Below are 115,343 nucleotides of genomic sequence, written 5' to 3' on the forward strand. Positions count from 1 at the left end.
AAACGGCGGCGGCCCGCGAGGCCGTACGGCAGGCCGCGGCACGGCGGCCGGGGCGGGCGGCCGAGCACGTGGTGCAGGTGCAGATCGGGCGGCTGGAGGTCACGGCGGCGTCCGCCGCGAACGGCACCCGACCGCGACCCGGGGCGACGCCCCGGCAGGCCGCGACCGTGAGCCTCGCCGACTACCTGGCGCGGGGGCGCGAGTGAGCGGGAGGGGGCGCAGCTGTTGTAACCGTCGTAGCTGTTGTAGCGAAGAGACCAGCGGGAACCGAGGAGTCGAGGAACCGACGTCATGAGCAACGCACTTGCCCTCGCCCATGTCACCCAGGCTCTCGCCCTGCTGATCGAGGCCAATCTGCAGCCCGAGATCGACATGGCCGTCAAGGTCGAGCCGCGCAAGCCGCCGGCCGATCCGCCAACGGACCCCACCATCACCGTGTTCCTGTACCAGGTCACGCCCAACACCTCCCAGCGCAACAACGACCTGCCGACCCGCGCGTCCGACGGCACGCTGCTCAAGCGGCCCGCCGCGGCACTGGACCTGCACTTCGTGATCAGCGCGTACGGCGAGGAGACGGAGCTGGTAGGCCAGCGGCTGATCGGCTCCGTGGTGCGCACGCTGCACGAGATCCCGGTGCTGCCCAAGGACGTCATCGAACAGGCCGGTGAGCGGCCCTACTTGGCGGGCAGCGATCTCGCCGAGGCAGCGCAGCGGGTGCGGTTCGCGCCGACAGTGATGGACATCGACGAGACGTCGAAGCTGTGGGGGATGCTGCACCAGACCCCGTACTCGCTGTCGGTGGTGTACCAGGCGGCTCTCGTCTTCATCGAGGGCCGCGAGACGCCGACCCCGCCGAAGCCGGTGGAGCGGCACACGGCACGGGTGCTGCCGTTCGGGGCGCCGGGGGCGCCGGTGCCGCCGGGAGGGGCGGAGGCGCCGCGGGAGGGTGAGAGCGGTGCGTCGGCGCCCGCGCCTGTTCCCGTTCCTGCGGAGGGCGGGGCTTCCGGGGAAGGGGCGGCTGCGAAGGCCGTCGGCAAGGCGCCCGCCAAGTCCGTGGCGAAGGAGCCTGGGAAGGCGCCGGCCAAGACAGTCGCGAAGGCACCTGCGAAGGCGCCCGCGAAAGCCGCCGCCAAGGCGCCTGCTCGCGCCCGTAAGGAAGCGCAGCCCGGGAAGACGGCGCAGGCGGGCAAGTCCGCGCGTGGCGCGGCCAAGAGCACGGGGGCCGTGACGTCCGGGGACTCGTCGTCGGAATCCTCTTCGGGTTCGGGCTCCTCTCCGGCAGGCGGCCCCGAAGGCGCGGAGAGCTGAGGCGGCGTGGGGACAACCGGGGCAGGTGAGGACATGGGGACGTACGAGACGGGCACAGCGGACGCACCGGGTGGCAGCCCGACGCTGACCGCGGAGATCCGGCGTGTCCTGGCCCGTGTCGACGCCCACGCGGCGCGCGCGGCCGGGCGGGGCACGGCCCCGCAGACCGATTCCGATGACGGCTCCCGCGATGGCGGCGGCGCCGTCACCCCCGCACCGGACCCGGCCGCTCCCGCGACCGCGCCGCTCGACGCACTCGTCACCTGCTTCGGCCTCACTCCCTTCGAACGGGACCTCGTACTCCTTACCGCGGCCCACGAGTTGAACCCCACGACCGCCGCCCGGTGCGCCGCCGCGAGCGGTGATCCGGAGCGCGCGTACCCCACCTTCTCGCTCGCCCTGGCCGCGCTCGCCGAACCGCACTGGAGTGCCCTCACCCCGGTCGCGCCGCTGCGGCGCTGGCGCATCGTGGAACTGGAGGACGATTCGCGCCTCACGCTGTCCCGGCTGCGGCTCGACGAACGCATCCTGCACTTCCTGCTCGGCTCGCCCTACCTGGACGCCCGGCTGCACGGCCAGCTGCGCCGCACTCCGGTGCCGGACGAGATGCCGCCGTCGTACGACCTGGCCGCGAGCCGGGTCGCCGGCGGCTGGACGACCGCCGCCCGCCCGGACGCGCCGATGCTCGTCGAGGTGGTCGGCGGCGATCTGCGCAGCCGGGCCGAGATCGCGGCGGCCGCGGCCGCGCGGTCCGGCCTCGGGCTGTACGCGATGAGTGCCGAGGACATTCCCACCGACGCGGCGGAGCGCGACCGGCTCGCCCGGCTGTGGCAGCGCGAGGCGATCCTGCTGCCCGCCGCGCTGCTCGTGGAGGTCGGCGAACTCGACCGCGACCAGCATGCCGCCACCGACGCGTTCCTGGCCGGGGCCGCCGTTCCCGTCGTCGTGTCGAGCGACGATCCGCGGCAGACGGACCGGTCGCGCGGCGAGCGGGTGACCGTGCCGCGCCTGGACGACGAGGAGCAACTCCGTCTGTGGGCAGGCGCGTTCGAGAACGTCGTCGACATCGAGGAGGGGCAACTGCGGTCCCTGGTCGCGCAGTTCCAGCTGCCGCCGCACGTCGTACGTTCCGCCGCCGCCGCCGTACGCCGTGATCTGCCCGGCGAGGACGAGCTGGACGCCGCCGGGCTCGCCTGGCGGGCCGGGCTGAACGAGGCCCGGATCGGGATGGACGACCTGGGCCGCCGCATCGAGCCCGAGGCGGGCTGGGACGACCTCGTCCTGCACGAGCGGCAGACGAGCGTGCTGCGCGAGATCGTCGCGCATGTGCGGCAGCGGGCCACCGTGCACCAGGAGTGGGGGTTCGCGGCGACCCTGCGCCGTGGGCTCGGCGTCACCGCCCTCTTCGCGGGCGGCTCCGGCACGGGCAAGACGCTCGCGGCGGAGGTCATGGCCAAGGAGCTGGGGCTGGACCTGTTCATCATCGACCTCTCCCAGGTGGTCAGTAAGTACATCGGTGAAACCGAGAAGAACCTCCGCAAGGTCTTCGACGCCGCCGAACGCGGCGGCGCCCTCCTCCTGTTCGACGAGGCCGACGCCCTCTTCGGCAAGCGCAGCGAGGTCAAGGACAGCCACGACCGGTATGCGAACTTGGAGGTCAGCTACCTGCTGATGCGGATGGAGGCCTACCGGGGCCTCGCGATCCTCACCACCAACATGAAGAAGGCCCTGGACACGGCCTTCATGCGCCGTATCCGCTTCGTCGTCGACTTCCCCTTCCCGGCCGAGCACGAACGCGCCGAGATCTGGCGCCGTGTGCTGCCACCGCAGACCCCCACCAAGGGCATCGACCCCGAACTCCTCGCCCAACTCACCGCCGCGGGCGGCTCGATCCGCAACATCGCCCTGTCCGGCGCCTTCCTCGCCGCCGAGGAGGGCGACCGGCTGCAGATGCGGCACCTGCTTGCCGCGGCCCGCACCGAATACCTCAAGCTGGAACGCTCCTTGACGCCGACGGAGGTCCGCGGATGGGTGTGAACAGGCCAGATCGACAGAGCGCGGCCGGTCGTCCGGAGCCGCGCGAGATCCGTGTCGACATCGGCGAGCTGGTCCTGGACGGCTTCGGCTCGTCCGTGGATCCGCAGCGCGTATCGGCGTCGTTCGAACGGGAGTTGACCCGTCTCGTACGGGAACACGGGGTGCCGCTGGCCGCGGACGGTGCCGTGTCGGTGGACGGGGTGTCGGGACTGCCCCCGATGCCCGCCGGGTTGTCCGCGCGCCGTCTCGGCCAGGAGCTGGCCCGCGCGGTGCACGCGGGGCTCTCGGGCCGTGGGGAGGTGACGCGATGACGACCTCCGCCTCTCAGGACTCCCAGGCGGCCGAGCAGGCCGCCGCCGAGCGCCGCCGCAAACGCAAGGAGCGCGCGGCGAAGAACCGCGCGCCGGAGCCGAAGAGCATCGTCAGCGGGGCCGGGCAGCCGCTCGACGCCGGTGTGCGCCGGGAGCTGGAGGAGCAGCTCGGCCACGACCTGGGCTCCGTACGCCTGCACACTGACCGCGACGCGGGTGCTCTCACCGGCATGCTGGGCGCGGACGCGGTGGCGGTGGGCCAGGACATCTTCTTCGGCGAGGGCCAGTACCAGCCGGGCACGGAACAGGGCCGTGCCCTTCTCGCGCACGAGCTGCTGCACACGATCCAACACCCGTTCGCGAGCGGCACGTTGGCGGCGGGCCGTGACCTGGGCCAGGTCAGCGCGCCGCACGAGGCGGCCGAGCGCGCCGCCGAGGACGCCGCCCAGGCCGTGGCGCGCGGCGAGCAGGCACCCGAGGTCGCCCCGGAGGCCAGCACTCCGGCGTGGATGCGCTACACCACCGTCCACGCCGACCGCAATCGGCTCGAGCACCTCGACCCCGCCACGCTGGTCGACCGCCTCGCCAACACGGTTATCCGGTCGCTCCGTTCCGACCCGACGGACAGCGCTCAGCGCGTCCGCGCCTCGCTGGCCCCGCTCTCGGAGGAGCTTCAGGAGCGCGTACTGGACCGGCTGGAGCACCGGCTGCTCACCTCCGAGCACGACTTCGTGGTGGACCTGGTCACGGAGATCGAGGTGGACGGCCAGGCGGAGAGCGAGGCCACCGCCCGGCAGCGGGGCCTCCTCGCCCCGGAGGTCGAGGAGGACACCGCCGAGGACGTGAAGGCGGAGCGGGAGAGGGAGCAGGAGGCCGCCCAGGAGGAGCAGCAGCGCACCGAGCGGACGGGTCCCGCTCCCGGCCCGGAGAAGCAGTCGGTGGACGGGGCCGGGTCCGGGGACACCGCTCCCGCCGCGGGCAGTACGCCGGAGAACGCGGGCGGCACCGTCCCGCAGGGCGGCACTCCGGGCGCGGACGCCGGGAAGGCGGAGGACGACAAGGAGTCCGACCCGCGGACGGGCGGGGACGCCTCCAGCCCGAAGGGGGATGGCCAGCAGCCCACTTCGCCCGCCGCGCAGTCCGAACAGAAGCCGGGGCAGCAGGAGACCGCGGCCGGCGGGAAGGCCGGAGCGCCGGCCGCCGGGAAGCAGGGCGAGAAGTCCGGCGCGGAGAAGAGCGGACAGCAGGGGCAACAGCAGGACAAGGGGAAGCAGGGCGGCGGGAAGGACGGCGACCGGGCCGGAGCGAAGCAGGCCGAGGAGAAGGCCAAGAAGGAAGCCGGCCAGGAGGATGCGGCGGGCCCGCGCGCGGACGCCGAGGACGAGGCCGCCAAGGCCCGCGAGAGCGCCGCCGCGACCGAGGCCGCCAAGCAGGACGCGCCCGGCCGCGACGAGGGCAGCCCCACGGCCATGGCGAAGGACGACGGGTTCCCCGGCCGTGCCGGCACGCTGGACGGGGCCCGCGCCCAGGACCAGGAGGGCGAGGAGGAGCGGGAGGAGTCCCCCGGCCAGGGCGGCGACTCCGAGGTGGAGGTCGGTGGCGGGGAGCAGAGCGCCTGGGACATCAAACTCAGGCCGGAGGACTTCCTTCCCGAGCAGGACCTCGACGTGTCGAACGTGCCGACCTCCGACCAGATCGACGAGTCCGCCGGGAACTCCGCCCCGACCACTCCCTCCTTCTCCGCCCCGCCGCCGACCAGGGCCGAAAAGGTGCAGGCACAGCGTCAGCAGGAGGACGAGGAGGACGCCGAGCGCGAGGCGGCGGCGGAGAAGGACGACCCGGGCACCGACGACTCCCCGCCTGTGCCGGGCGCCGAGGAGGAGGCTGCGGAGCAGAGCCGCCGTACGGAGAGCGAGCTCGACCCCGAGGAGAAGTCCGAGCCGAAGCCCGCACCGGGCGTGGCCTCCAAGGACCCCAAACAGGGCGACGACCCCAAGGCGGGTCCGGTCGCCGCCGAGGCCAACACGCAGGAGGCCAAGGACCGTTCGAAGGAGACCGGCGGGGGTACGGCCGAGCAGGCCGCCAAGGACGAGAAGGGCACGCCGACCGCGGGCGGGCCGGGCGACAAGGCGTCGGGCGGCGACAAGGACTCCGCCCAGTCCCGCTCCGACACCTCGGCCAAGGAGCCCCCGTCGGGCACCGCCAAGACGGGCGCCGAGGGGGAGAAGGGCGCCTCCGACGAGGGCGCAACGGGAGCGGCGAAGGCCGAGGAGTCCCCAGGCCCGCAGGAGTCGAAGGGGCCCAAGGACCAGGGCGGGAGCGGCACTTCGGACGGGTCCGCGTCCGGCGGCGGGACGACCGACTCCGACAGCTCGGCCGATACGGGTACGACACCGTCGTCCGGCTCGACCTCCAGCCAGCCTTCAGGCAGCGACAACTCCGGCTCGGACACGGCGAGTTCAGCCTCACGTACGGAGTCGCCCTCTTCCTCCCGTACGGAGAAGCCGGGCCCGAGGGCCCAGGAAGCGCGGACGGAGAAGCCGAAGGAGCAGGCTCCGCAGCCGGAGAGCAAGGCGGAGAGCGGGGCCGACTCCGGGGGCGGGGCCGACTCCGGCTCCCGGGCCACTCCCGCGCCGGCACGCGGCGGTGGCGGCGGCGCCTCGAAGGGCGGCTCCACGGGTGGGGGCAAGGCCTCCGCGGCCAAGGTGAAGAAGGCGTCCAAGGCGGCGCCGGACCTCTCCGGTGGCTCTCCCGAGGAGGGCCTTGCCACCGCGTCGAACCTCAAGCCGCACCAAGCCGTCGAGGCGATGGACAGTGTCGGCGGTGCTGTGGACAAGGACGTCGGCAAGGAGCACAAGCAACTGGCGTCCAAGCCGCCCGCCATGGACCGCCCCACCGGCGCCCCGAGGACCCTGCACGGCAAGCCGGACGCCGAGGAAGCGGCGCAGTACAACGAGGACAAGGCCGAGCGCGCCGAGGACGCCAAGGACGAGAAGGCCGAGGTCAAGGGCGAGAAGAAGCCCGAGGGCAAGATCGAGGCCGAGGAGATGGAGGAGCCCGACTTCTTCGACCAGGTCGGGATGATGGCGGGTTATGCCCTCGGCTGGGCGGGCGACCTGATCGGCCTCGATGTGACGGCGGAGGATCTCGCCGCGCAGTTCGCCGGGATGCCGACCAAGGACGAGGCCATGAAGCAGGCGCAGAACGGTACTGCGCCGGGCGTGGAGATGCAGGGCCAGGCCGACGACAAGGCCGAGGAGCAGGGCGGCAACACCGACGACAAGAGCCAGGAGGCCGCCGAGACCGGGGCCGACGACGCCGGTCGGAAGATGGGCGAGGACCAGGTCTATCCGGACGCGCCGAAGGAACGGCTCGAAGGGAAGGTGCCGGCCGAGCAGGGCGGCAAGTCGCGCGTCGGTGGAGGCGGTGCGAGCACTGGTGCCGTACCACCCGAAGCGGCCTCGGAAGTGGCCGAGCACGAGCGCAAGCCGCAGTTCAAGAAGGCGCTCAGTGACGGCCGCCAGGACATGGGCAAGGGCCGGGAGAAGAAGACCCAGGACACCCGTACGTCCCAGGAGAAGCACAAGCGGCAGGTCGACAAGGAAGTCCAGTCCAACACCAAGGAGCAGACGGGCAAGCGCGAGGGCGTCCTGACGGACGTGGACAAGCAGCGCTCCGACTGGACCAAGGAGCAGGACGACGAGCTGAAGAAGCTCGGCACGAAGAAGTCGGACCGGGAGAAGAAGGTCCGGGAAGACGTCAAGAAGGAAGAGGAAGACACCGACAAGGACGTCGAGAAGGAGAAGGAGACCAGCGACAAGGACGTCAAGGACAAGGGTGAGAAGGCCGAGGAGGACGCGGAGAAGAAGAAGGAAGAGAAGACCGACGACTCCAAGAACTGGCTGTCCAAGGCGCTCGACTGGATCAAGGAACAGTTCATCGCGCTGCGGGACAAGATCGTCAAGATCATCAAGGACGCCCGTGAAGCGATCATCGGGGCCCTGAAGAAGTTCAAGGAGACGGTCGAGGGCTGGATCAACGCGGCCCGCGAGGGCATCGTCGAGATGATCAAGAAGTTCATCGAGGACCTGATCGAGTTCGTCACGTCCTTGGTGGAAGCGGTCATCGAAATCGCCCGCCGTATCCGCAAGTTCATCACGGACCTGATCAACGCGGCGCTCGCGTTCGTCACCCAGCTCGCCGCGGCGCTGAAGCAGATCATGAAGGATCTGCTGGAGTCCATCGCGAAGCTTCTCAGCGACATCCTGAACGTCCTGAAGAAGATGCTTCTCGACGTCCTGAAGGCCTGCAAGGACGCCCTCAAGGCGGTCCTCGACTTCGCGACGAAATTCATCGCCGCCTTCGGCGAGTTCATGATGATCCTGGTCGACATCCTCTCGGACCCCGGCGGCTGGCTCAGCGGCGCGAAGAACTCCGCGTACGACGGTGCGAAGAACCACCTCTTCAACGAGGTCAAGAGCGCCGTGAAGCAGTGGTTCAACGACAAGGTCAAGGAGATCACCGGCCTGACCGAAGCCGTCTGGAACAAGCTCATGAAGGGCGGCTGGACCCTAGAGAAGATCGCCAAGGAGGTATGGGACGCGATCGTCCCTCAACTCCCCTTCATCATCGGCGAGATCGTCATCACAAAGGTCCTGGCGAAGCTGATCCCCGGCGCCGGCTGGGGCGCGGCCATCCTGGAGGCCATCCAGGCCGCGATCGGCTCGCTCGGCGAGATCCTCAAGGCCATCGGCGCGGTCATCACCTGGCTCAAGTCCGTACGCCAGGGCGGCGCGGGCGTCCTCTTCGCCAAGGCGATCGCGGCGGGCATCGTGGTCCTCCTTGAAATGGCCTACGAGTTGATCCTCAGCGGGATCGGCAAGTACGTGTCGAAGGTCGGCACGCGGCTCAAGGGCGTCGCCGCCAATATGGGCAAGGACAAGGGCGGCGGCACGGACAAGGGGAAGGACGGGCAGGGCGGGGACGACAAGGGGCCCAACAAGGACGGCGACAAGGGCGCGCCGCCCTCGTCCACTCCGGCCAAGACGCAGACCTCCACGACTCCGCCGGGGAAGAAGCCCCAGGACACGCCGAGCAAGCCGAAGGGTCAGGACACGCCGGGCAAGCCCAAGGGTCAGGACGGGCCGGGCAAGCCGAAGGGTCAGGACGGGCCGGGCAAGCCGAAGGACCAGGCTGGGCCTGCGAAGCCGAAGGGCCAGACGCCTCCCGGCAAGCCCAAGGACAAGGACGGCCCGACCAAGCCGAAGGACCAGGACGCGCCGGCCAAGCCCAAGGACACCCAGGCCCCGTCCCCCAGGCCCACGAGGCCCAAGGGCCCCACGAACAAGAACGACAAGACCGAGGACAAGAACAACACCCCGAGCAACAACTCGACCAAGCCGACGCCTCCCACGTCCAAGGACAAGAACGGCAATCCGAAGGACAAGGACCAGCAGCCGGACAAGGACAAGCAGGACACCAAGCCGACTCCACCGGTGAAGCCGAAGCAGGACCCGAAGCCCAAGGACAAGGACGCGCCGGGCAAGCCCAAGGAAAATGGCCCTCCGGGCAAACCGAAGGACCAGGAATCCAACAAGCCAAAGGACACGGACAAGGGCAAGGACGGCAAGCCGAAGAACGAAGAGGACAAGCAAAAAGGAGACGACGGAGATAAGTCGAAGACTGACCCGAAGCAAGAAAAGAGGGACAAGCGGAAGGAAGAGGAGGATAAGGACAAGGAAGATCGCCTGAGGAAGATTCTCGCGAAGATCCGGCCACGCGATCAAGAACTCCTGGACAAGGGGTTGGCGGAGTCGAATCACATATCGACCCTCGCGGAGTTCAAGGACTATTACCGCTTGACCGGGCTTTACAAGACAGGGGGCGAAAGTTTCGGAGTGCGAGGGACGCTCAACCCCGCGGCGATGAGCGGCATTCACGGGGTGAACACGCCGGCGAATCAGGACCGCACTCACCCCGAACAATTTCCCTCGCCGGATATATCTCCCGGTCGAGTCGACGACAAGCTCACTCGCGTGGACTACGACAAGGTGCAGAACACCGGGTCGAATATTTCCAGTAAGTCCATGGAAGGAAAATTCCTCGACAGTACGATGAAGAAGAAGGGCCAGGTTCCGGACAAAAACAGGAAGCAGCCGCTGGGGTGGGAGTACATTGCCAACAATGGCCTCGGGAAGGGTGCGGAGTGGGTCAAGATGCACCTCCTGCCGGGTGGGAGTTCGAAGGGTCTTGGCGGGCACAACGGGGCGAATAACCTTGTGCCGGCGCGAGGCCACCGCACCAATGACTTGTTCCACCGAGAAATCGAGAAGTGGGCACACGATTCCATCATCGATAAGTCGGATGAGGAGAGAGGAAGTGGGAAGAACGCCAAGCACAGGATGATCTGGTACAAAGCCGAGGCGGACTTCAACCACTCCGACTTCCCCGGATTCCCCGATCGAATCAGCGCCTCTTACGGCGGATACACAAAGAAACGGCCAGAGCTTACGGGAAAGTTGCCCGAGCACTGGGAACCCAAAACATCCCACACCTACGAGGCCCCTGGAATTCCTCAGCCGGACCCGGACGAGAAACACAGCATTCACATCAACTCTGCGGGAGAGAAGATTCTCGGAGATCGGCTCAAAATATCGAATCGGAGTGCGCGACACATAGCCGGGACGTTCGAGCAGTCGGAGACGAAGGTCGAAAAGCCTACCTACACGAACCTCGGCTCGGTCAGAAAATACCTTCGGGAGCAGCAGCGGGAGAACAAGAAGCCCTCGGACAGAATAATCGAAGAAATAATGCGGCAACTGGCGAAAAAGAAACAAGAAATCGACTGGCGAGTATGACATGAAGGATCGCGAAAGGGCTGCCATGCAAGACGCCGACGACCTGGAAAGGCGATTCCTTCGAGCGGTGCGGGAACTGAGGGAGGAGGTGAACGTCCGGATCGAGTACGAGTACGTCTCCCCTTCGGCCGCAACGTCTGAGGAGGTGGACCTTGCCCTTCGCGAACTCGACGAAAACGGGCGGCTGCACCTGGAATCCGCACTTCACCACCAATTTTTCGTTCCTCGGGAAGTTCACGTCCTGTGGGAGAGCGAAGGCCATCAGGCACTTGGCGGGGAGTTTCAGCTTCACAGCACAGTGGATTCAGCAAGCCACCCGGAATACGTGCCGACGGATGTCAACCTGAAGCCTCGCCGTCAAAAGATCCTCTCCGAACTTCGCGCCATCGATTCTTTGTCGCAAAGCGGGATGGGCGCGGTGGCAGGCGTGCGGCTGTCTGCTGAACCACCCTTCGAGATGTGGTACTACAGCAAGACTGAGCGCATGTTTCAGAAACTGAATCTGAGCCCGAGCGGCTATCTGGAAACCGTGTTGGCAACTAAAGGCACTACAGGTTGGCAGTACCTGTTCGCTGACGTCGACTTCAGGGATTCCTGGCTGGAGGAAGTCGGCAGCAACCTCCAAACGATGCTGGAGACGTTTCCCACGCTCTTCCCCGAATATGACTACGAGCCGCTCCGTGCACGCTTGGAGGCCCGCCTGTGACCCGCTACGCCGACATCCCCAAGCCCATCCGCTCCGGAATAGTCCTCGTCGACCCCGAACTAGGCACCCCCCAACGCGTCATCGTGCTCCAGTTCAACCCCGACACCCTGGAACGCAGCCTCTCGCCTCAGTCCGCAGGAGGCAGCGGTGATTCCGGTGGAGGAGGCAGTGGCAACGGGGACAGAAACGAGGCTCTCCGGCTCAAAGGCCCCGCCCAGGAGACCTGGAAGTTCACCGCCGAGATCGATGCCACCGACCAGTTCGAGATCGCCGCACCCGACGGCATCCACCCCCAACTGGCCGTGCTCGAAATGCTCGTGCAGCCGACCTCCTCCCAACTCCGCGAAGCCAGCCGGCAGTCGCAGAAGGGGACCATCGAGATCTCTCCGATCGAGATGCCGCTCACTCTCTTCACCTGGGGGAGCAAGAGGGTCATGCCCGTGCGGCTCACCGAGCTGTCCATCAACGAGTCCGCGTTCGATGTCAACCTCAACCCGATCCGGGCCTCGCTCAGCATCGGGCTCAAGGTGCTCACTGTGAGCGATCTGCCGTTGGGGCACCCGGGTGCCGAGTTGTACTACGCGCATCTCGCGCAGAAGGAGCGCCTCGCCGCCGCCGCGCGCACCGCGGGGATCGGGTCGCTGGGGCTCGGCTCCGCCGGCATCGGAGTGGGAAGGGGCTGAGGGGCGAAAACCATGGCTGAGATCGAGCCGTACGAGAACGCGCTTGACGCGATACCGGGGGCCCACCCGTACCCCCGGACGAGCCGGTACCACGATGCCGAGATCGGCGTGCACCGGCTGCCGGACGGGACCGAGGTCCGGTACGCCAAGCGGCGGTTGCTGCCTCCGATCGAGGAGGCGGGCGACGACACGCAGACGCACATCGTCCGCACCGGCGAGCGCCCCGACCTGCTCGGGCAGCGCTACTTCGGCGACCCCGGCCAGTGGTGGCAGATCGCCGACGCCAACCCGGTGCTGGACCCGCAGGAACTCACCGACGAGCCAGGTCGCGAGGTCGACGTGCCGCTCGCCGGGTACTTCCCGCAGGGGCCGCAGGGAGTCCGGCGTGGCTGAACTGCCCGTGGGTCGCGGCCCCGTTCACATCACCCTGCACATGGGACCGAAGCTGGCCAAGCCCGTGCCCGCGGAGGTCGCCGAGGCGTTGCTCTCCGCCCAGATCACCGCCACCGCCGGCGAACGAAGCGGTTTCCAGCTCGCCTTCGACCTCACCAAGAACGGGCTCATCAGCCGCACCCTCCTGCCCGAGGGTTTCTTCGACCCGAAGACGCGGCTCATCGTGACCGTCACCGTCCGCGGCACCCCCGAGGTGCTCTTCGACGGGCTCGTCGTGCGCCAGGAAGTCGGGGCCAGCAACCAGCCGGGGCACTCCACGCTCACCGTCACCGGCGAGGACCTGAGTCTCCTGATGGACCTGGAGGAGCGCACCGACCGCTACCCCAACCTCCCTCCGTCCCAGCGCGTCCTCGCCATCCTGCGCCGCTACTCCGACTACGGCATCCGGCCCGACGTCTACACCGAGAAGGTGAGCCAGCCGCCGCACCAGGACCTCCGCGTCCACTACCAGACGAGCACCGATCTGCAGTACATCAACGAGCTCGCCCGCGCGAACGGCTACACGTTCTATCTGGAGCCGGGCCCCAACCCCGGCCAGTCCTCGGCCCGTTGGGGACCCGAGGTACGCCTCGGCATCCGCCAGCACGCCCTCAACGTCAACATGGACGCCAACTCCACCGTCGACCAGCTCACGTTCGCCTACGACGGGACGGCCCGCGAGGAGCCGCAGGCCCGCTGGCAGGACCCCGGCACCCGGCAGTCCACCCTCCTGCCCCAGCCGCCGATCAGTCCGCTGCGCCCGCCGCTCGGCAAACGCCCCACCCCGGCCCTCAGGCGCAAGACCCTCTCCGGCACCGCCAAGCACCAGCGCGAACAGGCCGAGGCCGAACTCCTCGCGCGCGCGGCCGTGTCCGCCGACGTCGTCTCCGGTTCGGGCTCGCTCGACGTGAACCGGCACGGCTACATCCTGCAGCCGCGCCAGTTGGTGGGTGTGCGCGGGTCGGGCCGTACGTACGACGGCGACTACTTCGTCAAGTCCGTCACGCACATCCTGCGGCAGGGGTCCTTCCAGCAGAACTTCACGCTGTCGCGAGAGGGACTCGAAGCGCGCAGCGCCTACGTCAGGCCCTGATCCCCCGAACCGACCATCACGACCAGTCAGACCAGGAGCAGTTCACATGGCGGCACCCAGCAATCGCTACCTCGGCAAGTTCCGCGGCCGAGTCGTGGACAACAACGATCCGCTGCACATCGGCCGGATCACTGTCGAGGTACCTGACGTCCTGGGTGACGAGCCGTCGACCTGGGCGCTGCCCTGTCTGCCGTTCACCGGGCCGCAGGCGGGCCAGTTCGTGGTGCCGGCGCCGGGGGCCGGTGTGTGGGTCGAGTTCGAGCAGGGCGATCCCAGCTTTCCGGTGTGGACGGGATGCTGGTACGGGGAACAGGGCGAGCTGCCGCCCGATGCCCGCCGTCTGGTGCAGCCGGCGTCGCAGGCCAAGCCCGTCGTGGTGCAGACACCCGAGGCGCACAAGATCGTGATGAGCGACCCACCGGGCCCCGATCAGGGGATTCTGCTGCAGGCCCAGGGCGGGGCGTACATCCGCATCACCAAGGAAACCATCGTGATCTCCAACGGCCTCGGCGCGGAGGTCATTCTGCGCGGAAACCAAGTGGACGTGAACGAGGGCCAGTTGACCATCGCGTCCAAGCGATAAGAACCGGGGGAAGGAAGAACGTGTCCGGGACATCCGGGAGTCTGCTCGACGCCAACGCCGTGATCGGCTGCCCGCACGGCGGCCGCGTCACCGCCGCCAGCTCACCGTCCGGCGGCGTACGCATCGCGGGTGCCGCCGTCGCCACGGCCGCCCACAGTTACGTCGTCACCGGCTGCCCGCACACCGTGAACGGCGTGCCCACGCCCTGCGTGACGGTCCGCTGGACGGCCGGCGGCACCGGCATCACCGTCGACGGCGCGCCCGTGCTGCTCGACACCTCCGCGGCCCAGTGCCTCACGGCGGCCTTCGTCCCGCAGGGCCCGCCCGTCGTCCAGACCGCGCAGCGCAAGGTCACCGTCCGATGAGCCGCCGGCTGAGCAGACGGATGAGCCACCGGACGTGCCCGCGGATGAGCCTCCGGCCGAGTCGCTGTACGACCAGCCGACCGAGCCGCCGCACGGCCAGCCGACTGAGTCGCTGCACGACCACCCGGCCGAGTCGCCGCACGAGCAGCCGTCCCACGAACCGCGAGATGAGCCGACGATGAGCCCACGCACCCGCCCCCGCACCGACATCGCGTTCCCCTTCCGGGCCGACCGCCGCGGCCGTACCGCGCACGCCCGCCACGGCGAGCACGTCCATGACCTGATCGAGCAGCTGCTGTTCACCAGCCCAGGCGAGCGCGTGATGCGCCCCGACTTCGGCTGCGGCCTGCTGGACCTGGTCTTCGCGCCGAACAGCCCGGAGCTGATGAGCACACTCGAACTCTCCGTCCAGGCCTCCCTCCAGCGGTGGCTCGGCGACCTCATCGACGTCGAATCCCTCGACGTGGTCAGCGAGGACCACGTCGTCCGCGTGTACCTGTCGTACGCCCTCCGCTCCGACGGGACCCGCCGCGACGACGTCTTCGAAGGGAGGGCCACCGCATGACGCACACGACAACTCCCCGCCGCGCCAAGGTCAGAGCCGCCCAGCTCAACGGAGTCGACGCCGTCGAGGTGAGCGACGACGGGCTGCTGCTCACCGTCACCTTCCTCGGTAAGGCCCCGCACGGCCTCGGCCCGGAGAACGTCCGGATCGACGGCGGCCGTCGGATCACCGGCATCACCGCCGTCGACGTCAGCGTCGAACGCGAGGAGGACCCGGAGCTCGACGACCGGCTCTACGTCACCCTCGACCGGGCCGGCGACACCTCCCGCTACCGGTTCGCCCTCGTGGAGACGGACCCGTACGGACGCCCGGGCACGGAGCCCTACCGCGGCTTCGACCAGCGCTACCACAGCGCGACCTTCGCCTTCCGGCCCGACTGCCCGACTCCCTTCGACTGTAAGGAAGACGGCGACGAGGCCCCGGACTTCCCGGCGGCCCCCGTCGTCGACTACACGGCCCGCGACTACGACACCATCCGCAAGCTCCTCCTCGACCGGCTCGCCCTCACCACCCCCGACTGGGTCGAGCGCAACCCCGCCGACCTGGGGGTGACCCTCGTCGAGCTGCTCGCGTACACCGGCGACCAGATCAGCTACCAGCAGGACGCGGTCGCCACCGAGGCCTATCTCGACACCGCGCGCCGCCGGGTCTCCGTACGCCGCCATGTCCGCCTCATCGACTACGCGATGCACGACGGCTGCACGGCCCGCGCCTACGTCGCCGTGGAGACCGCGGGCGACCACACGCTCGCCCCCGGCACCTACCGCTTCGCCTCCGTCGACGTCCGCACCCTCGACCCGCACGACCGCCCCGAACCCGGCACGGTCATCGGCGAGGTGGACCTCGGCGACCTCGACGAGCGCGGCTCGGTGGAGGTCTTCGAACCGGTCGTCACCGTCGACCCGCTGGAGCTGCGGGTCGCGCACAACGCGATCCGCCTGTGGACCTGGGGCGGCGAGGTGTGCACCCTGCCGAAGGGCGCCACGTCGGCCACGCTGAGGGACGAGTGGCAGGACCCGGAGACCTGCCGGGACCGCCAACTCGACCTGAAACCAGGCGACTTGCTGATTCTGGAGGAAGTGAAGGGCCCGCGCACCGGCACCCCCGGCGACCAGGACCCCGCCCACCGTCAGGCCGTACGCCTCACCTCCGTCACCCCGGCCGTCGACCGCATCGAGGACCAGCCGGTCCTGGAGGTCACCTGGGCCGCCGAGGACGCCCTGCGCTTCCCGCTCTGCCTCACCACACGCGGCGGACGCGACTGCCTGCCCGTCGAGGACGTGAGCCTCGCCCGCGGCAATGTCGTCCTCGTCGATCACGGCCGCACCCTGACCGGACTCCCCGAGACGGTCACCGTGCCGCAGGAGCCCGCCGTGGTCGCCCCCTGCGACCCCCCGGCCTTCGGCTGCCACGACCGCGAGGAAGGCAACGCGCCCGCGCGGCTCATCAACTCCCTCACGGACAAGACGGAAGAGGGTCAGGCGCTCACGCCCGACGATGTCCGTGAGCTGTTCGAGGTGGTCGGCGAGGCCGCGACCGTACGCGCCGGACTCGGTCTGGAGCGGGCGGGGCAGCGGCATGAGCGCGTCGTGCCCGGTACCGCGTACGCCCAGGCCACCGCCCTGCGCACGCTGCTCGCCCAGTCCGTCTACCCGGGGATCCGGCCCCGCTTCCGGCCGGTCCTCGGCCGTACGCCCGTCACCCAGGCCGTCCCCTTCCCCGATCCGCGGACCGTGTCCGCAGGCCAGGCCGAGCGGATCGCCGCCATCCCCGGGCGGATGCGGCAGCGGCTCGTCGAACTGTGGCGCAGCGCCCGGGACCAGGACGGACTCGGCGACGAGGAGATCGCCGAACTCGCCGTCGTCTACGGCCTGAAGATCCTGGAGCGTCTGGAACTCCGCCTGCATCCGGTGCGTGCCCTGCGGGAACTGCTGTACCGCAGCGACCAGTTGCTCGACGCCAAGCTCCAGCGCGTCGAGGTGCTCGCGGCACGGGCCCGTGCGGGCACGGTCCTCGGCGGCCACATCGCCTGGGAGATCGCGCACAGTTGGGGTCCGTCGTACGCGGCCGGGCTCCACCCCGACGAGCCGGTGCTCCGCGGCTCCGCGACCGCCGGGCTCGCGCAGGATCCGCGCCGCGCGCTGCCCGCCGTACGCGCCCTCGAAGGCGACGACACGGTGTGGGAGCCGCGCCGCGATCTGCTCGACAGCGGCTCCCGCGACCGGCACTTCGTCGGCGAACTGGAGGACGACGGCCGTATCGCGCTGCGCTTCGGCGACGGACGGCACGGGGCCAAGCCGACCCCTGGCTCGCGCCTCGCCCTGCACTACCGGCTCGGCGGCGGCACTGCGGGCAACGTCGGCGCGGAGGCCATCAACCACCTCGTCGTCCAGGACGACTGCGAGCCGCCACCGGCGGCCGTGGTCCGCAACCCGCTGCCCGCCACCGGCGGCACGGAACCCGAACCCGTCGAGCAGGCACGCCAGTTGGCCCCGCTCGACCTGCGCCGCACCCGGCTGCGCGCGGTCACCGCCGAGGATTACGCGGCCCTGGCCTCCGCCCTGCCCGGCGTGCAGCGGGCCGCCGCGGAGATCCGCTGGACCGGCAGCCTCCAGGAGGCCCACATCGCGATCGACGCATACGGCATCGGCGCCCCGTCGGCGACGCTGCTCGCCTCGGTCGAGCAGGCCCTGGAGCCGTACCGGCGCATCGGCCACGACCTCGTGGTCGGCCCGGCCCGGCTGGTCCCGCTCGACATCGCGCTGACCGTGTGTGCCAAGCCCGGTCACCAGCACGGGCAGATCCTGGCCGAGCTGTACCGGGTGCTGGGCAGCGGCCGCAGCGGCTTCTTCCACCCCGACGCGCTCAGCTTCGGCGAACCCGTCCGGCTCAGCCGTCTGGTCGCCGTGGCCGCCGCGGTCGCCGGTGTGGAGAGCGTCCGGGTGACCCGGCTGCGGCGGCTGTTCGAACAGGACCGAGGAGAGAGGGAGGACGGCGTGCTGCGGCTCGGCCCGCTGGAGATCGCCACCTGCGACAACGACCCGGACCGGCCGGAGAACGGCCTGCTGGCGATATCCCTGGGAGGTGCCCGATGAGCGACGCGTGCTCCTGCGGCGGCGCATGCGGCGGCCACGACGAGCGCCTCGCCCCCGCCCCGCTCCACAACCCGCCCGGCCGCACCGCGCTGGACTACCGCGTCGGCGAGTACGGCTCCTTCCTGGCGGCCGTGCTCGACCGGCTCGCCTCACCCGCGTACCCGGCGCTCGGCGGCTTGACCGTCCGCACGCCCGACGATCCGGCGATCGGTCTCCTCGACGCCACCGCTGTTCTCGGTGACCTGCTCACCTTTCACTCCGAGCGGATCGCCGACGAGGCGTACGTCCGTACCGCGAACGAGCACCGGTCGCTGGTGCTGCTCGGGCGGCTCGTCGGCCACCGTCCGCGGCCCGGCGTCGCGGCGGCCACCCATGTCGCCTACACCCTGGAACGCGATCCGCGCGCCGAGACGCTGCCGGTGGTCATCCCGCGCGGCGCGCGCAGCCACAGCGTGCCGGCGTCCGCCGATGAGCAGTCCCAGACGTTCGAGACCAGCCGTGATCTGGTGGCGCGCTGGGACTGGAACGAGTTGAAGGTGCGTCGGCGTCGGCCGTCGCTGGTGACCCCGGCGGATCTGGAGCGCCGGTCGGAGTTGTTCGTCGAGGGCACGGCGAACTCTCTGCAGACCGGTGACCAGTTGCTGTTCGTGTTCGGTGAACAGGCGGGTGGGGAGCGGAAGTTGCTGCCTGTCGCCAAGACGCGGGTCGATCGTGATGATGAGATCACGGCGATTTCGCTGCCGAAGTCGGCGCCGCCGACCTTGAAGGAACTCGTCGATGAGGTACGTCGGTGGATCGCCGAGCCTGCGGCTCCGGGTGAGCCGGGGGATGAGCCGCCTACTCCGGAGGTTCCTAATCCGCGTCCGGTCAGTCGGCTGATCGAGGACTTCGAGGATCAGGTTCTTGCGCCGTTGCGGGCGGATCTGGGTGCGGTGAAGACGCCGGAACAGCTCGCGGGGCGGCTTGCTGAGCCGGTGGCCCGGCTTGGTGAGGCGCAGGTTTTGGCTACGCCTTATGAGGACGTGGCGGAGTGGTTTGCTCAGCTTGAGGCGGTGCTTGCGGAACTTGGTGAGCGGGCCTTGGGGTTGGCGCCTGCGCAGACGGTTGAGTCGGGTGGGTTGGCGGGTGCGGCGACGTCTGGGCTGAGCGCGCAGTTCCCCGCGCCCCTTCGGGGCGATTCTCGTGCCGCTGCTCTTAAAGCCCTGAGCGCTGTACTGCCCGCCCTGCGGTCCGCCGCCCCCGCCCAGAGCAGTGCTCCACGCCGAGCCGCCGACCCTGTCCGGTTGCTCTCCGCGCTCAATCCCGGTCTATATCCGGCCTGGCGCACCGCCGCCGCTCCTGGCGCGCCCCAGCTTCTCCGCGAGCTCCTTGCCATGCGTGTCACCGCGGCCCCCTTCGGGGCCACCGCTCCGCTCAAGCCGGTGCAGGACGACCGGGGGCGGGTGATTCGTACGGCGGACTGGCCGCTCACGGGGGCGGCGCTGACCAGCATGCGCATCGTGTATGACACGGCGGGGAAGGTGCCGGTCCGGGGGGAGTTCCAGTACGTCGAGGGCAGCAGCTCCGATCAGCGGGCCGAGAATCTGCCTGTGCCGCAGTTCGTGAACTTTCCGCTGGGGCCGGGGCAGGTCGAGCTGTCGGTCCGGGCCGGGCAGGACAGGGACCTGAACTGGCTCAACCGGCGGCCCGCCGACTCCCAGGAGCCGGGCGTCACCGTCCGGATGCACTCGGGTCTGCCCGAGCGCACCCTGCATGTGTCGCGTCCCGACAACGACGGCCTCGTCCACGTCGGCATCAACAACGGAACGGCCGAGGAGGTCGCGCTGCGGCCGGGCGGCAGCGAGCAGTTCACCCACGGTGAGTACGAGGTGAGCGTGCGCTACACGGTGGGCACCGCCGAGCCCAACGTCGAGGTGGTCATCGCCAGCAAGCCGCAGCCCATCAACCGCCGTGTACTGCAGCTCGACTCCGTCCACACCGGCATCACGGTCGGCAGCTGGGTCGCTGTCCAGCGCCCCAAGAAGGGGGCCCAGGGCGGTATCCCCGGTGACGCCAAGCTGGCGTTCGTCACCACCCAGGTGGTCGCCGTCCGCACGGCCGCGTACAGCAACTACGGCATCACCGGCCGCGGCACCGAACTCACCCTCGCCGACCCCTGGCTGGACGAGTTCGACGTCCTGCTCTCCCACATCCGCGACACCACCGTGCACGCCGCGGGGGAGCCGCTGCGCCTGGCGGACGAGCCCCTTGCGGAGGACGTGTACGGCAACGAGATCGAACTGGCCCAGCTGTACGACGGGTTGCAGCCGGGGCGGACGCTGATCGTCAGCGGCGAGCGCACCGACATCCCCGGCGTGGCCGGCGTCACCGCCACCGAGGTCGTCACCATCGCCTCGGCCGACCCGGCCGTCGACCTGCAGCTGCCCGGTGACCACGTCCACACCGCGCTGACCCTCACCGCCGACCTCGCCCACCGCTACCGGCGCGCGACCGTCCGCGTCCTCGGCAACGTCGTCGAGGTCACCCACGGCGAGAGCCGCGAGGAGGCGATCGGCAGCGGCGACTCGGACCGGGTGAACCAGACGTTCGCGCTCTGGCAGACTCCGCTCACCTGGCTCGCCGACGACAACCCCCTCGGCGCCACGCCGGTGCTGGAGATCCGGATCGACGGCGTGCTGTGGCACGAGGTCGACAGCCTCGCCGGACGCGGCCCGAACGAACGAGTCTACATCACCGGCAGCACCGCGGACGGCCGGACCACCGTCTCCTTCGGCGACGGCATCCACGGCGCCCGCCTGCCCAGCGGCCACGAGAACGTCCGCGCCCGCTACCGCTTCGGCACCGGCAAGGCCGCCAACGTCGCCGCCGACCGCATCACCCAGCCCCTCACCCGGCCGCTCGGCGTCACCGCGGTCACCAACCCCCGTCCCGCGACCGGCGGTTCGGACGCGGACGGGCCCGGCCTGACCCGCCGTACGATCCCCCTCGCGGTGTCGGCCCTGGACCGGCTGGTGTCCACGCCGGACTACGAGGACTTCGCCCGCTCCCGCGCCGGTATCGGCCGGGCCGCCGCACGCGAGCTCTTCGACGGGCGGCGACGCGTCGTGCACGTGACGGTCGCGGGCACGGACGACGTGCCGCTCGGCGAGGAGACCCTCCGGCCGCTGCGGGCCGCCCTGACCGAGTACGGCGACCTGGGCCTGCCGGTCCGCGTCGACGTCCGCGAGCTGGTCCTGCTCGTCGTGGCGGCCAAGGTGAAGGTCGCTCCCGACCACGCCTGGGAGATCGTAGAACCGCGCCTGCGTCAGGCACTGCGGCGCCGACTCGGCTACGAGGGACGGGAGTTGGCGCAGCCCGCCCGGCTCTCCGACATCCTGGCCACGGCCCACACCGTGCCCGGCGTCGACTACGTGGACGTCGACGTCTTCACCGGCGTCCCCGCGTCCGCCACCCCGGACCGGCTCACCGAGCTGCTCACCCGCCCCGGCGCACCGCGGACGAGCGTGCCCGCGCACCCGGCGACGTACGACGAGACGGTCCACACCGTCCGAGCCGACGACGGCGAGACCCTGAGTGCCATCGCGGCGCGCTACGGCATCCCGCTCGCCGAACTCCTGCGCCTCAACCCCGACATCACCGACACCCGGCGCCTGCCGAAGGGCCGGTCGGTGTTCGTCTTCCGCGGTATCCGCCCGGCGCAGCTCGCGCTGCTGTCGCCGAGGGCCGCGGACACCCTGATCCTGACGGAGGTCAAGTGATGTCCCCGGACGTCCAGTTCGAGCCGACGACCGCCCCGGCGACGTCCAGGGAGCCCGACGGGCTCGCCGCGCTGCTGCCCCGCTGGCATCTGCTGCGCGACGCCGAGGAGGGCGAGGCGCTGCGCGCGCTGCTGGCCGTGATCACCGAGCAGCTGGACCGGGTCCGCGACGGTGTCGAGCAGGGCTACGAGGATCTGTTCGTGGAGACCGCGGCGCCCTGGGTGCTGCCGTATCTCGGCGATCTCGTCGGCTACCGCACCCTGCCCGGCTATGAACGCGTCCTCACCACGGGCCTGCACGAGGGTGGACGGGCGGCACTCGCCGAGGCCGTCGCCCCGCGCGCCGACGTGGCCGCGACCGTCGCCAACCGCCGCCGCAAGGGCACCCTCCACCTCCTGGAGGAACTCTCCGAGCAGATCACCGGCTGGCCCGCCCGCGCCGTCGAGCTGTCCCGCCTGGTCGCCCACAACCAGCCCGTGAAGCTGTACGGCGGCACCGAGCGTGCCGTCCGAGGGCGCCTCGTCGACCTGCGGAACTCCTCCGAACTCGCCCTGGCGGGCGGCCCGTTCACCACATCGGCCCGCACGGTCGACGTCCGCAGCGCCGACTCCCGCTACCGGCAGGGCGGCTGGACCCCGGCCGGCGTGGGGCTGTTCGTGTGGCGGCTCAAGGCGTACTCGCTGACGTCGTCCCCGGCGTACTGCATCGACCGCGCCCGCCACCTCTACACCTTCTCGATCCTCGGCAACGACAGCCCCCTGGTCACCAAGCCCGTCCCGGAGCCGTCGCCCACCCACATCGCCGCGGTCGACAACGTGCCCGCCTTCATCACCCGCCGCATGCTGCACGACCGGCTGGCCGACTACTACGGCCCCGGCAAGAGCTTCGTCGTCCGGCGCGACGGTGAGGACAAGCCCGTACCGCCGCAGGACATCGTCGTCGCCGACCTGTCCGAATGGCGCTATCGGCCGAAGCGTGGGCAGGTGGCCGTCGACCCGGAGCTGGGCCGGATCGCGTTCGGCGCCCGGTCGGCGCCCCGGCAGGGCGTGTGGGTGGACTACCACTACGCGTTCGGCGCCGACATGGGCGGCGGCGAGTACGAGCGGAACAGGGAGCCGCGCCCCGACGCCGAGACATACCGGGTCGGCCCCGGACAGCCGTACCGGCAGATCATGGACGCCTACCGGGCCTGGCAGCACGACCGCCGGGCCGACCGGACCGGGCCCGAGGGCATCATCGAGATCACGCACAGTGGCGCCTACCAGGAGCAGCTGGACTTCGACCTCGACCCGGGCGACCGCCTCGAACTGCGGGCCGCCGAGGGCACCCGGCCGGTGATCCGGCTGCTCGACTGGTACAGCAACCGCCCGGACGCCCTCAACATCCGTGCCGTGTCCGAGGACTGCGCCCCGCACGAGCGTCCCCGCCTCGTCCTCGACGGGCTCCTCGTCGCCGGCCGTGGCATCAACGTCACCGGTCCGATGGGCGCCGTCGTCGTCCGCCACTGCACGTTGGTGCCGGGCTGGTCGCTGGAGCCGGAGTGCGAGCCGCACTCGCCCGAGGAACCCAGCGTCGTCCTGGAACGCACCACCGCCTGCCTCCAGGTCGAGCACAGCATCCTCGGTACCATCGAGGTCATCGGCGACGAGGTCACGGAGGAACCCCTCGACATCCATCTGCGCGACAGCGTCCTCGACGCCACCGGCCACGACCGCGAGGCCCTGTCCGCCCCGGACTGCCGCCACGCCCACGCCGTACTCCATCTGCACCGGACGACGGTGATCGGCGAAATCCACACGCACGCCGTGGAGATCGTCGAGAACTCCGTCCTCACCGGGAAGCTGCACGTGGCCAGGCGCGGCATCGGCTGCATTCGGTACTCGGCCGTGCCCGCCGGCTCGCGCACCCCGCGACGTCACCGCTGCACAGCCGTACGGCCGTTGTTCGCCTCCGCGCGCTACGGGACGCCGTGGTACGGGCAGTTGGCCGATCGCGGCCCCGAGGAGATCCGCCGCGGATCCGACGACGGCGCCGAGATGGGCGCCTTCCACGACCTGTACCGGCCGCAGCGCGAGGACGGTCTGCGCGCGCGGCTGGAGGAGTACACGCCCGCGGGCACGGACGCCGGGATCTTCTTCGTGACATGACCGGGATCTTCTTAGAGACATGAGCAGTGCCGCCGTACGCCCGACCCGCACTTTCCTGAACCAGGGGGACCCCCTTCATGCACGCTGACCTCTCCCGCTCCACCTTCCGCCCGGAGCGGCACTACTCCGCGGTCATCGCCCAGCAGGGCCGTGTCCAGCTCGACGCCGACGCCAACGAGCAGACCGCGATCGAGCTCCACCGGGCGCGCACCCTCGCCGCCGACCTGATCGGACAGCACGGCGGTCCGCGCGACGCCGCCGGCTTCCGTATCGAGTACGTGGGCGGCAAGCACGAGATCGACACCCTGCACATCCACGGCGGCCGCTACTACGTCGACGGCATCCTGCTCGACGCGAACCGCCCGGCGCCCGGCACGCCCGTCCCCGACGAGGACGCCGACGAGCAGGAGACCGCGAAGCCGCCCGCGTACTGGACGTACTGGGACCAGCCCGACGGCTTCCGTGACCCGGAGAAGCCCGGCGACCGGCTGCCCTCGCCCGCCCAGTCGCCGTTCCTCGTCTATCTGAAGGTGTGGGAGCGCGCGGTCAGCGCCGCCGAGGACCCGGCGCTGCGCGAGGTCGCGCTCGGCACGGCGCTGCCGGACACCGCCGCCCGCGTCAAGGTCGTCTGGCAGGTCCTGCCGCTCTCGCTCGCCGCGCTGGAGATCGAGGACGTGAACCCGCCGAAGGAGGACGTCCGGTCCGCCTTCACCCAGTGGGCGCACAAGCAGTCCACCCCCACCGCCCGGCTCGCCGCCCGCAGCGAACGGCCCGACCACGCGGATGAGGACCCGTGCCTGGTCAAGCCCGACGCCCGCTACCGCGGCCCGGAGAACCAGCTGTACCGGGTGGAGATCCACGCGGGCGGCGAAGCCAAGGACGCCACCTTCAAGTGGTCCCGCGAGAACGGCTCCGTGGTCTTCCCGGTCGACGAACTCGACGGCACCTGGGTGCAGTTGGCGACCCTCGGCCACGACGAGAAGCTGGACCTCGACGTCGGCGACCACGTCGAGCTCACCGACACCGCGTACGCCTCCCGCCTCGAGCCCCTGCCGCTGCTGCGGGTCGAGGAACTGGACCTGCCGGGCCGCCGGGTACGGCTGTCCGCCGAGCCGGAGGGACAGGTCGGGCGGCTGCCTCACCTCAATCCTTTCCTGCGCCGCTGGGACCACCACGAGGGCCCGAAGCGCAAGGGCCGTACGGCAGCCCTCAAGGGTGGCGCGGTGCGGATCGAGGAGGGGGAGTGGCTGCCCCTGGAGGACGGGGTCGAGGTCTACTTCGCCAAGGGCGCCACGTACAGGACCGGTGACCACTGGCTGATCCCCGCCCGCACCGCCACCGGCAGCGTCGAGTGGCCCGCCGACCCGGCCCGCCGCCCGCTCCTCAAGGCCCCGGCCGGCATCGTCCGCTCCTACGCCCCGCTCGCGCTGGTGAAGGGCGAGGGCGGCACCGTGGATCTGCGGCTCGCGTTCACCGCGCTGGCCAGCAGCATCCCGCCGGCGGACGAGGCGGCCCTGGCGGCCGAGGCCCAGGCCCGCAGGGAGGAACAGACGGCGGAGGATCCCTCGGGCGGCCGGTCGCAGACCACGGCGGATGCCGAGCGCGCGGCGGAAGGAGACGAGTGATGGCCAAGCCACTGAGCGCGTCCAAGATGGTGGAGATCCTGCGTGCGGAGGGCCTGACGGTCCACGAGGTCCGCAACTGGCGCCACCACAACCGCAACGGCAAGGGCCCCTGGGGTCCGGTCAACGGCGTGATGATCCACCACACCGTCACCTCCGGCACCAACGCGTCCGTCGACATCTGCTACGACGGCTACTCCAGCCTGCCCGGCCCCCTCTGCCACGGCGTCATCGACAAGAAGGGCCACATCCACCTCGTCGGCAACGGCCGCGCCAACCACGCGGGGCTCGGCGACAACGACGTCCTGCGGGCCGTGATCAACGAGACGAAACTGCCCCCCGACAACGAGGCCGACACCGACGGCAACCGCCACTTCTACGGCTTCGAGTGCATCAACCTCGGCAACGGCAAGGACCCCTGGCCCGAGGTTCAGAAGGAAGCCATCGAGAAGGTCGCCGCCGCGATCTGCCGCCACCACGGCTGGACCGAGCGCTCCGTCATCGGCCACAAGGAGTGGCAGCCCGGCAAGGTGGACCCACGCGGCTTCACCATGGACGGCATGCGCAAGCGCATCGCCCAGCGCCTGGCCGGCAAGGGCGGCGACACCGGCGGCAAGGAACCCGACCCCAAGCCGGCCCCGCCCAAGCCGACCTACGAGCCCTTCCCCGGCAGCGGCTTCTTCCACGTCGGCCAGAAGTCCCCCATCATCACCGCGATGGGCCGCCGCCTGGTCGCCGAGGGCTGCGGCCGCTACGAAGAGGGCCCCAGCCCCGAATGGACCGAGGCCGACCGCCGCTCCTACCAGGCCTGGCAGCACAAACTCCGCTTCAAGGGCAAGGACGCGGACGGCATACCGGGCAAGGTCAGCTGGGACAAACTAAGGGTCCCGCACAGCTGACCCCGCGGGGGAGGCCTAGGCGGAACCGGTGCCGGTCGGTGGGTGGGCCGGCCGCACCGGTACCCGCACATCCTGCTCAGGCAACGGCGGCAAGGCCCCCTTCTGCAACCACGCCGCGAACAGACCATCCAGCGGCTCCGCCGTGAACCGCCCCGCATGCGCGGTGAACACCCCCGTGCTGACCGCACCATTGCGGTGCAGCCCCACCCACGCTCGCAGCATCCGGAAGAAGTCCGCATCACCCATCGCGCAGCGCAGCGCGTGCACGGTGAGCCCGCCCCGCTGATACAGCCGGTCGTCGAACATCAACTTCCGCCCGGGATCGGCCAGCTTCAGATCCTGCGGCAACGAGGACAGCAACCGGTGAGCCGCCGCGGCAAGCTGCTGCGCCGTGGGCCCACCCGACCGCTCCGACCACAACCACTCGGCATACTTGGCGAACCCCTCGTTCAGCCAGATGTGCCGCCAGTCCGCGATGGACACGCTGTTCCCGAACCACTGATGCGCCAGCTCATGCGCGACCAGCCGCTCCCAACCCCGCGCCCCGTCCACATGGTTGGCGCCGAACAGCGACAACCCCTGCGCCTCGACGGGCACATCGAGCTCCTCCTCCGTCACCACGACCGCGTACTCGTCGAACGGATAGGGCCCGAACAGCTCCTGGAACAGCTCCATCATCGCGGGCTGCCGTGCGAAGTCCCGCGAGAACTCCGGCAGCAGATGCGCCGGAATGTGCCCGTGCTGCGGCACACCGCCCGGCCCCGGGTCGCCGAGCAGCACGGTCTGGTACTTGCCGATCGACAGCCCGACGAGATAGCTCGACGTGGGCGCGGCCTGCTCGTACACCCACGTGGTCGTCGACGCCTTGGTGGTCCGGGTCAGCAGCCGCCCGCCCGCGACCACCTGGTACGCCGACGGCGTCGTGATGGAGATCTGGTACGACGCCTTGTCCGCGGGCCGGTCGTTGCACGGATACCAGGACGGCGCCCCGATCGGCTGGCTCGCCACCAGCGCCCCGTCCTCCAGCTCCTCCCAGCCGAGCCCGCCCCACGGACTGTTCACCGGCTTGGGGTTCCCCGACCAGTGCACCTCCACCGTGAACGTGGCCCCGGCACGGATCGGTTTGGCGGGCCGGATCCGCAGTCGGCCACCGCGATGCGTGTAGTGCGGCTGCCGTCCGTCCACCCGGACCCGGCCGACCTTGAAGTCGGCCAGGTTCAGCTGGAACTCGCCGACCGGCGAGCGGCCCGCTATGGCGTTGATCCGGGCCGTGCCGGCCAGCCGGTTCGGCCCCGGGCGGTAGTCCAGCGCGAGTTCGTACCGATGCACCCGATAACGGGGATCACCGTTGTCGGGGAAGTACGGGTCCGCACCCACGGACTGCTGAACTGCCACTGCTGCGTCTGCTCCTCGCGCTGCACTCGTACGACGTCCTGCATCCCCCGACGTCGTCACAGTCGCGGTCACCGACGCCATGCTTCGATCGGGTTGCCCAGCCAGCGCGTGTCGTCGGGAACCGATTCCCCGGCCATCACCAGTGACGCGGGACCCAGCGTGGTGCGGGCCCCGATCGCGCTGCCCGGCAGGACGATTCCGCCAGGACCCAGCGTCGCGCCCTCACGGAGGACAACAGTATCCGTCCGCAAGATCCGGTCGTGGAAGAGGTGCGTCTGCAGCACACAGCCCCGGTTCACGGTCGTCGCGCTCTCCAGCGTCACCAGATCCGTCTCCGGCAGCCAGTAGCTCTCGACCCACACGCCCTTGCCGATCCGCGCGCCCAGTCCCCGCAGCCACGCCGTCATCACCGGCGTACCCGGCACCGACCCGGCCAGCCACGGCACGGCCACCACCTCGACGAAGGTGTCCGCCAGCTCGTTGCGCCACACGAAGGAGCTCCACAGCGGGTGCTCCCCGCTGCGGTGCCGCCCGACCAGCGCCCACTTGGCGACGATCGACAGCAGGCCCGCGAGCCCGCCCGCCCCGAGCAGCACGACACCGCCCAGCAGCCAGGCCCAGCCGCCCAGCGCACTCAGCGCCGCCACCGTCAGCACGGCCAGCGCCGCCGAGCAGAACACCGGCACGATCCGGCACAGCTCCACAAGCCCGCGCGCCCACAGCAGCCGCGCCGGCGGGTCGTACGTCCGGCTCTGGTCGCCGTCGCTCGCGCTGCGCGGCAGCTTCACCGGCGGCAGCCCCAGATACGACGTGCCCTTCTTCGCCTTCTTCGGCGTCGCCGACAGCACCCCGACCAGACCGCCGTCCGGCACGCTCCGCCCCGGCGCGGTCATCCCCGAGTTGCCGAGGAAGGCCCGCCGCCCGATCTCCGCGCGCCCGACCTTCATCCAGCCACCGCCGAGCTCGTACGGCGCGGTCAGCGTGTCGTCGGCCAGGAAGGCACCCTCACCGACGGTCGTCAGGCTCGGCAGCGCCAGCACGGTCGACACCTCGGCGCCCTTGCCGATCCGCATCCCCAGCAGCCGCAGCCACACCGGCGTGACCAGCCCGGCGTACAGCGGGAACAGCGTCTCCCGGGAGCGGTCCATCAGCTGCGTGACCGTCCACGCCTGCCAGCCGGTCCGGCTGTGCGTCGGATACGTGCCCGCGCGCAGGCCCAGGCTCAGCAGCCGTACGGCGACCAGGATGAGCACGGCGTACGCCAGCCCGAACGCGAGCGTCGCCGGGACCAGCGCGAGCGCCGCGCCCCGCAGGGCCTCACCGAGCCCGGCGCCCGGCGCCACGAACTCGTTAGCGACCAGCAGGGCGGCGACCAGCGAGAGGACGGGCAGCAGCGTCAGCGCGATGCCCGTCATGCCGTACATCGCACGCCAGAACGTGCCGCGCCGCGGCCGGTCCTTGGGCCAGTTCCGCTTCGCCCTGCCGAGCTTGACCGCGGGCGCGCCCGCCCAGCGCTGACCGGTCGGAATCTGCCCCGCGACCGCCGAACCCGGCGCCACCTCGGACCGCTTGCCCACGCGGGCACCCGGGAACAGCATGCTGCGCGTGCCGACGACGGCGTGCGCACCCACCTTCACCGGCCCGATCTCCAGCCGGTCACCGTCCAGCCAGTACCCGGACAGATCGACCTCGGACTCGACGGCGGCGCCCCGGCCCAGCTTGAGCATGCCGGTGATCGGCGGCAGCGAGTGCAGATCGACGTCCTGCCCGATCCTGGCGCCCAGCGCACGGCCGTACCGCTCCAGCCACGACCCGGTCAGCGAGGTCGCCCCGCTGAACTCCGCGAGCCGCTCGGCGGCCCACAGCCGCAGATGTACGCTCCCGCCGCGCGGATACCGCCCGGCCGTCACGCCGCGCAGCAGCAACCGCGCCCCGCCCGCGGCGATCGCGAGCCGTCCCGGCGGGCTGAAGAGCAGCAGCGCCCCGGACGCGACCAGCCACCAAGGGGCGGTCGGCAGCCAGGAGTACGCGGTCAGTACGTTCCCCAGCGCGGCCAGGGGCACCATCCAGCGCAGCCCCAGCAGCGTGAACAGGGGGAGCAGCACCAGCAGCTGGATCACCTGGGCGCGCCTCGGCACCGGAGCGATCGTCCGCCGGGCGGTGTCGTCCTGAGCGGACTCCTCCAGGTGCCGGGCCAGCTTGCGCAGCGTCGGCTGCTGGTAGATGTCGAGGACGGCCGCGCTCGGGTAGCGGGTGCGCAGCCGCGTCGTCAACTGGGCGGCGGCCAGGCTGCTGCCGCCGATCGCGAAGAAGTCGTCGGTGGCGCTGCCCACCGGGATGCCGAGGACCTCCGTCCACTGCTCGGCGAGCCAGGCCTCGGTGCCGTAGAGCTGCTCGGCCTTGCCGCCGGTCTCCATGCCCTCCAGGGGCCAGGGCAGCGCGTTGCGGTCGACCTTGCCGCTCGTCCGCGTCGGCAGGTCCTCGACCGGCGCGAGCAGCGGCACCAGGGCCGCGGGCAGTTCGGCGCGCAGCTTCTCGACGGCGGCCGCGTGGTCCCAGCCGTCCTGCGTGACGACATACCCGACGAGCAGCTGATTGCCGCTGCGGGCGGTGCGTACGGCCGCCGCAGCACCGGCGACACCGGGCAGCGCCTGCAACGCGGCATCCACCTCGCCCAGTTCGATCCGCCGCCCGCCGAGCTTGATCTGCTCGTCGGCCCGCCCGAGGAAGACCAGCCCCTCGGGCTCCGCCTTGACCAGGTCACCACTGCGGTACGCCCGCTCCCAGCCCAGCGAGTCCAGCGGCGCGTACTTCTCCGCGTCCTTCTCGGCGTCCAGGTACCGGGCGAGCCCGACCCCACCGATCACCAACTGGCCGCTCTCGCCCATCCGCACGGGCTGCCCGGCCTCGTCGACGACGGCCAGCTCCCAGCCGTTCAGCGGCAGCCCGATCCGGATCGGCTCCTCGCCGCTCATCAGCGACGCACACGCCACGACGGTCGCCTCGGTGGGCCCGTAGGTGTTCCACACCTCGCGCCCCTCGGTCACCAGCCGCTGCACCAGCTCGGGCGGACAGGCCTCCCCGCCGAAGATCAGCAGTCGTACGTCGTTGAGGGTCTCCGGCTCCCACAGCGCGGCCAGCGTCGGCACCGTCGACACGACGCTGATGTCCTGCTCGACCAGCCAGGGCCCGAGATCGGCACCGCTGCGCACCTGCGAGCGCGGGACGGGCACCAGGCAGGCGCCGTAGCGCCACGCCAGCCACATCTCCTCGCAGGACGCGTCGAACGCGACCGACAGGCCCGCCATGACCCTGTCACCTGGACCGATGGGGTCATCGGTGAGAAACAGCGCGGCCTCGGCGTCCACGAACGCGGCGGCGTTCTCGTGGGTGACGGCGACGCCCTTGGGCTTCCCGGTCGACCCGGAGGTGAAGATGATCCAGGCGTCGTGCTCGACCCCGGGCCGACCGGCGGGCACGTCCGCCCTGCTGTGGGCGGTGATGACATGGTCGGCACCGATGACGGCCCGCACGTCGGCCTCGCCGAACACCAACTCGGCCCGCTCGTCCGGGTCCTCGGCGTCCACCGGAACGTATGCGGCGCCCGCGGCCAGTACGGCGAGGATCGCGACGTACAGATCGTTGGTCCCGGACGGCACCCGCACGCCCACCCGGTCACCGAGTCCCACCCCGGCGTCGGCGAGCCCGCGCCGCAGCGCCGCGACCTCGACGGCCAGCGCACGGTAGGTCAGGCGCCGTGTGCCGTCGTCCAGGGCGAGTTCATCCGGGTACGAACGGACGGATGCCTCGAAGATGTCGACAAGCGTCCGGGGAGAGGCCGCGGCCCCGCCCGAGAAACGTGCGGTACTACCGAATCGCTCGCGGATCTCTTCATCGAGCAGGCCGAGAGCGCTGCTCTCGTGAATGGCTGCCATCGGGTCCTCGCGTCTCGATCCCGGAAGCCTCCGGGGCGCTGGTGGGCCCGCAGGTTTGCCTGGGGTTGTCCGGCTCCAGCTCCGACAAGCCGGAAATTTTAGTCCGACGTTAGTCTCCGCGTTACCTTGCGGCCACATGGGTGAGCTGTCCGGGGTGCCGGGGGAGGGTGGCCGGGTGCTGTGACCTCGGTGTCTGCCCGCCCGGCGAGAGATGGCACACACTTGATCGCGGAGCGTGTCCGGCAGCGGTGGCGGACAACAGAAAACCCCACATGGAGTGGGGTTTTCAGAGTGTGTCCGAGGGGGGACTTGAACCCCCACGCCCGATAAAGGGCACTAGCACCTCAAGCTAGCGCGTCTGCCATTCCGCCACCCGGACAAGGTGTATGTCGTGCGGGGGTTCCCCCGCGGCGACGAAGGAAACATTACCAGGCTCCGGAGGGTGGCCGATCACCCCCTGTCGCCGCGTGAACGGCGTGTGACGGGGCGGGCGGGGTCTTGGGGCGGACCGGCGGGGGAGGGAGGATGTGGGGGGACCACCAGCAGTGACAGTGGGAGGAAGCAGCGTGAGCGGGACGGACACGGCCAGCAGCGTCACCGGCGAGGACGAGGTCGTGGACCTCTGCCGCGAGCTCATCCAGATCGACACCAGCAACTACGGCGACCACTCGGGTCCCGGCGAGCGCAAGGCGGCCGAGTACGTCGCCGAGAAGCTCGCCGAGGTGGGGCTCGAACCGCAGATCTTCGAATCCCACCCGGGACGCGCGTCCACGGTGGCCCGGATCGAGGGCGAGGACCCCTCCCGGCCCGCGCTGCTGATCCACGGACACACCGACGTCGTACCGGCCAATGCCCAGGACTGGACCCACCACCCCTTCTCCGGCGAGATCGCGGACGGATGCGTGTGGGGCCGCGGCGCCGTCGACATGAAGGACATGGACGCGATGACCCTCGCGGTCGTCCGCGACCGGCTGCGCAGCGGACGCAAGCCCCCGCGCGACATCGTCCTCGCCTTCCTCGCGGACGAGGAGGCGGGCGGGACGTACGGCGCCAAGCACCTGGTCAAGAAGCACCCGGACCTCTTCGAGGGCGTCACCGAGGCGATCGGCGAGGTCGGCGGGTTCTCCTTCACCGTCAACGAGAAGCTGCGGCTGTATCTCGTGGAGACCGCCCAGAAGGGCATGCACTGGATGCGGCTCACCGTGGACGGCACGGCCGGTCACGGCTCCATGACGAACAACGACAACGCCATCACCGAGCTGTGCGAGGCCGTCGGGCGGCTCGGGCGGCACACCTGGCCGGTACGGGTCACGAAGACCGTGCGGTCCTTCCTCGACGAGCTGTCCGACGCGCTCGGCACCGAGCTCGACCCCGAGGACATGGACGAGACGCTGGCCAAGCTCGGCGGCATCGCCAAGATGGTCGGCGCGACGCTGCGGAACTCGGCGGCGCCCACGATGCTCGGCGCCGGCTACAAGGTCAACGTCATCCCCGGCCAGGCGACCGCGCACGTCGACGGGCGTTTCCTGCCGGGTTACGAGGAGGAGTTCCTCGCCGACCTCGACCGGATCCTCGGGCCGCGGGTGAAGCGGGAGGACGTGCACGGCGACAAGGCGCTGGAGACCGACTTCGACGGCAAGCTCGTCGACGCCATGCAGAGCGCCCTGAGCGCCGAGGACCCGATCGCCAGGGCCGTCCCCTACATGCTCTCCGGTGGCACCGACGCCAAGTCCTTCGACGACCTCGGCGTCCGCTGCTTCGGCTTCGCGCCGCTGAAGCTGCCGCCGGAGCTGGACTTCGCGGGCATGTTCCACGGTGTCGACGAGCGGGTGCCGGTGGAGGGGCTGCAGTTCGGAGTGAGGGTGCTCGACCGGTTCATCGACGCGTCATGACGTATTGACGTCGGTATTCGCCCGCCCGTACGGAGATGTCCCGGGAAGGGTGAAGACGACCATAAGCTCGTAGCCCTATTAATTCCTCCTCGTTACAGCTGATGTGATCCGCGACTTTGGATCGCATTGCCAACAAGGAGGAATAATGATCAAGAAGGTCGTCGCCGCTGCTGCCGCCACTGGCGGTCTGGTTCTCGCGGGTGCGGGCCTTGCCGTTGCCGACTCGGGTGCCCAGGGTGCTGCGGTGCACTCCCCCGGCATCGCTTCGGGCAACGTCGTCCAGGCGCCGGTTCACGTCCCGGTGAACGTCTGCGGCAACACGATCTCGGTCGTCGGGCTGCTGAACCCCGCCTTCGGCAACACCTGCGTCAACAAGTGACGCTGCCTCTCTGAGGTTCTCGTCCACACCGCCGGTCCCGGAGCGCGCATGCCAGGCGCTCCGGGGCCGTCCGGTCTTTCCGCGTCGACAACGCAGGACAAGGCAGGTAAGCAGCAATGAGACAGGTCACCCGCAAAGGCCTGATGACCGTGGCGGCCGCGACCGGCGTGATCGCCGCCGCCGGCGGCCACGCACACGCCGACTCGGGCGCGAACGGCTCGAGTTCGCACTCGCCCGGCGTGCTGTCGGGCAACACGGTGCAGGCGCCGGTGGACGTGCCGGTGAACGTCTGCGGCAACACGGTCAACGTCGTCGGGCTCCTCAACCCGGCGATGGGCAACAAGTGCGTCAACCAGGGCGGGAACAGCGGTCACGGCGGCTCCGGCGGCGGCTCGCAGGCCGACGGCCACGCCAAGGACTCCCCGGGCATCGGCTCGGGCAACCACGTCCAGGCGCCGGTCCACGTCCCGGTGAACGTCTGCGGCAACAGCGTCGACATCATCGGCATCGGCAACGGCACCAAGGGCAACGACTGCGCGAACAACGGCGGTTCCGGCGGCGGGCAGCCGAGCACACCTCCCGGCGGGGGCGACCACGAGACGCCGCCCGGGAATCCGGACGAGCCGGGCAACCCCGAGCAGCCCGGCGACCCCGGACAGCCCGGCGACCCCGGACAGCCGGGCGATCCCGGCCAGCCCGGCAACCCTGTGGAGCCCGAGCCCGGTACACCGCCGGGCGTGGACGACGAGACGCCGGACGGCGGCACCGGCTCCGCGCGGGGCAACCAGCCCGGCGCCCAGTCGATCCCCCAGCCGCAGGGCAGCGCCCAGCTCGCCCACACCGGCGGTGACCTTCCCCTCGGCCTCGTCCTCCCGGTCGGCGCGGGAGCACTGCTGGCGGGCACGGTCCTCTACCGCAGGGCACGCGCCTCGGCGTAGCGGCACCGCACAGAAACGGAGCGGGCCCCGCCGTGGCGGGGCCCGCTCCGTTTTTCTCCTGCCTCAGCTCACCACGTGGCGCGCACCTGGCGGATGATCCGTCGGCGCAACCGCACCCTGCGGCTCCCGTCCCGCAGCAGACTCAGGCGGTCCAACTCCCAGTGTCCGTACTCGGCATGGTCCGTCAGCAGGCGTGTGGCGTCCTTGCGAGAGACCCCGCGCGGCACGTACACGTCGACAAATTCGTATTCCGGCATCGCATCTATTGTGCGGGCAGAGCCCCTGTACGGATAGCGTCTGCTCTATGTCTGATGCTGAGCAGCCCACCGCTGCCGAGGTACGCGCCGCCGCCGAGGCGGTCAAGACCGCGCTCGACCGCCACCTGGCCGCGGTCGAACGCCGGTCGGGGGAGGACGACCCGACCGTCTACGAGGCGTTCAACCAGCTCGCCGCGGCCGCCGAGGCGTACGACGAGCTGCTCTACGACCGCTACGACGAGGTCACCCCCTTCGAGATCCCCGGTACCGAGGACGCGCTGCCGCCGTACGCGGGGCCCGAGGAGCCGAACGCGCTGAGCGTGCTGATCCGCCGCGACTACGCCGTGGTGGAACCGCAGCGGCTGCTGGCGCAGGCCCAGCGGGTCGAGGCGGCGGACGACGAGGGCAGGGACGGCCCGGGGGCCTCAGGCACCGTGCACGGGGCGCTGGGCCTCCTGTTCGGCGAGTTCGAACCGGACGAGATCGCCTCACGGCACAAGGAGTTCGGGCTGGAGGAGGGCGACTCCACGCTCTGGGTGACCGCGGCGGACGACCCCGCCGAGCCCGGCGAGTGGCTGGAGGCACCGTTCGAGGCGATCGACCCGCAGCAGGTGGTCTGCCGGTTCGACGTCAGTGCCGTCTTCGACGACGAGATCGAGGACGACGTGGACGACGACCTCGAGGACGAACTCGACCCGGACGAGGACGAAGAAGAGCCTGAGGACGAGGCGGACGACGAGGCCGAGGACGAGGTCGAGGAAGAGGACCTGGAGCGGTTGGACGCGGACCGCTGACGGGCTGAACACCGTCCGGTACGACGGCGGTGGTCACGGAGGTTCCTGCCTCCGCGGCCACCGCCGTCGTCCGTGTCGGGCGTCCTCGCGTCAGCCCGCCGCCGGGATCTGCGGGGCCAGCAGAACGGACAGGCGGGTCGTCCTGGGCTTGGGCGGGACCTCGGCCACCGCGCGCGGGAGCGCCTGCTCGACGCCGTGGACCACCGACAGATGGCGCTCCGCCCGGCCGAAGGCCGTGTAGACCCAGGGGCGGCTGAGGGCCTGCGCGGCGTCGCCGGGCAGCACCACGACCACCGCGGGCCATCGGGCACCCACGGCCTGGTGCGCGGTCAGCGCCCACCCGTGCCGCACGGACTGCTCCACCCGCTCCTTCGGTACGACGACCGGGGCGCCCGCACACGATAGGTGCAGCCCCTCGGCGTCGGCCTTCACCACCTGGCCCGGCAGCGTACGGCCCGGCGCGGGGGAGTAGGCGATCCGGTCGCCGGGGTCGAAGCCGCCGAACCGGCCGGGGCCGGGGTTCAGCCGCTCCTTCAGTGCCGTGTTCAGCGCGCGCGTACCGGCGGCGCCGCCGTGGCCCGGTGTGATGACGACGGTCTGCTCGGCCGGCACGCCGATCGCCCGCGGCACCGAGTCCGCGACGAGTTGCACGGTCCGGTGCACGGCCTCGCCCGCGTCCCGCACCGGCACGATCACCAGCTCCTTGCCGGGGGAGTCCACCTGGTTCAGCTCGCCGATGCCGATTCCGGAGACCAGTTCGCCCAGCGGACCGGGGTCGGGCTGCCGGGAGGCGATCTGCGGGCAGACCCGTGCCGCCAGCAGATCCGCGAACACCCGCCCCGGACCCGCCGACCACAGCACCCCGGGATCCCCGGCCAGCAGCAGCCGCGCCCCGTCGGGCAGCGACTCCGAGAGCAGCGCCGCCGTCTCCACGTCCAGCTGCGGAGCGTCCAGGACCACGAGGAGGTCGAGGTCCAGAGCGCCGTCCGCGTCCCGGCCGGGGCCCTCGGCACCGGAGAGGAGGCCGGACACGGTGGTGACCCGGGAGTCGCCCGGCTCGCCCAGCAGCGCCGCGAACCGCGTGCGGCCCAGCGGGCTGTGGGTGGCGGCCCAGGCGCGGAGGCCGAGTTCGGAGGCCGTGCGCACCAGTGCCGCCGGTTCGGTCAGGGACGCCTCGCCGCCCGTGTGCAGCACGAGACCGTGGGACGCGACCGCGCGGATCAACTCGCCCGCGGAGCCCGCCGCCGACGCGGCCCGCTCCCACTCGTCGGCCGAACCGTCCTGCTTGGGCACCGAGTTGATCAGCCGGGCCAGTCCGTCGGCGAGGCTCTCCTCGGCGAGGGCGTACCGCTCCAGGCCGACCAGAACCCGGACCGGCCGCTCCTCGTCGCCCTCGTCGGCCACGTCGCCGCCCTTGTCGTCCAACGCGTCCTGGAAGGCCAGGGCCTCGCCCTCCGCGAGGGTGTTCTGTACGGCGGTGTCCGCGTCCGGCACGCCCCGCTGGGTCAGTGCGGCGGTGAGCGCCGGCAGCTCCAGGGCGGTGTGTCCCGCCACGGCCGCCTGCTCCAGGAGCCAGACGGTGAGCGCACGGCCACGCCGCTCGTCGTCCGGGCCGGACTCGCCGCCGAGCAGCGCCCGCGCGAACCCGTCGGCCTGCTCGGGGCGTACCCCGGTGACTCGCAGCAACTGCCAGGGGTCCGCCCGCAGCAGGTCGCCCGCGCTCTCGCCGAGGGCCGCGGCGACCTGCGGGGCGAGCGTCTCCGGGGCACCGCCGTCGGCCAGCACACCGCGCACGGCGTCGACGGCCTCGGCCGCGGGGGCCGCGACCACTCCGGCCGCCTGGACCGCCTCGGTCTGCGGCCGGCGCACCGGCTCGGGAGCGGGGCGACGGGGCGTCGGCTCCGGCTCACTGAACACGGTGGCCGCGGGCTTCTCCCCGCTCTCCACGGCACGCACAGCCGCCAGCAGATCGGCGGCCGTCCCACTGAGCTTCGCCCCAGCCGTAATGGGCGCCGCCTTCTCAGCCTTCCGACGCTCGATCCGCTCCCGCTCAATCCGCTGAGCAGCAAGCTCGGCCTCGGCCTCGGACAACTTGGCAGCGTCAGCGACTTCATCGCCCTGGCTCTGGGGCTCGCCTCCGGCGTCTCCGTCGCCCCCGGCCGACCCGCCCTCTGTGGTCCCCGTCTCCCGGGTGGTGCCCTCCGGCGCGGCGTCCGGGGTCCCCGGGTCGGCGTGTGGTGCGTCCTCGGTGGGCTCGGGCTCCGTGCTCACAGCATGCTCCAGTCGTGATCGGGATAGCGGTGCACGGGCGCTGACACATCGTCGAGCGCCCGGCAGATCTCGTCAGGAAGACTAAGGGCCTCCACTGACAATGCCGCCGTGAGCTGCTGCGCGTTGCGCGCGCCGACGATGGGCGCGGACACCCCGGGCCGGTCGCGGACCCAGGCGAGGGCCACCTGGAGCGGGGTCACCGCGAGCCCGTCCGCCGCCGTCGCCACGGCGTCCACGATCCGGCTCGCGGTGTCGTCGAGGTACGGCGCGACGAACGGCGCCAGATGCTCGGACGCGCCCCGCGAGTCGGCCGGCGTCGCGTTGCGGTACTTGCCGGTCAGGACTCCGCGCCCGAGCGGGGAGGAGGGCAGCAGGCCGATGCCGAGGTCGAGGGCGGCGGGCAGCACCTCGCGTTCGACGCCGCGCTGGAGCAGCGAGTACTCCAGCTGCGTGCCGGCCAGCCGGGTCCGTGCGCCCGGTGCCGTCAGCTGCCAGGTGGCCGCCTTGGCGAGCTGCCAGCCGCAGAAGTTGGAGACGGCCGCATAACGCGCCCGGCCGCTGCTGACCGCCATGTCGAGGGCCTGCAGGGTCTCTTCCAGCGGGGTGAACGGGTCGTAGGCGTGGATGTGCCACAGGTCGACGTAGTCCGTGCCGAGCCGGGCCAGCGAGGCGTCGAGCGCGGCGAGCAGATGGCCGCGAGAGCCGTCGACGCGGACATCCGGGTCGGGCACGCTGCCCGCCTTCGTGGAGATGACCAGATCCCGGCGCGGGACCAGGCCTTCTATGAGGCGTCCGAGCAGATACTCGGCCTCCCCGTCGCCGTACACGTCGGCCGTGTCGATGAGCGTCCCGCCCGCTTCCCAGAACGTCTTCAAGAGGTCCGCGGCGTCGTGCTCGTCGGTGTCCCTGCCCCAGGTGAGGGTGCCGAGCCCGATGCGGGACACGCGCAGGCCGGTGCGGCCGAGATGCCTCTGCTCCATGGACGCCGAGATTACTGGCCACGACCTGTCATGTGGGGGCCTGTGGATGACCAGTTTCCGCACCCCCGCGCTAAGGTCTCCGGACAAGGGACGTTACTGATCGGTAAGGGGAATCCGCCATGCAGCTCGGGATCAACCTCGGCTACTGGGGCGCCGGAATGGACGCGGACAATCTCGCGGTCGCGAAGGAGGCCGACCGGCTCGGGTATGCCGTCTGCTGGGCCGCCGAGGCGTACGGCTCGGACGCGGCCACGGTGCTGACGTGGGTCGCCGCCCAGACCGAGCGCATCGACGTGGGCTCGGCCATCTTCCAGATCCCGGCCCGGCAGCCGGCGATGACCGCCATGACCGCCGCCACGCTCGACTCGCTCTCCGGCGGCCGCTTCCGGCTCGGCCTCGGCGTCTCCGGGCCGCAGGTCTCCGAGGGCTGGTACGGCGTCAAGTTCGACAAGCCGCTCTCCCGGACCCGCGAGTACGTGGAGATCGTACGGAAGGCGATGACGCGGGAGCGGCTGTCGTACGACGGCGAGCACTGGACGCTGCCGCTGCCCGGCGGCCCCGGCAAGCCGATCAAGCTGACCGTGCACCCGGAGCGCGAGCACATCCCGCTGTACATCGCCGCGATCGGCCCCAAGAACCTGGAGCAGACCGGTGAGATCGCCGACGGGGCCCTGCTCATCTTCCCCTCCGCCGACCACCTCGAGGACACCGCGATCAAGTATCTGCGGGCCGGGCGTGAGAAGGCCGGGAAGACCATGGACGGGTTCGACGTCTGCCCGACGCTGCCGCTCGCGGTCGGTGCCGACAAGGACGTGACCGCGCTGGCCGACGCCTTCCGCCCGTACACCGCGCTGTACGTCGGCGGCATGGGCAGCGCCAAGCAGAACTTCTACAACCAGCTTGCCCGGCGCATGGGCTACGAGCAGGCCGCCGCCGAGATCCAGGAGAAGTACCTCTCCGGCGACAAGCAGGGCGCGGCGGCCGCCGTACCGCACGAGCTGATCGACCGGACCACGCTGCTCGGCTCCGTCGATCGCATCGCGGACCGGATGAAGGCCTACGCCGCCGCCGGGGTCACCACTTTGTCCCTCAACCCGGCGGGTTTCACGCTGGACGAGCGGCTCGCCTCGCTGCGGGCCGGCACCGAGGCGCTGGAACGGGCCGGGCTGGCGTAACGGCGTCACGCTGGGGGGAAGTTCTGCGGCCGTGGTGGGGGCTCGGGGGTCTTCCCCGCCACGGCCGTCACGCAGCACAACGCGCGCGTGGCCCCGCGGTTACGCCCTCGGCGGAGCCCGGGGTCATCCTTTTGGCGGAGTTGTCCGACACAGCTGTTGCAGCGTCCCTCGCACCGCATTTGACTCGTTCTTTGCGGAATCCTGCAGAGAGGTGCGCACGATGCTTTCGGCCAAGAGTCTGTTCCAGGAGATCCTCGACAACGACGAGTCCTTCCGCCTGTTCTGCTCCATCGCCGCCAGCGGGGAGTCACAGGGCGGCTGGGAGAACGCCCGTATCGCCGCGCTCGTTCCGGACAGCGAGCGCGCACTCGCCCCCAAGATCACCCGGCATGGCGCGGATGAGGACAAGCACGGGCGGATCTTCAACGCCCTGATGAAGAAGCGCGGCCTCGACCCCGTCCCCGTACCGCCCGAGACCGACTACACCATGCTCCTCGAGAAGAACGGCATCGGCCTCGCGCACGACAAGCTCAAGCGCGACGAGCCGCTCACCGTCCAGGACATCGTCACCTACCTCTCGCACAGCCGGGTCACCGAGCAGCGCGCCTCCGAGGAGATGGAGCTGCTCCGCAAGCACTTCGCCGACCACCCCGACCTCGGCCGGGCGGTCAAGATGATCTCCAACGACGAGGACAACCACCTCGCCTACTGCCATGAGGAACTGCTGCGCTTCGCCCACGCCGGGCACGGCCGGGCCATCCAGCGGACGCTGCGGGAGTGCGCGCTCGCCGAGATCCGGATCTACCGGGACGTCAGCCTCGCCGTCATGTCCCACATGGGGCGCATCCTCGGCTGGCCGAAGCCGAAGGCCGCGCTGCTCGCCGCGGGCATCCACGCGATCTACGCCTACGAGCGGATCGCCGGCTGGCGCCGCATGGTCAGCCTGAAGATGCCGGAACGCCGCGACGCACTCGGCGGCCCCGCCACCTCTGCCCCCGAGTTCGCCTAGGAACAGTGCCTACAGCCAGCCCCGGCTCTTGAACAGCCGGTACAGCAAGACCTCCAGGGCGGCCATAGCCAGGATCAGCGCCGGATACGACCACACCCAGCGCAGCTCCGGCATGTGGTCGAAGTTCATGCCGTAGACGCCCGCGATCATCGTGGGGACCGCGGCCATGGCCGCCCACGCGGAGATCTTCCGCATGTCGTCGTTCTGCCGGACGCTCATCTGGGCCAGGTGCGCCGACAGGATGTCCGACACCAGCCGGTCCAGGCCCTCGACGGACTCGTTCACGCGCATCAGGTGGTCGTTGATGTCGCGGAAGAACGGCTGCGCCTTCTCGGACACGAAGGGCACCCGCAGACCGAACAGGCCGGTGCCCGCGAGCCGTTCCAGCGGCTGGGCCAACGGACCGGTGGCCCGGCGGAACTCCAGGATCTGCCGCTTGAAGTTGTAGATGCGGGACGCGGTGTGCCGGGTGCCGCCGCCGGTCGGCGAGAACACCTCCGCCTCCAGCTCCTCCAGGTCGGTGCTCAGCTCGCCCGCCACGTCCACGTAGTGGTCGACGATCGCGTCCGAGATCGCGTACAGCACCCCCGTGGGGCCGTGCCGCAGCATCTCGGGCTCCGCCTCCAGCCGCTTGCGTACCGCCGTGAGCGGGGCCTCCTCGCCGTGCCGCACGGTCACCACGAACGAGTCGCCGATGAAGATCATGACCTCGCCGGAGGTGACGTTGTCGCTCTTGGGCTCGTACGCGACCGGCTTGAGGACCATGAACAGCGAGTCGTCGTACACCTCGAGCTTGGGGCGCTGGTGGGCGGTCAGGGCGTCCTCGACGGCCAGCGGGTGCAGCCCGAATTCCTCGGTCACCTGGTCGAACTCGCGCTCCGTCGGCTCGTACAGCCCGATCCACACGAACGCGTCCCCGCCCACCCGGCACTGCGCCAGGGCGTCGGAGAGGTCCTGCGGCCCCTCCGCGCGCATCCCGTCCTGGTAGATGGCGCAGTCGACGATCACGGAGCGTATTCTCCCGCCTCACGCCCCGGACCGCACCCGGATGGACGCCTACCCTTGGCCGCATGCCCACGCTGATCCTTGTCCGGCACGGACGATCCACCGCCAATACCGAGGGACTGCTCGCCGGGTGGACGCCCGGGGTCGCCCTCGACGAGCGCGGCGCCGCGCAGGCCTCGGCGCTGCCCGGGCGGCTCGCCGAGCTGCCGATCTCCGAGGTCGTCACCAGCCCGCTGCAGCGCTGCCAGGAGACGATACGGCCGCTGCTGGACGCCCGGCCGGAACTGACCGCGCACACCGACGAGCGGATCGGGGAGTGCCACTACGGCGACTGGTCCGGGCGCAAGCTCGCCGAGCTGATGGACGAGCCGCTGATGGAGGTCGTGCAGGCGCATCCGTCGGCGGCGCAGTTCCCCGGCGGTGAGTCGATGCGGGCCATGGCGACCCGTGCCGCCGAGGCGGTGCGCGAGTGGAACGCGCGCGTGGAGCGCGACCACGGCGCCGACGCCGTCTATGTCATGTGCTCGCACGGCGACCTCATCAAGTCCCTCGTGGCGGACGCGCTCGGACTCCATCTCGACCTCTTCCAGCGGATCTCCGTAGAGCCGTGTTCCATCACCGCGATCCGTTACACCCGTCTCAGGCCGTTTCTCGTTCGCCTCGGTGACACCGGGGATTTCGCCTCCCTTGCGCCGCGCGCGGAACCCCCGTCAGGAGAGGCCCGGGTCGGGGGCGATGCGGGCGCACCGTGATCGTCAACCGCAGTAGGGTGAAGCGGTCGAGGCGGCCCTGACGCAAGTTCCGGTGGCCGCAGCGGCCGGTCCCGATGTCGATTCCAATGGAGACAGGACGTGTCCCGTCAGGTGTTCCTCTACGATCCGCCGGACCGCTTCGTGGCCGGCACGGTCGGACTGCCCGGGCGCCGTACGTTCTTCCTCCAGGCCATCGCAGGATCCCGGGTGACCAGCGTGGCTCTGGAGAAGACCCAGGTCGCCGCGCTCGCCGAGCGCATGGACGAGCTGCTCGACGAGGTGGTACGACGCAGTGGCGGCAGCGCCGCCGTCCCTGCCGTGGCGCCCACCGAAGTCGCCGACACGGCCCCGCTGGAAGCCCCCATCGAGGAGGAGTTCCGCGTCGGCACCATGGCCCTCGCCTGGGACGGCGAGGAACAGCGCATGATCGTCGAGGCGCAGGCCCTGGTGGAGCTGGACGCAGACTCCGAGGAGGACCTCGCCGAGGCCGAGGAGCGGCTGCTCCAGGACGAGGAGAACGGGCCCCCGATGCTGCGGGTCCGGCTCACCGGCGCCCAGGCCCGCGCGTTCGCCAAGCGCGCCCTGGACGTCGTCAACGCCGGGCGGCCGCCGTGCCCGCTGTGCAGCCTCCCGCTCGACCCGGAAGGACACGTATGTCCGCGCCAGAACGGATACCGCCGCGGAGCGTGACCACGGCGCAGCTGCTCGCCCGGGGTGAGCTCACGGTCCGCGGGCAGATCCGGGACGCCTCGAACGCGGTGCTGTACTGCTCCGTCTCCCACGAGGGGGAAGAGGCCTACTGCGTCTACAAGCCAGTCCGCGGCGAGCGTCCCCTGTGGGACTTCCCCGACGGCAACCTCGCCCGGCGCGAGGTCGCCGCGTACGAGGTCTCCGAGGCCACCGGATGGGGCCTGGTGCCCACCACCGTGCTGCGCGACGGGCCGTACGGCGAGGGCATGGTCCAGCTGTGGATCGAGGCGCAACCGGAGGAGAGCGAGCTGCTCGCCCTCGTCGACGGTGAGGAGCCGGAGGAGGGCTGGAAGGCGATCGGCTTCGCCGAGGTCGGCGACGGGAAGACGGCGCTGCTGGTGCACGCCGACGACGCACGGCTGCGCCGCCTCGCCGTCCTCGACGCCGTGATCAACAACGCGGACCGCAAGGGCGGTCATCTGCTGCCGGCCGCCGACGGCCGGCTGTACGGCATCGATCACGGCGTGACCTTCAACACCGAGAACAAGCTGCGCACGCTGCTGTGGGGGTGGGCGGGCGAGCCGCTCACCGGTGAGGCCGTCGACGTCCTCAAGGGCCTCAAGGACGCCTTGGGGGACGGCGGAGCCCTGGCGGAGCGTCTGGCCGGGCTGATCACCGGCGCCGAACTCGACGCCACGCGCGCGCGTGTCGAGGCGTTGCTCACCTCGGGGGTCCATCCGGCGCCGAGCGGCGAGTGGCCTGCCATTCCGTGGCCGCCGGTGTAGGGGCGCGCCGGTACAGGGGAACAACGGGCACGTCCGGCGGCGTTCCGCAAGAGTGCGCCACCGGCCACCCGGCCTGGTCCGGTTCGAATATGGAACTTCCGTCCGGTTAGGCTCATGACATGCATGCCTGGCCCGCTTCCGAGGTCCCCGCCCTGCCTGACAAGGGCCGCGACCTGAGGATCCACGACACAGCGACCGATGGGCTCGTCACCCTCGACCCCGGTCCCGTCGCCCGTATCTACGTCTGCGGCATCACCCCGTACGACGCGACCCACATCGGTCACGCGGCGACCTACAACGCGTTCGACCTCGTGCAGCGCGTGTGGCTCGACACGAAGCGGCAGGTTCACTACGTCCAGAACGTGACCGACGTCGACGATCCACTTCTGGAGCGGGCGGCGCGGGACGACATCGACTGGGTCGCCCTCGCCGAGAAGGAGACCGCCCTCTTCCGCGAGGACATGACCGCCCTGCGCATGCTGCCCCCGCAGCACTACATCGGCGCGGTCGAGGCGATACCCGGCATCGTGCCGCTCGTCGAGCGGCTGCGGGAGGCGGGGGCGGCGTACGAACTCGAAGGGGACATCTACTTCTCCGTCGAGTCCGACCCGAACTTCGGCAAGGTCTCCCGCCTCGACGCGGCCGCCATGCGGCTGCTGTCCGCCGAGCGCGGCGGCGACCCCGACCGGCCGGGCAAGAAGAACCCGCTGGACCCGATGTTGTGGATGGCCGCCCGCGAGGGCGAGCCCAGCTGGGACGGCGGTTCGCTGGGCTGCGGACGGCCCGGCTGGCACATCGAGTGTGTCGCCATCGCCCTGGACCACCTCGGCATGGGCTTCGACATCCAGGGCGGCGGCTCCGACCTCGCCTTCCCGCACCACGAGATGGGCGCCTCGCACGCCCAGGTGCTGACCGGCGAGTTCCCCATGGCCAAGGCGTACGTCCACGCCGGCATGGTCGCGCTGCACGGCGAGAAGATGTCGAAGTCCAAGGGCAACCTGGTCTTCGTCTCCACCCTGCGCCGCGAGGGCGTCGACCCGGCCGCGATCAGGCTGGCCCTGCTCGCCCACCACTACCGGGCCGACTGGGAGTGGACCGACCAGGTCCTCCAGGACGCCCTCGCGCGCTTCGACCGCTGGCGTGCCGCCGTCTCCCGCCCCGACGGACCGCCCGCCGAGACGCTGGTCGCGGAGATCCGCGAGGCCCTGGCGAACGACCTGGACGCCCCGGCCGCCCTCGCCGCCGTCGACCGCTGGGCGGCGCTCCAGCAGGAGCGGGGCGGCACGGACGAGGGCGCCCCCGGCGTCGTATCGCGCGCGGTGGACGCTCTGCTGGGCGTGGCCCTGTAATCACGTAGGGCCTGTAATCACGTAGGGAAGGGCGCCTCCTCCTTGCCGGAGGAGGCGCCCTTGTGCTTGCTCAGACGCGCGTCAGATCCGCTGGATCCGTACGCTGCGCAGCACGTTCGGCGACTGGGTGTCCCAGATGCCGATGACCTGGTGGCCGAACGCGAAGGCCTGCTGGATCTGCTGGTGGATCTGCGGGTTCGGGTTGTTGAGGACCCGGAACTGGTTGTTGATGCGCAGGAAGATCTGGTGCGGCTGCCCCTGGAGCGGGTGAACGATGTCGATGAAGCCGTTCGCCACACCGGAGGCGAGGGCCTGCGCCTGCACCTGCTGGACGACCTGCTGCACCGCCGACAGCGCGACCTGCTGCAACTGCTGCTGCACCTGCTGCTCGGCCTGCTGAGCCTGCTGGTCCTGCTGGGGACCGAACTGCTGCTGCTGGCCCAGCTGCTGCAGCAACTGCTGGTACGGCTGCTGCTGACCGAGCTGCTGGAGCTGCTCCAGCGAGCCGCTCATGCCCATGCCGTACGGCTGCTGCTGACCGTAGCCCTGCTGCTGCCCGAACGGCTGCTGCTGGTACGGCGATGTGCTGGGGAACTGCTGGCCCTGCTGTAGTCCCATGTGACTCATCTGCGGGGTGGTGCTCATACGGGTGTCACCTTCCCTTGATGTGATGGGCTGCGTCAGCCGGTGATCACCAGGCCGACGATCTCGTCGTCCGAGAACCACACTCGGACATCGGGCCGTCCCCCCGCGAAGGCGGTGTGGACCGCCTGGCGGATGTCGGGGGACGGGTGGTTCAGGTTGCGCCAGGCGCCGGCCACGAACAGCCGGAGCCGCGGCGGGAGTTCACGGGGGTACGGGAGCAACTCGTCCCAGTACCGTTCGGCCCGGCCCGAGCCGACCGCCTGCGGCAGCAACTGCGTCACCGCCGCCTTGATGTCGGGCCGGCTGCCGATCCGCTGGGATGCGGGCCGGCCCGGTGCGTCCTGCTGCGGGGAACCCGTGGCCCGCAGCACCGCACGGGCACGTTCCGGTGCCATCGGGGGCTGACCGGCCGCCTTGAGCATGCCTTGCAGCGCGGCCAGCGCGCCGACCACCACCGGGGAGGCGGCGGACGTACCGGAGAACGTGTCCGTGTACCAGGCGATCTCCTCGGGCCCGCCCTGCAGATCGCCGGGCCGGTCCCAGAAGCCGCCGGTGGTCGTGACCTCGCGGCCCCAGCCCTGGGCGTCCAGCCGGGCGCCGTAGTTGGAGAACGCGAGCCGTGACCGGTCCGGGCCGTGATCGCGGCCGTGCGTGCCGGGCGGCGGTGCGCCCGCACCGACCAGGACGGCGCCGGAGGACTGGTTGGAGGGGTTGAAGGGGTTGCGCCAGGTCTCCGGGAACTCGTCCGGGCGGCGCTCGTAGACGGCGTCGTCGAGGGACTCGCCGCCGTTGCCGGCGGCCTCCACGACGAGGACGCCCTTGGCGGTGGCGTAGCGGATGGCCGCGTAGTCGTCCGGCCACCACTCGAGCGCGACGTAGCCGTTCTGGTCGTCGCGCTCGGCGAAGTCCAGCCGCGGGCCCGGGCGCTGGAGCTCGATCAGCACGATGTCGCCCGGCGCGAGCCGGTCGGCGGCGGCGTGGATCGCCGCCGCGGTGCCGATGCCGTGGAAGGACGCGGCCGCGGTCACCGCGTCGGGCACGACGCCGTTGACGCCGTACTCGTTGCGGTCGCCGCCGATCACGCCGATCACGGCGGTGCCGTGGTTGCGCCAGGCGACGTCGGTCAGCGGGGTGCCGACGACGACGCCGGCGAGCTTGGCGGCGAGGTCCTCATGGCCCAGCTGCCAGGCGCCCTCGACGTCGATCACGGTCACGCCCTGGCCGGTGCCGCCGGGCCGCTGCCAGGCCCAGTGCGCGTCGATGCCCTCGGGCGCCGGGCGCAAGTAGCCCTGCCTGCTGCTGAAGTCGGGTGTGACCGGGGCGCCTTCCTTCAGCCGCCGGTTCTCCTCGGCGCTCTGCAGGGAGGCGGGCACGGCGCCGGGTTTCACATACGCCGTGTCGATCCCCGGCAGCGCGGCGATCCGTGAGCGCAGCTCCTGTGCGCGGCTCTCGCCGCCGCGTACGCGGTAGAACAGCGCGAGGTCAGGAGTGTCCTGAGGACCTGCGGCGGCCGACTGCTGGAGCCGTTCCTCGCTGCCGAACAGCGGTTCCAGGGCGAGCTGTTCGTCGCTGAGGAACATGTTGAGGGCCGTCACATCGGCGCCCGCGGCCGAGTGGACGCCCTCGGTCTGGGCGCGCAGCCGGGCCTCGGGCCGTGCGACGACGATCAGTTCCTGCTCGGCTCCTCGATAGGTGAAGCCCGCTCCGTCGGGCCCCGGCCCGGATGCCCCCGGGCCCTGCGCCGGATGTACCTGGTCGGTCATCGGGTACCGCTCCCTTCGGTCCGTGCGGATGCCAAGTAGCGGATGGTGCCGAGTCGTACGGGTACGGGGGACAACCAAGCACTCCCACGGCGACTCGTCCACCCCCGTGTTCGCCAACTGGGTTTGAAACAAGTTGAATTGGGTACCGTGTGCAATTGGCGTGAAAGAGATGTCCCGTAACAATCCGGCCAGAAGCTGTCTACTGGCTGTCGAGGGACTGGGGAGAGCTGCGGAGCCACCCGCCATGTGATGGGGTGGACGAGTCAGTTGACCGTTGGACCAGCCAGTCGGCCGGTCCCTCCGCGGAAGGACGCACAGTGGCACCCACGCATCGCTCCTTCGCACATGGCTTCACCCGCCGCGGACTCCTCACGGCCGGTGCCGCGACCGCCGGTGCCGTTCTCGCCGGGGCCACGACCGCCTCGGCCTCCGGGAAGTCCTGGCCGACCGTGATCCCGCTGCCCGACGGCTTCCGCCCGGAGGGCATCACCATCGGCGGTGGGCCGTACGCCTACCTCGGCTCGCTCGGCGACGGCTCGATCTACCGGGCCGACCTGCGTACCGGCAAGGGCGGCATCATCTCGACCGGGCCCGGCACGCCCTCCGTCGGCCTCAAACTCGACGACCGGGGACGGCTGTTCGTCGCCGGACGCGGCGCGGGCGCCCGGGTCGTCGACGTCCGCAGCGGCGCGATCATCGCGTCGTACGTCCTCACCACGGCGACCCCGACCTTCGCCAACGATGTGTTCCTGACCCCCCGCACGGCCTGGTTCACCGACTCCTACCAGCCCGCGCTCTACGCCCTGCCGCTCGGCCGGCACGGCGCGCTGCCGGACGCGGACGACATCGTGACGATCACCCTGAGCGGCGACTGGAGTCAGGCCCCCGGCGAGGTCGTCAACGCCAACGGCATCACCCGCACCCCCGACGGCTCGGCCCTGCTGGTCGTGCAGTCCGGGGTCGGCGCCCTGCACCGGGTGGACCCGAAGACCGGCGTCACCAAGACCGTCGACCTCGGCGACGCGGCCCCGCTCACCAACGGCGACGGCCTGCTGCTGCTCGGGCGGACGCTGTACGTCGTCCAGAACCGGCAGAACGCGATCGACGTGTTCACGCTCGCGCCCGACGGCGCCAGCGGAGTCTTCCGGCGCCGCATCACGGACCCGGACTTCGACGTGCCGACCACGGTCGCCGCGTACCGGGACCGGCTCTACCTGCCCAACGCACGGTTCACCACGACTCCGACGCCGACGACCACGTACGACGTGGTCGCTGTGGCGCGCTGAGAACAGCTGAGAACATCAGGGGCGGTACGGGAGAGCCGTACCGCCCCTTCTGTGTTTCAGTCCTCGGACGAATCCTCGTCGTCCGTATCCGGCTTCGGGGGTTTCGGCGGCTTGGCACGACCGCCGGGGCTGTCGCCCCGGTCCTTGAGGAACGGCGTGCCCTCTCCGCCCTCCGTGGCGTGGCCGCCCGGAGTGTCCCGGCGTCGCAGATACCGCTCGAACTCGCGGGCGATCGCCTCGCCCGACGCCTCCGGTAGCTCGGCGGTGTCCCGGGCCTCCTCCAGCGTCTGCACGTACTCGGCGACCTCGGTGTCCTCGGCGGCCAGCTGATCCACGCCCACCTGCCAGGCGCGCGCGTCCTCGGGCAGCTCGCCCAGCGGGATGCGTACGTCGATCAGGTCCTCCAGGCGGTTGAGGAGGGCCAGCGTCGCCTTCGGGTTGGGCGGCTGCGACACGTAGTGCGGGACGGCCGCCCACAGCGACACGGCCGGCACGCCGGCGTGGGTGCACGCCTCCTGGAGGACGCCGACGATGCCCGTGGGGCCCTCGTACTTGGTCTCCTCCAGGTCCATCCGCTGGGCCAGGTCGGCGTCGGACGTGGTCCCGCTGATCGGGACCGGACGCGTGTGCGGGGTGTCACCGAGCAGGGCGCCCAGGATGACCACCAGCTCCACGCCCAGTTCGTGGGCGAAGCCGAGAATCTCGTTGCAGAACGAGCGCCATCGCATGGACGGTTCGATACCGCGGACGAGGACGAGATCGCGGGGCTTTTCACCGCCGATCCGCACCACCGACAACCTTGTCGTCGGCCACGTGATCTTGCGCACTCCGGCGTCCATCCACACGGTGGGGCGGTTCACCTGGAAGTCGTAGTAGTCCTCGGCGTCCAGCGCCGCGAACACCTCGCCCTTCCACTCCCTGTCCAGATGCGCGACCGCGGTGGAGGCGGCGTCGCCGGCATCGTTCCAGCCCTCGAACGCGGCCACCATGACCGGGTCGATCAGCTCGGGAACCCCCTCGAGCTCGATCACCCAGCGCCTCCTTCCGACGTGCCCTCGCCTGACGTCCCAACCTTACGGCGTGCGGCGGGGGTGCCCGCAGCCCCCTTGCACGGGGGAGTGAACGGATCAATGCCCTGTTCGCTGCCCCAAAACACCCTGGGGCTCTCACTCGGGCCAGTGCACCAACCTAGGGGCGCGGGGAACTGCGCGACCAGCCACAACGAACCGGCACCCGCAAAACAACATGCACCCCTACGGCGCCCCCCGGCCAAACTCACAACGTGGACCGAAGCCACTGCTCCACGCTCGCGATATGCACCGTCGCCCACGACCTGGCCGCCTCCGCGTCCCGGTCGCGCAGGGCGGCGAGGATCATGCGGTGCTCGTGCAGCGTGCGGCTGACCGCGTCCTCCTGGGTCAGACCGCGCCAGATACGGGCACGGGTGGTGGGACCCGAGAGGCCGTCGAGGAGCGAGCAGAGCACCGAGTTGCCCGAGCTCTGCACGATGCCCCGGTGGAAGTCCAGGTCACACGCGACCAGCTCCTCGACCGACGGTGCGTCGCCGAGCTTGTCCAACTGGGCCGACAGCGCGTCCAGTTGCTGCTCGCTGACCCGCGAGGCCGCCATCGCCGTCGCAGCCGGCTCCAGGATGCGGCGTACGGCCAGGAACTCCAGGACCGTGTCGTCGCGGTGGAAGTCGACGACGAAGCTCAGCGCCTCCAGGAGGAGTTGCGGATCGAGGCTGGTGACGTACGTACCGTCGCCCTGGCGCACGTCCAGGATGCGGATCAGCGACAGCGCGCGCACGGCCTCCCGCAGGGAGTTGCGGGACAGTCCCAGTTCGGAGGCGAGCTCGCTCTCCTTGGGCAGCCGGTCGCCCGGGCGCAGCGCGCCGGAGACGATCATGCCCTTGATCTTTTCGATCGCCTCGTCGGTGACTGCCATGGCCGGCCTCCCTGTCGTTCAGACATCCGATGTCTCACGCCATTATGGGGGTTCACCATGCTGAACGGGACGCCGAATGTGCAGATCAGGGCAACTGCTCCGCCAGCAGCCGCAGCGCCTCCAGGGAGACGACGGCACCTCTCTCGACGCCCGCGGCCACGACGTCCCGGTGGGGGTCGTATCCGCCGGTGCCCTGTGCGTCGACGAGTTCGTCGGCGTTGGCACCGTCCACGACCAGCACCCCCCCGGCCACCAGCCCGCGCAGCGAGGCCGTCACCAGCAGCGCGGACAGTTCCATCTCGATCGCCGCGAGCCCGGCGCCGCCGTACGGGAAGAGGGGCAGCAGCCCCGGCTGGAACGCGGCCCGCGTCCACACGATGCCCCGGTGGTGCGGGGCGCCCGCCTCGCGTGCCGCGCGCTGGAGGGCGAACACCGCCTCGGGGGAGGACACCGCCGGGTACTCGGGCGGCAGCAGCTGGTGGGTGACCCCGTCGTCGCGTACGGCCGCCTCGGCGATGACCAGATCGCCGTCGCCGATGCCCGGCTTCATCGCGCCCGCCGTACCGAACCGCAGAAAGGTGTGCACTCCCGCGTCGGCCAGCTCCTGGAACAGTAGGATCGCGCCCGGAGCGCCCACCCCGTGCGAGGCGACGGTGACCGGCAGGCCCTTCCAACTCCCGCTGAAGACACGGTATTCGCGGTGGTACGAGACCTCCTCGGCGCCGTCGAGCAGTGCGGCGACGAGCGCCGCGCGCGCCGGGTCGCCGACGACGATCGCGTGCGCGGGGAGCCCGGCGCGGGGTATTCGGGTGACGGGCAGCAGATCATGGGGCATGGGACGACGTTACCGAGGGCGAGGCCGGGTGCGGCGTACCGCACCCGGCCCCAGGGAAGCGACGGCTGTCAGCCGAAGGCCTTCACGGCCTGGTAGTAGGTCCAGGCCGTGCTGTTGCAGGCGGTCTTCGTGCTGCCGCTGTAGCTGTTGCACACGCGCTTGAGGTCCTCGTAGAAGGCGCTGTCGAGGCGGGCCTTGTTGGCGTCGAACGCGCCCGTGGCCTTGTAGTTGCGGTAGCCGAAGTCGTGCCGGGCGCAGGACATGGCGAAGGGGAAGCCGAAGGGGTTGTCCGGCGAGGAGGAGCAGTAGTCGGTGGACCAGTTGAACTCGTAGGCGGCCCATGCGGACTGGTTCGCGCGGGCGGCGGCCCACGTGCTGTAGCTCGACGCGCTGGTCTGGGTCCAGTTCGAGAGGACCTGGGGCTTGTCGGCGGGAACCGCGGTGGCGGTGGCGGCAGTTGCGGTGACGGTGATCAGGGCAAGGGCCGAAGCGGCGAGACCGGTGGCGAGTCTGCGGTGCATCCCACACCTCCATGAGGCCGCGATCCGTCCGTCGGATCGCAGGTTCATGACAAGATGATTGATCCACCATCAGGCCCTTCACACCTCATGTGTCCTAATGGTCCGTTAACTCTCGGACATGCCAGGAGATCAGAGCATGAACCGGACTTGACTGCACCGGACTTGACGGCATGCGGAAGGGGCGGCTCCGTCGGCGAGGAGCCGCCCCTTCTGTGTCGTAGCGCCTACTTCTTGACGCCTACTTCTTGTCGAGCAGGTCCTGAACCTTCGCCCGGACGTCGTCCGTGGCCAGCCCCCGGATCGTCAACGTCGTACGGCGCCGCAGCACATCGTCCGTCGTCTGAGCCCACTCGTTGTCCCGCGCGTACACGACCTGCGCCCAGATCTCCGGGGCGTCCGGGTGCACCCGCTCGCCCAGCTCGGGGTTCTCGTTCGCCAGACGGGCGATGTCGAAGGCCAGGGAACCGTAGTGCGTCGCCAGGTGCTTCGCGGTGTCCGCACCCATCCGCGGGCCCGGCGCCGGCCGGTCCACCAGCAGCCGGTGCGCTATCGCACGCGGGTTGGCGACGCCGGGCAGCGGCAGCTTCTTCGGCAGGGAGGCGATCGGCTCGAAGTCGTCGCCCAGCGGGTGCCCCGGAAGCGCCTCCAGCTTCTTCATGACCGTACGGCCGATGTGCCGGAAGGTCGTCCACTTGCCGCCGGCGACCGACAGCATCCCGCCCCGGCCCTCGGTCACGACGGTCTCGCGCTTGGCCTTGGCCGTGCTGCCGGGGCCGCCCGGCAGCACCCTGAGGCCCGCGAAGGCGTAGGTGATCAGGTCACGGTCGAGCTGCTGGTCGCGGATGGAGAACGCGGCCTCGTCGAGGATCTGGGCTATGTCCTTGTCGTTGACGGACACGTCCGCCGGGTCGCCCTCGAACTCCTCGTCCGTCGTCCCGAGCAGCAGCATGTCCTCCCAGGGGAGGGCGAAGGTGATCCGGTACTTGTCGATCGGGGTCGCTAGCGCGGCCTTCCAGGGCGAGGTCCGCTTCAGGACCAGGTGCGCGCCCTTGGACAGCCGGATGGACGGCGCCGCGTTCGGGTCCTCCATCTTGCGCAGGTGGTCGACCCAGGGACCGGTCGCGTTCAGCACGAGACGGGCGCTGACGCCGAACTCGTCGCCGGTCGTGCGGTCCTTCAGCTCCGCGCCCGTCACCCGGCCCTTGGTGAAGCGCAGCCCGGTCACCTCGGCGTGGTTGAGGACGACCGCGCCCGCCTCGGTGGCCGCGCGGACCGTCATCAGTGCCATGCGGGCGTCGTTCATCTGGTCGTCGCCGTACACGGCCACGGCCCTGAGGTTCTCGGTGCGCAGCTCCGGCACGTCCTGCTGGGCCTTGGCGGGAGAGAGCAGATGGCCGACGCCGTCGCCGAAGGCGGAGAGCGCCGAGTACGCGAACACGCCCGCGCCCAGCTTGGCCGCGCCGTGCGGGCCCCCCTTGTACACGGGGAGGTAGAAGGTGAGCGGGTTCGCCAGGTGGGGGGCCACCTGGCGGGAGACCGCACGGCGCTCGAAGTGGTTCTCCGCCACCAGCTTCACCGCGCCGGTCTGCAGATAGCGCAGACCGCCGTGGAGCAGCTTGGAGGAGGCGGAGGAGGTGGCGCCGGCGAAGTCGCCGGCGTCGACCAGCGCCACCCTGAGCCCGGACTGCGCGGCGTGCCAGGCGGTGGAGATGCCCAGGATGCCGCCGCCGATCACGAGAAGGTCGTACGACGCCTTGGTGAGCTGCTCCCGGGTCTCGGCGCGGCTCGGGTTCAAGCCGGAGGCCGGGCGCGTCCCGAGGGCAGGCACGGACTGCAGGGTGGACTGACTGGTCATTTCGGGTTCTTACTCCTCATCAGAGTTCGAGAGCTGGCGGCTGTCGTCAGTTCTCGTCGTCCTCGATCCAGCCCATGGTCCGCTCGACGGCCTTGAGCCAGCTCTTGTACTCACGGTCGCGGGTGTCCGCGTCCATGCGGGGGGTCCACTCGGCGGCCCGCCGCCAGTTGGCGCGCAGCTCGTCGGTGCCGGCCCAGAAGCCGACGGCGAGACCGGCGGCGTAGGCTGCGCCGAGGCAGGTGGTCTCGGCGACCATCGGGCGCACCACGGGGGCGTCCAGGAAGTCCGAGAGGGTCTGCATCAGCAGGTTGTTGGAGGTCATGCCGCCGTCGACCTTGAGGGCCACCAGCTCGTCGCCGGAGTCCTTGACCATGGCGTCGGCGATCTCCCGGGTCTGCCAGGCGGTGGCCTCCAGGACGGCGCGCGCGAGGTGCGCCTTGGTGACGTACCGGGTCAGACCGGCGATGACACCGCGGGCGTCGGACCGCCAGTGCGGGGCGAACAGGCCGGAGAAGGCCGGCACGAAGTAGGCCCCGCCGTTGTCCTCGACCGAGAGCGCGAGCGTCTCGATCTCGGCGGCGGTGGAGATCAGGCCCATCTGGTCGCGCATCCACTGCACCAGCGAGCCGGTGACGGCGATCGAGCCCTCGAGGGCGTAGACCGTCGGCTGGTCACCGATCTTGTAGCCGACGGTGGTCAGCAGGCCCGCGTACGAGTTGATGATCTTGTCGCCGGTGTTCATCACCATGAAGGTGCCGGTGCCGTAGGTCGACTTGACCTCGCCCTCGGAGAAACAGGTCTGGCCGAACAGGGCCGCCTGCTGGTCGCCGAGCGCGGAGGCGACCGGGATGCCGCCGAGCAGGTCGCCCAGCTTGCCGCCCTTGATCTCGCCGTAGACCTCGGAGGAGGACCGGATCTCGGGGAGGATCTGCAGCGGCACACCGATGGACTCGGCGATCTTCTCGTCCCACTCCATGGTGTGGAGGTTCATCAGCATGGTGCGGGAGGCGTTGGTGACGTCGGTGACGTGGTGGCCGCCGTCCACACCGCCGGTCAGGTTCCAGATGACCCAGCTGTCCATGGTGCCGAAGAGGATGTCGCCCGCCTCGGCGCGCTCCTTCAGACCCTCGACGTTGTCGAGCAGCCAGCGGGCCTTGGGCCCGGCGAAGTAGGAGGCGAGGGGGAGGCCGGTCTCGCGGCGGAAGCGGTCCTGGCCGACGTTGCGGCCGAGCTCCTTGCAGAGCGCGTCGGTACGGGTGTCCTGCCAGACGATCGCGTTGTGGACGGGCTCACCGGTGTTCTTGTCCCACAGCACGGTCGTCTCGCGCTGGTTGGTGATGCCGATGGCCTTGATGTCGTCGCGGGTGATGCCGGCCTTCTCGACGGCTCCGGCGACGACCTCCTGGACGTTGGTCCAGATCTCGGTGGCGTTGTGCTCCACCCAGCCCGGCTTCGGGAAGATCTGCTCGTGCTCCTTCTGGTCGACGGAGACGATACGGCCGTCCCGGTCGAAGACGATGCAGCGGCTGGAGGTGGTGCCCTGGTCGATGGCGGCGATGAACGGGCCGGCGGTGTGCGCGTCGGTCACTGTGTGCTCCTGGGGTTCCGTGGGTGGGGGCTGTCTGTACGGCGCGATGGCTGAATCGTGCTCTAAGCGAAAGCGACGTTGTAGATGCCTGCCGCGATGGCGCCGCCGATCAGCGGACCGACCACCGGAATCCAGGCGTAACCCCAGTCGGAGCCGCCCTTGTTGGGCAGGGGCAGGAGGGCGTGCGTGATACGCGGACCGAGGTCACGGGCCGGGTTGATCGCGTAGCCGGTCGGGCCGCCGAGGGACAGACCGATCGAGACAACCACCAGCGCGGTGATCAGGGCGCCCAGCGTGCCGAGGCCGTCACCGTCGGCGTTCAGGCCCTGAGTGAGGATGGCCAGCACCAGCACGACGGTGCCGATGATCTCCGTGGCGAGGTTCTGCCACACCACCCGGATCTCCGGGCCGGTGGAGAAGATGCCCAGGACCGGTCCGGCGCCCTTCTCGCGGGCCTCGACGGCCTTGGCGGTGGTGGCCTGCGCGCCCGGACCGCCGACGATCTCCTTGTCGGTGAGGTGCGCGTGGAACTGGCCGTAGTAGGCGACCCACACCAGCGCCGCACCGATCATCGCGCCGAGCAGCTGTCCGCCCCAGTAGGTCGGAACGTTGCTCCAGTCGTCGTCCTTGATCGCGAGCGCGAGGGTCACGGCCGGGTTGAGGTGGGCGCCGGAGAGCGGCGCGGAGGTGTACACGGCGGTCAGTACGGCGAAACCCCACCCGAAGGTGATGGCGAGCCAGCCGGCGTTACGGGCCTTGGAGGCCTTGAGCGTGACGGCGGCGCAGACGCCACCGCCCAGCAGGATGAGTATGGCGGTACCGATGGTCTCGCCGATGAAGATGTCGGAGCTGGACACCCGCGACTCCTTTGTCCTTCGTCCAGGGGGAGAACTGCCGGCCCTTGGCGTCGTCACACTGTAACGCCTATTGCCGGTCGGTGTTCGACAATGTCGACCGATGGACGGGAGTCTTGCCCTGGCGTTACAGGCGCGTCAAGAGTTCTGTTATCGAAAACACGATCGTTATTGATCGCGGTGAGCTATCGATCAAGCGGCTTGCCAAACCATGACAACGCCTAACAAGGCATGACAACAACCGGAGCGCCCGATGGTGCCCCGGTTTGCTGGATGTACTTGTTGGACGTACTTGGTGGCGTACGGCGCTCAGAACCGCCCGGCGCCCAGATCCCGGGAGACCGCGCGGGCGCAGTCCCGGACGGCCGCGATCAGCTCGGGCCGCACCTCGCCGTCCCGGCACAGCCGTTCCACGGCGCCGGTGACACCGACCGCGCCGACCGGCATGCGCCGCCGGTCGTGGATGGGGGCGGCGATGGAGGCGACGCCCTCCCAGGTCTCCTCGACATCCGCCGCGTAGCCACGCGCGCGGGTCACGTCGAGGATCTGCTCGAAGGCGTCGAGCTCGCACACCGTCCGGTCCGTGAACGACTTGCGGTCGGCCTCCAGCACCTCGCTGTGCGCGACGGGGTCGTAGGCCGACAGGACCTTGCCCAGGGCCGTGGAGTGCAAGGGCTGCATCGCGCCGATCTCCAGGACCTGGCGGCTGTCGTCGGGCCGGAAGACGTGGTGCACGATCAGCACGCCCTGCTGGTGCAGCACGCCCAGATAGACGCTCTCGCCGCTGGAGCGGGCCAGGTCGTCCGCCCACACCAGGGCGCGGGCCCGCAGTTCGTGCACGTCCAGGTAGGTGGTGCCCAGGCGCAGCAGTTCGGCGCCCAGCTGGTAGCGCCCGGAGTTGTCGTCCTGCTCGACGAAGCCCTCCTGCTGGAGGGTGCGCAGGATGCCGTGGGCGGTGCCTTTGGCGAGGCCCAGGGAAGAGGCGATGTCCGACAGGCCGAGCCGTCGCTCGCCGCCCGCGAGCAGCCGCAGCATCGCGGCCGCCCGTTCGAGCGACTGGATGTTCCGTGCCATCGCCGTCCTGCCTCCGTCCCCTTCGACCGTCGACCCGCGACGTCCGCTGCCGCCGTTCGGCAATGCCGAACACTACCGGTCCATGCCGACCCGCCGCCAATGGTCTGCGAGAACCCGTGGCGGCACCTGTTGCTGCCGTGTCCCGCACTCGTATCCCGCTCGGGGCCCGCTCGTCATCTCGCGTCCGTCCCGTGGACCGTCTGACCATCCCGCCATGGACCCGGTTACGCTGGCTGCCGTGCGCCTACTGTGGAACGTCCCACGCGTTGCGCAAAGCCGACAGCCGTCGCACCAAAGGGAGCCCCTTAATGGCCTCGTCGCCGCTGACCCCTTCCGCCGACAGCCGGACCCGTGTGTCCGCGCTCCGTGAGGCGCTCGCCACCCGTGTGGTGGTCGCCGACGGTGCGATGGGCACCATGCTGCAGGCGCAGGACCCGACCCTCGAGGACTTCGAGAACCTCGAGGGCTGTAACGAGATCCTGAACGTCACCCGCCCGGACATCGTCCGCTCCGTCCATGAAGCGTATTTCGCGGTGGGCGTGGACTGCGTGGAGACGAACACGTTCGGCGCCAACCACACGGCCGCGGCGGAGTACGACATCGCCGACCGGGTGCACGAGCTGTCGGAGGCGGGCGCCCGTATCGCCCGCGAGACCGCCGACGAGTACGCCGCCCGCGACGGCCGCGCCCGCTGGGTCCTCGGCTCGGTCGGCCCCGGCACCAAGCTGCCCACCCTCGGCCACATCGACTACCGCACGATCCGCGACGGCTACCAGGCCAACGCCGAGGGCCTGCTGGCCGGCGGCGCCGACGCGCTGATCGTCGAGACCACGCAGGACCTGCTGCAGACCAAGGCCTCCGTGCTGGGCGCCCGCCGGGCCCTGGAGGCGACCGGCGCCGATGTGCCGCTGCTGGTGTCGATGGCCTTCGAGACGACCGGCACGATGCTGCTGGGCTCCGAGATCGGCGCCGCGCTCACCGCGCTGGAGCCGCTCGGCATCGACATGATCGGCCTGAACTGCTCCACCGGCCCCGCCGAGATGAGCGAGCACCTGCGCTATCTCACCCGGCACTCCCGCATCCCGCTGCTGTGCATGCCGAACGCCGGCCTGCCGATCCTCACCAAGGACGGCGCCCACTTCCCGCTGGACGCCGAGGGCCTCGCGGACGCGCAGGAGAACTTCGTCCGCGACTACGGCCTGTCCCTGATCGGCGGCTGCTGCGGTACGACGCCGGAGCATCTGCGCCAGGTCGTGGAACGGGTGCGGGACCTCACGCCGAGCGAGCGGAACCCGCGCCCCGAGCCGGGCGCCGCCTCCCTCTACCAGACCGTGCCGTTCCGCCAGGACACCGCCTACATGGCGATCGGCGAGCGGACGAACGCCAACGGGTCGAAGAAGTTCCGCGAGGCCATGCTGGACGCCCGCTGGGACGACTGTGTGGAGATGGCCCGCGAGCAGATCCGCGAGGGCGCGCACATGCTGGACCTGTGCGTGGACTACGTCGGCCGGGACGGCGTGGCCGACATGGAGGAGCTGGCGGGCCGGTTCGCCACCGCGTCCACGCTGCCGATCGTGCTGGACTCCACCGAGGTGGACGTGATCCGGGCCGGGCTGGAGAAGCTCGGCGGCCGCGCGGTCATCAACTCGGTCAACTACGAGGACGGCGACGGCCCCGAGTCCCGCTTCGCCAAGGTCACCAAGCTGGCCCAGGAGCACGGCGCCGCGCTGATCGCGCTGACCATCGACGAGGAGGGCCAGGCCCGCACCCCGGAGCACAAGGTCGCGATCGCCGAGCGGCTGATCGACGATCTGACCGGCAACTGGGGCATCCACGAGTCGGACATCCTCATCGACACCCTGACCTTCACCATCTGCACCGGTCAGGAGGAGTCCCGCAAGGACGGCATCGCCACCATCGAGGCGATCCGCGAGCTCAAGCGCCGCCACCCGGACGTGCAGACCACGCTGGGCCTGTCGAACATCTCCTTCGGCCTGAACCCGGCCGCCCGCATGCTGCTCAACTCCGTCTTCCTGGACGAGTGCGTGAAGGCGGGCCTGGACTCGGCGATCGTGCACGCGTCGAAGATCCTCCCGATCGCCCGCTTCACCGAGGAAGAGGTCCAGACAGCCCTCGACCTGATCTACGACCGCCGCGCCGAGGGCTACGACCCGCTGCAGAAGCTGATGGCCCTGTTCGAGGGCGCCACCACCAAGTCCCTGAAGGCGGGCCGTGCCGAGGAACTGGCCGCTCTGCCGCTGAACGAGCGCCTCAAGCGCCGCATCATCGACGGCGAGAAGAACGGCCTCGAACAGGACCTGGACGACGCGCTCCAGGAGCGCCCCGCGCTGGACATCGTCAACGAGACGCTGCTGGACGGCATGAAGGTCGTCGGTGAGCTGTTCGGCTCCGGCCAGATGCAGTTGCCGTTCGTGCTGCAGTCCGCCGAGGTCATGAAGACGGCGGTGGCCTACCTCGAGCCGCACATGGAGAAGACGGACGACGAGGGCAAGGGCACCATCGTGCTGGCGACCGTGCGCGGCGACGTGCACGACATCGGCAAGAACCTCGTCGACATCATCCTGTCCAACAACGGCTACACCGTGGTCAATCTGGGCATCAAGCAGCCCGTCTCCGCGATCCTGGAGGCCGCCGAGGAACACCGGGCCGACGTCATCGGCATGTCCGGCCTCCTGGTCAAGTCCACGGTGATCATGAAGGAGAACCTGGAGGAGCTCAACCAGCGCAAGATGGCCGCCGATTACCCGGTCATCCTCGGCGGCGCCGCGCTCACCCGCGCCTACGTCGAGCAGGATCTGCACGAGATCTACGAGGGCGAAGTCCGTTACGCCCGCGACGCGTTCGAGGGACTGCGCCTCATGGACGCCCTCATCGGCGTCAAGCGGGGCGTGCCCGGCGCGAAGCTGCCCGAGCTGAAGCAGCGCCGGGTGCGGGCGGCCACCGTCCAGGTCGAGGAGCGCCCGGAGGAGGGGCACGTCCGCTCCGACGTCGCCACCGACAACCCCGTGCCCACGCCGCCGTTCTGGGGCACCCGCGTCATCAAGGGCATCCAGCTCAAGGAGTACGCCTCCTGGCTCGACGAGGGCGCTCTCTTCAAGGGCCAGTGGGGCCTGAAGGAGGCCCGCACCGGGGACGGGCCGTCGTACCAAGAACTCGTCGAGACCGAGGGCCGCCCGCGCCTGCGTGGCCTGCTGGACAAGCTGCAGACCGAGAACCTGCTGGAAGCGGCCGTCGTCTACGGCTACTTCCCGTGCGTGTCCAAGGACGACGACCTGATCCTCCTGGACGACGACGGCAACGAGCGCACCCGCTTCACCTTCCCGCGTCAGCGCCGCGGCCGGCACCTGTGCCTGGCGGACTTCTTCCGCCCGGAGGAGTCCGGCGAGACGGATGTCGTAGGCCTTCAGGTGGTCACCGTGGGCTCGCGGATCGGTGAGGAGACCGCGAAGCTGTTCGCGTCCGACTCCTACCGCGACTACCTCGAACTGCACGGGCTGTCCGTGCAGTTGGCGGAGGCGCTCGCCGAGTACTGGCACGCGCGCGTGCGGTCCGAGCTGGGCTTCGCCGGTGAGGACCCGGCCGATGTCGAGGACATGTTCGCCCTGAAGTACCGGGGCGCCCGCTTCTCCCTCGGCTACGGCGCCTGCCCGGATCTGGAGGACCGCGCCAAGATCGCCGAGCTGCTGGAGCCGGAGCGTATCGGCGTTCAGCTCTCCGAGGAGTTCCAGCTGCACCCCGAGCAGTCCACGGACGCCATCGTGATCCACCACCCGGAGGCGAAGTACTTCAACGCCCGATGACGCGTCGCCGTACCCGCTGACCTGCGGGTTCAGGCATCCTCAAGGACGATCGGGCACGCTGATCGAAGAAGTCGTACACTGGTCGGTCCACCGCAGGCCGGTTCCCATCCGGGAACCGGCCTGATCGTCCCTCAAGGAGGTAGGCCGGATGACCAGCACGGTCCCCGCGCTCGGAACCCGAACGGCCGAAGGGTCGGCACTTCAGGCCGTGCTCCTCGACATGGACGGCACCTTGGTGGACACCGAGGGCTTCTGGTGGGACGTCGAGGTCGAGGTCTTCGCCGGTCTCGGCCACGCCCTCGACGACTCCTGGCGCCATGTCGTGGTCGGCGGCCCGATGAGCCGCAGCGCGGGGTTCCTGATCGAGGCCACCGGCGCCGACATCACCCTCGCCGAGCTCACCGTCCTGCTCAACCAGGGCTTCGAGGACCGTATCGACCGCGCCCTGCCGCTGATGCCGGGTGCGGCGCGGCTGCTGGGCGAGTTGTCGGCGTACGAGATCCCGACCGCCCTGGTCTCCGCCTCGCACCGGCGCATCATCGACCGGGTGCTCTCCTCGCTCGGCGCCCACCACTTCGCCCTGACGGTCGCCGGGGACGAGGTGCGGCGCACCAAGCCGGATCCGGAGCCGTACTTGTTGGCGGCGGCCGGGCTCGGCGTGGATCCGGCCAGATGCGCGGTCATCGAGGACACCGCGACCGGTGTGGCGGCGGCCGAGGCCGCTGGCTGCCAGGTGGTGGCCGTGCCCTCGGTGACGCCCATCGCCCCGGCCGCCCGGCGCACCATTGTGACCTCGCTGGAAGAGGTCGACCTGGCATTTCTGCATGGGCTGATGACGGAAATGGGCTAGGCGTTCACCGAGCGTGCGGCGCCGATAGCGGGGGAATTCCATGCGGGCATCCGTAAAAGAATTCACTGGTGCTGGATGGCCGAATTCCAGCCCTCGCACAGACCGTTCAGGATGTGACGTTCCCCACTCTTCGGGGGGTCGACGGGGGCGTCAACGTGTGCAGATAGTCCCCAATTCAACGGCTGGGGCGGGGTCTTGTGTCCCGATTGCGTGGATGCTGCACGAATCCTTCCGCTGTCGGGTTTTCGTTGCGTCCACAGCCGGTTCCACTGCGTGATGGGGCCTCAACTCCGGGTGCGGCGAAGCCTTGTGCAGGTGCGGACTAATCTCGTCGCGAGAACATCGCCACTACCCCGTGCCGCGCTGCGACACCCCTGCATGCCGGGTACACGGACTCACAGCTCTGGAGAAACTCGAGCATGAACCGCAAGACTTTGGTGCTGCCGGCCGCCATAGGCCTGCTGGCACCGGTGCTCGCAGCCTGCGGCGCGACGGGCAGCGGCAGCGGCGGCGGAGACGCGATCGTCGTCGGCACCACCGACCGGTTCAACGCCTCGACGGAAGCACCCGCGCCCCTCGACCCGGCGTACGCCTACGACGTCGGCACCTGGAACGTCCTGCGCCAGACCGTGCAGACCCTGATGATCCAGCCCCGCGGCGAGGGCGAACCGGTGCCCGAGGCCGCCCAGAAGTGCGGCTTCACCGACACCGGCAACGAGCGGTACGTCTGCACACTCCGCGAAGGCCTCAAGTTCGCCAATGGCGACGCCGTCACGGCGGCCGACGTGAAGTACTCCATCGAGCGCGCCCTGTCCATCCAGGCCGACAGTGGTGTGTTCGCGCTGCTGTCCACCATCGACACCATCGAGACGCAGGGCGACCGCGAGGTGATCTTCCACCTCAAGACCGCCGACGCCACCTTCCCGTTCAAGCTGTCGACTCCGGTCGCCGGCATCGTCAACCCCGACGACTACGAGAAGAACAAGCTGCGCGACGGCTTCGCGATCGACGGCTCCGGCCCGTACACCTTCGCGTCCGAGGTCAAGAACGACGAGCTGGTCAAGGCCGTGTTCACCAAGAACCCCAACTACAAGGGGACGTTGCAGGTGAACAACGACAAGGTCGAACTGCGCTCCTTCGCCGATGCCGGCGAGATGGGCACCGCGCTCGACGACGGCGACATCGACCTGATGACGCGCACCATGTCGCCCAAGCAGATCCAGAAGCTCTCCACCGCCGCGGCCGGCACCGACGAGGACCTCGTCGAGATGCCCGGCCTGGAAATCCGCTATCTCGCCTTCAACACCGACGCGCCGACGGTGAAGACCAAGGCCGTGCGCCAGGCGATGGCCCAGGTCATCGATCGCGCCGCACTGGTCTCCAAGGTGTACGGCGACCAGGCGGAGCCGCTCTACTCGCTGGTCCCGGCCACCATCACCGGCCACTCCAACGCGTTCTTCAACAAGTACGGCGACCCGAACGTGGCCAAGGCCAAGGCCATGCTGACCAAGGCCGACATCACCACCCCGGTGAAGCTGACCCTCCACTACACGACCGACCACTACGGCTCGGCCACCAAGGAGGAGTTCGAGCTGCTCCAGAAGCAGCTGAACGCCAGCGGCCTGTTCGACGTCCAGATCGAGGGCGCCCTCTGGGAGACCTTCCGCCCGGCTGAGCAGAAGGGCGAGTACGACGTCTACGGCATGGGCTGGTTCCCGGACTTCCCGGACGCCGACAACTACCTCGCGCCGTTCCTCGACAAGGACAACTTCCTCGGCTCGCCGTACGACAACAGCCAGATCCGCAGCGCGCTCATCCCGGAGTCGCGCCGGGAGGCCGACCGGCTGTCCGCCGTCAAGAGCCTGACGGAGATCCAGGACATCGTCGCCGACGACGTACCCGTGCTGCCGCTGTGGCAGGGCAAGCAGTACGTCGCCGCCCGCGACGACATCACGGGCACCGCCTACGCCCTCAACTCCTCCTCCACGCTTCAGCTGTGGGAGCTCGGCCGCGGAGTCAGCGACTGACCACTCCCGTGTCCGGGGCCGCAGACGACGGCCCCGCCATTCAGAACCGACGACAAGGCACCTGCACGTGAATATGCGTAACCAGTGGCCAGTCCTGCCGATCGTGGCGGGACTGGCCTCCGGACTGCTGACCGGATGCGGCACGGAAAACGGGGACTCGGGGAGCGATGGCTCCTCGGTGGTCATGGGGATGTCCGACGACGTCCTGGCCACCGACCCCGCCTCCGGCTACGACCCCGGATCCTGGCTGTTGTTCAACAACGTCTTCCAGTCGCTGCTGAGCTTCCCCAAGGGAGCCACCGAACCGCAGCCGGAGGCCGCCGAGGAGTGTGCCTTCACGGACACCTCGACCAGGGTCTACCAGTGCACGCTGAAGGACGGCCTGAAGTTCAGCAACGGTGACGCGCTCACCTCGGAGGATGTGAAGTTCTCCTTCGACCGCATGCTGAAGATCAACGACGAGGCCGGCCCCGCGATCATGTTCCCCATGCTCGAGAAGGTCGAGACGCCGGACGAGAAGACGGTCGTCTTCCGCCTCAACACCGCGGACGCCACCTTCCCGAGCAAGATCGCCTCCGGCGCCGGCTCCATCGTCGACCAGAAGTCGTACGAGGCGAGCGGCCTGCGCAAGGACGGCGAAGCGGTCGGCTCCGGCCCGTACAAGCTCGACTCCTTCAGCGAGGACGAGGCCGTCTTCTCGGTCAACGAGCACTACAAGGGCACCGCCGAGGTGCAGAACTCCGGGGTCACCCTCAAGTTCTTCCACGGCGACCAGAGCGCGCTGAAGACGGCCCTGCTCGACAAGAAGGTCGACATCGCCTACCGAGGCCTCGCCGCGAGCGACATCGCCGACATCGAGAAGGCCGACCCCGGCTCGGGCGTCGAGATCGTCGACGGCAACAGCGCCGAGGTCCAGCACCTGGTCTTCAACATGGACGACCCGGTCACCGGAAAGCCCGGCGTCCGCAAGGCCATCGCCTACCTGCTCGACCGCGACGCCCTGATGAAGGACGTCTACAAGGGCACCGCGACCCCGCTGTACTCGATCATCCCGGCCGGTATCGCCGGCCACAACACGGCCTTCTTCGACACCTACGGCGCCAAGCCCTCCAAGACCAAGGCAGCCGCCGCCCTGAGCGCCGACGGCATCACCGACAAGGTCAAGCTGACCCTCTGGTCGACCCCGTCCCGCTACGGCCCCGCCACCGACGACGAGCTCAAGGCGATCGCCGGCCAGCTCAACGCCAGCGGCCTGTTCGACGCCGACGTCAAGTCCGTGGCGTTCGACCAGTACGAGCAGGACATCGCCGACGGCAAGTACGGCGTCTACGTGAAGGGCTGGGTCCCGGACTACCCGGACGCCGACAACTTCACCGGCCCCTTCTTCGGCGAGGGCAACGTGCTGAGCAACAACTACACCAACAGCACGATCACCGGCACGCTCATCCCGCGCACCGCGTCCGAGAGCGACCGCGCCGCGACCGACTCCGACTTCGGCCGGCTCCAGGACATCGTCGCCGACGACGTCCCCGTGCTGCCGCTGTGGCAGGGCAAGCAGTACGCCGTCACCCGCGACAACGTCTACGGCCTCGAGTACTGCCTCGACGCCTCGACCGTGTTCCGGTTCTGGGAACTCCGCAAGGACTGACCCAAGGCGGCACGAACGCCGAGGGCGCCCCTTCCGGCGAAGGGGCGCCCTCGGCGTCGTAGGACACCCGGCTACTGCGCTCCCGGGCGCACCAGTCCGCTCTCGTACGCATACACCGCGGCCTGCACCCGGTCGCGCAGCCCCAGCTTGGTCAGGACGTGCCCGACATGCGTCTTGACCGTGGTCTCGCTGACGAACAGGTCGGCCGCGATCTCCGCGTTCGACAGGCCGCGCGCCACCAGCTTCAGCACCTCCACCTCACGCTCGGTGAGGGTGTGCAGCGTGTCCGGCACGGGCTCGTCGCCGGAGGGCAGATGCGTGGCGTACTTGTCGAGCAGCCGGCGCGTGATGCTCGGCGCGAGCATCGCCTCGCCCGCCGCGACCACCCGGATCGCCTGCACCAGCTCATTGGCCGGGGCGTCCTTCAGCAGAAACCCGCTGGCCCCCGCCTTCAGCGCCTCCACCACATACTCGTCGAGGTCGAAGGTGGTCAGCACCAGCACCTTGGCCGGTCCGTCCCGCCCCGGCCCCGTGATCTGCCGGGTCGCCTCCACACCGTCCATCCGCGGCATACGGATGTCCATCAGAACCACATCGGGCTGCAGGGCCCGCACCTGGTCGAGAGCCTGGAGGCCGTCTCCGGCCTCGCCGACGACCGCGATGTCCTGCTCGGCCTCCAGAATCATCCGGAAGCCGGTACGCAGCAGCGGCTGGTCGTCGACCAGTAGGACGCGGATGGCCACGTAAGTCTCCTTCGCTAGTCCGGCCCCATTCTGCCCTGCTCGGTGCCGCCCGACTCGGCCGCCCTGACCGGCAGCGGATAGGGCGGGGGAGTACCACCGAATTCCGGGCATACCGCCTGGTGGTCGCACCAGCCGCACAGCTTCGTCGGCCGCGGCCGCCAGTCACCCGTCTCCGTCGCCAGCCGGATCGCCTCCCACAGCGCCAGCAGCTTGCGCTCGACCCGCTCCAGATCGGCGAGGACCGGGTCGTACGTCAGCACATCACCGCTGCCGAGATAGACCAGCTGCAGCCGCCGGGGCACGACCTTCTTCAGCCGCCACACCACCAGCGCGTAGAACTTCATCTGGAACAGCGCACCCTCGGCGTACTCGGGCCGGGGCGCCTTGCCCGTCTTGTAGTCGACGATCCGCACCTCACCCGTCGGCGCCACATCCACCCGGTCGATGATCCCGCGCAGCCTGAGCCCCGAATCCAGCTCCGCCTCGACGAACAGCTCCCGCTCGGCCGGCTCCAGCCGCGTCGGATCCTCCAGCGTGAACCAGCGCTCCACCAACTGCTCCGCCTCACCCAGCCAGCGCGCCAGCCGCGCGCCCTCCGGATCGTCCGCGAACAGCTCCACCACCTCCGGCCGGCTCTCCCGCAGCCGCTCCCACTGCCCCGGCACCAGCGACTTCGCCCGCGGCGCCGTACGCTCGGCGGCCGGGGCGTCGAACAACCGCTCCAGCACCGCATGCACCAAGGTGCCCCGCGTCGCCGCCTCACTCGGCTTCTCGGGCAGCCGGTCGATCACCCGCAGCCGGTACAGCAGCGGGCACTGCATGAAGTCACTGGCGCGCGAAGGGGAGAGGGAGACCGGGGGTGTGGCCTCGCGGAGGGGCGGCGGGGAGGCGGGCGCCTCCGAGGGCGACCCGGCCGGCTGCACCACGGGCTCGGCCGACGCGGCGACAGGTGGCTCGGCCTGCGGTCGCGCATGCGGTATGGCCGCGACCGCCGCCTCGGCCGCCGCCGTCCTACCGCCGCTGTGGGCCTCCGCCGCGCCCTCGGTGCTCGTCTCCATGACCACAGACCATACGGCCCGCCACTGACAGTGACCCCGTCACCGTCGTGACCGCTGCGACGGCAGTGCAAACACAGGGGGTGCCGGGGCGGAACGCGTCCCGACGGCCGCATACCATCGACCCGAGACCTTCCGCCCGGCAGGAGCGGGAGACGCTGCGAACGAGGGGACACCGTGGACGAGAGCGGCGGGAGCGGGCAGCCGCGGTCCGGCAACGAGGAGCCGACCGAGCGCGGCCGGGGTCGTACGACCCCGGCCACGGACCCCGCACGCCCCGACCTGGCCGACGAACGGGCCACGGAGGCACGGCACTTGGACGCCACACCGCCCTCGGACAGCGCCGCCACGGACGACCAGGACAGCCGGTCCGCGGACGCGGCTCCCGGCGGCGACGCGCAACCCGGAACCTCGCCCTCCAGCGGCGACGACGCGCAACCCGGATCTCCGCCCTCCAGCAGCGAGCGCCCGCCCGCAAGCCCCGCGCACCAACCCGCGCACACCGCCCAGGACCACACCGACCGTCCCCTCGGGCACCCCGACGCCGGCAAAGGCCCCCAGCCCCCGCGCCCCCGCGACCCCCGAGGCGGGCTGCTCATGGGACGCCCCTTCGGGGTGCCCGTCTATGTCGCGCCCAGCTGGTTCCTCGTCGCCGCGCTGATCACCTGGGTGTTCGGCGGCCAACTCGACCGCGTGCTCCCCGAACTCGGCGCCGCCCGCTACCTCGTCTCCCTCTTCTTCGCGGTCGCCTTCTACGCCTCCGTACTCGTCCACGAACTCGCCCACACCGTCGCCGCCCTCCGCTTCAAGCTCCCGGTCCGCCGCATCCAGCTCCAGTTCTTCGGCGGCGTCTCCGAGATCGAGAAGGAGGCCGAGACCCCCGGCCGCGAATTCGTCCTCGCCTTCGTCGGCCCGCTGCTCTCCCTCGTCCTCGCGGGCCTCTTCTACCTGGCCCTGCAACCCGTCGAGCCCGGCACCGTCCCCGGCGTCCTGCTGGCCGGCCTGATGATCTCCAACCTCATCGTCGCCGCCTTCAACCTGCTCCCCGGGCTGCCCCTCGACGGCGGCCGCATGCTCCGCGCCGTCATCTGGAAGATCACCGGCAAACCCATGAGCGGCACCATCGCCGCCGCCTGGGTCGGCCGCGCCCTCGCCGTCTCCGTCCTGATCGGCCTGCCCCTGCTCACCCAGTCCGGCGCACTCGGCCGCGACGCCGTGGACAACGTCGGCATGGACACCGTCATGGACGCCCTGCTCGCCGCGATCCTCGCCGCGATCATCTGGACCGGCGCCGGCAACAGCCTGCGCATGGCCCGCCTGCGCGAACACCTCCCCGAGCTGCGCGCCCGCAACCTCACCCGCCGCGCCGTCCCTGTCGAGACGGACACCCCCCTCTCCGAGGCCCTGCGCCGCGCCAACGAGGCCGGCGCCCGCGCCCTCGTCGTCGTAGACCCCGACGGCCAGCCCCTCTCCCTCGTCCGCGAGGCCGCCATCGTCGGCGTCCCCGAACACCGCCGCCCCTGGGTCGCCGTCAGCGGCCTCGCCCAGGACCTCACCGACGGCATGCGCGTCTCCGCCGAACTGGCCGGCGAAGACCTCCTGGACGCCCTGCGCGCCACCCCCGCCACCGAATACCTCGTCGTCGAGGACACCGGCGAGATCTACGGCGTCCTGTCCGCCGCCGACGTGGAACGCGCGTTCGTGAAAGCCATGGCAAGGCCCAGCTGAACGCGCCCCAAAGGGGCGCGGGGCTGTGTCGCACGCACCGCCACCGTCCACCCCTTCTCCTGGTCAAGCCCCCGGCAGGGAACCGGTAGGCTGTTCACATGTCCGAACCGACCGGTGCCGCCCGCCGACGCGGGCCCTTCAAGGTCGGGGACCAGGTACAGCTGACCGATCCCAAGGGCCGTCACTACACGTTCACGCTCGAAGCCGGGAAGAACTTCCACACCCACAAGGGTTCCTTCCCGCACGACGAACTGATCGGTGCTCCCGAGGGCAGCGTCGTCCGCACCACCGGGAACGTCGCCTACCTCGCGCTGCGCCCCCTGCTCCCCGACTACGTCCTGTCCATGCCCCGCGGCGCCGCCGTGGTCTACCCCAAGGACGCGGGGCAGATCCTGTCCTTCGCCGACATCTTCCCCGGCGCACGCGTCGTCGAAGCGGGCGTGGGCTCCGGCTCGCTCAGCAGCTTCCTGCTGCGCGCCATCGGCGACCAGGGCATGCTGCACAGCTACGAGCGACGCGAGGACTTCGCCGACATCGCCCGGCAGAACGTGGAGCGCTACTTCGGCGGCCCCCACCCCGCCTGGCAGCTCACCGTCGGCGACCTCCAGGACAACCTGAGCGACGCCGACGTCGACCGCGTCATCCTCGACATGCTCGCCCCCTGGGAATGCCTGGAAGCCGTCTCCAAGGCCCTCGTCCCCGGCGGCATCCTCTGCTGCTACGTCGCCACCACCACCCAGCTCGCCCGGACCGTCGAGTCCATCCGCGAGATCGGCTGCTTCAACGAGCCGACATCCTGGGAGACGATGATCCGCAACTGGCACGTCGAAGGCCTCGCCGTCCGCCCCGACCACCGCATGATCGGCCACACCGGCTTCCTGCTCACCGCCCGCCGCCTCGCCGACGGCGTCGAGCCCCCCATGCGCCGCCGCCGCCCCGCCAAGGGCGCCTACGGCGAGGACTACGCCGGCCCCAACGCCGACGGAGGCGCCGGGCGCTAGGGCGGCCCCGTGCCGCAATCAACGTACAAACAACGTGGCCGAGTTCCCGGGAACACTCCGGAACTCGGCCACGACGCCTTTGCGTTGACGTCGGGACAGGACGCGACGGCCTAGAGCACAACAGACGGCCAACGGCACAACATCCGCCCACCCCCGCCGTTCCCCCGCACTGTGACGTGTGGCACCATGCTGGCCACCCCCACCGGCACAGCCCTCACAGGAGACACTCCTAGTGCAGCAATCCGCCGTTCCGGAACTCGCGCACACGCACACCCGCCCGATCCACTGGCTCGCCACCGCGACCGCCCTCGCCGGCGTCGTCGCCCTCTCCTCGATCCTCCAGCCCGACGCGGCCACCGCCGCCCAGGGTCCGGACTCCAAGACCGGCCAGGCGACCGCCCCCGCGCCCGACCCCGCCCGCGCCGACTTCCCGATCGAATGCGGCCCCGTGAAAGCCGTCGTGGTGAAGAAGGCCTCCGGAGACCTCGACGGCGACGGCAACCCCGAAACCGTCGCCGTCGTGCACTGCGACGCCCCCATGGGCACCCCGCCCGACGGCCTGTACGTCCTCACCACCGCCGACACCGGCAAGCCGCGCGTTGTGGCCACGCTCGTCGACCCCAAGGACCGCACCATCGTCAGCGACATCGCCCTACGGGATGGCGCCGTCCTCGGCAACCTGCTCGGCTACTCGGCGTCCGACGTGCCCCGTTGCTGCCCCGACGTCAAGGACAGCGCGAAATGGCAGTGGAAGAACGGGACGTTCGAGCGCTCCAAGCCCTCCGGAGCCCGCAGCGTCTGAACTCCGCGGGACCCCGGGACATCAGACGCCGGTGACGCAACGCACCCGCGCCGTCACTCCGAGTCGGGACCGAAGACCTCCACCCGGTCCGTCACCCGGCGCACATGGATGCACTCGCCTGGACACTCCCGCGCCGAGTCGACCACATCCGTGAGAAGCGGCAGCGGTACGGGTGTTGTGGCGCCCTTGGCCTGCAGCAGCTCGTCGCCCGAGCCCTTCACATAGGCCAGACCGTCGATGTCCAGCTCGAACACCTCAGGCGCATACTGGACGCAGATGCCGTCGCCGGTACAGAGATCCTGGTCGATCCAGACCTCCAGAGCCTCACCGTCGACCCCGGCCTCCTGCTGCACGCTCATCGCTCCCGCCGTCTCCTGCGCCCGGTGTTGGACCCTTCGACCCTACCTCCGCGTGAAGTACGACCTCGGTCGAGGCGGGGTCCAGACCCGCTCGACAGCCGCCCCAGACCCCGATCTCTCAGGGCGAACACGATCTTTCCGAGCCGCCTCCCATGTGACTCCAGCCACCCGTCACCGCCACGCTGAGTCAACGCCCGCGCCGCTGCCTCCCATGCGCATCCAGCCCCTCCGCGACAGCCGCAGCGCTTCACCGCCCAAGCGCCGCAAGCCCTCCGACGACCGACGACACCGGCAACTCGCGCACGACGCGAAGGATTTTGACCACTCCACCCTTGGAACAGGCCGCTTCTGAATCACGTTGATTGGGTATCCACACGGCGTGAGGGAGAGCGCTGGGTGACCGACGACACACCTTGACAGTCTTTGTGATCTAGGGGTTTCAATCGACACCCACCCAGGTAGGGTCTGGAAGCGTCCAGCTCCCCTTGGAGGAGGTGAGGACCGTGGCAGCCCACGACGACGACATGAACCGCGGCATCCGCCCGGGACGAGGGTCCGACGACCCGGCCGGGCAGATTGCCTACCTTGAGCAGGAGATCGCCGTCCTGCGACGCAAGCTCGCCGACTCTCCGCGGCACACGAGGATTCTCGAAGAGCGGATCGTCGAGTTGCAGACCAACCTGGCCGGCGTGTCCGCCCAGAACGAGCGACTCGCCAACACGCTCCGTGAGGCCCGCGACCAGATCGTGGCCCTCAAGGAGGAAGTCGACCGGCTCGCACAGCCGCCGGCCGGCTTCGGAGTCTTCCTCGTGGCGAACGAGGACGGCACCGCCGACATCTTCACCGGCGGCCGCAAGCTCCGCGTGAACGTCAGCCCGAGCGTCGAACTCGACGAGCTCCGGCGCGGCCAGGAAGTAATGCTCAACGAAGCGCTCAATGTGGTCGAAGCCATGGAGTACGAGCGCGTCGGGGACATCGTCACCCTCAAGGAAATCCTCGAGGACGGCGAACGCGCCCTGGTACTCGGGCACACCGACGAGGAGCGGGTGGTGCGGCTCGCCGAGCCGCTGCTGGACGTAAACATCCGTCCCGGCGACGCACTGCTCCTCGAACCCCGTTCCGGCTACGTCTACGAGATCGTTCCGAAGAGCGAGGTCGAGGAACTCGTCCTCGAAGAGGTTCCCGACATCGGCTATGAGCAGATCGGCGGTCTGGGCGGCCAGATCGAGATGATCCGCGACGCCGTCGAGCTCCCGTACCTCCACCCCGACCTCTTCAAGGAGCACGAACTGCGGCCGCCCAAGGGCGTCCTGCTGTACGGACCCCCCGGATGCGGCAAGACACTCATCGCCAAGGCCGTCGCCAACTCGCTGGCCAAAAAGGTCGCCGAAGTCACCGGCCAGGCCACCGGCAAGAGCTTCTTCCTCAACATCAAGGGCCCCGAGCTCCTCAACAAGTACGTCGGCGAGACCGAGCGGCAGATCCGCCTGGTCTTCCAGCGTGCCCGTGAGAAGGCCAGCGAGGGCACACCCGTCATCGTCTTCTTCGATGAGATGGAATCCCTCTTCCGCACCCGCGGCTCCGGCGTCAGCTCGGACGTGGAGAACACCATCGTCCCCCAGCTGCTCGCCGAGATCGACGGTGTGGAAGGCCTGCAGAACGTCGTGGTCATCGGCGCCTCCAACCGCGAGGACATGATCGACCCGGCGATCCTGCGCCCCGGCCGCCTCGATGTGAAGATCAAGATCGAGCGTCCGGACGCCGAAGCCGCCAAGGACATCTTCGCCAAGTACCTCACCGAGCGCCTCCCGCTGCACCCCGAGGACGTCGGCGAGCACGGCGGCGACAAGTCCTCGACGGTCCAGGGCATGATCCAGACCGCGGTCGAGCAGATGTACGCCGAAACCGAGGAAAACCGCTTCCTCGAGGTCACCTATGCCAACGGAGACAAGGAAGTCCTCTACTTCAAGGACTTCAACTCCGGCGCCATGATCGAAAACATCGTCGGACGCGCCAAGAAGATGGCGATCAAGGACTTCCTCGAGCACAAGCAGAAGGGCCTCCGCGTAGCCCACCTCCTCCAGGCCTGCGTGGACGAGTTCAAGGAGAACGAAGACCTGCCCAACACCACCAACCCGGACGACTGGGCCCGAATCTCCGGAAAGAAGGGCGAACGGATCGTCTACATCCGTACCCTCATCACCGGAAAGCAGGGCGCCGACACCGGACGCTCCATCGACACGGTGGCGAACACCGGTCAGTACCTGTAAAAGACAGGGCGGCTGCGGGTGCCCTCACCGGGTACCCGCAGCCGACTGCTTTTCAGGCCACGGCTGGAGCAAGGCAATGACGCAAATGATCTCCCCACCAGCGCAAAGGCGTTCTAGGCTCTTCGGTACCGCCGAGTCGCGCAGTGCGGGGACGGGCACCGCACACGCACCGGAGCGCCAGCGGTACTTGAGCAGCGTCCCCGACCGAGGACGCCGCCGGGCAAGGAGGGCCGCATGACCGTACGGCGAGTAATGGGCATCGAGACGGAGTACGGGATCTCCGTCCCCGGCCACCCCAACGCCAATGCCATGCTCACCTCGTCCCAGATCGTCAACGCCTACGCGGCGGCGATGCACCGGGCCCGGCGGGCCCGATGGGACTTCGAGGAGGAGAACCCGCTGCGGGACGCGCGAGGCTTCGACCTCGCCCGCGAGGCCGCCGACGCCAGCCAGCTCACCGACGAGGACATCGGCCTGGCCAACGTCATCCTCACCAACGGCGCACGCCTCTACGTCGACCACGCACACCCCGAATACAGCGCCCCCGAGGTCACCAACCCCCGGGACGCCGTCCTCTGGGACAAGGCCGGCGAACGCATCATGGCCGAAGCCGCGGAACGAGCCGCCCAGCTCCCCGGCGCCCAGCCCATCCACCTGTACAAGAACAACACCGACAACAAAGGCGCGTCCTACGGCACCCACGAGAACTACCTGATGAAGCGGGAAACCCCCTTCTCGGACATCGTGCGCCACCTCACGCCCTTCTTCGTCTCCCGTCAGGTCTTCGCCGGAGCGGGCCGCGTCGGCATCGGCCAGGACGGACACGAACACGGCTTCCAGCTCAGCCAGCGCGCGGACTACTTCGAAGTCGAGGTAGGCCTCGAGACCACGCTCAAGCGCCCCATCATCAACACCCGCGACGAGCCCCACGCGGACGCGGAGAAATACCGCCGACTCCACGTGATCATCGGCGACGCGAACCTCGCCGAGATCTCCACCTACCTGAAACTCGGCACGACGTCCCTGGTGCTGTCGATGATCGAGGACGGCTTCATCGCGGTCGACCTCGCCGTCGACCAGCCCGTCCGCACCCTCCACCAGGTCTCCCACGACCCCACCCTCAAGCGCCTGGTCACGCTCCGCAGCGGCCGCACACTCACCGCGGTCCAGCTGCAAATGGAGTACTACGAGCTCTCCCGCAAATACGTGGAGGAGCGCTACGGCGCCGACGCCGACGACCAGACCAAGGACGTCCTCGCCCGCTGGGAAGACACCCTCAACCGGCTCGAGAACGACCCCATGAGCCTCGCCGGCGAACTCGACTGGGTCGCCAAGAGGGAGCTGATGGAGGGCTACCGACGCCGGGACGACCTGGACTGGGACGCGGCGAGGCTGCATTTGGTCGACCTCCAGTACGCCGACGTACGAGAGGAGAAGGGCCTCTACAACCGCCTCGTCGCCCGTGGCCGCATGAAGCGCCTCCTGGACGAGCCGGCCATCGAGCGGGCCCGCACCAAGCCGCCGGAGGACACGCGTGCGTACTTCCGCGGCCGATGCCTGGAGCAGTACGCGGACGACGTCGCCGCGGCCTCCTGGGACTCCGTGATCTTCGACCTTCCCGGGCGGGACTCGTTGCAACGGGTCCCAACCCTGGAACCGCTTCGCGGAACGCGTAATCACGTCAAGGAACTCCTGGACCGTTGCCGCACGGCAGAAGACCTGGTCAGGGTCCTCTCCGGCGGCTGAACGAACACCCGGGCAGAAGCGGCCCGGCAGAGTGGAAATCCCGGCGTCCGGGAATCATCGAGGTGGTCCCCGGACGTTGAGAGAACTGCGGGGCCGATGTCGGACCCTGCTTGTAGGGTCTGATCAAGAACGTCGAACCGAGCGGGGTGAGGGTTATGGCGACCAAGGACACCGGCGGCGGCCAGCAGAAGGCAACGCGTTCCACCGAGGAGGTCGAGGAGCAGGCGGCAGAGTCGCAGGCTTCGGAGGACCTCAAGGAGCGCCAAGAGAAGCTGAGCGATGACGTGGACTCCGTCCTCGACGAAATCGATGATGTGCTCGAGGAGAACGCCGAGGACTTCGTGCGGTCATTTGTCCAGAAGGGCGGGGAGTGACCGCAAGTGTCCGAGTCGGCTGCCGGGAAGGAATCCTCGGCATGCCGGCGGACGCTTCCTGTCACCGCATTCGCGGCTAACCGGTCGAGGCTCGACGGGCTTCCGGGCCGTTGCCGCGAATGCGGGGCAGAGGCCTACAGGCGGGGTGGGGCACCGCAACGCGGCTGCCTCGGACAGCCTGTCTACACGCTCTGTGTGATCTGCCTGAAAGCTCCGGCCGTACATGTGGATCACTGCCACGAGACGGGTAGGGTCCGTGGCGTACTGTGCTTCAACTGCAATTCGGCCATCGGCAAGTTGGGAGATGATCCCGACGCAGTTCGTCGGGCTGCCGCTTACTGGAAGGATCCTCGTGGAAGCCAACACTCGTAGCACCGGGCGTCTACCGGCTGCCTTCCTGACGCCTGGGTCGTCGTCCTTCATGGACTTCTTGTCCGAGCACCAGCCGGACATCCTGCCCGGTAACCGGCAACTGCCTCCCACGCAGGGCGTGATCGAGGCGCCGCACGGCACGACGATCGTGGCGGCGACGTTCCCCGGGGGCGTCGTGCTCGCCGGTGACCGTCGGGCCACGATGGGTAACGTCATCGCGCAGCGGGACATCGAGAAGGTGTTCCCGGCGGATGAGTACTCGGCCGTGGGGATCGCCGGTACGGCGGGTCTGGCCGTCGAGATGGTCAAGCTCTTCCAGCTTGAGCTGGAGCATTTCGAGAAGGTCGAAGGCGCACAGCTCTCGCTGGAGGGCAAAGCGAACCGTCTGTCGACCATGATCCGGTCGAACCTCGGTATGGCCATGCAGGGGCTGGCTGTGGTGCCGCTCTTCGCCGGCTTCGACGTGGATCGCGACAGGGGTCGGATCTTCTCGTACGACGTCACTGGTGGCCGTTCCGAGGAGCACGGCTTCGCTGCCACCGGTTCGGGTTCGATCTTTGCGCGTGGGGCCATGAAGAAGCTCTTCCGGAGCGATCTGACCGAGCACGAGGCCACGACCCTTGTGGTGCAGGCCCTGTACGACGCGGCAGACGACGACTCGGCGACCGGTGGTCCCGATGTAGCGCGCCGGATCTACCCGATCGTCACCGTGATCACCGAGGACGGTTTCCGTCGGCTGACGGAGGACGAGTCCTCCGAGATCGCCCGCTCGATTCTGGAGCGGCGTCTGGAGCAGCCGGACGGCCCGCGGGCCGCGCTGCTGTAGGCGGCGGCCTCTTGTTGCAAGGTGATCCAGTGACTTCGACAGAAAGGGATGGGTAGCCGGTGTCGACGCCGTTCTATGTCTCACCTCAGCAGGCGATGACCGACCGCGCGGAGTTCGCCCGGAAGGGCATCGCGCGTGGCCGCAGCCTGGTCGTGTTGCAGTATGCCGATGGCATCGTGTTCATCGGGGAGAATCCGTCCCGCGCGCTGCACAAGTTCAGCGAGATCTATGACCGGATCGGTTTTGCGGCGGCCGGTAAGTACAACGAGTACGAGAACCTCAGGATCGGTGGCGTGCGCTACGCCGACCTGCGTGGTTACACCTATGACCGTGATGACGTGACCGCTCGTGGCCTGGCCAACGTGTACGCCCAGACGCTGGGCACGATTTTCTCCAGTGCGGCCGAGAAGCCGTATGAGGTGGAGCTGGTCGTCGCCGAGGTGGGGGAGACGCCGGAGGGTGATCAGATTTACCGGTTGCCGCATGACGGTTCGATCGTCGATGAGCATGGTTCGGTCGCGGTCGGCGGTAATGCGGAGCAGATCAGTAGTTATCTCGATCAGCGTCACCAGGACGGTATGACTCTGGCGGAGGCGCTGAAGCTGGCCGTGCAGGCGCTGTCCCGGGACACCAACGGCACGCAGCGGGAGATTCCGGCGGAGCGGCTGGAGGTGGCGGTGCTGGACCGTACGCGTCCGCAGGCGCGGAAGTTCAAGCGGATCACGGGTCGGCAGCTGGGCCGGCTGCTGGAGGCGGACGGCGCGGAGACCGCGGCGGAGGCCGAGAGTTCCGAGGACGAGGAGTAGGTCCGCCGGTGTAGGCCCGCTGCTCGCCCTGCCTTGCCTTGTGTGCCCCGGCCGCGTTCGTGCGGACGGGGCACAGGCGTGTCAGGGGGCGCTGGGTGGCGCTGTGGAGCCTCGTACGACGAGTTCGACGGGGATGTCGCCCGCATCCGGCGTGCGGCCGTCCAGGACCGCCAGCAGCGCCTGCATGCCGCGTTCGCCGAACAGCTCCGCGTCCAGGCGTACGGTCGTCAGCTCGGGGTCGATGGCGGTGGCGAGGGCGAGGTCGTCGAGGCCGGTGACGGAGATGTCGTCGGGGATGCGCAGGCCGAGGCGGCGTGCGGCCTTGTAGGCGCCGGCGGCGAGTTTGTCGTCGTCGCAGACCAGTGCGGTGGGCCGGGGGCCGCCGGGGGCGGAGAGCGCGGTCTCGGCGGCGATGCGAGCGCCGTCGATGGAGATGGGTGCGTGGGCCGTGCGTACGGACGTGCCGGGGACCTCGCCGACCCGTGTGGCCAGTTCACGCGCGCGTACCTCGAAGGTCCAGGAGGGGATGTCCGCCGCGAGGTGGAGGAAGTGGCGGTGGCCGAGGCCGAGGAGGTGTTCGGCGACCTGGCGGACGCCGTCGGTGATGTCGAGGTTGACGGTGGCGGCGCCGAGGCTGCCGTGCGGGTCGCTGTCGAGCATGACGAGGGGGAGTTGGTCGCCGCGGATGGCGGTGAGGGCGTCGGCGGCCATGGAGGAGGCGATGACGCCGTCGAGGGCGGCCTGGGCGGAGGCGAAGGGGTCGCGGGCGGGGCCGATGCCTTCGGGGGAGGGGTAGAGGACGACGCCGAAGCCGTGTTCGGCGGCGATGCGGGCCGCTCCGGTGTAGACGCCGGCGAAGAACTCGGTCGTCAGGGCGGGGACCACGAGCAGGACGGTGCGGGTGTGGCCGAGGCGCAGATTGCGGGCGGCGAGGTTGGGGCGGTAGCCGAGGTCGCGTGCGGCTTGTCGTACGCGTTCGGCGGTGGTTTCCGAGACGCGGCCGCGCCATTTGTCGCCGAGGACGAGGGAGACCGCGGCCTGGGAGACCCCGGCGGCCTGGGCGACGTCACGGCTGGTGGGGCGGGTGCTGCCTGGTGCCACCGTGCGACCTGCTCTTTCGTCTGGACGGGTGGACAGCGCACATGGTACGTATGACGCGGGACGTTATACGTAACACTTCAATGGGGTCGGCGAGCGGAAGGGCGGGACAGGCCGTGGGATACCTGGAGATCCTCAGGGCGAGGCACGCCACGCGGCTGCTGGTCGGCACGCTCGTGGGCCGGCTGCCGAACGCGACCTGCGCGATCGCGATCGTGCTGTTCGTGCGCGCGGAGGGCGGCACGTACAGTCTCGCGGGGGCGCTGGCGGCCGTGTACGGGGTCGCGAACGCCGTGGGCCAGCCGGTGCTGGGGCGGCTGGTGGACCTGTACGGGCAGCCGCGCATACAGCTGCCGGCCGCGGTGCTGTCGGCGCTGGCGATGGCGGTGTTCGCCTTCGCGGGCACCGACCCGCTGCCGCTGGCCTGTGCGGCCGTGGCGGCTGCCGGGCTCTTCACGCCGCCTCTGGAGGGCGGTCTGCGGGCGCTGTGGCCGAGTGTCCTCCGCAAGGAGGGCCAGGTGCACACGGCGTACGCGATGGACGCGGTCGCGCAGGAAGTCATGTTCACCGTGGGGCCGTTGCTGGTGACCGTGTGTGTGTCGCTGTGGTCGGCGCAGACTGCGCTGCTGGTGCTGAACGTGATCGGGGTCCTCGGCGCGCTCTCCGTGGTCGTGTCGCCGCCTTCGCGCGCGTGGCGTTCGGCGCCGCGTGAGGCGCACTGGCTGGGTGCGTTGCGTTCGCCCGGGCTGCTGGCGTTGCTGGGTGCGTTTCTGTTCGTCGGTATCGCGCTGGGCTCCATCACGGTGGCGGGGGTGTCGTACGCGGACGACCACGGCGGTGACGCCGTGTACGGCTGGCTGATGGCGGGGCTGGGGCTGGGTGCGCTGATCGGCGGCACCGTGTACGGGGCGCGGCAGTGGACCGGTGAGCCGGCGCGGCGGCTGTGCGGGCTGGTGGCGCTGCTTGCGGTGTGCTATCTGCCGTTGATGTTCATGCCGGGCGTGGTCGCCATGACGTTGCTCAGTGTGCTGTCCGGGGTGTTCCTCGCGCCGTGCATCGCGTGTGCGTTCGTGCTCGTGGACCGGCATGCGCCGAGGGGGACGGTCACGGAGGCGTTCTCGTGGCTGGTGACGACGTTCACGGTCGGGGCGTCGGTCGGAACGGGCCTCACGGGTCCGGTCGTCGAGGGCGGTGGGGCGCTGTGGGGCTTCGCCGTGCCGGGTGCCGCGGGCGGGGTGTCGCTGCTGGTTGTGCTGGTCACCGTGCGGGTGCTGGCGGCGCCCGGTGGGCGGGCCGTGGTGGCGGCCGCATCGGAAAATGATCGCAACCGTGCGGTCGAACCCCGTTTCAGCTCAGGGGATCGGGCGTAATGTTCACTCATGGACCGCCGCATTTTCGGGCTGGAGAACGAGTACGGCGTCACGTGTACGTTCAGGGGACAGCGGCGCCTGTCTCCCGACGAGGTGGCGCGGTACCTCTTCCGCCGTGTCGTGTCATGGGGCCGCAGCAGCAATGTCTTTCTGCGAAACGGCGCCCGCCTCTATCTCGACGTGGGCTCACATCCGGAATACGCGACACCCGAATGTGACAACGTGACCGAGCTGGTCACCCACGACAAGGCCGGCGAGCGCATTCTCGAGGGACTCCTGGTGGACGCCGAACGACGCCTGCACGAGGAAGGAATCGCGGGCGACGTCTACCTCTTCAAGAACAACACCGACTCGGCAGGCAACTCCTACGGCTGCCACGAGAACTATCTGGTGGCGCGGCACGGGGAGTTCTCCCGGCTCGCGGACATTCTCATTCCGTTCCTTGTCACCCGCCAGCTGCTGTGCGGCGCGGGCAAGGTGTTGCAGACCCCGCGTGGCGCCGTGTACTGCGTCAGCCAGCGGGCCGAGCACATCTGGGAGGGCGTGTCCTCGGCGACGACGCGTTCCCGGCCCATCATCAACACCCGCGACGAACCGCACGCGGACGCCGAGCGCTACCGCCGCCTGCATGTCATCGTGGGCGACTCGAACATGTCCGAGACGACCATGCTGCTGAAGGTCGGCGCGACCGACCTGGTGCTGCGCATGATCGAGGCGGGCACGGTGATGCGGGACCTGACCCTGGAGAACCCGATCCGGGCGATCCGCGAGGTCAGCCATGACATCACGGGCCGGCGCAAGGTGCGTCTGGCCAGCGGGCGCGAGGCCTCGGCGCTGGAAGTCCAGCGCGAGTACTACGAGAAGGCCGTGGACTTCTGCGAGCGCCGCGGGATCCGCACCGGCACCGTGGAGCAGGTCCTGGAGCTGTGGGGCCGCACCCTGGACGCGATCGAGGCCGAGGACCTCGACCGGATCGGCACCGAGATCGACTGGGTGATGAAGTACAAGCTCATCGAGCGGTACCGCGCCAAGCACAACATGACCATGTCGCATCCGCGCGTGGCGCAGATAGACCTCGCCTACCACGACATCCATCGCAGGCGGGGTCTTTACTACCTGCTGGAGAAAAAGGGTCAAGCCGCCCGGATCTGCAATGACTTGAAGATCTTCGAGGGCAAGTCGGTTCCGCCGCAGACCACTCGGGCCCGGCTGCGCGGTGACTTCATCCGCAGGGCTCAGGAACAGCGCCGTGACTTCACGGTCGACTGGGTGCACCTGAAGCTCAACGACCAGGCACAGCGCACGGTGTTGTGCAAGGACCCGTTCCGTTCCGTGGACGACCGGGTGGAGAAGCTCATCGCCGGAATGTGAGCACCGCGTTTCGGCTGGATCGCCGGAACGCAACGCGGGCGCCGTACGTTTTCCGTACGGCGCCCTTCTCACGCCGTAGAGTTGCGCGCACGCCATCAACAAGATCGACCGATTACGAGGCCCCCACCGTGCGCCGACGCTCACTGCTCATCGCTGTTCCCGCTGGACTGGTCACGCTCGCCGGATGCGGCGACGACGACGCGGCCGACTCGGCCCAGGCCTCCGACAGCGCGTCGCCCTCGGCCTCCGGATCCTCGGCGCCGCCACCGAAGCTCGTCGACGGTCCGCTGCCGGCGATCACGGCGGGCACGAAGTTCGAAGAGAAGCCGACCGTCGCCAAGGGCAGCGGGGAGCCGTCGAAGGACCTCGCGGTGAAGACGCTCATCGCGGGCAGCGGCCAGACCGTCGCGGAGAACGACTATGTCCAGGCCCACTACCTGGGTCAGGTCTGGGACACGGCGAAGGTCTTCGACAACTCGTACGACCGCAAGACGCCGCTGATCATCCAGCTCGCGCCGAGCAGCATCATCGACGGCTGGCGGTATGCGCTGGCCGGCAAGAAGGCCGGGAGCCGCGTCCAGATGGCGGTTCCCCCGACGTGGGGGTACGGCAAGCAGGGCAACCCGCAGGGGGGCATCAAGGGCACGGACACGCTGGTGTTCGTCGTCGATGTGCAGGCCACGTTCAACGGGAAGAGCTCCGCCAAGGGCAGCGCGGTCGCGCAGGACAACATCGACCTGCCCAAGGTGGGCGCCAACACCGACGGCAAGGCGCCCTCCATCGAGATGCCCAAGTCCGATGCGCCGAAGAAGCTGGTGGCGAACTACGTCATCGAGGGCGACGGCGCCGAGGTCGCCGCCCAGGACACCGTGCTGGTGCAGTACAAGGGCGTGGTGTGGGACGGCGGCAAGGAGTTCGACTCGACGTACAGCCGCAAGTCGCTCACGTCGTTCTCGCTGCAGCAGGTCGTCAAGGGCTGGGCGCAGGGCCTGACGGGCAAGAAGGTCGGCAGCCGGGTACTGATCGTCATCCCGCCGGACCTGGGGTACGGCGACAGCCCGCCGGCCGGCAGCGGTATCGAGAAGGACTCCACGCTGGTCTTCTCGGTCGACATCCTGGCGAAGATGTGACGTCACCGAGATGTAAGACTGTGACCGTTCGCCTTTCCGCAGACAAGCAGGAGCTAGAGACGTGAGCATCGACAAGCCCGAGATCGACTTCCCGGGCGGCGAGCCCCCGGCGGACCTGGAGATCAAGGACATCTGGGAGGGCGACGGCGCGGTGGCGCAGGCGGGTCAGACCGTCACCGTCCACTACGTGGGTGTCGCCTTCAGCACCGGCGAGGAGTTCGACGCCAGCTGGAACCGTGGCACGCCCTTCCGTTTCCCGCTGGGCGGCGGCCGGGTCATCAAGGGCTGGGACCAGGGCGTGCAGGGCATGAAGGTCGGTGGCCGGCGTCAGCTGACCATCCCGGCCCACCTCGCCTACGGCAACCAGAGCCCCACCCCGGCGATCAAGCCCGGTGAGACGCTGATCTTCGTGGTCGACCTCCTCGGGGTCTGATCGACGTACGACCACACCCGATCACCTGGGGTCCATGCCTGCGCGGGCATGGGCCCTCGGCTTTTGCCGCGCCACCGCTGAGCGGTACGGTCGTCGTTCGTAAGCACCATAGGGAGGCGAAGGGCGTCGATGGCCATTGCCAAGGCCGAGCGGCTGATGAACCTGGCGCTGTGTCTGCTGGGGACGCGGCGGCCGCTCAGCAAGCGCGAGTTGCGTGAGTCCATCGAGGCCTATCTGGAAGCCGGGTCGGACGACTCCTTCAACCGGATGTTCGAGCGGGACAAGGACGATCTGCGCGAACTCGGCCTGGTCATCGAGACGGTGGAGAATCTCGACGGCGAGGTCGGCTATCTGGCCCGCCGCGACAGCAACCGCCTCCCGCCCGTCACCCTCGACGCCGAGGAGGCCGCCGCGCTGGGGCTGGCCGCCAAGGTGTGGCAGCAGGCGCGGCTCGCGGGCGCGGCCAGTGGCGCGCTGCAGAAGCTGCGCGCGGCCGGGCTGCTCGAGGACATGGACCCGTACGAGACGCACGGCGCGCTGGAGCCGCGGATTCCGGTGCACGAGGCGGCGTTCGAGCCCTTGATGCTGGCCTGCCGCGACCGCCGGCCGGTCGCTTTCGACTACCGCAAGGCCACCGCCGCGCATCCCGAACCCCGGCATGTGGAGCCGTGGGCGCTGGAGTGCTGGCGCGGCCACTGGTATCTGGCGGGCTGGGACCGTGACCGCGGTGCCGAGCGGGTGTTCCGGCTGTCCCGCATCACCGGCCGGGTACGCACCCGCAGCGGCCGGTTCACCGTGGAGGTCCCCGATGTCGTCACCGTCCGGGAGACCGTCGCGAGCTGGGCGGGGGAGACCGCCGACCGCAGTGCGCTGATCCGGCTGCGTACGGACGCGGGGTATCCGTTGCGGGCGAAGGCCACATCGGTGCGGGAACTGGGCGACGGCTGGGACGAGTTGGAGATCCCGTACGGGCACGGTCTGGACGCCTGGCTGGTGGAGTTCGGGCCGGACGTGGTGGTCCTGGAGCCGGCCGAGCTGCGCGCCGACGTGGTGGACCGGCTGCGTGCCGTGGCCAAGGGCTGAGGGGGAGCGGAGAAATACAGTGGCCGGCAAACCGATCAGACCTGTGAGCGCCATCGACCAGACTCGCCGGATGCTCTCCCTGGTGACGTATCTGAGGGAGCGCCCCGGCGCCCGGCTCGAGGACGTCGCCCGCGCTTTCGGGATCACCGAGGACGAGCTGGTCTCCGACCTCGATGTGCTGCCCATGTGCGGCACCAGCTTCCGCGGCGGCGATCTGCTCGACATCGACACCGACGGCGAGCGGATCTGGTGGCACAACCCCGCCGCCCTCGGGGCGGAGACGGCGGAGCCGCTCAGGCTCGCCGCCGACGAGGCGACCGCGCTGCTGGTGGCGGCCCGTGCCGTCGCCACGCTGCCCGGTCTGCGGGAGAGCGACCGGCAGGCGCTGCTGCGGGCCACCGCCAAGGTGGAGGCTGCGGCCGGTGAGGCGGCCGGCGCCAGCGCCCGGCTGTCGGTGACCTTCGAATCGGAGGGCGGCGTCTTCGCGGACGTCGACCGGGCGATCTCCGAGCGCCGCCGCCTGTGGATCCGGTACTACTCGCCCGCCCGGGACGAGGTCACCGAGCGCGAGATCGACCCCATCCGTCTCGTCAGCGTCGGCCACACCTATGTGGAGGCCTGGTGCCGCCGCTCCGAGGCGCGCCGCACCTTCCGCCTCGACCGGGTCGCCGAGATCAGGATCCTGGACGAGCCGTCCGCGCCCCCCGAGGTGGAGCTGCGGGACCTGTCGGAGGGGCTGGTGCAGCCCGCCGCCGAGGACCCGGAGGTCGTCGTCGAGGTCGGCCCGGGCGGGCGCTGGGTCGCCGAGTACTACCCGCACGACAGCGCCGATGAGCTACCCGACGGCGGGCTGCGTATCACTTTGCGCACCCCCGACCCGGCTTCGCTGCGCCGTCTGGCGCTCCGGCTCGGGCGCGAGGGACGGATCGTGTCACCGCGCGAACTGGCCGACAGCGCCCGGCACGCGGCCCGTGAGGCGCTGGCGGCGTACGACGGCATCGAGGCGCAGGCTCCCGGGGAGTACGGGGCGCGGGGCGGGCGGGACGACGGGCAGCACGACAGGCCGGAGTGAGCCGCACGGGTCCGCGCGCCCGAGGTGAACGACCAGGAGAAGAGGAGCAGGGGCTGTGAGCGAGTCGGCGTCCGGGGTGCAGGGAATGTCGGTGGCGTCGGCGTTCGCCGGCATGAGAAGCGTGACCCCCGTGGTCTTCAGGGCGGGCTGCCCGGACTGCCGGGGCCGCTTCGAACTCACCGCGAGCGCCCTGCGCCTGGCCATCGGCGCGAGCAGCCGCACCACGTTCTACTCCTTCACCTGCCCCGACTGCGGCGCGTCCGTGCGCAAGCCGGCGGGGGAGCGCATCGTCGAGCTGCTCACCGGTGGCGGGGTCAGCACACTGCGGCTGCACTCGACCCTCTAGGCTCGGCGTCATGTTCTGGCCGATGTTCGCGGTTGCTGTGGGTTTCGCCGGTCTCGCCGTCCTCGGTGTGCTCGCGGTGCGGGTCTTCCTGGAGGCACAGCGCCTGGGCAGGCAGGTTTCGGACTCGGCGGCTCGAATCAACCGGGCCGCGGAGGATCTGGAGCGTGCGTCGTTGAGCGCGGCGCGCACTGTGGACTCGCTATGAGTCCGGCCGAGGATGTCCTGTGAGTCCTGCGTCTGATGCGCTTTGGGCTGCTTCGCCCTGTCACCCCGGTGGTTCCGGCAGGTACGCTGCTGGTCGCGGCCCGGAAAACGAGGCTCGGGCCGCTGACCGGGAGTACGCACAGGGATTGCCAGCCGTTTACCCCTGAGCGTTACGATCGCTGTCAAGCACGATCGGTCGGATGAGTGTTCGACCGGTCGGACAGCACCCCACCCCAGCCGCCTCGGTGAGAAGGTAAAGACTTATGTTCGGAAGGCTCGGAGCCCCCGAGATCATTCTCATCCTCGTCGTCATCATCCTGCTGTTCGGCGCGAAGAAGCTTCCGGACATGGCGCGCTCGCTCGGCAAGTCCGCGCGCATCCTCAAGAGCGAGGCCAAGGCGATGAAGACGGAGGGCCAGGACAACGCCTCCGCTCCCGCGGCCCCGCCGCAGACCGACGAGCAGCCCCCCGCTCAGCGCACCATCCAGGCCGCCCCCGGCGACGTGACCAGCTCGCGCCCGGTCACCGAGCCGACGGACACGACCAAGCGCTGACGCAGGGCCGGTGACCACCGGCCCGCTGCACGAGATGGGAATGTGGGTTGCTGAAGTCTGCCCGCAAGCAGGAGAGGGATCCCGAGGGGCGGATGCCCCTCGCGGAGCACCTACGTGAGCTCCGCAACCGGCTCGCGAAGGCGCTGTTGGCCATCGTCGCCGTCACGGTCGTCGCCGCCTTCTTCTACAACGACATCATCAACATCCTCACCAAGCCGATCCTCGACTCGGTCGGCTGTGGCAAGACGTTCGAGCAACTGGCGAACACGTCCAAGTCCACCGAGCCGTGTGCGCAGATCACCATCAACGGCCTGCTCACTCCCTTCACGCTCGCGCTGAAGGTGTCGTTGATGGCCGGTGTCGTTCTGGCCTCGCCGGTCTGGCTGTTCCAGCTGTGGGCCTTCGTCGCGCCCGGCCTGCACCGGCACGAGAGGAAGTATGCCTACGCGTTCGTCGGCATGGGCGCCCCGCTCTTCCTCTTCGGCGCCTACTTCGCCTACTCGGTGCTGCCCACCACGGCAGAGGTGCTGCTCCAATTCAGCCCGGAGAACACGGACAACCTCCTGCCGCTGGACGACCTGCTCGATCTGGTCACCCGCATGGTGATCGTCTTCGGCCTCTCCTTCGAGCTGCCCCTGCTCCTGATCTTCCTGAACCTCACCGGGGCGATCACCGGCAAGCGGATGCTCGGCTGGTGGCGGGCGATGATCATGGGCATCACGGTCTTCGCGGCGCTCGCGACGCCCAGCACCGACCCGCTGACGATGCTCGCGCTCGCCGGACCGATCTGGATCCTGTACTTCGTCGCGACCGCCTTCTCGTTGATCAACGACAAGCGCCGGCGCCGCCGCGAGGCCATGGGGCCCGCCGACGACGAGGCCTCCGACCTGGACCTCACGCCCGAGGACATCGGCGAGGTCGAGACGGTCTCCGCCAACCGGGCGCTGCCGGAGCAGGCGGGCACGGACCGGGTCAACGGATACGACGACGTGACGTAGCCGCCGCCACGAACACACAGGGCGCCCCCATCACTACGCGTGGTGGGGGCGCCCGGCGTTCGCGGCGGGCCCCGAGGGCGGGACCGCGCAGATCCGGATATTGATCGTCCTGTTGTCAGTGGGGCCCGGTACGCTCGAAAGCACGATGACAGAGGACCTCTCACCGGCCGAGCGGTATGCGGCGGCGCGTAAGCGCGCTGTCGAGCAGGCCACCGCGCTCGCCTCCTTCCGCGAGATGTACGACTTCGGCCTCGACCCCTTCCAGATCGAGGCCTGCGAGGCGCTCGAATCGGGGAAGGGCGTGCTGGTGGCCGCGCCCACCGGCTCCGGCAAGACGATCGTGGGCGAGTTCGCCGTCCACCTCGCCCTGATGCAGGGCAAGAAGTGCTTCTACACGACCCCCATCAAGGCGCTGTCGAACCAGAAGTACGCCGACCTGTGCCGCCGTTACGGCACGGGCATGGTCGGTCTCCTCACCGGTGACAACAGCGTCAACTCCGACGCCCCGGTGGTCGTGATGACCACCGAGGTGCTGCGGAACATGCTGTACGCCGGATCGCAGACGCTGCTCGGACTCGGATATGTGGTCATGGACGAGGTGCACTACCTCTCCGACCGGTTCCGGGGCGCCGTGTGGGAAGAGGTGATCATCCATCTTCCCGAGTCGGTGACCCTGGTGTCGCTGTCGGCCACCGTGTCGAACGCCGAGGAGTTCGGCGACTGGCTCGACACCGTCCGCGGTGACACCGAGGTGATCGTCTCCGAGCACCGTCCCGTGCCGCTGTTCCAGCATGTGCTCGCCGGACGCCGGATGTACGACCTGTTCGAGGAGGGCGAGGGCCACAAGAAGGCCGTCAACCCGGACCTCACCCGGCTCGCGCGCATGGAGGCGACCAGGCCGTCCTTCCAGGACCGCAGACGCGGGCGGGCCATGCGGGAGGCCGATCGGGAGCGGGAGCGCAGATCCAGGTCGCGGGTGTGGACACCCGGACGCCCCGAGGTCATCGAGCGGCTCGACGCCGAGGGGCTGCTGCCCGCCATCACCTTCATCTTCAGCCGCGCCGCCTGTGAATCCGCCGTTCAGCAGTGCCTGTACGCCGGGTTGCGGCTCAACGACGACGAGGCACGGGAGCGGGTCCGCTCCCTGGTCGAGGAGCGCACGGCCTCCATTCCCACCGAAGACCTGCATGTGCTCGGGTACTACGAGTGGTTGGAGGGACTGGAGCGCGGGATCGCGGCCCACCACGCGGGCATGCTGCCGACGTTCAAGGAGGTCGTCGAGGAGCTGTTCGTGCGCGGCCTCGTCAAGGCCGTGTTCGCCACCGAGACGCTGGCGCTGGGCATCAACATGCCCGCCCGGTCCGTGGTGCTGGAGAAGCTCGTCAAGTGGAACGGCGAGCAGCACGCCGACATCACCCCCGGTGAGTACACCCAGTTGACCGGTCGTGCCGGGCGCCGCGGCATCGATGTCGAAGGACATGCCGTGGTGCTGTGGCAGCGGGGGATGAGCCCGGAGCATCTGGCGGGACTGGCCGGCACGCGCACCTATCCGCTGCGGTCCAGCTTCAAGCCGTCGTACAACATGGCGGTCAACCTCGTCGAGCAGTTCGGGCGGCACCGCTCGCGGGAGCTGCTGGAGACGTCCTTCGCGCAGTTCCAGGCCGACAAGTCGGTCGTGGGGATCTCGCGGCAGGTGCAGCGCAACGAGGAGGGGCTCGCGGGCTACAAGGAGTCCATGACCTGCCACCTCGGGGACTTCGAGGAGTATGCGCGGCTGCGGCGTGAGCTGAAGGACCGGGAGACCGAACTGGCCAAGCAGGGCGCGGCGGAGCGGCGTGCCGAGGCCGCCGTCGCGCTGGAGAAGCTCAAGCCGGGTGACGTCATCCATGTGCCGACCGGCAAGTACGCGGGACTGGCGCTGGTGCTGGATCCGGGACTGCCGGCCGGGCGGTCGAACGGCCATCGCGGCTTCGAGCACCACGACGGGCCCCGCCCGCTGGTGCTGACCGCCGAGCGGCAGGTCAAGCGGCTGGCGTCGATGGACTTCCCGGTGCCCGTCGAGGCGTTGGAGCGGATGCGGATCCCGAAGTCCTTCAATCCGCGCTCACCGCAGTCGCGTCGCGACCTCGCCTCCGCGCTGCGGACCAAGGCCGGGCACATTCCCCCGGATCGGCACCGCAAGAAGCGGTCGCAGGCCGCCGACGACCGGGAGATCGCCCGGCTGCGGACGGCGATCCGGGCGCATCCGTGCCATGGGTGCAACGACCGTGAGGATCACGCGCGTTGGGCCGAGCGGTATCACCGGCTGATACGGGACACCTCGCAGCTGGAGCGGCGTATCGAGGGCCGCACCAACACGATCGCCCGTACGTTCGACCGGATCGTCGCGTTGCTGACCGAGCTGGACTATCTGCGCGGTGACGAGGTCACCGAGCACGGCAAGCGGCTCGCCCGGCTGTACGGCGAGCTGGATCTGCTCTCGAGTGAATGCCTGCGTGCCGGGGTGTGGGAGGGGCTCGGTCCCGCCGAACTCGCGGCCTGTGTCTCGGCGTTGGTCTACGAGGCGCGGGTCGGGGACGATGCGATGGCGCCCAAGCTGCCGTCCGGGAGGGCGAAGGCCGCGCTCGGTGAGATGGTGCGGATCTGGGGGCAGTTGGATGCGCTGGAGGAGGAGTTCCGGATCACCCAGTCCGAGGGTGTCGGTCAGCGTGAGCCAGATCTCGGGTTTGCCTGGGCCGCGTATATGTGGGCGTCCGGGAAGGGCCTCGATGAGGTGCTGCGTGAGGCGGAGATGCCGGCGGGGGACTTTGTGCGGTGGTGCAAGCAGGTGATTGATGTGCTGGGGCAGATTTCGGCGGCGTCCGCGGCGGAGGGGTCGACCGTGGCGAAGAATGCGCGTAAGGCGGTTGATGGGTTGCTGCGGGGGGTTGTGGCTTACTCGTCGGTTGGATAGCGCCGCAGGGGTTGCTGCGGGTTGCTGACTGCGGGTCGTCTGTGACTTGTCGCGCAGTTCCCCGCGCCCCTTCGGGGGCGCGTCATTCAGCGTTGCTCCAGTGGATCTCCCGTGGGTGTCCCGTCTCTCTCCCGGGCTCTGCGGGACTCTGGGGTCCCGGAGTGGAGAGGGGCTGTCGTTATGCGCTTCCGTGTCCTCGGTCCTGTTCGGCTTGAACCCCGTACGCCCTCGGCGGCCAAGCAGCGGGCTGTGCTTGCGGTGTTGCTGCTCAGGGCGGGGAGTGTGGTGTCCGCTTCCGCGTTGTTCGATGAGTTGTGGCCGCAGGGGCCGCCGCGTACCGCGGCGACGACGCTGCAGGTGTATGTGTCGCATCTGCGTAAGGCGATCGCGGAGGGCGGGGACGCGCCGTTGGTGACGCGGGCTCCTGGGTATCTGCTGCGGGTACGGCCCGGTGAGTTCGATCTGGAGCGGTTCGAGGAGTTGCACCGGGACGGGCGGGGTGCCGCGCGTCGCGGCGACTTCGCGGCCGTGTCGGGGATCCTCGGTGAGGCGCTGGGCTTGTGGCAGGGGTCCGCGGTGTCGGGGGTGGAGCACGGGCCCGTGCTGGCGGCCGCTGCCGCCCGGTTGGAGGAACTGCGGCTGGAGGCGCTGGAGTTGCGTATCGAGGCCGATCTGCGGCTCGGGCGGCACGAGGAGTTGACCGGTGAGCTGACGGAGCTGGCTCATGCGCATCCGCTGCGCGAGCAGTTGCACTGTCATCTGATGGAGGCGCTGCGGCGGGCGGGGCGGACCGCGGACGCGCTGCGCGCCTATCGGACCGTACGGCGGTCGCTCCATGACGAGTTGGGCGTGCCGCCGGGGCCCGCCCTCGCCCGTGTGCACGCGCGGGTCGTCGGCGGGCCGGTGCCGGTCAGCCGGCCGGTGCGGCAGCGGACGGCTTTCCCCGCAGATTCCAGGCGAGCCAGCGTCGTACCGCCCCCGGATGACCGGGTGATCCGTGCACGTCGTCGATCTGCTTGACCCGGACGTCGGCGAGCGCGGAGCGCAGGAGTGCGGGATCGGCGGGCGGGATGATCTCGTCCCGGGTGCTGGCGACGTAGCGCACGGAGGCGTCGATGTCCTGTAGGACGGTCGGCGTGAGGGCGAAGTCCTTCAGTACGGCGCGCAGTTCGGTGTCGTCCGCGGTGGACGTCAGGCGGCGCAGCGTGTCCCGGGTCAGCCGGGGCAGGCGCTGCCACCAGTCTGCGTCGGTGAAGAACGCCGAGACCGGAGCGCCCACCGTCAGGATGCGCCGGATGCGGGCGTCGGCGGCGGCTGCGCGCAGGGCGAGATGGCCGCTGAAGCTGAGGAAGAGCAGAGAGGTGGCGTCGGTGCGGGCGCGCGGGGCCAGGGTGTCGAGGAGGTGCGGGAGCAGGCGCCAGGAATCCGGCGTGTAGCGCTGGGAGTTCCCGCCCACGCCGGGCAGCTCCGCCACGACCGCCGCGAAGCCCATGCGGCCGAGCCGGGGCAGCAGGGGCGCCCACTGTTCCTTGACGCTGATGATGCCGCCCATGACGACCAGCAGCGGGCGGTCCCGGTCGAGTCCGGTCGCCCAGCAGGTCAACGGGCCGTCCGGATGCGGCAGTTCGAGGCGCTCGATGCCGGACTGGGTGCCCCGCCAGCGGTCGAGGGTCGCCACGGCCGCCCGCTGGGCACGGCGGCGGGGTTCGTCGTACGGGTACGGGAAGCGGGCCAGCGTGTAGTGGCGGCAGGCGTCCAGGAGGTGGCCGCGGGCGGCGAGTTCGTCGGCGCGGGTGGCCCAGACGTGGGTCCAGGAGTCGGGGGAGTCCGGGGTGTCGTTGCCGATGCGGTCCAGGACGCGGGCGATGGCGCGGGCGGACAGGCCCTGGTTGCGGGCGTGCAGACGGGCGTACTCCTTGAGTTCGGCCAGGGGGCCGGGGAGGGTGACGGGGTTCGGGTCCAGGCTCATGGGGTGTCCTTCGGGGATTCGGGGCCGATCGCGACGGCCGCCGTGTAGGTGGTCTCCGAGGTGGTCAGGGTGTGGGTGCGCAGGGTCCAGCCCGGTGGGGGCCGGGTGCCGAACGTCCTGAAGTCCAGGGCCAGTCCACGGCCGACCGCCTTGCTGTACGCCTCCTTCGCCGTCCACCAGCGCACGAGCAGCGCGTTGCGGTCGGCGGCCGGCGTGCGGGCGAGGCGGGCCAGTTCGCGCGGGGTGCACATGTGGCTCGGGAAGCGGGGGCCGTCCAGGGGCCGATCGGTGCGCTCCAGGTCGACGCCAATGGTGAGGAGGGCGGCGGTGCGCTCGCACAGGCCCACGAGGACCAGGCCTTCGGTGTGGCTGAGGCTGACGGCGTAACGGGACGCGGCGCCGCGCAGGCAGGGGCGGCCGCCGGAGTCGTAGGCGAGGTCCGTGGTCCCGATGATGTGGTGGAGCAGGGCCCGTGCCGCCAGGAAGCGCGCCCGGACCTCGGGATGCGTCGGGCCGCGGAGCCTGGCCGCGTCGGCGCCCCGCAGCGACGGCGCCCGGTCGGCCCAGTCGGACACGGAGCCGTACGCCACCACCGCCCCCCGCGCGAGCAGCCGGGCCGCCTCAGCCGGCCGGGCGGTGAGGGGCACGGGAGGGGGAGCGCAGCTCGGCGACGGGTGCGAGGCGCGGGGGTGCATCGGACGTGGCCTCCCAACTGCCGTGCTCCAGCGCCTCCGTCAGCTCCCCGAGGACGTCCGCCGCGGCGGCGCCGTCGAGGACGCGGTGGTCGAAGGCGAGACCGAGGCGCATGACGGGCGCGGCCTCGATGGTGCCGTCCTCACGGACGACAGGGCGTGGGGTCGTCCGGCCGCAGGTGAGGGTCACCGCCGTACCGCCCGTGGAGTGGAAGCCGTCCACCGGGCGGTGGCCGAGGGAGCTGACGGAGACCGTGCCGAGGACCGAAGGACGCCGCCGGGCGCTGCGCAGGGCGTGCGCGAAGGCGACGCGGCCCAGCCACACCGGGAGGCGTACGAGGGTCCGTACGCCACCGAATTCCGGGAGGGTGGCGACGTCGGGCGAGCGGTAGCGGTCGACCTTGTCCTGGATGGCGTCGAGGCTCGCCGTCTCCAGGTCGGGGATCAGCGCGGACAGCACGACGCGCTCCCCTCCGGCCGACTTGGCGTCGAGCGCGAGCTTGCCGGTGACCGACGGGAAGCGCACGATGCGCGGGGCGCGCAGGCGGCGCGGCGCCAGGACGGCGTTGGCGTCGGGGTGGCGGTGCAGGACGCGGCCCGCCGCGTATAGGACGTACGTCACCGTCGAGTAGCGGCGTTCGGCGGCGGCGCGGTGGGCGTGGACGGCGCCCATGTCGACGTCCGTGTCCAGGAACACCGGGCGCTGGCGGGCGGCGTACTCCAGGAAGTAGAGGGTGTGGCGGCGGTCGCGCACCGCATGGGTCGTGGTCATGGCGTGATCACCAGCTCGTGGATCTGACGGAGGCTGCGGGCTTCGAGGAGGCGGCCGACCGGGACGGGGCGGCCGAGGGTGTGCTCCAGGGCGGTCACCAGCTTCAGCAGGTACATGGAGTCCCACTCGGGCAGTTCGTCGAAGTCGGCGTCGAGCAGGGCCGTTTCCTCGGCGGGCGTGGTGCCGAGCGGGAGGCCGGTCTCGTCGCGCACCAGGCGCGCGAACTCGGCAAGGGGCAGGGGGTGGGTCTCTGTGGGCATCTCTACCGTCCTTCCAGGGCTCTCCAGGCCTTCCACGGCTTTACAGTCCCTCCAAGGCGAACCCCGCCTTGATCCACTTGCTTGACTCGACCGCGACGGCGAGGGCCTTCTGGCCGCCCGCGATCTCCTTCATCAGCTGCTGAAGCTGGAGGAAGGGCAGTGCGTTGCCGTTGTTGCCGGTGTCCGCGACGCAGGAGATCTCCCGCGCGGTGGGGAGTCCCAGCTGCTCGGTGATCAGCCGGGTCATACGGCCCGACAGCTGCGGTGGGAGGAGGAAGTCCAGGTCCTCGGGCGACCAGCCCAAGCCGTCCAGGAGTTCCCAGAGGATCTCCGCGGCCATGGCGGGCACCGAGCCCTCGATCGCCTTGTAGTCCTCGGTGAGCGCCTGGCGCTGGTCGTGCCGGTCGGCGAGCCCGAACCAGTCGATGATCTGGCCGGGGCTGCGGCCGAGCCCAGTACAGCGGTTGAGGGTGCGGCGCAGGGCCACCGGCCGTTCACCGGGGTCGGCGCCGACGACGGCGGCGCCCGCGCCGTCGCCGAACAGGACGCAGTTGACCAGGTCGCCAGGGGCCGCGGAGGCGAGGTCGCGGCGCAGGTCGAGATGTTTGGTGCAGACGTCGCCGCCGATGGCGAGGCCGGTGCGGTGGGTGCCGCCGCTGATGAAGGTGTGGGCGAGCGCGAGGGCCTGGACGGCGCCCGCGCAGCCCGACTGGAGCTGGTAGGTGGGGAGTTGGTCGAGGCCGAGGCGGTCGGCGACCTCGTTGACGGTGGCCGGCATCAGATGGTCCGGGGTCGCCGTGCCCAGGACGATGAACTCGATGTCGGCCGGGTCGGTGCCGGCGCACTCGATCGCCTGCGAGGCGGCCTCCGCGCACAGGTCGGCCAGGGACCAGCGGACCTCCCCGGTGCTCAGATCGCGGGCGAAGTGCCGGGTGCGGGTGCCGATGAAGTGGTCGATCCACTCCTCGTTGACACCCAGCGACGCGGCCAGCGAGGCGTTGTCGACGGGCGCGCCGGGCAACGCGGAACCGGCGGCGGCTACATGGACGGTGGGGCCGGTGGGGGGTGCGGGCACGGTCATAGGGCGGGCTCCGTCGATGAGGCGACGCCACCTTGTGCGGCGCGCGCGGTGACGTACGCGATCAGGTCGCCGAGCGTGGACAGATGGCCGAGCAGCTCCTCCACCGGCAGCGGCCCCAGCGACGGCAGCCGGGCCTCGACGCGCGCCTTCAACTCGATCAGCGTGACCGAGTCCAGGCCGAGGTCCTCCTGGGGGCGCGAGTGCGGGGAGAGCGCGGAGACGTCGTAGCCGCCGAGTTCGGCGACGGCTTCGAGGACGTGGAGCTCGATCGAGTCGGTGCGTGAAACCTCCTCCGGTTCCGCCTCGATCATGTGCGGACGCGGAGTCGGCAGGCCGCCGCGCCAGAAGCGTCCGTCCGTGGCGAAGATGTACGGCAGCAGCCGCCGCGTCGGTCCCTGGTCCTGCGCGGGCCAGTCCACGTCCACGCCCGCCCGGTACAGGGCGGCGACCGTCGCCGCCAGCTCCGTCCCTGTCGCGGCCTCACCCGGCAGCGGGTGGAGGGGGAGCGGGGGATGGTCGGTCGCGAGACGGCGGGCCAGGGCGGTCAGGACCGGGCGGGGGCCGAGTTCGACGAGGTGGGTGGGGCGCTCGTCCAGGAGCTGGGAGGCGGCGTCCGCGAACAGGACCGGGGCGCTGATGTGTTCCGTCCAGTACGCGGCGTCCAGCGGCTCCGACTCCAGGACCTTGCCGCGGACGGTCGAGTAGAACGGGGTGCGCGGGACGCCGCCCGCGGTCTCCTCGGCGATGCGGTGGAACGGTTCGAGGACCGGCCGCATGAGCGGTGAGTGGAAGGCGTGCGAGACCTCCAGCCGGCGCACGCGGACGTCGTCGAGGGCGGACGCGATACGGTCCAGGGCGGCGAGGTCACCGGAGAGGACCGTGGACCGGGGGCCGTTGAAGGCGGCGAAGCCGACCAGGGGCTCCCGCTCGACCAGCTCGTGCAGCCGGTCCGCGGGCGCGTGGACGGCCAGCATGCCGCCGCCGTCGGGGAGTTGCTCCATCAGCGTGCCCCGAGCGGCGATCAGCCGGGCCGCGTCCGCCAGCGACAGCGCCTCGGCATGCACCGCCGCCGCGAACTCACCCACGCTGTGCCCGAGCAGCAGCGCCGGGCGCACGCCGACATCCGCGAGCGCGGCGCCCAGCGCGTACCCGACGGCGAACAGGGCGGGTTGCGCCCATCGCGTGCGGTGCACGGCCGGGTCGCCGCGCAGCAGCAGGTCGCGTACGGACGTCTCGGTGTACGGCAGCAGCGCCGCGTCGGCCGCGTCCAGGTGACGGCGGTAGAGCGAGGACGAACGGTAGAGCTGGGCGCCCATGGTGGGGAACTGGGCGCCCTGGCCGGTGAACAGGGCGGCGATGAGCGGACCTTGCTGGGCAGCGGTGGGCCGTTCGTCGCGCAGCGCCTTCGCCAGCCGCGAACTGCCCTCCTCCGCCCCCACCACGACCGCCGCCCGCACCGCGTGCCCCGACTTGACCCGTTGCGAGGCCCGGCACAACGGCCCGACCGGTGACTGGCGTCGGCCGATCGCCTCGGCCTGGGCGGCGAGGTTACGGCGCAGTGAGGGCGCGTCGGGTGCGGTGAGGGTGAAGACGTGGGCGCCGAGGGCGGGCGGGGCCGAAGCCGTCGTACGGACGGCGGGCGCCGACTCCAGGACGGCGTGCGCGTTCGTGCCGCCCATGCCGAAGCTGCTCAGGCCCGCCAATGCCGGACCGGACAGCCTCAGCGGTGACTTGAGGAGCCTCAGCCCCTTCTCCGCCAGGCGGAGTCCGGGGTTCTCGTGCGCGGCGAAGCGGCTGACCGGGACCGTGCGGTGATGCAGGGCGAGGGCGACCTTGATGAGGCCGGCGATCCCGGCGGCGCCCTCCGTGTGGCCGAGGTTGCCCTTGACCGAGCCGAGGGCCATCGGGCGGGCGCGGCCGGCGTGCCAGGCGCCGAGGGCCTTCGCCTCGATCATGTCGCCGAGGGCGGTGCCGGTGCCGTGTCCCTCGGTGAAGACCACGTCGCCCGGTTCCACGCCCGCCCTGCGGTACGCCGCCGCCATCACCTCCTGCTGCGACCAACGGCTCGGCGCGGTCAGCCCGTTGCTCCGCCCGTCCTGGTTGACGGCCGTCCCGCGGATCACCGCGTACACGTGATCGCCGTCGGCCAGCGCGTCCTCCAGCCGCCGCAGCACGACCGCCCCGACACCCTCCCCGCGTCCGATGCCGTTCGCCCCCGCGCTGAACGGCTTGCAGCGGCCGTCCGGCGCGGCGAGCCCCGCCCGCTCGTAGAACAGGCCGAGCGCGGGCGTCAGCGCGATGTTGACGCCGCCCGCGAGGGCCCGGTCGCACTCCCCGGAGAGCAGGGCGTTCACCGCCAGATGCACCGCGACCAGCGACGATGAGCACGCCGTGTCGACGGCCAGGCACGGGCCCTTGAGGTCCAGGTGGTACGAGACCCGGTTGGCGATCATGCAGTAGCCGTTTCCGGAACCGATCTGCGGGGTGATCCCCGGCAGGTCGGTCAGCGTCAGCTGTGCCCACTCGCTGCCCATCACCCCGACGAACACACCGGTCGCCGTCCCGGCCAGCCGGTGCGGTGCGACGCCCGCGTCCTCGAACGCCCGCCACGCGCACTGCAGCATCAGCCGCTGCTGCGGATCCATGGACGCCGCCTCGCGCGGGGTGATGGTGAAGAAGGCGTTGTCGAAAGCGTCCGCGTCGGCGAGGAAGCCGCCCTCGCCGGGTCCGCCCGTCACCCCGGGGTCCCAGCGCTCACGTGGCACCCGGCTGATGCCGTCGCCGCCCCGCATCAGCAACTCCCAGAAGCGGTACGGATCCTCGGCACCCGGGAAACGGCAGTCGAGACCCGTTACGGCAACCGCGCTCATCCGGCGTTCTCCAGCTCTTTCCAGAGGTGGCCGGCGAGCGCCCGCACGGTCGGGAAGTCCCAGGCGGCCGTGGGGTCCACGGGGATGCCGAAGTGGTCCTCCACATCACCGCAGAGACTGAGCGCGGCCACCGAGTCCAGGCCGTACTCGGCGAGCGGCACCGTCGGGTCGATCTCGGCGGGGTCGCGCCGCAGATAGGCGCCGACCCGGGTGGTGAGCCAGTCGATCAGGGACTGCTCCGTGGGGACGGTGGGCAAGGACATGGGGTTCTCCAGAGTGAGAGCAGCAGTGAGAGCAGCAGGTTCACGCGTGGGCGTCGTAGAGATCGAACGGCCGCGACTCCTCGTACCTGCGGAGGAGTTCGGCCCGGAGCGGCTCCGCGTACACCGCGGGAATCCCGCCCTCCCGCAGGCCCAGGCGACGCGCCGAGCGGTGCAGCGCCGCACCCAGCCACACCGGGTCCGCGAGGAACCCGCCGTGGGCGTTCCGCCAGACGCCGACGGCGGCAGCGGCGCCGAGCAGTTCGGCATACCGTGCGGCCAGCGCGAACGCGGCCGGGGAGGCCAGCGGAGTGCGGTCGGCCGGAGGCAGGGCACGGCAGGCGCGGCGGACGTCGGCCGACTCCGCGGCCAGGTCCCGCAGCAGATCCTGGACCGGTGCGTCCGTATCCATGAGCAGTGCGGTGAGCGGGTCCCCGGTCGCGGTGAGCGTGAGCCGGTCGAAGGGGATCCCGGCCGGGACGTCGTTGTCCTCGACCGTGAACAGGCCGGCAGGGCTCGCGAGTTGGGGTGCGGTCGCCAGCCTCCGCAGCTGCGGTACCAGCGTCGCCAGACACGCCGTCGGGCCAGCGTGGCCGAGCGACAGCACCGGCAGATCCCGTACATGCCGGCCGAAGGCAGCGTGCTCGCCCTCGCGGACGTAGAACCGGGCGCCGAGCACCACCGACAGCTCGCGCACACTGTCCGTGAGCAGCTTCGGCACCAGGTACTTCACGGCCGCCGAGGTGACGCTGGCCTGCTCGGGCAGCAGATGCACGGCGCGCGCGGCAGCCAGCGACAGGCTGTCGCAGAGCAGCAGATCGGCGAACGCGTTCGTCAATACGGCGGCGGCGTGCGGGAGTTGGATGACGTTACGGCGGTACAGGCGCCGTCCGAGCGCGAACCGCAGCACCGTCCGCAGACAGCTGTCCGCCGTCCCGATCGCCATCCCCGGCAGCGCGCTCCGCGTCACCTGGAACGACCGCAGCGCCACCTCGCCGCCCCGCCCCTCCTCGCCGACCAGGGCCGACGCGGGCACCGGGCAGTCCCGGAAGGCGAGCCCGGAGATCCGGCAGCTGCGCACGCCCGCCGTACGGTAGCGGGGCAGCGGCTGCCAGCGGTCCGTCGGCAACGCGTCGGGGCCGGCCAGCAGCACCGAGTGGCTGCGGCTGCCCGGTGCCGGGTCGGTACGGGCGAACAGCACCCAGGCCCGCGCCCGGTCCGCGTTGTTGATGACCTCCTTCGCCCCGAACAGGCGGTAACCGCCGCGCCCCGGACGTGCGGTGAAGTCCATGCGCAGGAAGTCGTTGCCGTGCGCCAGCTCGTGATAGGCGACGGACACCTTGCCGCCGTCCAGCAGCAGCCGTGCGAGGCGGTCGCGCTGTTCGGGTGAGCCCGCCGCCCAGACGTTCACTGCCGCCATGAACGACGTGACTCCGTGGCCGAGGCCCAGCCCCACGTCTCGGCGGAACACCTCGCGCAGTACTCGCACCAGATCGTCCAGGCGGGCCAGTCGCCCGCCCAGCTCCACCGGTACGTACTCGGCGCCGAGGGCGAACTTGTCGAGCAGGGTTTCGCCTTCCGCGCTTAGCTCACCGCGTTCGTCGGACGCGGTCAACTGCCGTTGGCCGAGCGGGTTTTCCGGGTCGTGGGGATCTCCTAAGGCCCGCGTGAGTGCGGAGGTCCGCTGTGTGATGGGTCGTTGAGCGTCTGCGGGCGCGTTGTGGCTGGTCGCGCAGTTCCCCGCGCCCCTTCGGGGCGCTGCAGAACCGCAGCCGGTGTCGCCAGGGCCGCTTAGGGCACGCATTACACAACCCCCCGCACCAGATCTAGCCGCAGCAGCGAGAACAGCCGGCCCCGCTCATGCGCGGAGAACGCCTCGTCCAGTAGTTCGTCGTATGCGTCACCGGGGTCCGCCGGCTCCTCGCCCAGTCGTACGAGCAGGCGGTCCAGCGCGGCCCGCAGCCACACCCCGTCCCGCCACAGCCCTTCCTCCTCGGCGCCGCCGCGCGTGTTGCGCACCCACAGCCCGAGGCAGGCGGCGGCCGTGACGCACAGGCAGTAGCGGCGGGCCAGGGCGAAGGCGTCCTCCGGGACGTCGGCGACCACGTCGGCGAAGTCGGCCATCCGGTCGTGGAGCCGACCGGTGACCTTCAGCAGGCGTAGCGCGGCGTCCACCGCGCATTTCAGGGCGGGTTGGTCGGCGGCCTGCTCTCGTAGTTCTTCGACCAGCCCGGGCAGCGCGGCCAGCAGCGAACTGCCGTTGCGTGCCTTGAGAGACAGCCGCGCGGGCTCGAACTCGGGGAGCCGTGCGGTCAGTTCGCAGGCGGCGAGCGCCGGGGCCCGATCAGCCGTACCACGCCGCCAATGTCGTATCAGCGCACGGAACTGCTGCACCAGCGAGGTCAGATTGACCAGCGTGTTCCCGTCGAAGAGGCCGACGATCCGGTGGTCGCGTTCGATCTTCTGGAACATGCCGTACGGTCCGACTCCCTGCCCCGACACCAGGAACGCCCGCGCCCCGAGCACCCCGCCGAGTGTGCTCAGCACGTCTTCCGTGCCGGTCGGCAGCAGGTACTTCGTCACGGCCGCGATCAGCGACAGCTCGTCCGTGGCCGTGTGGACCATGCGGGACGCGACGAGCGCGAGCGCCTCATGGGTGAGCACGTCCGTCGCTGCGGACGCCAATACGTGCCGTGCCTGCGGGAGTTCGGCGAGGCTACGGCCGTACAGGCGGCGTTCGCTGGCGAAGCCGAGGGCGAGGTGCAGACCGTGGTCGGCGGCGCCGAGGGAGAGGGAGGCGCACATGGTGCGGGTGAGCTGGAGGGCCTTGAGGACCGTCTCGATGCCGGTGCCCTCGGCGCCCACCAGGGCGTGCGGGCCGACCTGGGCGCCGTCCAGGACGATTCCGGAGATGTCGGCGCCGCGGATGCCGTGCGTGGGCACCTTGGGGAGGGCGCGGTAGGTGGCCGGTGCCAGCTCGCGTTTGTCGGTGAGCAGGACGCTGAAGCCGCGGGGGCCGCCCGCCGGGTCCGTGCGGGCCAGGACGGAGAGGAGGGTGCCGCGGGTGGCGTTGTTGATCAGCCACTTCTCGCCGTGCAGCCGCCAGCCGCCGTCGGTCCGGTGCGCGGTCACCTCACCCGCCAACAGGTCGCTGCCGTGCGCCCGTTCGGTGAGCGCGAGCGAGACCGGCACCCCGGCACGCACGTCCGCGCCGAGCCGCGCCGCCTGCTCGTCACTGCCCGCGACCCAGACGCACACCGCGCCCAGATACGTCTTGCCGTGCGCGACGGCCACCGTCAGATCGCGCCGGGCGACCGTCCGGACGAGCTGGAGCGCGTGCTCGTAGTCCCGCAGCCGGCCGCCGTGGCGCACCGGCACGTAGTAGTCGGGCAGGCCCCAGGCGTCGAGGTCGCGGCAGATCTGGTCCGGGAACTCCTCGCGGGCGTCGAGGTCCAGGCAGGTGGCGTAGGAGAACGTGGTGTGCGGGTCGGTGGGGTCGCCGAGGGCGTGCTCCAGCTCCTCGGCGAGACGGTAGGGGGAGTGCTCCGTCATGAGCCGTCCTCCCGTATGGCCCGGACCGCCGGGTCCAGCACCTCGTACAGCGGTGTCAGCTCGCCCTTGAGGAACAGCTCCCGCATCACCCGGCGGCGGACCTTTCCGCTGGTCGTGCGGCGGACCGAGCCGGGGCGGACGAGCAGGACGCTGCCGACGGGGAGGGCGAATTCTCGGCCGAGGGTTTGCTGGACGGCGGTCGCGACCTGGTGCAGGTCTCCGTCGGGGACGGCCGCGAGGCGCACCTCCAGGATCAGGACCAAGTGTTCTCGGCCGTCCGCTGTTATGCCGAAGGCGGCGCCCGCTCCCCTTGCCAGCGACGGATCGGCCGACCTGGCGGCGCGCTCGACGTCGTGCGGGTAGAGGTTGCGGCCCGCGAGGACGACGACCTCCTTGATCCGGCCGGTGACATACAGCTCGCCGCCGTCCAGGACGCCCAGATCGCCCGTGCGTACCCAGCCGTCCGGGCGGAAGCACTCGGCGGTGGCCGCCTGGTTGCCGTAGTAACCGGCCGTCACGCTCGGACCGCGCACCCACACCTCGCCGACCCGCCCGTCCGGCAGCTCGCCGCCCGTCTCCGGGTCGCAGATCCGCACCTCGCAGTCGCGGACGGTGCCGCTGGAGACCAGGGTGCGGTCGGTGCCCTCGGCCAGGACGCCCTGTTCGAGGGCGGCGACGTCGACGGTCAGAACGGTCGGTTCGGCAGCCGCGTCGGCGCCCGTGACGAGCAGCGTCGTCTCCGCGAGGCCGTAGCACGGGGTGAACGCCTCGTCGCGGAAGCCGGCCGGGGCGAACCGCTCGGCGAAGGCCCGCAGGGTTTCGGCGCGTACCGGCTCGGCGCCGTTCGGGGCGACCCGCCAGCTGGACAGGTCGAGCTGCTCCAGCTGCTCGTCGGTGATACGGCGGGTGCACAGCTCGAACGCGAAGTCGGGCGCCCCCGACCCCTCGACCTGGTAGGTGCCGATCATCTCCAGCCAGCGCCGGGGCCGCTTCAGGAACGACAGCGGCGACATCTGGACCGCGACGCCGCCCGCGTACAGCGGCTGGAGGAGATGGCCGATCAGCCCGAGGTCGTGGTAGTGCGGCAGCCAGCCGCCGACGACCATGTGCTCCCGGGTGCCGCTCCAGCGGTGGATCGCCGCCTCGTTGGCGAGCAGGTTGGCGTGGGTGACCATGACGCCTTTGGGGTCGCTGGTCGAGCCGGAGGTGTACTGGAGGAAGGCGAGATCGTCCGGGCGGACGGTCGCCGGGCGCCACTGCTCCGGGTCGGGGGCGTGGGCGAGGCCTGCCGCGTCGGTGGCCAGGATGTGGACGTGGCGCAGTTCGAGGGAGTCCAGCCAGGCCTGGAGGAGGGGCGTGTACGTGGACGTCGTGAGGACCGCCACCGCTTCGGAGTCGCGCAATATGCCGCCCACGCGGGCGAGTTGCTCGCCCTGGTCCGTGGGGAGCGGGGCCGGTACGGCGACGGCTCCGGCGTACAGGCAGCCCGCGAACGCCGTCAGGAACTCCGGGCCCGGCGGATGCAGCAGCAGCACCGGGCGGCGGGTCGCGCGCCGCTCCTGCAGCCAGGCCGCGACACCGCGCGCCTGTATGTCCAGGTCGCCGTAGGTCAGTTGCTCGGGGTCGGTGGCGTCCGAGCGGTCCGGCAGGTAGATGAACGCGGTACGTTCCGGGTGCGCGGCGGCGCGCTCCAGGACGACGCGGGTGAACGTGTCCGCCTGCGCCGGTGCGAAGCGGAGCGGTGTGCTGGTCACGGCCGTCCCCCTGTCACGGTGAGTGTGATGTGACATGGCACAGCGGGCAGGTCCCGCAGTGCGTGCCGGTACTCGGCCGTCCCGTCGGCCTGCGGCGGGCCGTACGGTTCGAAGCCGAGCGAGAGATAGAAGTCCGCGAAACGGTGGTTTTTCGCGGTGGGCCGGAACCGCCCGTGCACCGCGGCCACCCCGGCCTCCCGGGCAGCCTGCGCCAACACCCCGCCCAACAGCGCATGTTCGATACGGCGGCCGAAGACCCGGCAGCTGAGCAGCGCGTTGTCGATACGCCAGCCGTCGCCCTCGTACGACACGAACACCGCCCCGACCAGGCCGTTGTCGCCGAACCGGTCACGGGCGGAGACGGTGAGGACCAGCCCCGACTCGGCCGCCGCGGTCACCTCGTCCGCCGTCATGCGCCGGGTCGTGAGATTGAACTGGTTGGTGCGCTGGGTGAGTTGGGCGACCCGGGCCACCTCGTGCGGTCGCAGCGGCGCCACGTCGACCGCCACTTCGAGGCGCGCCAGGAAGTCCTCGTACGACTCGGCGCTCTCCAGCAGCTCCCGCCGCTCGCCCTCGCTGCGGTACTGCGCGCCGCGCTGCCGGTCCGTGTCCGTCAGCTCCGGCACGTCGAACCAGCCGTCGGCGAGGAGGCGTTCGGCGTGCAGGGCCGGTTCGTCGTCCAGCGGTACGACCGCCACGTCCGGCAGCGCGGCGGCGACCTGCGCCCGCTCGAACGGGGAGTCGTCCGCGAAGACGAGACTGTCCACGCCGAGTCCCAGCCGTTCGGCGATCGCCCGCAACCCCTTGTCCTTGGGGCCCCAGTCCCCTCGTACGACGGTGAAGTCGTCCTCGGACAGGGCCATGTCGGGGTGGGTGCGCAGGACGTGGGCGAGTGGTTCCTGGTCGTTCTTGGAGCAGACGGCGAGCAGAACGCCCTGGGCGCCGAGCTGCCGTATCACCCGCTGGAACCGGCCGAAGGCATCGCCGCGGAGCGTGGACGCGGCGGCGATGCCTTCCGGGCCCGCGTCGCCGAGGATGCCGTCCCACAGGGTGTTGTCGGCGTCCAGGACCAGGACCTTCTTGGTGCGGCCGCGCAGGGTGCGGGCCAGGTGGGCGACCTCGCGGGCGTACCCGGCGAGCAGTTCGGCCCCGAGGCGGGCGCGGGCGTATCCGGCGAGGCGGGTGTCGCGGACCGGGCCGCTCGCGTTCGCCAGGGGTTCCAGGTCGATGGTGTGGGTGCGGGGGTGGGTGGTCGCGAGTCGGAGGATCCCGGCGTTCAACTCCCGCCATGCCGCGCCCAGTTCGGTGCGCGATCGGTGGTCGACCAGCTGGTGGGTGTGCTCGCGCAGGAGCGGGAGCGTGTTGAGGACGAGGGTGCCCTGCCCATGACGGGCGTGGTGGGCGGTGAGGTGGTCGAGGCGGGCGAGGACGTCCCGCGCCTCCGCCGTGGCGTCCTTCGCCGTCCAGGGCGTCGGTAGTGAGTCGAAGACCACCGAGGCGTCGAGCACACACAGGGCGAGGGCGGTGCCGGGCGCGTACACGGGGCTGTCCGCGTCCAGCAGGGCCCGTTCCCAGGCGCCGTGGTCACCGGGGAGCGGGCTGAGCAGCAGGCGGTGCCGGGCCAGTTCGGCGGTCAGCGACGGCACCAGGCCGTCCAGCGTGCCGCTGCCGTCGATCGACACGGTGAGCGTCTCGGTCCCGGCCCCGGCGAGCTGGTCGCGGACTGAGCCGATGAGCCGTCCCGCCGTCCGCAGCGCCGCCGCCGGGTCGTCGCCGGTGGCCAGCCGGTCGAGCAGCGCGGGCAGATCGTGCCGGCGTGCCGCCAGGCTGCCGTCGGAGTGCATCAAGCGCAGCCGGTCGAGTGGACCGGCCGTCGCCGTCGTCTCGGTGGTCATGCCAGGGAGCCTGCGAGCCCCGCCTTAACGGTCCCTTGTGCGAGCGGCGAACACCCAAGGCGTGCGCAAGGGCGGCTGCCGAGGGTGGGGGTCGACTGAACAGCCCAGGGAAGGCGGCACGATGGACGATACAGGGCGTGAACTGCGTACCCAGGTCTGTGTGGTGGGGGGCGGGCCCGCCGGGCTGACCCTTGCCGTGGAACTCGCCCGGCGCGGGGTCGACGTCGTCGTGCTGGAGGCGTCGAAGCACTTCAACCGCTCGTTCCGCGGGGAGTCGGTGTCACCCGACTCGGTGTGGCTCCTGGACGAGCTGGGCATCCTCGACCGGCTCGACGGCGCGTACGTCCAGATGCACCGGTTCGAGATCGAGGACTCCGGGCACACCGTGCTCCACGCCGACTTCGACCGCTTCCGCTACCCGCACCCCTTCCCGGTCGAGCTTCCCCAGCACACCCTGCTGTCGACGCTCGCCGAAGCCGGCGCCGAACACCCCTCGTTCACGCTGATCCAGGGGGCGACCGTCACGGAGCTCCTCCGGGACGGGGGCAAGGTCACCGGCGTACGGGCCCGCACGCCCGACGGTGCGACGACCGTCCAGGCCACGCTCACCGTCGGTGCGGACGGACGGTTCAGCAAGGTGCGGGAGATGTCGGGGCTGGACGCGCGGGTGATGCCGCTCGACCGGGACGTCGTCTGGCTCAAGCTGCCGTTTCCGTACGACAGTTGGGACGACCGTACGTACCGGGTGCGCATCCGGGGCGATCAGCACGGGCTGTTCATCCCGACCCGGCCCGACAGCGTGCGCGTCGGGTTCAACATTCCCAAGGGTGGCCTGAAGGAGATCCGTAAGCACGGGCTGCCCCTGCTGCACCAGCGGCTCGATCTGCTCGCACCCGAACTGTCGGACACGGTTCGCAAACACATCCGCGGCTGGTCGGACACATCCATGCTGGACATCTTCACCACCGTGGTGCCGCGTTGGTCGGCCCCCGGCCTCGTCCTCATCGGCGACGCGGCGCACACCCTCACACCGATCCTCGGCCAGGGCGTCAACCACGCCATCATCGACGCGGTGACGCTGGCGCCGCTCCTGGAGGACGCGCTCCCCGAGGGCCCGGCCGGGCTCACCGACGCGACCGACCGCTTCCAGCGCGCCCGCGAGGCCTCCGTCGCCCGCTCCCGCGCCCTCCAACTGCGCCAGGAACGCCTCTTCTCCCTCGGCGGCCGACTCGGCGGCGCCTGGCGCCGCACCCTCTACCGAGCCGTCGACCACAGCGAACGCCTCACCCACAAGGTCCTCGCGGGCGCGTATTTCCAGCTGCAGAAGCCGGGGGAGCGGGTGGCCAAGGTGCAGCAAGATGTCCATGGTTGACGCACCTCGTTCGCTTCTCACCGCCGTCGCCCTGCATCAGTTCGTCATCGCCGGTGCCGGTGCCGTCGTCGCGATGCTCGGGCGTGAGCTGGGGGCGGCGAACGGGCTGTCGGCGACCTGGCTGCCCTGGGCCGTCATCGCCTACGTCGTCGGGCTCGGTGCGCTCGTGCTGCCCGCCCGGCGTCTCGGCCGGCGAACCGGGCCGCTCGTCATGCTGCTCATCGGGCTGTGGATGTTCGCGCAGGCCTCTGTCGCCTGCACGCTCGTGCCGGATGCCGGGGCCTTCCTCGCGTTGCGGGCGGCGCAGGGTGCGGGGGCGGCCGCGCTGACCGCCGCCGCGCTGCTCGTGGTGCCGGTGCACACGAACCGGCTGCTGGTGGTGTGGGGCACCGTGCTGCTCGCCGGGGTCACGGCGGGGCTGGTCGCCGGGGCCTACGTGCCCGCGTCCCACTGGCGTTGGACGTTCTGGGCCGACGTGCCGCTGGCCGCGGCCGGTGGGGTCACAGCGATCAGGGTCCTTCGGGTGCGGAGGCGGCGGGGTCGGGCTCCGGCCGCCGTACGGGATGCGGTGGCTCAGCCGGTGCGGGACGCGGCGGCGTGACGTACCGGCGTACCACCGCCGCCACCACGTCGAGGAGCGCGGGCTCGTGCGTGCGGAGGAAGAAATGACCGCCCGGCACCGTCCACAGCTCCCAGCCGTGGGCCGCGCACAGCCGCCACTCTCGGACCTCCCCACGCGGCACCAACGCGTCCGTCTCCCCGGCGAACAGATGCAGCGGGACGTCCACCGGTTCCGCCGTCCGCTCCGCGTCGGCGCACAGCCGCAGGTCGTCCCGCACCACCGGCAGCAGCGCCAGCAGCCACTCCGGATGCCCGAGCAGCACCGGCGGCAGCCCGCCCAGCGCGGCCAGCTCCCGGGTCAGCTCCTCGTCGGACGCGGACGGGCCGCCGATGCGCGGCGGGGGCAGGTGCGGGGCACGGTACGCGGCGAGCAGCGCGGCACTCGGCAGCCGGGCGCCGCGCGACTGACGACGCCGTACGACCTCGTACGCGAGCAGCGCGCCCATGCTGTGCCCGTACAGCAGCACCGGCGGTCCGTCCGCGTCCAGCACGGGGCTGAGCTCGGCGTCCAACTCGGCGATGAGAGGGGCGAGTTCGGTGTGGCGGGATTCGGCGATCCGGCCCTCGCGGCCGGGCAGCCGTACCGGCAGGACGTCCACCGCGGCACCCCGCCGTGCCAGGTCCCGCTCCCAGCGGGCGTAGGCGGAGGCGCCGGCGCCCGCGTACGGGAAGCAGAGCAGCCGGCCGGCGGCGCCGGGACGGGGTGGACGCGACAGGTATTCCGTCACCGGGCCGCCAAGGGGCGCGGTACCCAGGTTCCCTCGCTGTCCAGCGCCGGATCACCGCGCAGCACCGCCTCGTGCAACTCCCGTAGTCGGGACGACGGTTCGAGCCCCAGCTCGTCGGCGAGCGTGCGGCGCAGCGAACGGAACGTCTCCAGGGCCTGCCAGGAGCGGCCACTGCGGTGCAGGGCGAGGATCAGCTGGGCGTGCAGGGCCTCGTGCAGCGGGAACCGGGAGGCGAGCGAGGCGAGTTCACCGAGCACGACCCGGTGCCGGCCGAGCCTCAGCTCCGCGTCGAAGCGCTCCTCCAGGGCCGCCATCCGCAGCTCCTCCAGGCGCAGCGTCTCTGCCCGCAGTATGAACCCCGGCTCCACATCGGCGAGTACGGGCCCTCGCCAGAGCCTGAGCGCCTGCATCAGCAGGGCGCACCCCTCGTCGTCCACACCTTCCTCGATCGCACGCCGGCCCGCTGCGGCGAGGCGTTCGAAGCGGGTGGCGTCGGTGGACTCGGTGGGGGCGTCGAGGAGGTAGCCGCCGGGAACGCGGCGTAGTACGTCCCGAGGACCCAGGCGCCCGGGAAGGGCCGCATTCTGTCGTCGGTTGTCTGCGGCGCCGTTGTGGCTGGTCGCGCAGTTCCCCGCGCCCCTTTGGGGCGCGTTCAGCTCGAGGGCGTGGGCGATTAGCCGGCGGAGCTGTTTCACGTATGTGTGGAGCGTGGCCTCGGCCGAACGAGGTGGCCGGTCCTCCCACAGCTCGTCCACCAGTGTCGAGACGCTCACCGGGCGCCCGCAGTGGAGGCCTAGCAGCGCCAGGACCTTGCGTGGTTTTGCGGCACTCGGGACGACCGACGCCTGCCCGATCCGGGCGCCGAGTGGTCCGAGTAAGGCGATGTCCATCAACGTTGCCCCCCAGTGGTACCGCACCCCGCTTGGAATGCCCTTTCGACGGTGGCAGCAGGTGTGCGCCGGGCACCAGTGACCTCGGCACGAAGGCGATGTGAATCCGTCACGCACCCACATGGGTGATATGGCGCATTACGCCGGGGTTTCGGATGCGCACTGTCGGCCGGGGCTTCGCCTCGCCTACCATCCGCCCGTCTGGACCTGAGTTGGGGAGACTCTGGGGGGAGTCCGATGCCCGCACTGGCCGAAGGGGCGCTTGGCATGCCCGCGCGCTCGACCGCCACACCGACCGCGCCGGAGCACGCCACGCGCGCCGTCCTGATCGTTCCTGTCGTGTTCCTGCCTCTGGGCCTGTGCGCCATCGCCGCCGATGACCCGGGCCCGGCCGCCGCCGCGCTCTCAGTGGCCGCGCTCATCGGGACGTATGTCCTGTTTCTGCTGCTCAACCTGCCTGTGCGGCGCCGGATCCACGGGCACCGGCTGGGGCTGACGCTCACCGTGCAGGGTGTCCTCGCCTTCCTGCCCGTCGTCGCGCCGGGACCGGTGTGGCCCGGCATGGCCGGATACTTCACCGGCTCACTGCTGCTCACGGTGGCGGCGCGCACGGGCCGCGTGCTCGCCGCGCTCGCCGTCGCCGGGGTGTGCGCCGCCGCCATCGGCGAGGGCGCCGGACCCGCGAGCTGGCTGTACGCGGGCTGGTCCACCGCCGTGGTCGCCCTCGTGGTGTACGGCACCGCCCGTCTGAGCCGGCTGATGCTGACCGCCCGTGAGGAGCGGGAGATGCTGGCCTGGCGCGCGGTCGAGCAGGAGCGCCGCCGCTACGCCCGCGACCTGCACGACCTGCTCGGCTACAGCCTCTCCGCGATCACCCTCAAGGGAGACCTTGCCCAGCGGCTGGTACGGCAGCACCCCGAGCGGTCCCGGGAGGAGCTGGACGGACTGCTGATGGTGGCCCGCCAGGCGCTGTCCGACGTCCGCACCGTCGCCCGCGGCTACCGCGATCTGTCGCTCACCCTGGAGGCGGAGTCGGCGCGTTCACTGCTCACCGCCGCCGACATCCGCACCGGCGTGGACCTGCGCTGCGAGAGTCAGGGGCCCGTCGGGACGGTGCTGGCGACGGTGCTGCGGGAGGGCGTCACCAACATCGTCCGGCACAGCAAGGCCACCGAGTGCAGGATCGAGACCCGGCGCTCGGACGAGGGGTTCGTGCGGCTGGTCATCACCAACGACGGGGTGGGGGCGGTGCATTCGGGTCCCTTTCCTTGTCTGGACGGCGGTGGCTCGGGAGGTCTCGCCAACCTCGCCGAGCGGCTCGCAGCGATCGGCGGGCGGCTCACCGTGGACACCGATGAGCGGGGGTGGTACCGGGTGACCGCGGAGGCGCCGGCGCATCTGGGGTGACTACGGCTCGGGTGGCTACAGCTCGGGTGGTTACAGCAGCCAGCCCGACTCCTGTGCGATCCGCACCGCGTCCAGCCGGTTGCGCGCGTTGAGCTTGGCGACGACGGAGGTCAGGTAGTTCCGGACGGTGCCCGCGGACAGGTGCAGCGCCTCGGCGATGTCCGTCGCGTCGGCGCCCCGCGCCGCCCAGCGCAGGATCTCCGTCTCGCGCTCGGTGAGCGGCGACTCGCCGTCGGAGAAGGCGGACAGCGCCAGCTCCGGGTCGACGACCCGCTCACCCTCGGCGGCCTTGCGGACCACTTCGGCGAGATAGGAGGCGGGCGAGTCCTTCAGCACGAATCCGGTCACCCGCTCCGCCAGGGCCCGGCGCAGAGTGCCGGGCTTGCCGAGGCTGGTGAGGATGACGGTACGGCAGCCGGGCAGCCGCTCGTGCAGCTGCGCCGCCGCTGTGATGCCGTCGGTGCCGGGCAGGTCGAGGTCGATGACCGCGACGTCGGGCCGGGAGACGAGCGCGGCGTCGAGCACCTCGTCCCCCGATTCGACCTCCGCGACCACCTCCAGGTCGGGCTCCAGATTGAGCAGCGCCACGAGGGCACCGCGCACCATGGAGACGTCCTCGGCCAGCAGGATCCGAATCAATCCACCCCCCAGGCAGACGCGGACAGCAGGTCCGCCATATGTGGCCCGGAGTGTATCCCCGCCCTATGGCCATTTTGTGAGGGATTTGTGCGGAGGGTAGACGTATGGTAACGCTCAGCCACGGATGTCGTGTTGGTGCTACTGAGTCACCAACTCGCGTGTGTCTGCGGGGTTTTCAGTCATTCCCGCGCGCCGGTGCAGCTTCCGCAGTGCGCCCGGCGCCCACCAGGTCGCCCGGCCGGTCAGCCGCAGCACGGCGGGCACCAGCAGGCTGCGCACCACCATGGCGTCCATCAGCACCGCGAGCCCCACCCCCAGGCCGAGCATCTTGATGTTCGTGACCCGTGAGGTGCCGATCGCGACCATCACCACGGCCAGGATCAGCGCCGCCGCCGTGATCAGCCCGCCGGTGCGCCGGATGCCGTCCGCGATCGCGGCCCGGTGGTCGCCACCGGTCTCGTACTCCTCCTTGATCCGGGAGATCAGGAACACCCCGTAGTCCATGGAGAGTCCGAACGCCACACAGAACATCAGCACGGGGAGTGCGGTTTCGATATCACCCGTGGGCGTGAATCCGAGTGGCCCCGACAGATGGCCCTGCTGGAACACCCACACCATCGCGCCGAACATGGCGGTCAGGCTCAGGGCGTTGAGCAGGATCGCGAGGACCGGCAGCAGCACACTGCCGGTGAACAGGAAGACCAGGATCAGGGTGGCGGCGACGATGATGCCCAGCGCCCAGGGGAGGCGTTCGGCGGTGCCGTCCTGGGTGTCGGCGAGGACGGCGGCGGGACCCGTCACCGAGGTGTCGAAGGGCGCCGGGACATCGCGGATCTCGTCGACCAGGTCGAGGCTGGAACGCGAGGTGGCCTCACCCGAGTGCAGCACGGTGAGATACCCCGGCTGCTCGGCCGCCCCGGCCAGCGCACCCTTCACGAACTGCCCGGCGGGACGGGTCACTTGGACGACATGCGGCAGCGCGGACACCTCACGGCTGTACTCGGCGACCGCCGCCCGGTCCGTGGAACCCTCGATGAGCACACTGAGCGCGCTGCCTGGGCTCGCCGGGAACTCCTCCCTCAGCTGCTGCTGCACGACCCGCGGACCGGCGGACTCGGGCAGCTGCCGGTCGTCCGCCGTGCCGAAGTGGACGTCCTTGAACGGCAGCCCGAGGGCCACGAGGACGGCCACCGTACCGACGAGGAAGTACGGGGCCCGGCGCATGACGAGCCGCGCGAGCCGCCCCCAGGCCGCACCGGGCTCTCCCGACCTCTTCCGGGCGAGCGGCACCCGCAGCGCGTTCACCCGGTGGCCGAGCAGCACCAGCACGGCAGGCAGCGCGATCAACGAGGCCGCCGCCGCGATCAGTACGACGGCGATCCCGGCGTACGCGAACGACTTCAGGAAGTACTGCTGGAACACGAACATCGAGGCCAGACACGCGGCGACGGTCAGCGCGGAGAACAGCACGGTCCGGCCGGCCGTCCGCAGTGTCGCGATCGCCGCCGCCCGGGGCTCCAGCCCAGCCGCCAGTTCCTCGCGATGGCGGCGCACGATGAGCAGGGCGTAGTCGATGGCGAGCCCGAGCCCCAGCGCCGTCGTCAGGTTCTGCGCGTACACCGAGACATCGGTGAACTCGGTGACGATCCGCAGCACCGCGTTCGTGCCGAGGATCGCCACGATCCCCACCAGCAGCGGCAGCAGCGCCGCGACCGCGCTGCCGAACACGATCACCAGCAGGACGAGGGTGAGCGGCAGCGCGATCATCTCGGCCCGGACGAGATCCTCGGCGATCACCTCCTGCGAGGCGTGCCGCACGGCGGCCGGACCGCCCAACTCCACGTCCACCACACCGTGTTCACCGCTGAAACGCGGCTCCAGCGCCTTGAGGGTGTCGTCGACGGCATCCTCGTCGCCACTCAGATGCGCGGTGATCAGCGCCTCGCCGCCGTCCTTCGCGCGCAGCGCCGTGTCTTTGCCGTTTTTGCCGTCCCAGTACGAGACGACGCCGCCGACGCCTGGTTCCTGCGCCAAATCCCGGGCGAGGGAGCGGGCTTCGGCGGTCACCTTCGGGTCGTCGACGCCGTTCTCCGCGCTGACTAGCAGCAGCAGATTCGGCTGGGACGCGGGAAAGCGCTTCTCCAACTGCGCCGTGGCGTACGTCGATTCGGAGCCCGGGATCTGTGAGCCACCGCTGCCGAGCCGGTCCGCGACCCCCTTGCCGAGCAGCACGGCCGCCGCGGTGAGCAGCAGCACGAGCAGCAGGGTGAGGCGTGGGGCGGTGAGCGCACGGGTCGAACGACTGCTGTCCGGTGGGGTGGGCGGGGGCGAGCTGGTCATCGGAGGCGTCCTCCCTGAATCCCCGGGATGGGTGCTGCGGCCTCTGATGGTCGTGACTGCGGCTAAAGCGGTGGCTGCGTCGGGCGCTTCGAGGGGGCCGACTTGGGTTGTAGCTTGTCTGCCGGTTCGTTGTGGCTGGTCGCGCGGTTCCCCGCACCCCTAGCGGGGCGCTGTAGCGCCGGACGTGTTGAGGTACGCGCGCCAGCCGCCGTGCGACGTGATGTCGGCCGCGCCTTCGAGGGCGCCTGGCTCGCACAGGAAGCCGGGGACGTGGCTGCCGTCGGTCAGTTCGACGGTGCCGAGTGCCATGGGGCGGGGGAGTGAGGCCAGCAGGCGGCCCAGGCCTTCGGCCGGGAGGCGCCATACCTCGGCCTCGATGGCGGCGCCGCCTTCGCCGACGTGGACCAGGCCCGGCTTGGGTGGGGTGGTGGCGAGTGCGTGCAGGCGGTAGACGGGGGCGGTGGTGGTCGTACGGTCCAAACGGGCGCCCAGGGCGAGGAGTTGCGGGTTGAGGGGCTGGCCCGACAGATGGGCGCCTACGACCGCGAGTCGGGTCTCGGGCTGCAGCAGCGCGGCGATCCGCGTCAGCCGCTCGTCGGTGAAGGCCGGGCCGATCACCATCACGCCGAAGGGGAGGCCGTTCACCTCGCCCGCCGGGACGGCCACCGCCGCCAGGTCGAACAGGTTGGTGGAGTTGGTGAAGCGGCCCAGGCGGGCGTTGGCGCCCAGGGGATCGGCGGCGACTTCGGCGAGGGTGGGGTGGCCG

At 70.5% G+C, this 115,343-nt stretch carries 91 protein-coding genes, 1 tRNA gene and 1 pseudogene (1 of these 93 running past the window's edge); 56 read left to right on the forward strand and 37 right to left on the reverse strand.

Features of this window, described 5'->3' with window-relative positions; all coding sequences use genetic code 11:
- The 17 genes and pseudogenes from AB0I98_RS20510 to AB0I98_RS20590 all read left to right on the forward strand — a co-directional run.
- A pseudogene (locus tag AB0I98_RS20510) lies at positions 1 to 206 on the forward strand (hypothetical protein); the annotation flags it as partial.
- A gap of 85 nt (positions 207 to 291) precedes the next feature.
- The gene (locus AB0I98_RS20515; protein WP_362943663.1) at positions 292 to 1,308 is read left to right on the forward strand and encodes a DUF4255 domain-containing protein; all 1,017 of its coding nucleotides are present in this window, start codon (positions 292 to 294) and stop codon (positions 1,306 to 1,308) included.
- Positions 1,309 to 1,341: 33 nt separating this feature from the next.
- Positions 1,342 to 3,345: an ATP-binding protein gene (locus AB0I98_RS20520; protein WP_362943666.1), complete on the forward strand. Its 2,004-nt coding sequence runs from the start codon at positions 1,342 to 1,344 to the stop codon at positions 3,343 to 3,345.
- Positions 3,336 to 3,656 (forward strand): hypothetical protein, encoded by a 321-nt coding sequence (locus AB0I98_RS20525; RefSeq protein ID WP_362943669.1) that lies wholly within the window; start codon positions 3,336 to 3,338, stop codon positions 3,654 to 3,656. Before AB0I98_RS20520 ends, AB0I98_RS20525 begins: the two co-directional genes overlap by 10 nt.
- Positions 3,653 to 10,513 (forward strand): DUF4157 domain-containing protein, encoded by a 6,861-nt coding sequence (locus AB0I98_RS20530; protein ID WP_362943671.1) that lies wholly within the window; start codon positions 3,653 to 3,655, stop codon positions 10,511 to 10,513. Before AB0I98_RS20525 ends, AB0I98_RS20530 begins: the two co-directional genes overlap by 4 nt.
- A 1-nt stretch (position 10,514) precedes the next feature.
- Positions 10,515 to 11,219, forward strand: coding sequence for a hypothetical protein (locus AB0I98_RS20535; protein WP_362943675.1), 705 nt, complete (start codon positions 10,515 to 10,517; stop codon positions 11,217 to 11,219).
- The gene (locus AB0I98_RS20540; RefSeq protein ID WP_362943678.1) at positions 11,216 to 11,902 is read left to right on the forward strand and encodes a hypothetical protein; all 687 of its coding nucleotides are present in this window, start codon (positions 11,216 to 11,218) and stop codon (positions 11,900 to 11,902) included. The genes AB0I98_RS20535 and AB0I98_RS20540 overlap by 4 nt, the downstream gene beginning before the upstream one ends.
- A 12-nt stretch (positions 11,903 to 11,914) precedes the next feature.
- A complete protein-coding gene (locus AB0I98_RS20545; protein ID WP_362943681.1) occupies positions 11,915 to 12,295 on the forward strand; it encodes a hypothetical protein in 381 nt (126 codons plus the stop codon).
- Entirely contained in the window at positions 12,288 to 13,427 is a 1,140-nt protein-coding gene (locus AB0I98_RS20550; RefSeq protein ID WP_210574804.1) for a hypothetical protein, read from the forward strand. The genes AB0I98_RS20545 and AB0I98_RS20550 overlap by 8 nt, the downstream gene beginning before the upstream one ends.
- A 46-nt stretch (positions 13,428 to 13,473) precedes the next feature.
- Complete coding sequence (locus AB0I98_RS20555) at positions 13,474 to 14,010, forward strand: phage baseplate assembly protein V (RefSeq protein WP_274236997.1); 537 nt, start codon at positions 13,474 to 13,476, stop codon at positions 14,008 to 14,010.
- Between the two features lie 20 nt (positions 14,011 to 14,030).
- Positions 14,031 to 14,375 carry a hypothetical protein gene (locus tag AB0I98_RS20560; protein WP_362943684.1) on the forward strand — a complete coding sequence of 115 codons (345 nt, stop codon included), beginning with the start codon at positions 14,031 to 14,033 and terminating at the stop codon, positions 14,373 to 14,375.
- Positions 14,376 to 14,553: 178 nt separating this feature from the next.
- Entirely contained in the window at positions 14,554 to 14,940 is a 387-nt protein-coding gene (locus AB0I98_RS20565; protein WP_210575046.1) for a GPW/gp25 family protein, read from the forward strand.
- Positions 14,937 to 18,035 (forward strand): putative baseplate assembly protein, encoded by a 3,099-nt coding sequence (locus AB0I98_RS20570; RefSeq protein ID WP_362943687.1) that lies wholly within the window; start codon positions 14,937 to 14,939, stop codon positions 18,033 to 18,035. Before AB0I98_RS20565 ends, AB0I98_RS20570 begins: the two co-directional genes overlap by 4 nt.
- Positions 18,032 to 21,793: a putative baseplate assembly protein gene (locus tag AB0I98_RS20575; protein WP_362943690.1), complete on the forward strand. Its 3,762-nt coding sequence runs from the start codon at positions 18,032 to 18,034 to the stop codon at positions 21,791 to 21,793. Before AB0I98_RS20570 ends, AB0I98_RS20575 begins: the two co-directional genes overlap by 4 nt.
- The gene (locus AB0I98_RS20580) at positions 21,793 to 23,940 is read left to right on the forward strand and encodes a hypothetical protein (RefSeq protein ID WP_362943693.1); all 2,148 of its coding nucleotides are present in this window, start codon (positions 21,793 to 21,795) and stop codon (positions 23,938 to 23,940) included. The genes AB0I98_RS20575 and AB0I98_RS20580 overlap by 1 nt, the downstream gene beginning before the upstream one ends.
- A 77-nt stretch (positions 23,941 to 24,017) precedes the next feature.
- A complete protein-coding gene (locus AB0I98_RS20585) occupies positions 24,018 to 25,565 on the forward strand; it encodes a DUF6519 domain-containing protein (protein ID WP_362943696.1) in 1,548 nt (515 codons plus the stop codon).
- A complete protein-coding gene (locus tag AB0I98_RS20590) occupies positions 25,565 to 26,461 on the forward strand; it encodes a peptidoglycan-binding protein (RefSeq protein WP_362943699.1) in 897 nt (298 codons plus the stop codon). Before AB0I98_RS20585 ends, AB0I98_RS20590 begins: the two co-directional genes overlap by 1 nt.
- A gap of 15 nt (positions 26,462 to 26,476) precedes the next feature.
- Here AB0I98_RS20590 and AB0I98_RS20595 read toward each other — a convergent pair whose 3' ends face one another.
- From AB0I98_RS20595 to AB0I98_RS20605, 3 genes are all read right to left on the reverse strand, one after another.
- The gene (locus tag AB0I98_RS20595) at positions 26,477 to 27,856 is read right to left on the reverse strand and encodes a M1 family metallopeptidase (RefSeq protein ID WP_362943702.1); all 1,380 of its coding nucleotides are present in this window, start codon (positions 27,854 to 27,856) and stop codon (positions 26,477 to 26,479) included.
- 68 nt (positions 27,857 to 27,924) lie between these two features.
- Positions 27,925 to 31,791: a Pls/PosA family non-ribosomal peptide synthetase gene (locus AB0I98_RS20600; protein WP_362943705.1), complete on the reverse strand. Its 3,867-nt coding sequence runs from the start codon at positions 31,789 to 31,791 to the stop codon at positions 27,925 to 27,927.
- 294 nt (positions 31,792 to 32,085) lie between these two features.
- Positions 32,086 to 32,170 (reverse strand) — tRNA-Leu (locus tag AB0I98_RS20605).
- A gap of 187 nt (positions 32,171 to 32,357) precedes the next feature.
- Between AB0I98_RS20605 and AB0I98_RS20610 the strand changes: the two genes are divergently transcribed.
- The 3 genes from AB0I98_RS20610 (at position 32,358) to AB0I98_RS20620 (ending at position 35,000) form a co-directional block, all read left to right on the forward strand.
- Complete coding sequence (locus AB0I98_RS20610; protein WP_362943708.1) at positions 32,358 to 33,683, forward strand: M20/M25/M40 family metallo-hydrolase; 1,326 nt, start codon at positions 32,358 to 32,360, stop codon at positions 33,681 to 33,683.
- A gap of 145 nt (positions 33,684 to 33,828) precedes the next feature.
- Positions 33,829 to 34,062 carry a chaplin ChpH gene (gene chpH, locus AB0I98_RS20615; protein ID WP_362943711.1) on the forward strand — a complete coding sequence of 78 codons (234 nt, stop codon included), beginning with the start codon at positions 33,829 to 33,831 and terminating at the stop codon, positions 34,060 to 34,062.
- Between the two features lie 116 nt (positions 34,063 to 34,178).
- Complete coding sequence (locus AB0I98_RS20620) at positions 34,179 to 35,000, forward strand: chaplin family protein (protein ID WP_362943714.1); 822 nt, start codon at positions 34,179 to 34,181, stop codon at positions 34,998 to 35,000.
- 68 nt (positions 35,001 to 35,068) lie between these two features.
- On the opposite strand, the gene AB0I98_RS20625 is transcribed toward AB0I98_RS20620, so the two are convergent.
- Positions 35,069 to 35,257 carry a DUF5703 family protein gene (locus tag AB0I98_RS20625; protein WP_005485166.1) on the reverse strand — a complete coding sequence of 63 codons (189 nt, stop codon included), beginning with the start codon at positions 35,255 to 35,257 and terminating at the stop codon, positions 35,069 to 35,071.
- Positions 35,258 to 35,304: 47 nt separating this feature from the next.
- Between AB0I98_RS20625 and AB0I98_RS20630 the strand changes: the two genes are divergently transcribed.
- Positions 35,305 to 36,051 (forward strand): hypothetical protein, encoded by a 747-nt coding sequence (locus AB0I98_RS20630; protein WP_362943716.1) that lies wholly within the window; start codon positions 35,305 to 35,307, stop codon positions 36,049 to 36,051.
- 90 nt (positions 36,052 to 36,141) lie between these two features.
- Here the strand turns inward: AB0I98_RS20630 and AB0I98_RS20635 are convergent, their stop codons facing one another.
- Both AB0I98_RS20635 and AB0I98_RS20640 read right to left on the reverse strand, forming a co-directional pair.
- Complete coding sequence (locus AB0I98_RS20635) at positions 36,142 to 38,322, reverse strand: ATP-dependent RecD-like DNA helicase (protein ID WP_362943719.1); 2,181 nt, start codon at positions 38,320 to 38,322, stop codon at positions 36,142 to 36,144.
- Positions 38,319 to 39,302 (reverse strand): aldo/keto reductase, encoded by a 984-nt coding sequence (locus tag AB0I98_RS20640; protein WP_362943722.1) that lies wholly within the window; start codon positions 39,300 to 39,302, stop codon positions 38,319 to 38,321. The genes AB0I98_RS20635 and AB0I98_RS20640 overlap by 4 nt, the downstream gene beginning before the upstream one ends.
- A 119-nt stretch (positions 39,303 to 39,421) precedes the next feature.
- Here AB0I98_RS20640 and AB0I98_RS20645 point away from each other — a divergent pair, with 119 nt between their 5' ends.
- Positions 39,422 to 40,477 carry an LLM class F420-dependent oxidoreductase gene (locus AB0I98_RS20645; protein WP_328367642.1) on the forward strand — a complete coding sequence of 352 codons (1,056 nt, stop codon included), beginning with the start codon at positions 39,422 to 39,424 and terminating at the stop codon, positions 40,475 to 40,477.
- Positions 40,478 to 40,697: 220 nt separating this feature from the next.
- Positions 40,698 to 41,486 (forward strand): ferritin-like domain-containing protein, encoded by a 789-nt coding sequence (locus tag AB0I98_RS20650; protein WP_362943725.1) that lies wholly within the window; start codon positions 40,698 to 40,700, stop codon positions 41,484 to 41,486.
- 9 nt (positions 41,487 to 41,495) lie between these two features.
- Here AB0I98_RS20650 and corA read toward each other — a convergent pair whose 3' ends face one another.
- The gene (gene corA, locus AB0I98_RS20655; RefSeq protein ID WP_362943728.1) at positions 41,496 to 42,494 is read right to left on the reverse strand and encodes a magnesium/cobalt transporter CorA; all 999 of its coding nucleotides are present in this window, start codon (positions 42,492 to 42,494) and stop codon (positions 41,496 to 41,498) included.
- A 62-nt stretch (positions 42,495 to 42,556) separates the two neighbouring features.
- Between corA and AB0I98_RS20660 the strand changes: the two genes are divergently transcribed.
- The 4 genes from AB0I98_RS20660 to mshC all read left to right on the forward strand — a co-directional run bounded on the left by AB0I98_RS20660 (position 42,557) and on the right by mshC (position 46,067).
- Positions 42,557 to 43,243: a histidine phosphatase family protein gene (locus tag AB0I98_RS20660; RefSeq protein ID WP_362943731.1), complete on the forward strand. Its 687-nt coding sequence runs from the start codon at positions 42,557 to 42,559 to the stop codon at positions 43,241 to 43,243.
- A gap of 99 nt (positions 43,244 to 43,342) precedes the next feature.
- Entirely contained in the window at positions 43,343 to 43,933 is a 591-nt protein-coding gene (locus AB0I98_RS20665; RefSeq protein WP_301978567.1) for a DUF3090 domain-containing protein, read from the forward strand.
- Positions 43,897 to 44,718 carry an SCO1664 family protein gene (locus AB0I98_RS20670; RefSeq protein WP_362943733.1) on the forward strand — a complete coding sequence of 274 codons (822 nt, stop codon included), beginning with the start codon at positions 43,897 to 43,899 and terminating at the stop codon, positions 44,716 to 44,718. Before AB0I98_RS20665 ends, AB0I98_RS20670 begins: the two co-directional genes overlap by 37 nt.
- 119 nt (positions 44,719 to 44,837) lie before the next feature.
- Entirely contained in the window at positions 44,838 to 46,067 is a 1,230-nt protein-coding gene (gene mshC / locus AB0I98_RS20675) for a cysteine--1-D-myo-inosityl 2-amino-2-deoxy-alpha-D-glucopyranoside ligase (protein ID WP_362943736.1), read from the forward strand.
- 81 nt (positions 46,068 to 46,148) lie between these two features.
- On the opposite strand, the gene AB0I98_RS20680 is transcribed toward mshC, so the two are convergent.
- Together AB0I98_RS20680 and AB0I98_RS20685 are read right to left on the reverse strand one after the other, a co-directional pair.
- A complete protein-coding gene (locus AB0I98_RS20680) occupies positions 46,149 to 46,712 on the reverse strand; it encodes a hypothetical protein (RefSeq protein ID WP_362943739.1) in 564 nt (187 codons plus the stop codon).
- Between the two features lie 35 nt (positions 46,713 to 46,747).
- On the reverse strand, positions 46,748 to 48,475 hold the full coding sequence (locus tag AB0I98_RS20685) for a S8 family peptidase (protein ID WP_362943742.1): 1,728 nt from the start codon (positions 48,473 to 48,475) through the stop codon (positions 46,748 to 46,750).
- 317 nt (positions 48,476 to 48,792) lie between these two features.
- Between AB0I98_RS20685 and AB0I98_RS20690 the strand changes: the two genes are divergently transcribed.
- Positions 48,793 to 49,761 carry a superoxide dismutase gene (locus AB0I98_RS20690; RefSeq protein ID WP_362943744.1) on the forward strand — a complete coding sequence of 323 codons (969 nt, stop codon included), beginning with the start codon at positions 48,793 to 48,795 and terminating at the stop codon, positions 49,759 to 49,761.
- A 56-nt stretch (positions 49,762 to 49,817) separates the two neighbouring features.
- Here the strand turns inward: AB0I98_RS20690 and AB0I98_RS20695 are convergent, their stop codons facing one another.
- The 8 genes from AB0I98_RS20695 to AB0I98_RS20730 all read right to left on the reverse strand — a co-directional run bounded on the left by AB0I98_RS20695 (position 49,818) and on the right by AB0I98_RS20730 (position 58,435).
- A complete protein-coding gene (locus AB0I98_RS20695) occupies positions 49,818 to 50,792 on the reverse strand; it encodes a PAC2 family protein (protein ID WP_362943747.1) in 975 nt (324 codons plus the stop codon).
- 244 nt (positions 50,793 to 51,036) lie between these two features.
- On the reverse strand, positions 51,037 to 51,708 hold the full coding sequence (locus AB0I98_RS20700; protein WP_362943750.1) for a FadR/GntR family transcriptional regulator: 672 nt from the start codon (positions 51,706 to 51,708) through the stop codon (positions 51,037 to 51,039).
- An 85-nt stretch (positions 51,709 to 51,793) separates the two neighbouring features.
- Positions 51,794 to 52,543, reverse strand: a complete 750-nt coding sequence (locus AB0I98_RS20705; RefSeq protein WP_362943754.1) for a nucleoside phosphorylase — start codon at positions 52,541 to 52,543, stop codon at positions 51,794 to 51,796.
- Positions 52,544 to 52,611: 68 nt separating this feature from the next.
- Entirely contained in the window at positions 52,612 to 53,064 is a 453-nt protein-coding gene (locus AB0I98_RS20710) for a phospholipase (RefSeq protein ID WP_362943757.1), read from the reverse strand.
- 238 nt (positions 53,065 to 53,302) lie between these two features.
- Positions 53,303 to 54,919, reverse strand: a complete 1,617-nt coding sequence (locus AB0I98_RS20715; protein WP_362943760.1) for a glycerol-3-phosphate dehydrogenase/oxidase — start codon at positions 54,917 to 54,919, stop codon at positions 53,303 to 53,305.
- Positions 54,920 to 54,965: 46 nt separating this feature from the next.
- Positions 54,966 to 56,507: a glycerol kinase GlpK gene (gene glpK / locus AB0I98_RS20720; RefSeq protein ID WP_362943763.1), complete on the reverse strand. Its 1,542-nt coding sequence runs from the start codon at positions 56,505 to 56,507 to the stop codon at positions 54,966 to 54,968.
- Positions 56,508 to 56,569: 62 nt separating this feature from the next.
- Positions 56,570 to 57,364: an MIP/aquaporin family protein gene (locus AB0I98_RS20725; RefSeq protein ID WP_362943765.1), complete on the reverse strand. Its 795-nt coding sequence runs from the start codon at positions 57,362 to 57,364 to the stop codon at positions 56,570 to 56,572.
- Positions 57,365 to 57,670: 306 nt separating this feature from the next.
- Positions 57,671 to 58,435 (reverse strand): IclR family transcriptional regulator, encoded by a 765-nt coding sequence (locus AB0I98_RS20730; protein ID WP_362943768.1) that lies wholly within the window; start codon positions 58,433 to 58,435, stop codon positions 57,671 to 57,673.
- A gap of 308 nt (positions 58,436 to 58,743) precedes the next feature.
- Here AB0I98_RS20730 and metH point away from each other — a divergent pair, with 308 nt between their 5' ends.
- The 4 genes from metH to AB0I98_RS20750 all read left to right on the forward strand — a co-directional run bounded on the left by metH (position 58,744) and on the right by AB0I98_RS20750 (position 66,781).
- Entirely contained in the window at positions 58,744 to 62,256 is a 3,513-nt protein-coding gene (metH, locus tag AB0I98_RS20735) for a methionine synthase (protein WP_362943771.1), read from the forward strand.
- Positions 62,257 to 62,404: 148 nt separating this feature from the next.
- Positions 62,405 to 63,106 carry an HAD family phosphatase gene (locus AB0I98_RS20740; protein ID WP_362943774.1) on the forward strand — a complete coding sequence of 234 codons (702 nt, stop codon included), beginning with the start codon at positions 62,405 to 62,407 and terminating at the stop codon, positions 63,104 to 63,106.
- 419 nt (positions 63,107 to 63,525) lie between these two features.
- A complete protein-coding gene (locus tag AB0I98_RS20745) occupies positions 63,526 to 65,133 on the forward strand; it encodes an ABC transporter substrate-binding protein (RefSeq protein ID WP_362943777.1) in 1,608 nt (535 codons plus the stop codon).
- Between the two features lie 67 nt (positions 65,134 to 65,200).
- Positions 65,201 to 66,781 carry an ABC transporter substrate-binding protein gene (locus AB0I98_RS20750; RefSeq protein WP_362943780.1) on the forward strand — a complete coding sequence of 527 codons (1,581 nt, stop codon included), beginning with the start codon at positions 65,201 to 65,203 and terminating at the stop codon, positions 66,779 to 66,781.
- A 71-nt stretch (positions 66,782 to 66,852) separates the two neighbouring features.
- Here the strand turns inward: AB0I98_RS20750 and AB0I98_RS20755 are convergent, their stop codons facing one another.
- Together AB0I98_RS20755 and AB0I98_RS20760 are read right to left on the reverse strand one after the other, a co-directional pair.
- Entirely contained in the window at positions 66,853 to 67,524 is a 672-nt protein-coding gene (locus AB0I98_RS20755; protein WP_030946450.1) for a response regulator transcription factor, read from the reverse strand.
- Positions 67,525 to 67,538: 14 nt separating this feature from the next.
- Positions 67,539 to 68,582: a PD-(D/E)XK nuclease family protein gene (locus AB0I98_RS20760; protein ID WP_362943783.1), complete on the reverse strand. Its 1,044-nt coding sequence runs from the start codon at positions 68,580 to 68,582 to the stop codon at positions 67,539 to 67,541.
- A 174-nt stretch (positions 68,583 to 68,756) separates the two neighbouring features.
- On the opposite strand from AB0I98_RS20760, the gene AB0I98_RS20765 reads away from it, so the two are divergent.
- The 3 genes from AB0I98_RS20765 (at position 68,757) to AB0I98_RS20775 (ending at position 72,110) form a co-directional block, all read left to right on the forward strand.
- Positions 68,757 to 70,307: a site-2 protease family protein gene (locus AB0I98_RS20765; protein WP_362943785.1), complete on the forward strand. Its 1,551-nt coding sequence runs from the start codon at positions 68,757 to 68,759 to the stop codon at positions 70,305 to 70,307.
- Positions 70,308 to 70,405: 98 nt separating this feature from the next.
- Positions 70,406 to 71,308, forward strand: coding sequence for a tRNA (adenine-N1)-methyltransferase (locus AB0I98_RS20770; protein WP_362943787.1), 903 nt, complete (start codon positions 70,406 to 70,408; stop codon positions 71,306 to 71,308).
- Between the two features lie 232 nt (positions 71,309 to 71,540).
- Positions 71,541 to 72,110, forward strand: coding sequence for a hypothetical protein (locus tag AB0I98_RS20775; RefSeq protein WP_362943790.1), 570 nt, complete (start codon positions 71,541 to 71,543; stop codon positions 72,108 to 72,110).
- A gap of 53 nt (positions 72,111 to 72,163) precedes the next feature.
- Here the strand turns inward: AB0I98_RS20775 and AB0I98_RS20780 are convergent, their stop codons facing one another.
- Positions 72,164 to 72,469 (reverse strand): ferredoxin, encoded by a 306-nt coding sequence (locus tag AB0I98_RS20780; RefSeq protein ID WP_362943793.1) that lies wholly within the window; start codon positions 72,467 to 72,469, stop codon positions 72,164 to 72,166.
- A 503-nt stretch (positions 72,470 to 72,972) separates the two neighbouring features.
- On the opposite strand from AB0I98_RS20780, the gene arc reads away from it, so the two are divergent.
- From arc to prcA, 6 genes are all read left to right on the forward strand, one after another.
- Positions 72,973 to 74,739 carry a proteasome ATPase gene (arc, locus tag AB0I98_RS20785; protein ID WP_328441467.1) on the forward strand — a complete coding sequence of 589 codons (1,767 nt, stop codon included), beginning with the start codon at positions 72,973 to 72,975 and terminating at the stop codon, positions 74,737 to 74,739.
- A 234-nt stretch (positions 74,740 to 74,973) separates the two neighbouring features.
- Positions 74,974 to 76,485: a depupylase/deamidase Dop gene (gene dop, locus AB0I98_RS20790; protein ID WP_362943796.1), complete on the forward strand. Its 1,512-nt coding sequence runs from the start codon at positions 74,974 to 74,976 to the stop codon at positions 76,483 to 76,485.
- A 155-nt stretch (positions 76,486 to 76,640) separates the two neighbouring features.
- Positions 76,641 to 76,859: a ubiquitin-like protein Pup gene (locus tag AB0I98_RS20795; protein ID WP_301978539.1), complete on the forward strand. Its 219-nt coding sequence runs from the start codon at positions 76,641 to 76,643 to the stop codon at positions 76,857 to 76,859.
- Positions 76,860 to 77,084: 225 nt separating this feature from the next.
- Entirely contained in the window at positions 77,085 to 77,231 is a 147-nt protein-coding gene (locus tag AB0I98_RS20800; protein ID WP_362943900.1) for an endonuclease domain-containing protein, read from the forward strand.
- On the forward strand, positions 77,212 to 78,057 hold the full coding sequence (gene prcB / locus AB0I98_RS20805) for a proteasome subunit beta (RefSeq protein WP_362943799.1): 846 nt from the start codon (positions 77,212 to 77,214) through the stop codon (positions 78,055 to 78,057). Before AB0I98_RS20800 ends, prcB begins: the two co-directional genes overlap by 20 nt.
- Positions 78,058 to 78,116: 59 nt before the next feature.
- Entirely contained in the window at positions 78,117 to 78,863 is a 747-nt protein-coding gene (gene prcA, locus AB0I98_RS20810) for a proteasome subunit alpha (RefSeq protein WP_362943802.1), read from the forward strand.
- Between the two features lie 81 nt (positions 78,864 to 78,944).
- Here the strand turns inward: prcA and AB0I98_RS20815 are convergent, their stop codons facing one another.
- A complete protein-coding gene (locus AB0I98_RS20815; RefSeq protein WP_362943805.1) occupies positions 78,945 to 79,964 on the reverse strand; it encodes a LacI family DNA-binding transcriptional regulator in 1,020 nt (339 codons plus the stop codon).
- Positions 79,965 to 80,044: 80 nt separating this feature from the next.
- Between AB0I98_RS20815 and AB0I98_RS20820 the strand changes: the two genes are divergently transcribed.
- The 12 genes from AB0I98_RS20820 (at position 80,045) to AB0I98_RS20875 (ending at position 92,495) form a co-directional block, all read left to right on the forward strand.
- Positions 80,045 to 81,331 (forward strand): MFS transporter, encoded by a 1,287-nt coding sequence (locus AB0I98_RS20820; RefSeq protein WP_362943808.1) that lies wholly within the window; start codon positions 80,045 to 80,047, stop codon positions 81,329 to 81,331.
- 9 nt (positions 81,332 to 81,340) lie between these two features.
- Positions 81,341 to 82,702, forward strand: a complete 1,362-nt coding sequence (gene pafA, locus AB0I98_RS20825; RefSeq protein WP_028801611.1) for a Pup--protein ligase — start codon at positions 81,341 to 81,343, stop codon at positions 82,700 to 82,702.
- 128 nt (positions 82,703 to 82,830) lie between these two features.
- The gene (locus AB0I98_RS20830; RefSeq protein ID WP_362943811.1) at positions 82,831 to 83,832 is read left to right on the forward strand and encodes an FKBP-type peptidyl-prolyl cis-trans isomerase; all 1,002 of its coding nucleotides are present in this window, start codon (positions 82,831 to 82,833) and stop codon (positions 83,830 to 83,832) included.
- Positions 83,833 to 83,893: 61 nt separating this feature from the next.
- Positions 83,894 to 84,265: an FKBP-type peptidyl-prolyl cis-trans isomerase gene (locus AB0I98_RS20835; RefSeq protein ID WP_030053355.1), complete on the forward strand. Its 372-nt coding sequence runs from the start codon at positions 83,894 to 83,896 to the stop codon at positions 84,263 to 84,265.
- 129 nt (positions 84,266 to 84,394) lie between these two features.
- The gene (locus tag AB0I98_RS20840; RefSeq protein WP_362943814.1) at positions 84,395 to 85,348 is read left to right on the forward strand and encodes a WYL domain-containing protein; all 954 of its coding nucleotides are present in this window, start codon (positions 84,395 to 84,397) and stop codon (positions 85,346 to 85,348) included.
- A 19-nt stretch (positions 85,349 to 85,367) separates the two neighbouring features.
- A complete protein-coding gene (locus tag AB0I98_RS20845) occupies positions 85,368 to 86,420 on the forward strand; it encodes a WYL domain-containing protein (protein WP_362943817.1) in 1,053 nt (350 codons plus the stop codon).
- Positions 86,421 to 86,475: 55 nt separating this feature from the next.
- Positions 86,476 to 86,766, forward strand: coding sequence for a hypothetical protein (locus AB0I98_RS20850; protein ID WP_362943820.1), 291 nt, complete (start codon positions 86,476 to 86,478; stop codon positions 86,764 to 86,766).
- A gap of 10 nt (positions 86,767 to 86,776) precedes the next feature.
- Entirely contained in the window at positions 86,777 to 86,971 is a 195-nt protein-coding gene (locus tag AB0I98_RS20855; protein ID WP_301978529.1) for a hypothetical protein, read from the forward strand.
- A 262-nt stretch (positions 86,972 to 87,233) separates the two neighbouring features.
- On the forward strand, positions 87,234 to 87,524 hold the full coding sequence (gene tatA / locus AB0I98_RS20860; protein ID WP_362943823.1) for a Sec-independent protein translocase subunit TatA: 291 nt from the start codon (positions 87,234 to 87,236) through the stop codon (positions 87,522 to 87,524).
- Between the two features lie 47 nt (positions 87,525 to 87,571).
- Complete coding sequence (gene tatC, locus AB0I98_RS20865) at positions 87,572 to 88,522, forward strand: twin-arginine translocase subunit TatC (RefSeq protein WP_362943826.1); 951 nt, start codon at positions 87,572 to 87,574, stop codon at positions 88,520 to 88,522.
- A gap of 100 nt (positions 88,523 to 88,622) precedes the next feature.
- Complete coding sequence (locus AB0I98_RS20870) at positions 88,623 to 91,475, forward strand: DEAD/DEAH box helicase (protein WP_362943829.1); 2,853 nt, start codon at positions 88,623 to 88,625, stop codon at positions 91,473 to 91,475.
- A 180-nt stretch (positions 91,476 to 91,655) separates the two neighbouring features.
- A complete protein-coding gene (locus tag AB0I98_RS20875) occupies positions 91,656 to 92,495 on the forward strand; it encodes an AfsR/SARP family transcriptional regulator (RefSeq protein ID WP_362943832.1) in 840 nt (279 codons plus the stop codon).
- Here the strand turns inward: AB0I98_RS20875 and AB0I98_RS20880 are convergent.
- The 11 genes from AB0I98_RS20880 to AB0I98_RS20930 all read right to left on the reverse strand — a co-directional run bounded on the left by AB0I98_RS20880 (position 92,386) and on the right by AB0I98_RS20930 (position 106,580).
- Complete coding sequence (locus AB0I98_RS20880; protein ID WP_362943835.1) at positions 92,386 to 93,444, reverse strand: alpha/beta hydrolase; 1,059 nt, start codon at positions 93,442 to 93,444, stop codon at positions 92,386 to 92,388. The two genes, AB0I98_RS20875 and AB0I98_RS20880, sit on opposite strands and share 110 nt — an antisense overlap.
- On the reverse strand, positions 93,441 to 94,091 hold the full coding sequence (locus AB0I98_RS20885; protein WP_362943837.1) for a 4'-phosphopantetheinyl transferase superfamily protein: 651 nt from the start codon (positions 94,089 to 94,091) through the stop codon (positions 93,441 to 93,443). Before AB0I98_RS20885 ends, AB0I98_RS20880 begins: the two co-directional genes overlap by 4 nt.
- Complete coding sequence (locus AB0I98_RS20890; protein ID WP_362943839.1) at positions 94,066 to 94,908, reverse strand: 2-oxo acid dehydrogenase subunit E2; 843 nt, start codon at positions 94,906 to 94,908, stop codon at positions 94,066 to 94,068. Before AB0I98_RS20890 ends, AB0I98_RS20885 begins: the two co-directional genes overlap by 26 nt.
- Positions 94,905 to 95,168, reverse strand: a complete 264-nt coding sequence (locus AB0I98_RS20895) for an acyl carrier protein (protein WP_362943841.1) — start codon at positions 95,166 to 95,168, stop codon at positions 94,905 to 94,907. Before AB0I98_RS20895 ends, AB0I98_RS20890 begins: the two co-directional genes overlap by 4 nt.
- Positions 95,169 to 95,208: 40 nt before the next feature.
- On the reverse strand, positions 95,209 to 96,249 hold the full coding sequence (locus tag AB0I98_RS20900) for a 3-oxoacyl-ACP synthase III family protein (protein ID WP_362943842.1): 1,041 nt from the start codon (positions 96,247 to 96,249) through the stop codon (positions 95,209 to 95,211).
- Positions 96,246 to 99,119: a beta-ketoacyl synthase N-terminal-like domain-containing protein gene (locus tag AB0I98_RS20905; RefSeq protein WP_362943844.1), complete on the reverse strand. Its 2,874-nt coding sequence runs from the start codon at positions 99,117 to 99,119 to the stop codon at positions 96,246 to 96,248. The genes AB0I98_RS20900 and AB0I98_RS20905 overlap by 4 nt, the downstream gene beginning before the upstream one ends.
- A complete protein-coding gene (locus tag AB0I98_RS20910; protein WP_301978518.1) occupies positions 99,116 to 99,382 on the reverse strand; it encodes an acyl carrier protein in 267 nt (88 codons plus the stop codon). The genes AB0I98_RS20905 and AB0I98_RS20910 overlap by 4 nt, the downstream gene beginning before the upstream one ends.
- 40 nt (positions 99,383 to 99,422) lie before the next feature.
- Positions 99,423 to 100,994: an acyl-CoA dehydrogenase family protein gene (locus AB0I98_RS20915; protein ID WP_362943846.1), complete on the reverse strand. Its 1,572-nt coding sequence runs from the start codon at positions 100,992 to 100,994 to the stop codon at positions 99,423 to 99,425.
- Positions 100,995 to 101,182: 188 nt separating this feature from the next.
- Positions 101,183 to 102,931 carry an acyl-CoA dehydrogenase family protein gene (locus tag AB0I98_RS20920; protein ID WP_362943848.1) on the reverse strand — a complete coding sequence of 583 codons (1,749 nt, stop codon included), beginning with the start codon at positions 102,929 to 102,931 and terminating at the stop codon, positions 101,183 to 101,185.
- Positions 102,928 to 104,685, reverse strand: coding sequence for a fatty acyl-AMP ligase (locus AB0I98_RS20925; RefSeq protein ID WP_362943849.1), 1,758 nt, complete (start codon positions 104,683 to 104,685; stop codon positions 102,928 to 102,930). The genes AB0I98_RS20920 and AB0I98_RS20925 overlap by 4 nt, the downstream gene beginning before the upstream one ends.
- Positions 104,682 to 106,580, reverse strand: a complete 1,899-nt coding sequence (locus tag AB0I98_RS20930) for an HAD-IIIC family phosphatase (RefSeq protein ID WP_362943851.1) — start codon at positions 106,578 to 106,580, stop codon at positions 104,682 to 104,684. Before AB0I98_RS20930 ends, AB0I98_RS20925 begins: the two co-directional genes overlap by 4 nt.
- 121 nt (positions 106,581 to 106,701) lie before the next feature.
- On the opposite strand from AB0I98_RS20930, the gene AB0I98_RS20935 reads away from it, so the two are divergent.
- Positions 106,702 to 107,952: an FAD-dependent oxidoreductase gene (locus AB0I98_RS20935; RefSeq protein ID WP_362943853.1), complete on the forward strand. Its 1,251-nt coding sequence runs from the start codon at positions 106,702 to 106,704 to the stop codon at positions 107,950 to 107,952.
- Positions 107,939 to 108,553, forward strand: a complete 615-nt coding sequence (locus AB0I98_RS20940; protein ID WP_362943855.1) for an MFS transporter — start codon at positions 107,939 to 107,941, stop codon at positions 108,551 to 108,553. The genes AB0I98_RS20935 and AB0I98_RS20940 overlap by 14 nt, the downstream gene beginning before the upstream one ends.
- Here AB0I98_RS20940 and AB0I98_RS20945 read toward each other — a convergent pair.
- Together AB0I98_RS20945 and AB0I98_RS20950 are read right to left on the reverse strand one after the other, a co-directional pair.
- On the reverse strand, positions 108,462 to 109,301 hold the full coding sequence (locus AB0I98_RS20945) for an alpha/beta fold hydrolase (protein WP_362943857.1): 840 nt from the start codon (positions 109,299 to 109,301) through the stop codon (positions 108,462 to 108,464). The genes AB0I98_RS20940 and AB0I98_RS20945 overlap by 92 nt on opposite strands.
- Positions 109,298 to 110,191 carry an AfsR/SARP family transcriptional regulator gene (locus AB0I98_RS20950; protein ID WP_362943859.1) on the reverse strand — a complete coding sequence of 298 codons (894 nt, stop codon included), beginning with the start codon at positions 110,189 to 110,191 and terminating at the stop codon, positions 109,298 to 109,300. The genes AB0I98_RS20945 and AB0I98_RS20950 overlap by 4 nt, the downstream gene beginning before the upstream one ends.
- 267 nt (positions 110,192 to 110,458) lie before the next feature.
- On the opposite strand from AB0I98_RS20950, the gene AB0I98_RS20955 reads away from it, so the two are divergent.
- Positions 110,459 to 111,598, forward strand: a complete 1,140-nt coding sequence (locus AB0I98_RS20955; protein ID WP_362943861.1) for a histidine kinase — start codon at positions 110,459 to 110,461, stop codon at positions 111,596 to 111,598.
- Between the two features lie 30 nt (positions 111,599 to 111,628).
- Here the strand turns inward: AB0I98_RS20955 and AB0I98_RS20960 are convergent, their stop codons facing one another.
- From AB0I98_RS20960 to atzF, 3 genes are all read right to left on the reverse strand, one after another.
- Positions 111,629 to 112,237: a response regulator transcription factor gene (locus tag AB0I98_RS20960; RefSeq protein WP_362943863.1), complete on the reverse strand. Its 609-nt coding sequence runs from the start codon at positions 112,235 to 112,237 to the stop codon at positions 111,629 to 111,631.
- A 138-nt stretch (positions 112,238 to 112,375) separates the two neighbouring features.
- Positions 112,376 to 114,577, reverse strand: a complete 2,202-nt coding sequence (locus AB0I98_RS20965) for an MMPL family transporter (protein WP_362943865.1) — start codon at positions 114,575 to 114,577, stop codon at positions 112,376 to 112,378.
- 159 nt (positions 114,578 to 114,736) lie between these two features.
- On the reverse strand, positions 114,737 to 115,343 hold the final stretch of the coding sequence (gene atzF / locus AB0I98_RS20970; RefSeq protein ID WP_362943866.1) for an allophanate hydrolase. It continues 1,055 nt past the right edge of the window; 607 of the gene's 1,662 nt are visible here — the last part of the coding sequence; its start codon lies off the right edge, out of view; the stop codon is at positions 114,737 to 114,739.

Origin of the sequence: Streptomyces sp. NPDC050211 (genome assembly GCF_040656035.1) — a bacterium.
Classification (GTDB): Bacteria; Actinomycetota; Actinomycetes; order Streptomycetales; family Streptomycetaceae; genus Streptomyces.

Excerpts from the sequence above, each read along its gene's own strand:
- AB0I98_RS20795 (WP_301978539.1), top strand. The coding sequence starts at position 76,641 with ATGGCGACCAAGGACACCGGCGGCGGCCAGCAGAAGGCAACGCGTTCC.
- AB0I98_RS20625 (WP_005485166.1), bottom strand. The coding sequence starts at position 35,257 with ATGCCGGAATACGAATTTGTCGACGTGTACGTGCCGCGCGGGGTCTCT.
- AB0I98_RS20820 (WP_362943808.1), top strand. The coding sequence starts at position 80,045 with ATGGGGTCGGCGAGCGGAAGGGCGGGACAGGCCGTGGGATACCTGGAG.
- AB0I98_RS20545 (WP_362943681.1), top strand. The coding sequence starts at position 11,915 with ATGGCTGAGATCGAGCCGTACGAGAACGCGCTTGACGCGATACCGGGG.
- AB0I98_RS20525 (WP_362943669.1), top strand. The coding sequence starts at position 3,336 with ATGGGTGTGAACAGGCCAGATCGACAGAGCGCGGCCGGTCGTCCGGAG.
- AB0I98_RS20905 (WP_362943844.1), bottom strand. The coding sequence starts at position 99,119 with ATGAGCGCGGTTGCCGTAACGGGTCTCGACTGCCGTTTCCCGGGTGCC.
- AB0I98_RS20630 (WP_362943716.1), top strand. The coding sequence starts at position 35,305 with ATGTCTGATGCTGAGCAGCCCACCGCTGCCGAGGTACGCGCCGCCGCC.
- AB0I98_RS20685 (WP_362943742.1), bottom strand. The coding sequence starts at position 48,475 with ATGACCGACCAGGTACATCCGGCGCAGGGCCCGGGGGCATCCGGGCCG.
- AB0I98_RS20920 (WP_362943848.1), bottom strand. The coding sequence starts at position 102,931 with ATGACGGAGCACTCCCCCTACCGTCTCGCCGAGGAGCTGGAGCACGCC.
- AB0I98_RS20740 (WP_362943774.1), top strand. The coding sequence starts at position 62,405 with ATGACCAGCACGGTCCCCGCGCTCGGAACCCGAACGGCCGAAGGGTCG.
- AB0I98_RS20650 (WP_362943725.1), top strand. The coding sequence starts at position 40,698 with ATGCTTTCGGCCAAGAGTCTGTTCCAGGAGATCCTCGACAACGACGAG.
- AB0I98_RS20940 (WP_362943855.1), top strand. The coding sequence starts at position 107,939 with ATGTCCATGGTTGACGCACCTCGTTCGCTTCTCACCGCCGTCGCCCTG.
- AB0I98_RS20955 (WP_362943861.1), top strand. The coding sequence starts at position 110,459 with ATGCCCGCGCGCTCGACCGCCACACCGACCGCGCCGGAGCACGCCACG.
- AB0I98_RS20770 (WP_362943787.1), top strand. The coding sequence starts at position 70,406 with ATGTCCGAACCGACCGGTGCCGCCCGCCGACGCGGGCCCTTCAAGGTC.
- AB0I98_RS20570 (WP_362943687.1), top strand. The coding sequence starts at position 14,937 with ATGACGCACACGACAACTCCCCGCCGCGCCAAGGTCAGAGCCGCCCAG.
- AB0I98_RS20935 (WP_362943853.1), top strand. The coding sequence starts at position 106,702 with ATGGACGATACAGGGCGTGAACTGCGTACCCAGGTCTGTGTGGTGGGG.
- AB0I98_RS20760 (WP_362943783.1), bottom strand. The coding sequence starts at position 68,582 with ATGGAGACGAGCACCGAGGGCGCGGCGGAGGCCCACAGCGGCGGTAGG.
- AB0I98_RS20705 (WP_362943754.1), bottom strand. The coding sequence starts at position 52,543 with ATGCCCCATGATCTGCTGCCCGTCACCCGAATACCCCGCGCCGGGCTC.
- AB0I98_RS20600 (WP_362943705.1), bottom strand. The coding sequence starts at position 31,791 with ATGGCAGCCATTCACGAGAGCAGCGCTCTCGGCCTGCTCGATGAAGAG.
- mshC (WP_362943736.1), top strand. The coding sequence starts at position 44,838 with ATGCATGCCTGGCCCGCTTCCGAGGTCCCCGCCCTGCCTGACAAGGGC.
- AB0I98_RS20875 (WP_362943832.1), top strand. The coding sequence starts at position 91,656 with ATGCGCTTCCGTGTCCTCGGTCCTGTTCGGCTTGAACCCCGTACGCCC.
- AB0I98_RS20555 (WP_274236997.1), top strand. The coding sequence starts at position 13,474 with ATGGCGGCACCCAGCAATCGCTACCTCGGCAAGTTCCGCGGCCGAGTC.
- tatA (WP_362943823.1), top strand. The coding sequence starts at position 87,234 with ATGTTCGGAAGGCTCGGAGCCCCCGAGATCATTCTCATCCTCGTCGTC.
- dop (WP_362943796.1), top strand. The coding sequence starts at position 74,974 with ATGACCGTACGGCGAGTAATGGGCATCGAGACGGAGTACGGGATCTCC.
- AB0I98_RS20930 (WP_362943851.1), bottom strand. The coding sequence starts at position 106,580 with ATGACCACCGAGACGACGGCGACGGCCGGTCCACTCGACCGGCTGCGC.
- AB0I98_RS20590 (WP_362943699.1), top strand. The coding sequence starts at position 25,565 with ATGGCCAAGCCACTGAGCGCGTCCAAGATGGTGGAGATCCTGCGTGCG.
- AB0I98_RS20515 (WP_362943663.1), top strand. The coding sequence starts at position 292 with ATGAGCAACGCACTTGCCCTCGCCCATGTCACCCAGGCTCTCGCCCTG.
- AB0I98_RS20620 (WP_362943714.1), top strand. The coding sequence starts at position 34,179 with ATGAGACAGGTCACCCGCAAAGGCCTGATGACCGTGGCGGCCGCGACC.
- AB0I98_RS20670 (WP_362943733.1), top strand. The coding sequence starts at position 43,897 with ATGTCCGCGCCAGAACGGATACCGCCGCGGAGCGTGACCACGGCGCAG.
- AB0I98_RS20880 (WP_362943835.1), bottom strand. The coding sequence starts at position 93,444 with ATGAGCCTGGACCCGAACCCCGTCACCCTCCCCGGCCCCCTGGCCGAA.
- AB0I98_RS20575 (WP_362943690.1), top strand. The coding sequence starts at position 18,032 with ATGAGCGACGCGTGCTCCTGCGGCGGCGCATGCGGCGGCCACGACGAG.
- AB0I98_RS20680 (WP_362943739.1), bottom strand. The coding sequence starts at position 46,712 with ATGAGCACCACCCCGCAGATGAGTCACATGGGACTACAGCAGGGCCAG.
- AB0I98_RS20645 (WP_328367642.1), top strand. The coding sequence starts at position 39,422 with ATGCAGCTCGGGATCAACCTCGGCTACTGGGGCGCCGGAATGGACGCG.
- AB0I98_RS20855 (WP_301978529.1), top strand. The coding sequence starts at position 86,777 with ATGTTCTGGCCGATGTTCGCGGTTGCTGTGGGTTTCGCCGGTCTCGCC.
- AB0I98_RS20950 (WP_362943859.1), bottom strand. The coding sequence starts at position 110,191 with ATGGACATCGCCTTACTCGGACCACTCGGCGCCCGGATCGGGCAGGCG.
- AB0I98_RS20965 (WP_362943865.1), bottom strand. The coding sequence starts at position 114,577 with ATGACCAGCTCGCCCCCGCCCACCCCACCGGACAGCAGTCGTTCGACC.
- AB0I98_RS20730 (WP_362943768.1), bottom strand. The coding sequence starts at position 58,435 with ATGGCACGGAACATCCAGTCGCTCGAACGGGCGGCCGCGATGCTGCGG.
- AB0I98_RS20715 (WP_362943760.1), bottom strand. The coding sequence starts at position 54,919 with ATGACCAGTCAGTCCACCCTGCAGTCCGTGCCTGCCCTCGGGACGCGC.
- AB0I98_RS20710 (WP_362943757.1), bottom strand. The coding sequence starts at position 53,064 with ATGCACCGCAGACTCGCCACCGGTCTCGCCGCTTCGGCCCTTGCCCTG.
- AB0I98_RS20745 (WP_362943777.1), top strand. The coding sequence starts at position 63,526 with ATGAACCGCAAGACTTTGGTGCTGCCGGCCGCCATAGGCCTGCTGGCA.
- AB0I98_RS20895 (WP_362943841.1), bottom strand. The coding sequence starts at position 95,168 with ATGCCCACAGAGACCCACCCCCTGCCCCTTGCCGAGTTCGCGCGCCTG.
- AB0I98_RS20640 (WP_362943722.1), bottom strand. The coding sequence starts at position 39,302 with ATGGAGCAGAGGCATCTCGGCCGCACCGGCCTGCGCGTGTCCCGCATC.
- AB0I98_RS20530 (WP_362943671.1), top strand. The coding sequence starts at position 3,653 with ATGACGACCTCCGCCTCTCAGGACTCCCAGGCGGCCGAGCAGGCCGCC.
- pafA (WP_028801611.1), top strand. The coding sequence starts at position 81,341 with ATGGACCGCCGCATTTTCGGGCTGGAGAACGAGTACGGCGTCACGTGT.
- AB0I98_RS20565 (WP_210575046.1), top strand. The coding sequence starts at position 14,554 with ATGAGCCCACGCACCCGCCCCCGCACCGACATCGCGTTCCCCTTCCGG.
- AB0I98_RS20700 (WP_362943750.1), bottom strand. The coding sequence starts at position 51,708 with ATGGCAGTCACCGACGAGGCGATCGAAAAGATCAAGGGCATGATCGTC.
- metH (WP_362943771.1), top strand. The coding sequence starts at position 58,744 with ATGGCCTCGTCGCCGCTGACCCCTTCCGCCGACAGCCGGACCCGTGTG.
- AB0I98_RS20535 (WP_362943675.1), top strand. The coding sequence starts at position 10,515 with ATGAAGGATCGCGAAAGGGCTGCCATGCAAGACGCCGACGACCTGGAA.
- chpH (WP_362943711.1), top strand. The coding sequence starts at position 33,829 with ATGATCAAGAAGGTCGTCGCCGCTGCTGCCGCCACTGGCGGTCTGGTT.
- AB0I98_RS20780 (WP_362943793.1), bottom strand. The coding sequence starts at position 72,469 with ATGAGCGTGCAGCAGGAGGCCGGGGTCGACGGTGAGGCTCTGGAGGTC.
- AB0I98_RS20520 (WP_362943666.1), top strand. The coding sequence starts at position 1,342 with ATGGGGACGTACGAGACGGGCACAGCGGACGCACCGGGTGGCAGCCCG.
- AB0I98_RS20840 (WP_362943814.1), top strand. The coding sequence starts at position 84,395 with ATGGCCATTGCCAAGGCCGAGCGGCTGATGAACCTGGCGCTGTGTCTG.
- AB0I98_RS20900 (WP_362943842.1), bottom strand. The coding sequence starts at position 96,249 with ATGACCGTGCCCGCACCCCCCACCGGCCCCACCGTCCATGTAGCCGCC.
- AB0I98_RS20580 (WP_362943693.1), top strand. The coding sequence starts at position 21,793 with ATGTCCCCGGACGTCCAGTTCGAGCCGACGACCGCCCCGGCGACGTCC.
- AB0I98_RS20910 (WP_301978518.1), bottom strand. The coding sequence starts at position 99,382 with ATGTCCTTGCCCACCGTCCCCACGGAGCAGTCCCTGATCGACTGGCTC.
- AB0I98_RS20890 (WP_362943839.1), bottom strand. The coding sequence starts at position 94,908 with ATGACCACGACCCATGCGGTGCGCGACCGCCGCCACACCCTCTACTTC.
- AB0I98_RS20660 (WP_362943731.1), top strand. The coding sequence starts at position 42,557 with ATGCCCACGCTGATCCTTGTCCGGCACGGACGATCCACCGCCAATACC.
- AB0I98_RS20585 (WP_362943696.1), top strand. The coding sequence starts at position 24,018 with ATGCACGCTGACCTCTCCCGCTCCACCTTCCGCCCGGAGCGGCACTAC.